The sequence below is a fragment of the Streptomyces sp. NPDC020731 genome, from assembly GCF_044334705.1.
GTDB lineage: Bacteria > Actinomycetota > Actinomycetes > Streptomycetales > Streptomycetaceae > Streptomyces.
The window spans coordinates 54,437-169,779 of sequence record NZ_JBIRTN010000014.1; the positions used below are offsets into that span (position 1 = coordinate 54,437).

Annotated in this window: 102 protein-coding genes, 2 tRNA genes and 1 riboswitch; of the genes, 87 read left to right on the forward strand and 17 right to left on the reverse strand. The window is 71.3% G+C overall.

All coding sequences use genetic code 11. The features are described 5' to 3' along the window. The first annotated feature begins 122 nt into the window (after positions 1–122). Positions 123–275 (forward strand): hypothetical protein, encoded by a 153-nt coding sequence (locus tag ACH4VX_RS22100; protein ID WP_019523797.1) that lies wholly within the window; start codon positions 123–125, stop codon positions 273–275. An 85-nt stretch (positions 276–360) separates the two neighbouring features. Here ACH4VX_RS22100 and ACH4VX_RS22105 read toward each other — a convergent pair whose 3' ends face one another. Then, positions 361–921, reverse strand: a complete 561-nt coding sequence (locus ACH4VX_RS22105; RefSeq protein ID WP_398369349.1) for a CGNR zinc finger domain-containing protein — start codon at positions 919–921, stop codon at positions 361–363. Positions 922–1,231: 310 nt separating this feature from the next. Beyond that, positions 1,232–1,645, reverse strand: a complete 414-nt coding sequence (locus ACH4VX_RS22110; RefSeq protein WP_004002642.1) for an SsgA family sporulation/cell division regulator — start codon at positions 1,643–1,645, stop codon at positions 1,232–1,234. Between the two features lie 191 nt (positions 1,646–1,836). Here ACH4VX_RS22110 and ACH4VX_RS22115 point away from each other — a divergent pair, with 191 nt between their 5' ends. The 10 genes from ACH4VX_RS22115 (at position 1,837) to ACH4VX_RS22160 (ending at position 10,677) form a co-directional block, all read left to right on the forward strand. After that, a complete protein-coding gene (locus tag ACH4VX_RS22115; RefSeq protein WP_398369351.1) occupies positions 1,837–2,295 on the forward strand; it encodes a TIGR02611 family protein in 459 nt (152 codons plus the stop codon). 79 nt (positions 2,296–2,374) lie between these two features. Further along, a tRNA-Val gene (locus ACH4VX_RS22120) sits at positions 2,375–2,446 on the forward strand. A 400-nt stretch (positions 2,447–2,846) separates the two neighbouring features. Continuing rightward, a complete protein-coding gene (locus ACH4VX_RS22125; protein ID WP_398369352.1) occupies positions 2,847–4,136 on the forward strand; it encodes an extracellular solute-binding protein in 1,290 nt (429 codons plus the stop codon). Positions 4,137–4,150: 14 nt separating this feature from the next. Then, positions 4,151–5,107 (forward strand): carbohydrate ABC transporter permease, encoded by a 957-nt coding sequence (locus ACH4VX_RS22130; protein ID WP_398369354.1) that lies wholly within the window; start codon positions 4,151–4,153, stop codon positions 5,105–5,107. After that, a complete protein-coding gene (locus tag ACH4VX_RS22135) occupies positions 5,104–5,979 on the forward strand; it encodes a carbohydrate ABC transporter permease (protein WP_398369355.1) in 876 nt (291 codons plus the stop codon). Before ACH4VX_RS22130 ends, ACH4VX_RS22135 begins: the two co-directional genes overlap by 4 nt. 10 nt (positions 5,980–5,989) lie before the next feature. Further along, a complete protein-coding gene (locus tag ACH4VX_RS22140; protein ID WP_398369357.1) occupies positions 5,990–6,589 on the forward strand; it encodes a hypothetical protein in 600 nt (199 codons plus the stop codon). Positions 6,590–6,784: 195 nt separating this feature from the next. Next, positions 6,785–9,520 (forward strand): Tat pathway signal sequence domain protein, encoded by a 2,736-nt coding sequence (locus ACH4VX_RS22145; RefSeq protein ID WP_398369358.1) that lies wholly within the window; start codon positions 6,785–6,787, stop codon positions 9,518–9,520. A 34-nt stretch (positions 9,521–9,554) separates the two neighbouring features. Continuing rightward, entirely contained in the window at positions 9,555–10,004 is a 450-nt protein-coding gene (locus ACH4VX_RS22150; RefSeq protein WP_398369360.1) for an SRPBCC family protein, read from the forward strand. A 39-nt stretch (positions 10,005–10,043) separates the two neighbouring features. After that, positions 10,044–10,118: transfer RNA gene (locus ACH4VX_RS22155), tRNA-Val, on the forward strand. Positions 10,119–10,281: 163 nt separating this feature from the next. Beyond that, positions 10,282–10,677, forward strand: coding sequence for a hypothetical protein (locus ACH4VX_RS22160; RefSeq protein WP_398369362.1), 396 nt, complete (start codon positions 10,282–10,284; stop codon positions 10,675–10,677). A 144-nt stretch (positions 10,678–10,821) separates the two neighbouring features. Here the strand turns inward: ACH4VX_RS22160 and ACH4VX_RS22165 are convergent, their stop codons facing one another. Then, a complete protein-coding gene (locus tag ACH4VX_RS22165) occupies positions 10,822–11,547 on the reverse strand; it encodes a 3'-5' exonuclease (protein WP_398369364.1) in 726 nt (241 codons plus the stop codon). A 168-nt stretch (positions 11,548–11,715) separates the two neighbouring features. Between ACH4VX_RS22165 and ACH4VX_RS22170 the strand changes: the two genes are divergently transcribed. The 4 genes from ACH4VX_RS22170 (at position 11,716) to ACH4VX_RS22185 (ending at position 16,212) form a co-directional block, all read left to right on the forward strand. Next, positions 11,716–12,282 (forward strand): DUF4365 domain-containing protein, encoded by a 567-nt coding sequence (locus tag ACH4VX_RS22170; protein ID WP_398369365.1) that lies wholly within the window; start codon positions 11,716–11,718, stop codon positions 12,280–12,282. Then, positions 12,279–13,514, forward strand: a complete 1,236-nt coding sequence (locus ACH4VX_RS22175) for a hypothetical protein (RefSeq protein WP_398369367.1) — start codon at positions 12,279–12,281, stop codon at positions 13,512–13,514. The genes ACH4VX_RS22170 and ACH4VX_RS22175 overlap by 4 nt, the downstream gene beginning before the upstream one ends. Positions 13,515–13,607: 93 nt before the next feature. Further along, positions 13,608–15,584, forward strand: a complete 1,977-nt coding sequence (gene thrS, locus ACH4VX_RS22180) for a threonine--tRNA ligase (protein ID WP_398369369.1) — start codon at positions 13,608–13,610, stop codon at positions 15,582–15,584. Between the two features lie 82 nt (positions 15,585–15,666). Next, complete coding sequence (locus ACH4VX_RS22185) at positions 15,667–16,212, forward strand: HIT family protein (RefSeq protein ID WP_398369370.1); 546 nt, start codon at positions 15,667–15,669, stop codon at positions 16,210–16,212. An 88-nt stretch (positions 16,213–16,300) separates the two neighbouring features. On the opposite strand, the gene ACH4VX_RS22190 is transcribed toward ACH4VX_RS22185, so the two are convergent. Continuing rightward, positions 16,301–17,956, reverse strand: a complete 1,656-nt coding sequence (locus ACH4VX_RS22190; protein WP_398369371.1) for a hypothetical protein — start codon at positions 17,954–17,956, stop codon at positions 16,301–16,303. Positions 17,957–18,175: 219 nt separating this feature from the next. Then, on the reverse strand, positions 18,176–20,374 hold the full coding sequence (locus tag ACH4VX_RS22195) for an elongation factor G-like protein EF-G2 (RefSeq protein ID WP_398369373.1): 2,199 nt from the start codon (positions 20,372–20,374) through the stop codon (positions 18,176–18,178). Positions 20,375–20,881: 507 nt separating this feature from the next. Between ACH4VX_RS22195 and pgsA the strand changes: the two genes are divergently transcribed. The 15 genes from pgsA to ACH4VX_RS22270 all read left to right on the forward strand — a co-directional run bounded on the left by pgsA (position 20,882) and on the right by ACH4VX_RS22270 (position 36,274). Further along, a complete protein-coding gene (pgsA, locus tag ACH4VX_RS22200) occupies positions 20,882–21,553 on the forward strand; it encodes a phosphatidylinositol phosphate synthase (protein ID WP_398369374.1) in 672 nt (223 codons plus the stop codon). Then, complete coding sequence (locus tag ACH4VX_RS22205; protein ID WP_398369376.1) at positions 21,550–22,491, forward strand: phosphatidylinositol mannoside acyltransferase; 942 nt, start codon at positions 21,550–21,552, stop codon at positions 22,489–22,491. Before pgsA ends, ACH4VX_RS22205 begins: the two co-directional genes overlap by 4 nt. Further along, positions 22,488–23,651: a glycosyltransferase family 4 protein gene (locus ACH4VX_RS22210; RefSeq protein WP_398369377.1), complete on the forward strand. Its 1,164-nt coding sequence runs from the start codon at positions 22,488–22,490 to the stop codon at positions 23,649–23,651. Before ACH4VX_RS22205 ends, ACH4VX_RS22210 begins: the two co-directional genes overlap by 4 nt. 142 nt (positions 23,652–23,793) lie before the next feature. Beyond that, positions 23,794–24,336 carry a hypothetical protein gene (locus tag ACH4VX_RS22215; protein ID WP_398369379.1) on the forward strand — a complete coding sequence of 181 codons (543 nt, stop codon included), beginning with the start codon at positions 23,794–23,796 and terminating at the stop codon, positions 24,334–24,336. A gap of 141 nt (positions 24,337–24,477) precedes the next feature. Continuing rightward, the gene (pdxS, locus tag ACH4VX_RS22220) at positions 24,478–25,389 is read left to right on the forward strand and encodes a pyridoxal 5'-phosphate synthase lyase subunit PdxS (protein WP_398369381.1); all 912 of its coding nucleotides are present in this window, start codon (positions 24,478–24,480) and stop codon (positions 25,387–25,389) included. Between the two features lie 7 nt (positions 25,390–25,396). Continuing rightward, positions 25,397–26,005 (forward strand): pyridoxal 5'-phosphate synthase glutaminase subunit PdxT, encoded by a 609-nt coding sequence (gene pdxT / locus ACH4VX_RS22225; RefSeq protein ID WP_398369382.1) that lies wholly within the window; start codon positions 25,397–25,399, stop codon positions 26,003–26,005. 48 nt (positions 26,006–26,053) lie between these two features. Beyond that, positions 26,054–26,806, forward strand: coding sequence for a YebC/PmpR family DNA-binding transcriptional regulator (locus ACH4VX_RS22230; protein ID WP_398369384.1), 753 nt, complete (start codon positions 26,054–26,056; stop codon positions 26,804–26,806). Positions 26,807–27,008: 202 nt separating this feature from the next. Then, positions 27,009–27,575: a crossover junction endodeoxyribonuclease RuvC gene (ruvC, locus tag ACH4VX_RS22235; protein ID WP_398369386.1), complete on the forward strand. Its 567-nt coding sequence runs from the start codon at positions 27,009–27,011 to the stop codon at positions 27,573–27,575. Then, positions 27,572–28,177: a Holliday junction branch migration protein RuvA gene (gene ruvA / locus ACH4VX_RS22240; protein ID WP_398369387.1), complete on the forward strand. Its 606-nt coding sequence runs from the start codon at positions 27,572–27,574 to the stop codon at positions 28,175–28,177. Before ruvC ends, ruvA begins: the two co-directional genes overlap by 4 nt. Positions 28,178–28,204: 27 nt before the next feature. Then, entirely contained in the window at positions 28,205–29,278 is a 1,074-nt protein-coding gene (gene ruvB / locus ACH4VX_RS22245; protein ID WP_398369389.1) for a Holliday junction branch migration DNA helicase RuvB, read from the forward strand. 165 nt (positions 29,279–29,443) lie between these two features. Then, positions 29,444–29,944, forward strand: coding sequence for a preprotein translocase subunit YajC (gene yajC / locus ACH4VX_RS22250; protein ID WP_398369390.1), 501 nt, complete (start codon positions 29,444–29,446; stop codon positions 29,942–29,944). A 132-nt stretch (positions 29,945–30,076) separates the two neighbouring features. Next, positions 30,077–31,849 carry a protein translocase subunit SecD gene (gene secD, locus ACH4VX_RS22255; RefSeq protein ID WP_398369391.1) on the forward strand — a complete coding sequence of 591 codons (1,773 nt, stop codon included), beginning with the start codon at positions 30,077–30,079 and terminating at the stop codon, positions 31,847–31,849. Between the two features lie 3 nt (positions 31,850–31,852). Continuing rightward, positions 31,853–32,971, forward strand: a complete 1,119-nt coding sequence (secF, locus tag ACH4VX_RS22260) for a protein translocase subunit SecF (protein ID WP_398369393.1) — start codon at positions 31,853–31,855, stop codon at positions 32,969–32,971. Then, the gene (locus tag ACH4VX_RS22265) at positions 32,968–33,516 is read left to right on the forward strand and encodes an adenine phosphoribosyltransferase (protein WP_398369395.1); all 549 of its coding nucleotides are present in this window, start codon (positions 32,968–32,970) and stop codon (positions 33,514–33,516) included. Before secF ends, ACH4VX_RS22265 begins: the two co-directional genes overlap by 4 nt. Before the next feature lie 193 nt (positions 33,517–33,709). Then, positions 33,710–36,274, forward strand: a complete 2,565-nt coding sequence (locus ACH4VX_RS22270; RefSeq protein WP_398369397.1) for a RelA/SpoT family protein — start codon at positions 33,710–33,712, stop codon at positions 36,272–36,274. A gap of 76 nt (positions 36,275–36,350) precedes the next feature. On the opposite strand, the gene ACH4VX_RS22275 is transcribed toward ACH4VX_RS22270, so the two are convergent. Both ACH4VX_RS22275 and ACH4VX_RS22280 read right to left on the reverse strand, forming a co-directional pair. Continuing rightward, positions 36,351–37,580 (reverse strand): DUF349 domain-containing protein, encoded by a 1,230-nt coding sequence (locus ACH4VX_RS22275; protein ID WP_398369398.1) that lies wholly within the window; start codon positions 37,578–37,580, stop codon positions 36,351–36,353. A 138-nt stretch (positions 37,581–37,718) separates the two neighbouring features. Further along, a complete protein-coding gene (locus ACH4VX_RS22280; protein ID WP_398369399.1) occupies positions 37,719–38,540 on the reverse strand; it encodes a peptidylprolyl isomerase in 822 nt (273 codons plus the stop codon). A gap of 183 nt (positions 38,541–38,723) precedes the next feature. On the opposite strand from ACH4VX_RS22280, the gene ACH4VX_RS22285 reads away from it, so the two are divergent. The 19 genes from ACH4VX_RS22285 to nusB all read left to right on the forward strand — a co-directional run bounded on the left by ACH4VX_RS22285 (position 38,724) and on the right by nusB (position 57,721). After that, on the forward strand, positions 38,724–39,434 hold the full coding sequence (locus ACH4VX_RS22285; RefSeq protein ID WP_398369401.1) for an MBL fold metallo-hydrolase: 711 nt from the start codon (positions 38,724–38,726) through the stop codon (positions 39,432–39,434). A gap of 12 nt (positions 39,435–39,446) precedes the next feature. Beyond that, on the forward strand, positions 39,447–40,709 hold the full coding sequence (gene hisS / locus ACH4VX_RS22290) for a histidine--tRNA ligase (protein ID WP_398369403.1): 1,263 nt from the start codon (positions 39,447–39,449) through the stop codon (positions 40,707–40,709). Positions 40,710–40,982: 273 nt separating this feature from the next. After that, positions 40,983–41,651, forward strand: a complete 669-nt coding sequence (locus tag ACH4VX_RS22295; RefSeq protein WP_398369405.1) for a vitamin K epoxide reductase family protein — start codon at positions 40,983–40,985, stop codon at positions 41,649–41,651. A 44-nt stretch (positions 41,652–41,695) separates the two neighbouring features. Further along, on the forward strand, positions 41,696–43,051 hold the full coding sequence (locus tag ACH4VX_RS22300; protein WP_398369406.1) for a replication-associated recombination protein A: 1,356 nt from the start codon (positions 41,696–41,698) through the stop codon (positions 43,049–43,051). 302 nt (positions 43,052–43,353) lie between these two features. Further along, positions 43,354–43,968, forward strand: coding sequence for a 30S ribosomal protein S4 (gene rpsD, locus ACH4VX_RS22305; protein WP_398369407.1), 615 nt, complete (start codon positions 43,354–43,356; stop codon positions 43,966–43,968). 189 nt (positions 43,969–44,157) lie between these two features. Then, on the forward strand, positions 44,158–44,610 hold the full coding sequence (locus tag ACH4VX_RS22310; protein ID WP_398369409.1) for a DUF948 domain-containing protein: 453 nt from the start codon (positions 44,158–44,160) through the stop codon (positions 44,608–44,610). Between the two features lie 7 nt (positions 44,611–44,617). Further along, positions 44,618–44,989, forward strand: a complete 372-nt coding sequence (locus ACH4VX_RS22315) for a hypothetical protein (protein WP_398369410.1) — start codon at positions 44,618–44,620, stop codon at positions 44,987–44,989. Further along, on the forward strand, positions 44,989–47,658 hold the full coding sequence (gene alaS / locus ACH4VX_RS22320) for an alanine--tRNA ligase (RefSeq protein WP_398369411.1): 2,670 nt from the start codon (positions 44,989–44,991) through the stop codon (positions 47,656–47,658). Before ACH4VX_RS22315 ends, alaS begins: the two co-directional genes overlap by 1 nt. A 35-nt stretch (positions 47,659–47,693) precedes the next feature. Then, positions 47,694–48,158, forward strand: coding sequence for a Holliday junction resolvase RuvX (gene ruvX, locus ACH4VX_RS22325; RefSeq protein ID WP_398369584.1), 465 nt, complete (start codon positions 47,694–47,696; stop codon positions 48,156–48,158). A 127-nt stretch (positions 48,159–48,285) separates the two neighbouring features. Beyond that, entirely contained in the window at positions 48,286–50,019 is a 1,734-nt protein-coding gene (mltG, locus tag ACH4VX_RS22330; RefSeq protein ID WP_398369413.1) for an endolytic transglycosylase MltG, read from the forward strand. Further along, entirely contained in the window at positions 50,019–50,846 is an 828-nt protein-coding gene (locus ACH4VX_RS22335) for a shikimate dehydrogenase (protein WP_398369414.1), read from the forward strand. The genes mltG and ACH4VX_RS22335 overlap by 1 nt, the downstream gene beginning before the upstream one ends. A gap of 51 nt (positions 50,847–50,897) precedes the next feature. Then, positions 50,898–51,236 carry a hypothetical protein gene (locus ACH4VX_RS22340; protein ID WP_398369416.1) on the forward strand — a complete coding sequence of 113 codons (339 nt, stop codon included), beginning with the start codon at positions 50,898–50,900 and terminating at the stop codon, positions 51,234–51,236. Positions 51,237–51,419: 183 nt separating this feature from the next. Continuing rightward, positions 51,420–52,604, forward strand: coding sequence for a chorismate synthase (gene aroC, locus ACH4VX_RS22345; protein ID WP_398369417.1), 1,185 nt, complete (start codon positions 51,420–51,422; stop codon positions 52,602–52,604). After that, positions 52,601–53,116 (forward strand): shikimate kinase, encoded by a 516-nt coding sequence (locus ACH4VX_RS22350; protein ID WP_398369419.1) that lies wholly within the window; start codon positions 52,601–52,603, stop codon positions 53,114–53,116. Before aroC ends, ACH4VX_RS22350 begins: the two co-directional genes overlap by 4 nt. Beyond that, on the forward strand, positions 53,113–54,207 hold the full coding sequence (gene aroB / locus ACH4VX_RS22355; RefSeq protein WP_398369421.1) for a 3-dehydroquinate synthase: 1,095 nt from the start codon (positions 53,113–53,115) through the stop codon (positions 54,205–54,207). Before ACH4VX_RS22350 ends, aroB begins: the two co-directional genes overlap by 4 nt. Before the next feature lie 126 nt (positions 54,208–54,333). After that, positions 54,334–55,191 carry a Pro-rich N-terminal domain-containing protein gene (locus ACH4VX_RS22360; RefSeq protein ID WP_398369423.1) on the forward strand — a complete coding sequence of 286 codons (858 nt, stop codon included), beginning with the start codon at positions 54,334–54,336 and terminating at the stop codon, positions 55,189–55,191. 352 nt (positions 55,192–55,543) lie between these two features. After that, positions 55,544–56,650 (forward strand): aminopeptidase P family protein, encoded by a 1,107-nt coding sequence (locus ACH4VX_RS22365; protein WP_398369425.1) that lies wholly within the window; start codon positions 55,544–55,546, stop codon positions 56,648–56,650. Between the two features lie 70 nt (positions 56,651–56,720). Then, a complete protein-coding gene (efp, locus tag ACH4VX_RS22370; RefSeq protein WP_398369427.1) occupies positions 56,721–57,287 on the forward strand; it encodes an elongation factor P in 567 nt (188 codons plus the stop codon). Positions 57,288–57,289: 2 nt separating this feature from the next. Continuing rightward, the gene (gene nusB, locus ACH4VX_RS22375; protein ID WP_398369428.1) at positions 57,290–57,721 is read left to right on the forward strand and encodes a transcription antitermination factor NusB; all 432 of its coding nucleotides are present in this window, start codon (positions 57,290–57,292) and stop codon (positions 57,719–57,721) included. 382 nt (positions 57,722–58,103) lie between these two features. On the opposite strand, the gene bldD is transcribed toward nusB, so the two are convergent. Next, a complete protein-coding gene (bldD, locus tag ACH4VX_RS22380) occupies positions 58,104–58,607 on the reverse strand; it encodes a transcriptional regulator BldD (protein ID WP_004933955.1) in 504 nt (167 codons plus the stop codon). A 264-nt stretch (positions 58,608–58,871) separates the two neighbouring features. Here bldD and pyrR point away from each other — a divergent pair, with 264 nt between their 5' ends. The 14 genes from pyrR to ACH4VX_RS22450 all read left to right on the forward strand — a co-directional run bounded on the left by pyrR (position 58,872) and on the right by ACH4VX_RS22450 (position 75,651). Then, positions 58,872–59,438: a bifunctional pyr operon transcriptional regulator/uracil phosphoribosyltransferase PyrR gene (gene pyrR / locus ACH4VX_RS22385; protein WP_398369430.1), complete on the forward strand. Its 567-nt coding sequence runs from the start codon at positions 58,872–58,874 to the stop codon at positions 59,436–59,438. Positions 59,439–59,544: 106 nt separating this feature from the next. Further along, positions 59,545–60,525: an aspartate carbamoyltransferase catalytic subunit gene (locus tag ACH4VX_RS22390; RefSeq protein WP_398369432.1), complete on the forward strand. Its 981-nt coding sequence runs from the start codon at positions 59,545–59,547 to the stop codon at positions 60,523–60,525. 4 nt (positions 60,526–60,529) lie between these two features. After that, entirely contained in the window at positions 60,530–61,816 is a 1,287-nt protein-coding gene (locus ACH4VX_RS22395) for a dihydroorotase (RefSeq protein ID WP_398369434.1), read from the forward strand. Beyond that, the gene (locus ACH4VX_RS22400) at positions 61,813–62,427 is read left to right on the forward strand and encodes a hypothetical protein (protein ID WP_398369436.1); all 615 of its coding nucleotides are present in this window, start codon (positions 61,813–61,815) and stop codon (positions 62,425–62,427) included. Before ACH4VX_RS22395 ends, ACH4VX_RS22400 begins: the two co-directional genes overlap by 4 nt. Beyond that, positions 62,424–63,581, forward strand: coding sequence for a glutamine-hydrolyzing carbamoyl-phosphate synthase small subunit (carA, locus tag ACH4VX_RS22405; protein ID WP_398369438.1), 1,158 nt, complete (start codon positions 62,424–62,426; stop codon positions 63,579–63,581). Before ACH4VX_RS22400 ends, carA begins: the two co-directional genes overlap by 4 nt. After that, complete coding sequence (gene carB / locus ACH4VX_RS22410) at positions 63,574–66,882, forward strand: carbamoyl-phosphate synthase large subunit (protein WP_398369440.1); 3,309 nt, start codon at positions 63,574–63,576, stop codon at positions 66,880–66,882. The genes carA and carB overlap by 8 nt, the downstream gene beginning before the upstream one ends. Before the next feature lie 51 nt (positions 66,883–66,933). Then, positions 66,934–68,040: a quinone-dependent dihydroorotate dehydrogenase gene (locus tag ACH4VX_RS22415; protein ID WP_398369442.1), complete on the forward strand. Its 1,107-nt coding sequence runs from the start codon at positions 66,934–66,936 to the stop codon at positions 68,038–68,040. Beyond that, a complete protein-coding gene (pyrF, locus tag ACH4VX_RS22420; RefSeq protein ID WP_398369444.1) occupies positions 68,037–68,882 on the forward strand; it encodes an orotidine-5'-phosphate decarboxylase in 846 nt (281 codons plus the stop codon). Before ACH4VX_RS22415 ends, pyrF begins: the two co-directional genes overlap by 4 nt. Positions 68,883–69,139: 257 nt before the next feature. Then, positions 69,140–69,463, forward strand: a complete 324-nt coding sequence (locus ACH4VX_RS22425) for an integration host factor (protein ID WP_003977346.1) — start codon at positions 69,140–69,142, stop codon at positions 69,461–69,463. Positions 69,464–69,523: 60 nt separating this feature from the next. Further along, the gene (gene gmk, locus ACH4VX_RS22430) at positions 69,524–70,081 is read left to right on the forward strand and encodes a guanylate kinase (RefSeq protein WP_398369445.1); all 558 of its coding nucleotides are present in this window, start codon (positions 69,524–69,526) and stop codon (positions 70,079–70,081) included. Positions 70,082–70,143: 62 nt separating this feature from the next. After that, positions 70,144–70,416 (forward strand): DNA-directed RNA polymerase subunit omega, encoded by a 273-nt coding sequence (gene rpoZ, locus ACH4VX_RS22435; RefSeq protein ID WP_004933985.1) that lies wholly within the window; start codon positions 70,144–70,146, stop codon positions 70,414–70,416. Positions 70,417–70,537: 121 nt separating this feature from the next. Further along, positions 70,538–71,740 (forward strand): bifunctional phosphopantothenoylcysteine decarboxylase/phosphopantothenate--cysteine ligase CoaBC, encoded by a 1,203-nt coding sequence (gene coaBC, locus ACH4VX_RS22440; protein WP_398369448.1) that lies wholly within the window; start codon positions 70,538–70,540, stop codon positions 71,738–71,740. Positions 71,741–71,978: 238 nt separating this feature from the next. Continuing rightward, positions 71,979–73,187 carry a methionine adenosyltransferase gene (gene metK / locus ACH4VX_RS22445; RefSeq protein ID WP_398369450.1) on the forward strand — a complete coding sequence of 403 codons (1,209 nt, stop codon included), beginning with the start codon at positions 71,979–71,981 and terminating at the stop codon, positions 73,185–73,187. A 316-nt stretch (positions 73,188–73,503) separates the two neighbouring features. Then, positions 73,504–75,651 carry a primosomal protein N' gene (locus tag ACH4VX_RS22450; RefSeq protein ID WP_398369452.1) on the forward strand — a complete coding sequence of 716 codons (2,148 nt, stop codon included), beginning with the start codon at positions 73,504–73,506 and terminating at the stop codon, positions 75,649–75,651. A gap of 74 nt (positions 75,652–75,725) precedes the next feature. Here the strand turns inward: ACH4VX_RS22450 and ACH4VX_RS22455 are convergent, their stop codons facing one another. Beyond that, complete coding sequence (locus ACH4VX_RS22455; protein WP_398369454.1) at positions 75,726–76,268, reverse strand: hypothetical protein; 543 nt, start codon at positions 76,266–76,268, stop codon at positions 75,726–75,728. Positions 76,269–76,597: 329 nt separating this feature from the next. Here ACH4VX_RS22455 and fmt point away from each other — a divergent pair, with 329 nt between their 5' ends. Both fmt and ACH4VX_RS22465 read left to right on the forward strand, forming a co-directional pair. Beyond that, a complete protein-coding gene (gene fmt, locus ACH4VX_RS22460; protein ID WP_398369455.1) occupies positions 76,598–77,530 on the forward strand; it encodes a methionyl-tRNA formyltransferase in 933 nt (310 codons plus the stop codon). 67 nt (positions 77,531–77,597) lie between these two features. Beyond that, positions 77,598–79,007 (forward strand): RsmB/NOP family class I SAM-dependent RNA methyltransferase, encoded by a 1,410-nt coding sequence (locus ACH4VX_RS22465; RefSeq protein WP_398369457.1) that lies wholly within the window; start codon positions 77,598–77,600, stop codon positions 79,005–79,007. On the opposite strand, the gene ACH4VX_RS22470 is transcribed toward ACH4VX_RS22465, so the two are convergent. After that, the gene (locus tag ACH4VX_RS22470; RefSeq protein ID WP_398369459.1) at positions 78,988–81,129 is read right to left on the reverse strand and encodes an MMPL family transporter; all 2,142 of its coding nucleotides are present in this window, start codon (positions 81,127–81,129) and stop codon (positions 78,988–78,990) included. The two genes, ACH4VX_RS22465 and ACH4VX_RS22470, sit on opposite strands and share 20 nt — an antisense overlap. Positions 81,130–81,289: 160 nt before the next feature. Between ACH4VX_RS22470 and rpe the strand changes: the two genes are divergently transcribed. The 10 genes from rpe to ACH4VX_RS22520 all read left to right on the forward strand — a co-directional run bounded on the left by rpe (position 81,290) and on the right by ACH4VX_RS22520 (position 94,201). Beyond that, on the forward strand, positions 81,290–81,976 hold the full coding sequence (rpe, locus tag ACH4VX_RS22475) for a ribulose-phosphate 3-epimerase (RefSeq protein ID WP_398369460.1): 687 nt from the start codon (positions 81,290–81,292) through the stop codon (positions 81,974–81,976). A 78-nt stretch (positions 81,977–82,054) separates the two neighbouring features. Next, complete coding sequence (locus ACH4VX_RS22480; RefSeq protein ID WP_398369462.1) at positions 82,055–83,098, forward strand: sugar-binding transcriptional regulator; 1,044 nt, start codon at positions 82,055–82,057, stop codon at positions 83,096–83,098. A 404-nt stretch (positions 83,099–83,502) separates the two neighbouring features. Then, positions 83,503–84,945: a GuaB1 family IMP dehydrogenase-related protein gene (locus tag ACH4VX_RS22485; protein WP_398369586.1), complete on the forward strand. Its 1,443-nt coding sequence runs from the start codon at positions 83,503–83,505 to the stop codon at positions 84,943–84,945. Positions 84,946–85,227: 282 nt separating this feature from the next. Further along, positions 85,228–86,706 (forward strand): amino acid permease, encoded by a 1,479-nt coding sequence (locus ACH4VX_RS22490; protein WP_398369464.1) that lies wholly within the window; start codon positions 85,228–85,230, stop codon positions 86,704–86,706. A 10-nt stretch (positions 86,707–86,716) separates the two neighbouring features. Then, positions 86,717–87,169, forward strand: a complete 453-nt coding sequence (locus tag ACH4VX_RS22495; protein ID WP_033275118.1) for an Lrp/AsnC family transcriptional regulator — start codon at positions 86,717–86,719, stop codon at positions 87,167–87,169. Positions 87,170–87,200: 31 nt separating this feature from the next. Beyond that, entirely contained in the window at positions 87,201–87,929 is a 729-nt protein-coding gene (locus tag ACH4VX_RS22500; RefSeq protein WP_398369466.1) for a hypothetical protein, read from the forward strand. Continuing rightward, positions 87,929–90,109, forward strand: a complete 2,181-nt coding sequence (locus ACH4VX_RS22505) for a bifunctional polysaccharide deacetylase/glycosyltransferase family 2 protein (RefSeq protein WP_398369468.1) — start codon at positions 87,929–87,931, stop codon at positions 90,107–90,109. The genes ACH4VX_RS22500 and ACH4VX_RS22505 overlap by 1 nt, the downstream gene beginning before the upstream one ends. Before the next feature lie 168 nt (positions 90,110–90,277). Next, positions 90,278–91,468: an MFS transporter gene (locus ACH4VX_RS22510; protein WP_398369470.1), complete on the forward strand. Its 1,191-nt coding sequence runs from the start codon at positions 90,278–90,280 to the stop codon at positions 91,466–91,468. A gap of 198 nt (positions 91,469–91,666) precedes the next feature. After that, a complete protein-coding gene (locus tag ACH4VX_RS22515; protein ID WP_398369472.1) occupies positions 91,667–92,455 on the forward strand; it encodes a carbon-nitrogen hydrolase family protein in 789 nt (262 codons plus the stop codon). A 48-nt stretch (positions 92,456–92,503) separates the two neighbouring features. Continuing rightward, the gene (locus tag ACH4VX_RS22520) at positions 92,504–94,201 is read left to right on the forward strand and encodes a flavin monoamine oxidase family protein (protein ID WP_398369474.1); all 1,698 of its coding nucleotides are present in this window, start codon (positions 92,504–92,506) and stop codon (positions 94,199–94,201) included. Between the two features lie 45 nt (positions 94,202–94,246). On the opposite strand, the gene ACH4VX_RS22525 is transcribed toward ACH4VX_RS22520, so the two are convergent. Further along, positions 94,247–94,933, reverse strand: a complete 687-nt coding sequence (locus ACH4VX_RS22525) for a DUF5995 family protein (protein ID WP_398369476.1) — start codon at positions 94,931–94,933, stop codon at positions 94,247–94,249. Positions 94,934–95,106: 173 nt separating this feature from the next. On the opposite strand from ACH4VX_RS22525, the gene ACH4VX_RS22530 reads away from it, so the two are divergent. Further along, positions 95,107–96,225, forward strand: coding sequence for a glycoside hydrolase family 6 protein (locus ACH4VX_RS22530; RefSeq protein WP_398369587.1), 1,119 nt, complete (start codon positions 95,107–95,109; stop codon positions 96,223–96,225). Here ACH4VX_RS22530 and ACH4VX_RS22535 read toward each other — a convergent pair. Then, entirely contained in the window at positions 96,207–97,610 is a 1,404-nt protein-coding gene (locus ACH4VX_RS22535) for a uracil-xanthine permease family protein (RefSeq protein ID WP_398369478.1), read from the reverse strand. The two genes, ACH4VX_RS22530 and ACH4VX_RS22535, sit on opposite strands and share 19 nt — an antisense overlap. A gap of 176 nt (positions 97,611–97,786) precedes the next feature. Here ACH4VX_RS22535 and ACH4VX_RS22540 point away from each other — a divergent pair, with 176 nt between their 5' ends. Continuing rightward, complete coding sequence (locus ACH4VX_RS22540) at positions 97,787–98,245, forward strand: acyl-CoA thioesterase (protein ID WP_398369479.1); 459 nt, start codon at positions 97,787–97,789, stop codon at positions 98,243–98,245. Here ACH4VX_RS22540 and ACH4VX_RS22545 read toward each other — a convergent pair. Then, positions 98,205–99,410: an MFS transporter gene (locus ACH4VX_RS22545; protein ID WP_398369481.1), complete on the reverse strand. Its 1,206-nt coding sequence runs from the start codon at positions 99,408–99,410 to the stop codon at positions 98,205–98,207. The genes ACH4VX_RS22540 and ACH4VX_RS22545 overlap by 41 nt on opposite strands. Before the next feature lie 132 nt (positions 99,411–99,542). Between ACH4VX_RS22545 and ACH4VX_RS22550 the strand changes: the two genes are divergently transcribed. Continuing rightward, the gene (locus ACH4VX_RS22550; RefSeq protein WP_398369483.1) at positions 99,543–100,733 is read left to right on the forward strand and encodes an ROK family transcriptional regulator; all 1,191 of its coding nucleotides are present in this window, start codon (positions 99,543–99,545) and stop codon (positions 100,731–100,733) included. Between the two features lie 174 nt (positions 100,734–100,907). Here ACH4VX_RS22550 and ACH4VX_RS22555 read toward each other — a convergent pair whose 3' ends face one another. Both ACH4VX_RS22555 and ACH4VX_RS22560 read right to left on the reverse strand, forming a co-directional pair. Further along, positions 100,908–101,666 carry an SDR family oxidoreductase gene (locus tag ACH4VX_RS22555; RefSeq protein WP_398369485.1) on the reverse strand — a complete coding sequence of 253 codons (759 nt, stop codon included), beginning with the start codon at positions 101,664–101,666 and terminating at the stop codon, positions 100,908–100,910. Positions 101,667–101,880: 214 nt separating this feature from the next. Beyond that, positions 101,881–104,205 (reverse strand): chitinase C-terminal domain-containing protein, encoded by a 2,325-nt coding sequence (locus tag ACH4VX_RS22560; RefSeq protein WP_398369487.1) that lies wholly within the window; start codon positions 104,203–104,205, stop codon positions 101,881–101,883. Positions 104,206–104,428: 223 nt separating this feature from the next. Continuing rightward, positions 104,429–104,559: riboswitch (FMN riboswitch) on the forward strand. Positions 104,560–104,703: 144 nt separating this feature from the next. On the opposite strand from ACH4VX_RS22560, the gene ACH4VX_RS22565 reads away from it, so the two are divergent. The 9 genes from ACH4VX_RS22565 to ACH4VX_RS22605 all read left to right on the forward strand — a co-directional run bounded on the left by ACH4VX_RS22565 (position 104,704) and on the right by ACH4VX_RS22605 (position 112,164). Continuing rightward, positions 104,704–105,318: a riboflavin synthase gene (locus tag ACH4VX_RS22565; protein ID WP_398369489.1), complete on the forward strand. Its 615-nt coding sequence runs from the start codon at positions 104,704–104,706 to the stop codon at positions 105,316–105,318. Then, positions 105,315–105,956 carry a nicotinamide riboside transporter PnuC gene (locus tag ACH4VX_RS22570; protein WP_398369491.1) on the forward strand — a complete coding sequence of 214 codons (642 nt, stop codon included), beginning with the start codon at positions 105,315–105,317 and terminating at the stop codon, positions 105,954–105,956. Before ACH4VX_RS22565 ends, ACH4VX_RS22570 begins: the two co-directional genes overlap by 4 nt. After that, the gene (locus ACH4VX_RS22575; RefSeq protein WP_398369493.1) at positions 105,953–107,242 is read left to right on the forward strand and encodes a bifunctional 3,4-dihydroxy-2-butanone-4-phosphate synthase/GTP cyclohydrolase II; all 1,290 of its coding nucleotides are present in this window, start codon (positions 105,953–105,955) and stop codon (positions 107,240–107,242) included. Before ACH4VX_RS22570 ends, ACH4VX_RS22575 begins: the two co-directional genes overlap by 4 nt. Positions 107,243–107,263: 21 nt before the next feature. Continuing rightward, a complete protein-coding gene (gene ribH, locus ACH4VX_RS22580; protein ID WP_217129953.1) occupies positions 107,264–107,749 on the forward strand; it encodes a 6,7-dimethyl-8-ribityllumazine synthase in 486 nt (161 codons plus the stop codon). Between the two features lie 34 nt (positions 107,750–107,783). Then, positions 107,784–108,056, forward strand: coding sequence for a phosphoribosyl-ATP diphosphatase (locus ACH4VX_RS22585; protein WP_004990764.1), 273 nt, complete (start codon positions 107,784–107,786; stop codon positions 108,054–108,056). A 46-nt stretch (positions 108,057–108,102) separates the two neighbouring features. After that, complete coding sequence (hisG, locus tag ACH4VX_RS22590; RefSeq protein WP_398369495.1) at positions 108,103–108,987, forward strand: ATP phosphoribosyltransferase; 885 nt, start codon at positions 108,103–108,105, stop codon at positions 108,985–108,987. A gap of 19 nt (positions 108,988–109,006) precedes the next feature. Beyond that, entirely contained in the window at positions 109,007–109,477 is a 471-nt protein-coding gene (locus ACH4VX_RS22595; RefSeq protein WP_398369497.1) for a PH domain-containing protein, read from the forward strand. 282 nt (positions 109,478–109,759) lie between these two features. Next, a complete protein-coding gene (locus tag ACH4VX_RS22600; RefSeq protein ID WP_398369499.1) occupies positions 109,760–111,091 on the forward strand; it encodes a hemolysin family protein in 1,332 nt (443 codons plus the stop codon). Then, positions 111,088–112,164 carry a hemolysin family protein gene (locus ACH4VX_RS22605; protein WP_398369500.1) on the forward strand — a complete coding sequence of 359 codons (1,077 nt, stop codon included), beginning with the start codon at positions 111,088–111,090 and terminating at the stop codon, positions 112,162–112,164. The genes ACH4VX_RS22600 and ACH4VX_RS22605 overlap by 4 nt, the downstream gene beginning before the upstream one ends. A 189-nt stretch (positions 112,165–112,353) precedes the next feature. Here ACH4VX_RS22605 and ACH4VX_RS22610 read toward each other — a convergent pair whose 3' ends face one another. Beyond that, positions 112,354–114,219 carry an AAA family ATPase gene (locus ACH4VX_RS22610; RefSeq protein WP_398369501.1) on the reverse strand — a complete coding sequence of 622 codons (1,866 nt, stop codon included), beginning with the start codon at positions 114,217–114,219 and terminating at the stop codon, positions 112,354–112,356. Positions 114,220–114,649: 430 nt separating this feature from the next. Continuing rightward, a complete protein-coding gene (locus ACH4VX_RS22615; RefSeq protein WP_398369589.1) occupies positions 114,650–115,270 on the reverse strand; it encodes a uridine kinase in 621 nt (206 codons plus the stop codon). Positions 115,271–115,343: the final 73 nt, after the last annotated feature.

Sequence of the window (115,343 nt, forward strand, 5' to 3'; positions counted from 1 at the left end):
CGTCCTGGAGCGCCCGGAAGCGATCACAACCCGAACCGTAGATTGCGGAATCGGCGAACTCGCACTCACTCCGTGAGTGTTGATCGCGTCGGGCGCTCCCGATGCGTCATGATCGCCGCGAGATGCTGGACACGACACAGAGCGATGCCGCGCCGCAGCAGGACGAGCCGCGTGGATGCCTCTTCGCCCTTTCCCAGCCACCGCTGATGATCTTCCTGGCGGTGATCGGGTGTCTGCTGCTCACGGCTGCCCTGCACGACCTGCTGTGGCTGTGAGCCGTACCCGCGGTACCCGGCGTCACCCGTCGGGACCGCGTCGGCACGGCATCGAACGGCTGCGCCGCCGGACGGCTCCGGGCGGTCAGCCCGCCGCCTCCTTGCGCCGCGCCCGGTAGGCGGCCACGTGCAGACGGTTGCCGCAGGTGCGGCTGTCGCAGTAGCGGCGCGAGCGGTTGCGGGAGAGATCGACGAAGGCGTGCCGGCAGTCCGGGGCCTCACAGCGCCGCAGCCGCTCCTGCTCCCCGGCGACCACGAAGAACGCCAACGCCATCCCGCAGTCGGCGGCCAGGTGGTCGGCCACGGAGGCGCCGGGTGCGAAGTAGTGGACGTGCCAGTCGTAGCCGTCGTGGTCGGTGAGCCGGGGGGTGGTGCCCGCGGCCGCGATCAGCTCGTTGATCAGCGTGGCGGCCGCGCGGGCGTCCGGAGCGGCGAAGACCGCCGCGAACCGGCCGCGGATCCTGCGCACCGCGGCCAGGTCGAACTCCGTGAGCACTCCGACCTCGCTGACCTCGTGCTGCCGCACGAACTCCTCGAGAGCCGCGACATCCGGCAGTCCCTCCGGTGTCGTGTCGTCCTCCGGCGCGGAGTTCACCAGATCCACCACGGTGTCGAGTGCGCACCGGGTGTCGTGGGTGATCAGCACAGTTCGCTCCCTGGCCTGGGGGTCGGGCGGGCGCCCGCCGATGCTGGCTGATGGTAGTGGCTCCGCCCCGCCCCGTACCTCCCCGCTCCGCACACGGCTTCGAATGCGATGCGCGAACACCGGTCGTCGCTCCCGATCACCCGTTCGGCCGACACCGGCTCGGCGTGCGCGCAGCACAACGGCGCCGCCCGCGGAACCCCGCGGTGCCGGCGCCGTTGTGCGTGAGCCGTATGCGGCTGCCCGTATGCGGCTGTCCGGGCCCGAGCCGTCTCCCCGAGTCGACGGCGCCGGGCGGCTTCGTGGGCCTCGCCTAGCTTTCCGCCAGGATGTGCGAGAGCTCCTGATCGAGGTCGAAGTGCCGGTGTTCCGTGCCGGGCGGCACGGCGGCGTCGGTGCGCTTCAGGAAGGACTCCAGGGCCCGTGCCGGGGCCTCGAGCAGGGCTTCCCCCTCCGGCGAGCTCAGGGCGATGCAGACGACGCCCTGACCGTGACTGCGCGACGGCCAGACGCGGACGTCGCCGGTGCCCGTGGGGCGGTGAAGCCCCTCGGCGAGGAGGTCACGGGCGAACACCCACTCGACGGTTTCCTCGGCTCCGGTGTGGAAGGTGGCGTGCACGGCGTAGGGGTCGGCCGTGTCGTACCGCAGGCCTGCGGGGACAGGCAGGGAGGACTCGCTCGACACAACGAGGCGCAGGTGCAGCTCGCAGCTGACCGTGGTGTTCATAAGCGCCAGGGCCTTTCGCTCAGTGTGCGCTCGGGGATTCGCACGTCGGCCAAATCGACATGCCACCTACGGTGCCGTTGTAAACCCCTCTGGGTGTTTTGCGTGCGTTTACGTAACTCTTCCGGCCGAGAGATCGTTCGCGGCCTGCGTCCATTCCGGTGATGTGTTCGACTCCGGTAGTGTTTGGCTGTATGAACACGGGGAGTAGCAAGCCTGGCGAGGCTGCCGTGGCGGCCCGAGGGGCGACGGTGGACAACAGCGAGAGCCAGGCCGAGCGGGGGCTCGGCTCGAGGGCGCCGGAATTCGTCAAGGCGCGCCGCGCACTGCACCTGAGCTGGCAGGTCGGCGTCTTCATAGTCGGCCTCGCGGTCGTGGTGGCCGGCATCATCATGCTGCCGCTGCCCGGACCGGGCTGGGTCGTGATCTTCGGCGGCATGGCGATCTGGGCGACCGAGTTCGTCTGGGCCCAGCTGGTGCTGCGCTGGACCAAGCGCAAGGTCACCGAGGCGGCACAGCGTGCCCTGGACCCCAGGGTGCGGCGCCGGAACATCATCCTGACCTCGATCGGCCTGGTGGTCATCGCCGTGCTGGCCGGGATCTACCTGTGGAAGTTCGGCCTCGAGATGCCCTGGAAGATCAAGGACCAGTGATCCGCGGCGGGGGCCGGGCGACCGGGCCCCCGCCGGTCACGGGCACCCCCTGACATGGGGTAATGTTCTTCCTGCGTCCGGGCGATTAGCTCAGTGGGAGAGCGCTTCGTTCACACCGAAGAGGTCACTGGTTCGAACCCAGTATCGCCCACCGGATCATCAGGCGGCCCGGCTCACCACTCGTGAGCCGGGCCGCCTTGTCGTGTGCGGGCGGCATTGCGCGTGCGCGCCGGGGCGCCGCCGGGCGAGGACCCTTCCTGTGTGTCCGAGGCGTTCCGCTTCCGGTCGTCTTCACCCAACCGTGACCTTCCGCCATGCCCGTTCCGGTCGGCCCCGTGGTGTTCGGTCGGTCGGCCACGGGGCGTTTACCTGGGCGTTTACGGCCGGACATGGTTCCGCGGATGAGGCAGCCGCCGCCGGTGCCGGAGCGCGGCGCCCATGAATTCCTGTCCGAATCATTGACGCGCCCGTAGGCCCTCCGTAACTTGTGCCAGCAAGCGCTTACTTGAAACGATTCATGAGGCGGACGAGAACGTCGCGGGGAGGCTCACATGCAGCAGGGCGGGAATGTGGAGAGGCGGACGATCCTCAAAGCGGCGGGGGCCTCGCTGGCCGTCGCGGGGATCGGTGCGACGGCCACCGCCTGCGGTGGCGGCAGCGGCTCGGGAGACGGGACGGTGACGCTCCGTTATGCGTGGTGGGGTGGTGAGCCGCGCACCATCGCCATCAGGAAGACGATCGCGCTCTTCGAGAAGAAGTTCCCGAAGATCAAGATCAAGCCTGAATTCACCGACTACGAGGCGTTCTGGGAGAAGTTCCAGACCCAGGCCTCCGGCGGGAATCCGCCGGACGTTTTCCAGAATGCGGTCGGCTTCCTGCGCAAGTACGACAAGCGCGGTGTTCTGCTGGATCTCAAGTCGCAGGCGGACGCCGGGAATCTGAGCCTGGACAGCTTCCGCAACGGCATTCTGGCGAACGGTCAGGTCGACGGCAAGCAGATCGCCATCCCCGTCGGCGCCAACACCATGTCGCTCGTCATCGACCTCAAGGCCTTCGAGAAGGCCGGGGTGGAGGCGAAGTTCGGCTGGACCTGGGACGAGTACTTCGACGCGCTGCAGACCATCCAGGACAAGGTGAAGATCGCCGGTGACACCGGCTACTTCAGCATCATGTACCTCTACGACCTCTACCTGCGTCAGAACGGCAAGGCCTTCTTCACGGACACCGATCTCGGTTTCACCGAGGACGACCTGACGCAGTGGTGGGAGGACGGCTACAAGCGCGTGAAGTCCGGGCTCGTCGCCGACCCGAAGAAGGTCGAGCAGGCCAAGCCCAAGTCGGCGCTCTCGGCGGGCCTCGCGGCGTCCGAGTTCACCTGGGACAACTTCTCCATCCGCTACGAGGGCGAGGGCGAGTCGGACTACGGGCTCGCGCCGATCCCCACCACGGACGGCAAGGCCACCGGCCAGTACCTCGGTTCGCTGATGCTGAGCGCCTTCTCCGGGACCAAGCACCCCAAGGAGGCGGCCCAGTTCATCGACTTCATGGTCCACGACCCCGAGGTCGGCAAGATCATGGGCTACGACCGCGGCATCCTCGCCACCACCGAGCAGTACGACGCGTTCGCGCCCACCGACGACAACAACAAGGGTGTCAAGGCGTACGAGGAAGAGGTCGCCGCGGCCGGCGTCCTCGGCAAGATCACCCCGCACCCGTCCGGCGCCGACGTCATCGAGGCGGCGTTCCTGCGCATCGGCGGCGAGGTCGCCCAGGGCAAGACCAAGCCGTCCGACGCCGCCAAGGCACTGTTCAGCGAGGCCAAGGCCGCGTTCGCCGGCTGAGGGGACGTACCACCATGACGCTCGTCAAGGAAGCGCCCGCGCGCCCGGCCGGGAAGCGGCCCGCCGCTCCCGCGGCCGGGCGGCGCGGGCGGCGCCGCGAGAATCTCGCCGGCTATCTCTTCATGTCGCCGTGGATCGCGGGGTTCCTGCTGCTCACGGCGGGGCCGATGATCGCGTCGCTGTACTACGCGTTCACCAGCTACAACCTGTTCACGCCGCCCCAATGGGTGGGACTGGACAACTTCACGACGATGTTCCAGGACCCGCGCTGGCAGAAGTCGGTCGAGGTCACGCTCAAGTACGTCGTCGTGGCGACCCCCCTGAAGCTGCTGCTGGCGCTCGGCGTCGCGCTGCTGCTCGCGCAGAAGCGGCGCGGACAGGGCCTGTACCGGGCCGCGTTCTACATGCCCTCGCTCGTCGGTGCCAGCGTCTCCGTCGGCTTCGTGTGGCGGGCGCTGTTCTCGGACGACGCGATCGTGGACCGCACGCAGAAGGTCTTCGGTCTGGACGTGGGCGGCTGGATCGGCAACCCGGACTACGTCATCTACGCCCTGGTGGCCCTGAGCATCTGGCAGTTCGGCGCCCCCATGGTCATCTTCCTGGCCGGCCTCAAGCAGGTCCCGCAGGAACTGTACGAGGCCGCCGAGATGGACGGTGCCGGCCCGCTGCGCAGGTTCTGGAACGTCACACTGCCGATGATCTCCCCGGTGCTGTTCTTCAACGTGCTGCTGGAGTCCATCCACGCGTTCCAGGTGTTCGGCTCCGCCTACGTCGTCTCCGACACCCGGTGCGGGCCCGCCGACGCCACGCTCGTCTACACCTGTTACCTCTACCAGAAGGGCTTCAAGGAGGCCCAGATGGGCTTCGCCTCCGCGATGGCCTGGACGCTGGTGATCGCGGTGGCGCTCGTGACGGCGGTCCTGTTCTGGTCGCAGAAGAAGTGGGTGCACTACGAGGAGGCCGCCAAGTGACCAGTGCCACCAGCCCCGCCCTGCCCGCCGCGAACGAGCGACGGCGCTTCGGCTCGATCGCCTGGCACGTGGGCGCGCTCGTCGTCCTCGCGGTCGTCCTCTATCCCGTGATCTGGGTGGTCGGCGCCTCGTTCAAGCCGAGCAAGGACATCATCGCCAGCCTCGACCTGCTGCCCACCGAGCCGGTCTGGGCGAACTTCTCCGGGCTCGCCGACGGCATCTCCGGCATCTCCATCGGCAGCTTCTTCTGGAACTCGCTGATGTACGCCGGCCTCGCCGTGGTCGGTGTCGTGCTGTCCAGCTCGCTGACCGCGTACGCCTTCGCCAAGATCCGGTTCGCCGGGCGGAACCTGCTCTTCACGCTGATGATCGGCACGCTGCTGCTGCCGTACCACGTGCTGCTCATCCCGCAGTACGTGCTCTTCCGCAACCTGGAGCTCACCGACACCCTGGTGCCGCTCGTCGCGGGCAAGTTCCTGGCCACGGAAGCCTTCTTCGTGTTCCTGATGGTGCAGTTCATGCGCGGACTGCCCAGGGAACTGGACGAGGCCGCCAAGCTCGACGGCTGCGGGCATCTGCGCACCTACTGGTCGATCGTGCTGCCGCTGAGCCGGCCCGCGATCATCACCAGCGCGATCTTCACCTTCATCAACGCCTGGAACGACTTCATGGGGCCGTTGATCTACCTCAACACCCCCGAGAAGTACACCGTCTCGCTCGGCCTGATGATGTTCCGCGACCAGGAGGGCATCTCGAACTACGGCAGCATGATCGCGATGTCGCTGGTGGCGCTGGTGCCGGTCGTCGCCTTCTTCATGGCCTTCCAGCGCTATCTCATCGACGGCATGGCGACCTCCGGACTGAAGGGCTGAGGCGGTCACCATGGCGCAAGCACGCGTGAAGGCCCGCGCCCCGCGCAGGGAGTCCGTGTTCGGCGAGCGGTTCGCGGTCTTCGCCGAGTGCCTGCTCACCGGCGTGTGGATCGCCGTGGCCTGCCTCGGAATCGTCACCTACCCCGCGGCCTTCGCCGCCGGCGCGCGGCATCTGCGGCGTCGTACCACCCACCGGAGCAGTGGCCTGCGGGAGTTCGTCGCGGACTTCCGTACGGCCGTGCGTGGCGGATGGGCCGTCGGACTCGCCGGGTGGGTGGTGGCCGGCGCGGTCCGGCTGGACGTCCTGGCCGCACGGGCCGGGCTTCCCGGTGGGCCGCTCGTCGGGGCCGTCGGCGTCCTCGTGCTGATCGGGGCCGCCGTGGCCCTGCTGCGGGCGACCGCCGTCTGGGCGCCCGGCGCGACCTGGCGGGCGTTGCTCGCGGACGCCGGGCGGCGGACCGTGCTCGATCCCGCCGGGTCCTTCCTGGTCGTCTGCGGACTGGCCGTCGTGGCCCTGTCCGCAGGGTTCGTCCCGCCGCTGGCGGTCCCCGTCCTGGGGGCCGTCGCGGCGGCGGCCGTCGCCGTGGAGGAGCGGTACCGGCACCGCTGACGGGCGGTGCCTCTTTTCGGGGCCGGTGCTTCGGCGCCGCGCCTCTGTCTGTCATGCCCTTGACATCACCTTGCATGTAGGGGGTGTCGTTCGGATCGGGCCGGCTTCAGGCGACGGCGCCGCAGATGCGCGTGCCGGACCCCGCGACCCCGGCAGGATCCGGACGGCACCTCCTACCGACGGAAAGGAAAGGCCATGTCCCCCATCCCCCGCAGATCCCTGCTCAAGGCGGCCGCCGTTGCCGGAGCCGCCGCCCAGTTCAGCTGGGCCCTGGGAACGCGGAACGCCGCCGCCGCGCCCCGCGCGGAAGCCGCCGACGCGGACCCGGTGACCCTCGACTGGCTGGAGGACGGCGGCCTCGGCGCGGCCCCCGGCTCCACCGTCGGCGTGCCCTGGCCCAGGGGCACCCACCAGGAGGACCAGGACTTCGCGCTGACCGACGCCGACGGAAAGTCCGTCCCCGTCCAGTCCTGGCCGCTCGCCTACTGGCCCGACGGCTCCCTCAAGTGGACCGCGCACGCGGTGAGTTCGGGCTCCGGCAAGCTGACCCTGACCGCCGGGGCGCCCGCGGCGCCCGAGAAGAAGGTCACCGTCGACAGGCGCGGCGGCACCATCGACATCTCGACCGGCGTCATCACCGCCAGGATCGGCAAGTCCGGCGCCACCCTCGTCAAGTCGGTCCGTCGCGGCTCCACCGAGATCGCCCGCGACGGCCGCCTCGTCCTGCTGCGCCAGCCCGAGTACGAGGACGGCGACCAGACCACCGTCAAGACCGAACGCTTCGACGGCGTCATCTCCGACGTCACCGTCGAACAGGAGGGCCCCGTCCGCGCGGTCGTCCGCGTCGACGGCAGGCACCGCAAGGGCCACCGCGACCTGCTGCCCTTCTCCATCCGCCTCTACTTCTACGCCGGCGCCGACTCCTTCCGCATGGTGCACACCATCACCTACGACGGAAAGCAGGAGCCCGGCAAGGCGAGCGGCGACTTCATCCGGGGCCTCGGCGTCCGCTTCACCGTCCCCCTGCGCGACGAGTCCTACGACCGCCACATCCGCCTCGGCGGCGAGGGCACCGGCCTGCTCCGTGAGGCCGTCAAGGGCATCACCGGACTGCGCCGCGACCCGGGAGCCGCCGTCCAGGCGGCCCAGTTCGCCGGCGAGAAGCTCCCCGACCCCTCCACCTGGGACCAGCGGGTCACCACCCGCCTGCAGTACATCCCCGAGTGGGGCGACTACACCCTCTCCCAGCTCTCCGCCGACGGCTTCACCCTGCGCAAGCGCACCAAGAAGGGCTACGGCTGGATCGGCGCCGGTGGCGGCCGGCGCGCCTCCGGTTTCGGCTACGTCGGCGGCGTCACCGGCGGCCTCTCCTTCGGCCTGCGCGACTTCTGGGAGAAGCACCCCGCCCAGCTCGACATCCGCGACGCCCAGACCGACGAGGCCGAGGTCACCCTCTGGCTGTGGTCGCCCGAGGCCCAGCCCATGGACCTGCGCTTCTACCACGACGGCATGGGCCAGGACACCTTCCCCGAACAGCTCGAGGGCCTCAACATCACCTACGAGGACTACGAGCCCGGGTTCGGCACCCCGTACGGCATCGCCCGTACCTCCGAACTCCTCTTCTGGGCCAACGAGTCCACCCCGAGCGCCGAGAAGCTCGCCGAACAGGTCGAGGCGGTCCGTGTCCTCCCGCAGCTCGCCGCCCCGCCCCGGCAGCTCATCGACGCCAAGGTCTTCGGTCCCGGCCTGTACTCCGAACCGGACCGCTCCACCCCGGCCAAGGCCAGGATCGAGGACCACCTCGACTTCCTCTTCACCTACTACAAGGACCAGGTGGAGCAGCGCCGCTGGTACGGCTTCTGGGACTACGGCGACATCATGCACACCTACGACACCGTGCGGCACCAGTGGCGGTACGACGTCGGCGGTTACGCCTGGGACAACTCCGAGCTCTCGCCCGACCTGTGGCTCTGGTACGCGTATCTGCGCTCCGGCCGCGCCGACATCTTCCGCTTCGCCGAGGCGATGACCCGCCACACCGGCGAGGTCGACGTCTACCACATCGGCGAGTGGGCCGGCCTCGGCACCCGGCACGGCGTCCAGCACTTCGCCGACAGCGCCAAGCAGCAGCGCATCGCCAACACCACCTACCGCCGCTACTACTACTTCCTCACCGCCGACGAACGCGTCGGCGACCTCATGCACGCCAACGTCGACTCCGACGAGACCTTCCTCGTCCTCGACCCCATCCGCAAGATCCGCACCGAGCCGTACACGCCGGACCGCAACGCCCTGTCGATCGGCTTCGGCACCGACTGGAGCGGACTGGTCTCCGCCTGGCTCACCGAGTGGGAACGCAAGGGCCCGAAGTGGGAGAAGGCCAAGGCCCGCGTGCTCTCCACCATGGAGACCATCGCCGCCCAGCCCAACGGCTTCGTCCAGGGCACCGGCCTGTACGACCTCGACACCGGGAAGTTCGCGATCGCGGACACGCCCGTGGTGGGCGTCTCCCACCTGTCGGCGGTCTTCGGCCTCAACGAACTGTGCGCCGAACTCATCGACCTCGTCGACATGCCGAAGTTCAACGAGGCGTACTACGACTACTGCCGCTACTTCAACGCGAGCAAGACGGAACAGGCCGCGCGCTACGGCTCCAACTTCGGCAGCCTGATCCTCTTCCAGGGCCACTCCCGCCTCGACGCCTACGCCGCCGTGCAGACCGGCGACGAGAAGCTGGCCGAACGGGCGTGGGCGAAGTTCTACGACTCCGACGGCTACAAGGAGTCGGCGCCCTGGAAGACCGAGAAGGTGAGCGGCCCGACGGCCCTGGTCGCCGGCAGTGAGGCCACCTGGGTGTCCACCAACGACACCGCGCTCTACGGCCTCGCCGCCATCGAGCTGCTGTCGCTGCTGGGGGACCGGATGCCGTAGGCACATCACGGGCGCGGACGGGAACACTGCGTCCATGGACTGGAACCATTACCGCTTCCGCAGTCTGTGGACCCTGTCCGCGCCCGCCCCGGTGGTCTACCGCGTCCTGGAGCGGATCGAGGACTACCCCCTGTGGTGGCCCCAGGTACGGGACGTCACCCGGCTCGACGACACCAGCGGGATCGTACGCATCCGCTCGCTGCTGCCCTTCGACCTCAGCGCGACCCTGAGCGAAGGGCGGCGCGACCCGGACGCCGGCATCCTGGAGGTGGGCCTGTCCGGGGACATCGACGGCTGGGCCCGCTGGACCGTCACCCGGCTCGGGCCCGGCGGCAGCCTCGCCCGCTACGAGCAGGAGGTGGACGTCCGCAGGCCGCTGCTGCGACGGCTCGCCGTGCCGGCCCGTCCCGCCTTCCACCTCAACCACACGCTGATGATGCGCGCCGGGCGACGAGGACTGGCCGCCCGTCTGGAAGCGGTTTGAAGACAGCGCCCCCGGACCTGTATTGTTCAGTCCGTTCCCGGGCGATTAGCTCAGTGGGAGAGCGCTTCGTTCACACCGAAGAGGTCACTGGTTCGAACCCAGTATCGCCCACCAAGGAAGACTTGCCGGAACCGGCGCCCCCACCCATCGGGTGAGGGCGCCGTCGGCGTTCCAGGGCTCGTCCGCCCGCCGTGCCCCCGACCGGAACACTTCGCGCCCTACCGGAACGGAGCAGGGGATGGCATCCTGCGCTTCCTTGGAAGGGAAGGAGCAACGCATGGCGGACCAGCGGACTTCCGCTGCCAAAACTGCCAAAAAGTTCGCCGACTACGTGCGCGACGCGGCTGAGAAGGCCGGGTACGCCGTCAGATCCTCGTCAGGCGACGGCAAGGCCGGACTCGCCGAGTCGGCGGGAATGCCGGAAGCCGACATCACCAAGATCCTCGCGGGGAAGTACGAGGTGCCGACCGACCTGCTCCAGCCCTTGGCGACAGCCCTGGACGTGCCGCAGAAGGAACTGCTCAGGGCGGCCGGAGTGCTCGAGGGCAGGGCGGACCAGCAGAACCGCCCATTGACCGTGCAGCTCGCCGCGCAGCGGCTGGGCATCAAGTCCCCGCAGAACGTCGCCGCCTTCAAAACCCTCGTCGCCGCTCTGCTCGCAGCCGAGAAGTGAGGCCCTCGACCCGGCAGGGGATCAGTGGACCGCCGGACTCCCCGCGAGGGCGTCCGGCTCCTCCCCTTTCCGTACGTCCTCGCCGTGCGCGGCGACCACCTCTCCCCGGCGCTCCCCGCGGTGCGCACCCGTCGGCCCGAAGGCTCACGCCGCCGCCGGCAGATCCGGACGCAGCGGCCAGGCCGGGTCCACCACCTCGTCCGCGCCCGTGCGCGCGAACCACGCCTGCAGACCCCGCGCCTGCGCCGCGTGCCACACCGCCTGCAGGGAGTGCAGCTCACCGGGGGACAGCCGCTCCAGCCGGGACGCGAAACGCCTGCCCACCGCCCGGGTCACCTCCAGCGCGGCCACCGCGTCCGCCGCCGCGTCGTGCGCCCCCTCCAGGGTGACGCCGTAGTGCGCGCACAGATCGGTCAGCGTGCGCCGGCCCTTGCGATAGCGGTCCAGATGCTTGTCCAGCACCCACGGGTCCAGCACCAGTAGCGGCGTCCGCTCCATCCGGCGGTCCAGCGACGACGCGCGATGACGGCGCAACTCCCGGTCCAGAAGCGTCAGATCGAACGGCGCGTTCATCACCACCAGCGGCCGGCCCACCCTGGCCTGCTCCGCCAGCGCCTCCGCCACCTCGTACATCACCGGTGCCGGCCAACGGCCGTTGCGCTGCAGATGCTCCTCCGTCAGCCCGTGCACCTCCGTCGCCGCGGCCGGCACCGGCACCCCCGGATTCACCAGCCAGCAGGTCACCCGCGGCCGGGCGCCCGGCGCGTCCTGCACGACGAGGGCGGCCGACACGATCCGGTCGGTCTCGACGTCCACCCCCGTCGTCTCCGTGTCGAAAGCGGCCAGCGGCCCCTCGTACCAGCACGTCATACCCACCAACCCCTCACGCACCATCGGCAGTCGACGCACCGTCCGCTGCCCGAAACGGTGATACCCGGGCTGTTTGCGCCATACGCCGGAAGGAGACAACAGGAGTACGGGTCTTTGCAGTTCAGCGACCCTCAGCAGGGAAACCCTTGTTCCGGAAGGCTGTTGGTCATGGCCATCGCGCAGCCCGAACGGGGCGGGCTGCTGCCCGAGCACACGCCACCCACTCGCGGCACTCTCGCCACCACCGCCTGCATGGAGACACTGCAGGTCGGCTATCTGCACGCCGTCGCGGCCGCCGCGGGCTGCTCGCTGTCCCAGCCCTTCCCGGACAACGGCATCGACTGGCACGTCAGCCACAGCGCGGCCGGTCACACAGTCGACGACGAGGTCACGATCAAGGTGCAGCTCAAGGCGACCTACCAGCTCCCCCCGAACCCGCCGGGCCGCTCCTTCTCCTTCACGCTGGACAACGCGCACCTGGAGAAGCTCGCCCGCACCCCGGTCTCGGTGCACAAGATCCTGGTCGTGATGATCGTGCCGCGCGTCCAGGACGACTGGCTGCGCGCCGGTCACGACCGGCTCGACCTGCGGCACTGCTGCTACTGGACCAACCTCGCCGGACACCCGGTCACCGGCCGGCACCGCACCACCGTACGGATCCCCACCTCACGCATCTTCGACGACCGGGCGCTGTGCGAGATCATGACGCGGGTCGGGACGGGAGGAAAACCGTGACGCACCGCCCGACCGGGGAACCCTTGAGGCCCGTACGCCCGCATCCCGCCGACGCCGCCCACGACGGCCGGCCGCCCGAGCCCGCCGACGTCGACCCCGCCGTGCTCACCGCCCTCCTGCACCGGCACGGCTGGCAGCGGCGCGGCGGCGCCGCCGGACGCTACGGCCGCTGGACCCCGCCCGGACCGGGCACCGGCACCAGCCTGCTGGTGCCGGCCGGCCGCGCCCTCCCCGACAGCGAGGACCTGCTCACCGAGGCGCTGCTCGCCCTGTCCCGCAGCGCCACGCCCTCCGCCCGGGAAATTCTGCTCGCCCTCGCCGTGCCCAGCGACGAGATCCACTGGTGGCGCGACATACCGGCAGGACCCGGCGGCGCCACCGCCTGGACCACGGAGGAGCAGCTGCGCTCCGCCGCCCGCCGGACCCTCCTCGCCGCCGCACTCGCCACCCGCGCGCGAGCCGGCTTCCACGGCGCCCGGCACCGCCGCCCGGCCGCCGCCGCACTGGACACCGTCCTCGTCGGACCCGCACCCGGCGGACGCCGGCTGACCGCGTTCGCCCCCGTCACCACCGGCCGCGCCCTCGCCGTACGCCTCCACCACGCCCTGTACGCCACCCGCGAGGCCATCGACTACCGCCGCGCCACCGGCGGCATGGACGCCTTCGACACCGCGGTCACGGCCGGCGTCAGCCATGAACTCACCGAGGCCCTCGTCGCCCTGGTCCGGGGCGCGGAGGGCGCCCGGATCGCCGTGGCCTGGGCCCCGGCGGCCGGTGTGCCCGAGGGCTGCGCGGCCTTCGCCGAACCCGTCGAGTTCTCGCCCGGCGACCTGCCCGTGCTGATCGAGGCCGGCCTGCGCTACCGGCGCGCGGAGCCGTCCGTCGCGGTGCGGATCACCGGCGCGGTGGTACGGATGCACAGGTCGGGGCAGCGCGGCGAGGGCGTGGTCCGGCTGCGCGTGCTCGCCGGGGCCGAGGTCGGCCACGTCCGGATCACGCTCGGCGAGGAGGACTACCGCATCGCCGGACACGCGCACCTCGTCGGACTGCCGGTGCGGGTGCGCGGGCGGCTGGAGAGCCGGGGCGGCTTCCGCCGGCTCACCGACGTCGGCGAGCTGGCACCGGTGCAGGTCGACGAGGCCGAGCGGGACCGGCTGATGAAGGCGCTCCAGGCGAACGCGGAGACCGCGGCCTTCTTCGAGGAGGCCTGCGGGCCGGACCGCGAGGAATGATTTCGCGGTCGGCGGGTCCGGGTCGGTACGATCGCACCCATGCGTGCGCTCCGGTATGGCGCCGCGACCACAGCCTTCAGTCAGGAGAGACCGGTGTCAGACGTCCGTGTGATCATCCAACGCGATTCCGAGCGGGAAGAACGCGTGGTGACGACGGGCACTACGGCCGCCGAGCTCTTCGCCGGCGAGCGCTCGGTCATCGCCGCGCGCGTGGCCGGTGAGCTCAAGGACCTCGCCCACGAGGTCAAGGACGGCGAGACCGTCGAGGGCGTGGAGATCTCCTCCGAGGACGGCCTCGCCATCCTGCGCCACTCCACCGCGCACGTCATGGCCCAGGCCGTGCAGGAGCTGTTCCCCGAGGCCAAGCTGGGCATCGGCCCGCCCGTCAAGGACGGCTTCTACTACGACTTCGACGTCGAGAAGCCCTTCCACCCCGATGACCTCAAGGCCATCGAGAAGAAGATGCAGGAGATCCAGAAGCGCGGCCAGCGGTTCTCCCGCCGCGTCGTCACCGACGAGGCGGCGCGCGAGGAACTCGCCGACGAGCCGTACAAGCTGGAGCTGATCGGCCTCAAGGGCTCCGCCTCGCACGACGACGGCGCGGACGTCGAGGTCGGCGCCGGCGAGCTGACGATCTACGACAACCTGGACGCCAAGACCGGCGAGCTGTGCTGGAAGGACCTCTGCCGCGGTCCCCACCTGCCCACCACCCGGAACATCCCGGCCTTCAAGCTGATGCGCAACGCCGCCGCCTACTGGCGAGGCAGCGAGAAGAACCCGATGCTCCAGCGCATCTACGGCACCGCCTGGCCGTCCAAGGACGAGCTGAAGGCGCACCTGGAGTTCCTCGCCGAGGCCGAGAAGCGCGACCACCGCAAGCTGGGTTCCGAGCTGGACCTGTTCTCCATCCCGGAGCAGATCGGCTCCGGCCTCGCCGTCTTCCACCCCAAGGGCGGCGTCGTCCGCCGGGTCATGGAGGACTACTCGCGGCGCCGCCACGAGGAGGAGGGCTACGAGTTCGTCTACACCCCGCACGCGACGAAGGGGAAGCTCTTCGAGACCTCGGGCCACCTGGACTGGTACGCCGACGGCATGTACCCGCCCATGCAGCTCGACGAGGGCGTGGACTACTACCTCAAGCCCATGAACTGCCCGATGCACAACCTGATCTTCGACGCGCGCGGCCGGTCCTACCGCGAACTGCCGCTGCGCCTGTTCGAGTTCGGCACCGTGTACCGGTACGAGAAGTCGGGCGTCGTGCACGGTCTGACCCGGGCCCGCGGCTTCACCCAGGACGACGCGCACATCTACTGCACCCGCGAGCAGATGTCGGAGGAGCTCGACAAGACGCTCACCTTCGTGCTGAACCTGCTGCGCGACTACGGCCTGACCGACTTCTACCTGGAGCTGTCCACCAAGGACCCGGAGAAGTTCGTCGGCTCCGACGAGGCATGGGAGGAGGCCACCGAGACGCTGCGCCAGGTCGCCGAGAAGCAGGGCCTGCCCCTGGTCCCGGACCCGGGCGGCGCCGCCTTCTACGGCCCGAAGATCTCCGTCCAGACCAAGGACGCGATCGGCCGCACCTGGCAGATGTCGACCATCCAGCTCGACTTCAACCTGCCGGAGCGCTTCGACCTGGAGTACACCGGCGCGGACGGTTCCAAGACCCGCCCGGTCATGATCCACCGCGCGCTCTTCGGCTCGATCGAGCGGTTCTTCGCGGTGCTCCTGGAGCACTACGCGGGCGCGTTCCCGGCGTGGCTCGCCCCGGTCCAGGCGATCGGCATCCCGATCGGTGACGCGCACGTCGAGTACCTGGAGAAGTTCGCGGACGCGGCCCGCAAGCAGGGGCTGCGCGTCGAGGTCGACTCCTCCTCGGACCGCATGCAGAAGAAGATCCGCAACGCCCAGAAGCAGAAGGTGCCCTTCATGGTCATCGCGGGCGACGAGGACATGGCGAACGGCGCCGTCTCCTTCCGCTACCGCGACGGATCCCAGGAGAACGGCATTCCCGTCGACGAGGCCATCGCGAAGATCGCGAAGGTCGTCGAGGAGCGGACGCAGGTCTGACCGCGCGGATGACCCCGAGGCCCCCGGGAGCGATCCCGGGGGCCTTCTCCACGGCCCTGGGGTGACGCCATATGCTGCACGCATGACGAGTGAGCCGGAGCAGCAGTGGGGAGTGGGCACGCAGGACGCGTTCCAGCGTCTGTGGACGCCCCACCGGATGGCGTACATCCAGGGTGAGAACAAGCCGAGCGGCCCGGGCGCCGACGACGGCTGTCCCTTCTGCTCCATCCCGGCCAAGTCCGACGAGGACGGGCTGGTCCTGCGGCGCGGCGAGCGGGTCTACGCGGTGCTCAACCTCTACCCGTACACGGGCGGCCATCTGATGACCGTGCCGTACCGGCATGTGGCCGACTACACGGACCTCACCGTGGCGGAGACGGCGGAGCTCGCCGAGCTCACCAAGCAGGCGATGACGGCGCTGCGTACGGCGTCGGGCGCGCACGGCTTCAACATCGGCATGAACCAGGGCACGGTCGCGGGCGCGGGCATCGCCGCGCACCTGCACCAGCACGTCGTGCCGCGCTGGGGCGGCGACACGAACTTCATGCCGGTGGTCGGCCACACGAAGGTACTGCCGCAGCTGCTGGCGGACACGAGGAAGATGCTGGCGGAGGCCTGGCCCACGTAGCGGCGGGCAGTCGTGCCTCCCTCAGTGCCTGAAGGGCCCGGGAGGCACCCCGCAAGCGGGGGTGAGCAAACCCACCCCCGCCCAGCCCCTACGCGTCGTACACGTCCGCCTTGCGCGGCGAAGCGTCCTGCACCGCCGTGCTGAGGAACGACGACCGCGACCCGAACTTCTCCGTGTCCACCCCGTTCTCCTCCAGCACCTTGATGGCCGCCGAGTGCACCACCCGCAGCACGGGCGCGGCCGCCCGCAACGCGTCGTCCGCCATGAACCGGTGCCGCCACGGCTTGTCCGCCCACGCGTGCCGCAGACCGAACGGCTCCGGCAGGCTCAGCTTGCCGCCCAGCCAGTACAGCAGCGGCGGGTACCAGGTCAGCGGCGCCCGGGCGGCCAGGCGTACCACCTCGTCCGAGTCGACCAGCGGGAGCTTCACCTTCCGGGTCTCCCAGAACCTGATCGACTTCTGGACCTCCTTCTCCTTGGCCGCAGGCTTGCTGGTGAACAGCGAGTGCACCGGCCCCAGCGCGTGCCCGGTGACCTCGATGCGCAGCGTCTCGTGCAGCACGGTCACGGTGATCAGCATGGTGATCACCAACTGGCCGTCCCACAGCGTCCACTGCACGCCCAGGTAGTGCCGGTCGCCCGCGCCGAACTGCTGCTTGTTGCAGATGTCCTGTATGGCGTGCGACTTGATCTGGTACGCCTCGACGTCCGTGCCCTCCGGCCGGGACACCGCCGTGGCGTTCTCCCCGATCGGCGTGACGATCCAGTGCCGTACCGACGGCTTGGGGAAGCCGCCGGTGTGCAGCGGTCCGCGCTCCAGCATCCGCAGCCGGTCGTGGATGGACCTGATGACGTCCCAGCTGCGGAACGGGTTGATCTCCCGGTCCGGGTCGACGGGCACCAGTTCCTCGGCGAGCTGCCAGCTGCCCCAGCGGGTGCCCATGCCGAGTATGCCCTTGGGCCCGGCGTAGAAGACCGAGTTGGACTGCTGTTCGGCGCTGAGCCGGGCCAGGGACTGGCGCAGTTGCTCGGCCGCCGTCTCGCCGGGACTGCTCGGCACCGCCTCGGGCACCTTGGCGCCGACGCTGCTGCCGGAGAGCAGGCTGTCCCAGCGCTCACGCAGGTCCCTCGCCGTGCGCTCGCAGATCCGCTTGGCCCAGAACCAGCCCAGCACCGGGGCGACCACCGACGCGCGCGCGTACCAGCCCCAGAACCCGTCGAACGGCATGCGGAGCAGGAACAGCACGGCGAGGGCGCCCACCGCGACCAGCAGGGTGGTGGCCAGCGCGCCCGCCCGTCTGTCCTCGCGCCTGGACATCGTCGTACGGATCTGGAAGACCAGCAGCCACACGAGCAGACCGGGCAGGAAGAGCAGCCCGCACAGGACCATGACGGCGCTCAGCCAGTTGTCCCGCTCGCGGCGGATGCGGTGCGCCGCCAGCGAGTGCTCGACCACCACCTGGGGCTGGGTGCCGAAGGACTGGATGAGCGGCGCGCGGCCGGAGCCCAGCATCCGGTCGATGACCGCCCTGGAGAACGCCTCGCCCAGATTCGGCCGGAACAGCTTCACCCTGGGCTTGCCGACGGCCGACTTGTGCCACTCGTTGTTGGCCTTGAGTATCTCCTCGGCCTCGTTGTCCCGATAGGCCGCCGAGGCCAGCGCGAACGTCGGCGTCTGCCCCTCGTCGCCTGTGCGCGGCACCTGCGGACCGAAGAAGTCCGCGTAACCGCTCTCAACGGTCATTCCCGCCCCCGATCGCCGCGACTGTCGTCTTGCGGCCTTCCCGACTTCCCTGCTGCGCACACCTGTTGATCAGGTCTTCAGCGTATCCGTACCCACTGTCGTCCGTCGGCGGACGGCCGAAGCCGTCCGCCGCTACGGAGTGAAGCATTCCGAAGTCGCCCCGGTGCGAGGCGCGTACGCGGGCGCCCGCCGGTTCTCGCCGGGGGCGCCCGGAGCCGACTACGAGGCGGTACGCGACTCTTCCTTGACCCGTTCCGCCACTTGCGGCGGCATGGGTTCGTGCCGCGCGTAGCGCCGGCTGAAGCGGGCGGTGCCGTGCGAGAGGGAGCGCAGGTCGACGGCGTACCGGCCGATCTCGATCTCCGGGACCTCGGCCTTGATGAGGGTGCGTCCGTCGGGCGACTGCTCGGTGCCGAGCACCCGGCCGCGCCGGCCGGACAGGTCGCTCATCACGGGGCCGACGTAGTCGTCGCCGATCAGGACGCTCACCTCGGCCACCGGCTCCAGCAGATGGATCCTCGCGTCCGAGGCCGCCTCCCGCAGGGCCAGCGCGCCGGCCGTCTGGAACGCGGCGTCGGAGGAGTCCACGGAGTGCGCCTTGCCGTCCAGCAGGGTCACCCGCACGTCGATGAGCGGATGCCCCGCGGCGACCCCCTTGACGGCCTGGGCCCGTACGCCCTTCTCGACGGAGGGGATGAACTGGCGCGGCACCGCGCCGCCGACCACCTTGTCCACGAACTCGATGCCCGAGCCGTTCGGCAGCGGCTCCACCTCGATCTCACAGATGGCGAACTGTCCGTGCCCGCCGGACTGTTTGACGTGCCGGCCGCGTCCGGCGGCCTTGCCGCCGAAGGTCTCCCTGAGCGACACGCGGTGGGGCACGACGTCGACCCGGACGCCGTAGCGGCTGCGCAGGCGTTCCAGGGCCACGTCCGCGTGCGCCTCGCCCAGGCACCACAGCACCACCTGGTGGGTGTCCTGGTTCTGTTCCAGCCGCATCGTCGGATCCTCGGCCACGAGCCGGGACAGACCCTGCGAGAGCTTGTCCTCGTCGGGTTTGCTGTGCGCCTGGATGGCCAGCGGCAGCAGGGGATCGGGCATGTCCCACGGCTCCATGAGCAGCGGGTCGTCCTTGGCGGACAGGGTATCCCCGGTCTCCGCGCGGCTGAGCTTCGCCACGCACGCGAGGTCGCCCGCGATGACGTGGGAGACGGGCCGCTGCTGTTTGCCGAACGGCGTGGACAGGGCGCCGATCCGCTCGTCGACGTCGTGGTCCTCGTGGCCGCGGTCGGCGAGTCCGTGTCCGGAGACGTGCACGGTCTGGTCGGCGCGCAGGGTGCCGGAGAAGAGCCGGATCAGGGAGAGCCTGCCGACGTACGGGTCGGAGGAGGTCTTCACGACCTCCGCGACCAGCGGGGCGTCCGGGTCGCACGGTTTCAGCTCGCGCGGCCTGCCGTCGACGGTGGTCACGCTCGGGGTGCCGTGCTCCAGCGGGGTCGGGAAGCCGCCGGTGATCAGCTCCAGCAGTTCGACCGTGCCGAGTCCCTGGCGTGCGCCGTCGGCGGCGGGCGCGGCGGCCAGGACGGGGAAGAACGCCCCGCGCGCGACCGCCCGCTCCAGGTCCTCGACGAGCGTCCCGACGTCGACCTGCTCGCCGCCGAGATAGCGGTCCATGAGGGTCTCGTCCTCGCTCTCGGCGATGATCCCCTCGATGAGCCGGCCGCGGGCCTCCTCGATCAGCGGCAGCTGGTCCTCGCCGGGCTCGGACTCCTTGCGCTCGCCCGTGGAGTAGTCGAACAGCTTCTGCGACAGCAGTCCGGTCAGACCCGTCACGGGCGCGTGCCCGTCGGGTCCCTCCGGACCGTGCAGAGGCAGGTACAGCGGCAGGACGGCGTCGGGGTCGTCGCCGCCGAACGTCTCCGCGCAGACGCGGGTCATCCCCTCGAAGTCCGCGCGGGCCGCCTCCAGGTGCGTGACGACGATGGCGCGCGGCATGCCGACCGCCGCGCACTCGTCCCACACCATGCGGGTCGAGCCGTCCACGCCGTCCGAGGCCGAGACGACGAAGAGGGCCGCGTCCGCCGCCCGCAGACCGGCCCTGAGTTCCCCGACGAAGTCGGCGTATCCGGGGGTGTCCAGAAGATTGACCTTGATGCCGTCCCATTCGAGGGGCACCAGGGAGAGCTGTACGGAGCGCTGCTGCCGGTGCTCGATGTCGTCGTAGTCGGAGACGGTGCCGCCGTCCTCCACGCGGCCCGCCCGGTTCACCGCCCCCGCGGTCAGCGCGAGAGCCTCCACCAGAGTCGTCTTGCCCGATCCGGAGTGGCCGACCAGCACCACATTCCGTACGGACGTGGGGTGGTCGGCCGCCTGCGCCCTGCCGGCGGCTCCGGGGTGTGTGTGCGCCTTGTCGCCCATGGTCCTGCCTCCCGTGCACGGTGAGGTCACTGTGGGCGCGGACCCGCGGAATCCGCGTGCGGTGCGGCTCCGGCGACGCCCGCGGTCCTTCGAGCTTTCCACTCCCGTCACGGTGCGTCCATACGAAGGACGTGATCCCGGCGTCCGGCCCTGCTCACGGCGGTCCGGACCGCGCCGCCGGACCGGCCCCGGCCGGCGGGCCGAGCCGGAGGGAACCGGCGGCGCCCCGCGGCCCGGGTGAGCGGGGACGAGGGGGTGCCCTCGCGTGAGCGTGGGGGAGCCGGGGAGCGGCGGCAACGCGGCCGGGGCACCGCCCACGCCCTTCAGGCGGCGGGGGAGCGCGGGCCGGGTCCCGTGTCCGCGGCACGGTCCGCCGGACAGGCCCCACCCCCGCCCGCGCGTGGGCGTACGGGTGCCCCGCCGTCGCCCCCGCGCGGGCGTGGCTACGATTGGGCCCGCCGGGTGGCCAGCAGGGGCCACGCGGCCCCACCGACCGTCGGGAAGGCCATGCTGAACAAGTACGCGCGTGCATTTTTCACGCGTGTCCTCACACCGTTCGCCGCGTTTCTCATCCGGCGGGGGGTCAGCCCGGACACGGTCACACTCATCGGCACCGCCGGTGTGGTCGCGGGCGCGCTGGTCTTCTACCCCATGGGCGAGTTCTTCTGGGGCACGGTCGTGATCACGCTGTTCGTGTTCTCCGACCTCGTCGACGGCAACATGGCCCGCCAGCTGGGCCGCTCCAGCCGCTGGGGGGCCTTCCTGGACTCCACCCTGGACCGGGTCGCCGACGGAGCGGTCTTCGGCGGCTTCGCCCTCTGGTACGCCGGGGACGGCGACAACATCGCCCTGTGCGCGGTGTCGATCTTCTGCCTGGCCAGCGGCCAGGTGGTGTCGTACACCAAGGCGCGCGGCGAGTCGATCGGCCTGCCGGTCGCCGTCAACGGGCTGGTCGAGCGGGCCGAACGGCTGGTGGTCTCGCTGGTCGCGGCCGGTCTGGCGGGCCTGCACGCGTTCGGCGTGCCCGGCATCCAGTACCTGCTGCCGGTCGCCCTGTGGATCGTCGCCGTCGGCAGCCTGGTCACGCTGATCCAGCGGGTGGTCACCGTGCGCCGCGAGTCCGCCGAGGCGGAGGCCGCGGAGCGGCAGGAGGCCCAGGGGAGCGAGGCCGCGAAGTGAGCGCCCCGGAGCGGCTGGCCGACGCCCTGTACGGCGTCGGCTGGGGTACCGTCAAGAAACTCCCCGAGCCCGTCGCCGTGCGCCTGGGGAGGACCGTCGCCGACCTCGCGTGGAAGCGGCGCGGCAAGGGCGTGCTCCGGCTGGAGAGCAACTACGCGCGCGTCGTGCCGGACGCGGGACCGGAGCGGCTGGCCGAACTCTCCCGCGCGGGGATGCGGTCGTATCTGCGTTACTGGATGGAGTCCTTCCGGCTGCCCGCCTGGAGCGCCGAGCGCGTCGCGGCCGGCGTCGACGTCAAGGACCTCCACCACCTGACCGACGGCATGGCGGCCGGCAGGGGCGTCGTGGTCGCGCTGCCGCACCTCGCCAACTGGGACCTCGCCGGAGCCTGGGTCACCACGAAGCTCGGCATACCGTTCACCACCGTCGCCGAGCGGCTGAAGCCGGAGACGCTGTACGACCGTTTCGTCGCCTACCGCGAGGGCCTCGGCATGGAGGTGCTGCCGCACAGCGGCGGCTCCGCCTTCGGCACCCTGGCCCGGCGGCTGCGCGACGGCGGACTGGTCTGTCTGGTCGCCGACCGCGACCTGTCCGCCTCCGGTGCCGAGGTCGACTTCTTCGGCGAGACCGCCCGGATGCCGGCCGGACCCGCCCTGCTCGCCCAGCAGACCGGGGCCCGGCTGCTGCCGGTGACCCTCTGGTACGACGACTCGCCGGTGATGCGGGGCCGGGTCCATCCGCCGGTCGAGGTCCCCGGGTCAGGTACGCGCCCCGAGAAGACGTCTGCCATGACACAGGCGCTGGCCGACGCCTTCGCCACGGGGATCGCCGACCATCCGGAGGACTGGCACATGCTGCAGCGCTTGTGGCTGAGGGACCTCGACCCCGCGCGGGACCCCGCGACGGCCCCCGAGCAGGACCGGAAGGGAACTCCGTGAGGATCGGCATCGTCTGCCCGTACTCCTGGGACGTGCCGGGAGGCGTCCAGTTCCACATCCGTGACCTGGCCGAGTACTTCATCCGGCTCGGCCACGAGGTGTCCGTCCTCGCCCCGGCCGACGACGACACCCCGCTGCCGCCGTACGTCGTCTCGGCGGGCCGCGCGGTGCCGGTGCCGTACAACGGGTCGGTGGCCCGGCTCAACTTCGGCTTCCTGTCCGCCGCGCGGGTACGGCGCTGGCTGCACGAGGGCGCCTTCGACGTCGTCCACATCCACGAGCCGACCTCGCCCTCGCTCGGCCTGCTGACCTGCTGGGCGGCCGAGGGGCCGATCGTCGCCACCTTCCACACCTCCAACCCGCGCTCCCGCGCGATGATCGCCGCGTACGCGATCCTCCAGGCCGCCCTGGAGAAGATCAGCGCGCGGATCGCGGTGAGCGAGTACGCCCGCCGCACCCTCGTCGAGCACCTGGGCGGCGACGCGGTGGTCATCCCGAACGGCGTCGACGTCGAATTCTTCGCCAAGGCCGAGCCCAGACCGGAGTGGCAGGGAGACACCATCGGCTTCGTCGGCCGGATCGACGAGCCCCGCAAGGGCCTGCCGGTGCTGATGAAGGCCCTGCCGAAGATCCTCGCCGCCCGGCCGCAGACACGGCTGCTGGTCGCCGGGCGCGGCGACGAGAAGGAGGCGGTCGAGTCGCTGCCCAGGGAGCTGCGCCCGCGCGTGGAGTTCCTCGGCATGGTCGGCGACGAGGACAAGGCCCGCCTCCTGCGCAGCGTCGACCTGTACGTGGCGCCCAACACCGGCGGGGAGAGCTTCGGCATCATCCTGGTCGAGGCGATGTCGGCGGGTGCGCCGGTGCTCGCCTCCGACCTGGACGCGTTCGCGCAGGTCCTCGACCGGGGAGCGGCGGGCGAACTGTTCGCCAACGAGGACGCGGACGCGCTCGCCCGGACGGCCGTACGGCTCCTGGAGGACCCGGAGCGCCGCGCGGAGCTCCGCGAACGCGGCAGCGCCCACGTCCGCCGCTTCGACTGGTCGACGGTCGGAGCGGACATCCTGTCGGTCTACGAGACCGTGACGGCGGGCGCGGCGGCGGTGGCGACGGACGACCGCGCGACGGGCCTGCGGGCCCGGCTGGGCCTGGCACGGGACTGAGCGCAGGACAGCCGGCCCGTCATGGGGGTCCCCCCGCCCGAGCGAAGCCGGGAGCGGGGAAATCCGGGGACGAGGCCGTCCGGGCCGGGAGGGGGTCCGGGGGCGCGGCCCCCGGAGGGCGCCCCCGGTAGCCTTGCCGCCCGTGACCGCAACCCTCATCTGGATCCTCGTCGCCCTCGTCGCCATCGGCCTCTATCTGAGCTGGACGGCGGGACGCCTGGACCGGCTGCACGCCCGTATCGACGCGGCACGGGCCGCGCTCGACGCCCAGCTGCTGCGCCGTGCCTCCGTGGCCCAGGAACTGGCCACCTCGGGCGTGCTCGACCCCGCCGCGTCGATCGTGCTCTACGAGGCCGCGCACGCCGCGCGGCAGGCGGTCGAGGAGCAGCGCGAGGTCGCCGAGAGCGAGCTCAGCCAGGCACTGCGCGCGGTGTTCGGCGACGCGCAGCAGGTGGACGCGGTCAGGGAGGCACCCGGGGGAGAGGAGGCGGCCCTGGAGCTCGCCGAGGCGGTGCGCAGGGTGCCGATGGCCCGCCGCTTCCACAACGATGTCGTACGGGCGGCACGGGCGCTGCGACGGCACCGCAAGGTGCGCTGGTTCCGGCTGGCCGGACACGCGCCCTTCCCGATGGCCTTCGAGATGGACGACGAGCCGCCGGCCGCCCTGATCGAGCGGGCCCCATAACGGCGGGATCCGGCCGCACGGCCGGACCGCCGTCGACCGAAAAGGATCCACCGGCTTCCCATTGGCCCTTGCTGTGGACTGGTCCGTTCACGTTTCCTCGGTGCTGCAGAAACCCCCTCCTTCCCCTCAGCGAGGTCATTCGTGTCCAGCACGCTCTCCGAAAACCAGGGTCCCGAGACCGGCACCGCCCGCGTGAAGCGCGGCATGGCCGAGCAGCTCAAGGGCGGCGTGATCATGGACGTCGTCACGCCGGAGCAGGCCAAGATCGCCGAGGACGCGGGCGCCGTCGCCGTCATGGCCCTGGAGCGGGTCCCGGCCGACATCCGCAAGGACGGCGGCGTGGCCCGCATGTCCGACCCGGACATGATCGAGGGCATCATCGGCGCGGTCTCCATCCCCGTGATGGCCAAGTCCCGCATCGGCCACTTCGTCGAGGCCCAGGTGCTGCAGTCCCTCGGCGTCGACTACATCGACGAGTCCGAGGTCCTCACCCCGGCCGACGAGGTCAACCACTCCGACAAGTGGGCCTTCACCACCCCGTTCGTCTGCGGTGCCACCAACCTGGGCGAGGCCCTGCGCCGTATCGCCGAGGGCGCGGCCATGATCCGCTCCAAGGGCGAGGCCGGCACCGGCAACGTCGTCGAGGCCGTCCGCCACCTGCGCCAGATCAAGAACGAGATCGCCCGCCTGCGCGGCTACGACAACAACGAGCTGTACGCCGCCGCCAAGGAGCTGCGCGCCCCGTACGAGCTGGTCAAGGAGGTCGCCGAGCTGGGCAGGCTCCCCGTGGTCCTCTTCTCCGCCGGTGGCGTGGCCACCCCGGCCGACGCCGCGCTGATGCGCCAGCTCGGCGCCGAGGGCGTCTTCGTCGGCTCCGGCATCTTCAAGTCCGGCGACCCGGCCAAGCGCGCCGCCGCCATCGTCAAGGCGACCACCTTCTACGACGACCCGAAGATCATCGCGGACGCGTCCCGCAACCTCGGCGAGGCCATGGTCGGCATCAACTGCGACACCCTCCCCGAGACCGAGCGCTACGCCAACCGCGGCTGGTAACCCCCTCATGAGCGACGCACTCGTCATAGGCGTCCTGGCCCTCCAGGGCGACGTACGGGAGCACCTCGTCGCCCTGGCCGCGGCCGACGCCGTGGCCAGGCCGGTCAGGCGCCCCGAGGAACTCGCCGAGGTCGACGGCCTGGTCATCCCCGGCGGGGAGTCCACGACGATCTCCAAGCTGGCGGTTCTCTTCGGCCTGATGGAGCCCCTCCGCGCGCGTGTGCGCGAGGGCATGCCCGTCTACGGCACCTGCGCCGGCATGATCATGCTGGCCGACAAGATCCTCGACCCGCGCTCGGGCCAGGAGACCGTCGGCGGCATCGACATGATCGTGCGCCGCAACGCCTTCGGACGGCAGAACGAGTCCTTCGAGGCCGCGGTCGACGTCAAGGGCGTCGAAGGCGACCCCGTGGAGGGCGTCTTCATCCGCGCCCCCTGGGTGGAGTCCGTCGGCGCCGGGGCCGAGGTGCTCGCCGAGCACGGCGGCCACATCGTCGCCGTCCGCCAGGGCAACGCGCTGGCCACGTCGTTCCACCCGGAACTGACCGGCGACCACCGTGTGCACGGCCTCTTCGTCGACCTGGTACGCGCGTGCCGGGCGGCCGAGTCCTTGTAGGATTCCTGCGTTCGTTGCAGAGATGGGTTACGCGAAGGAGACAGGCAGATGTCCGGCCACTCTAAATGGGCCACGACGAAGCACAAGAAGGCCGTGATCGATGCCAAGCGCGGCAAGCTCTTCGCGAAGCTGATCAAGAACATCGAGGTCGCCGCGCGTATGGGCGGTGTCGACCTGGAGGGCAACCCCACCCTCTACGACGCCGTTCAGAAGGCCAAGAAGCAGTCGGTGCCGAACAAGAACATCGACTCCGCCATCAAGCGCGGTGGCGGTCTCGAGGCCGGTGGCGCCGAATACGAGACGATCATGTACGAGGGTTACGGTCCGAGCGGTGTCGCGGTGCTCATCGAGTGCCTCACCGACAACCGCAACCGCGCCGCCTCGGACGTGCGCGTCGCGATGACCCGCAACGGTGGCTCCATGGCCGACCCGGGTTCGGTGTCCTACCTGTTCAACCGCAAGGGCGTGGTGATCGTCCCCAAGGGCGAGCTGACCGAGGACGACGTCCTCACCGCCGTCCTGGACGCGGGTGCCGAGGAGGTCAACGACCTCGGCGAGAACTTCGAGGTGCTCAGCGAGGCCACCGACCTGGTCGCCGTGCGCACCGCTCTGCAGGACGCCGGGATCGACTACGACTCCGCCGAGGCCAACTTCGTCCCGACCATGCAGGTCGAGCTGGACGAGGAGGGCGCCAAGAAGATCTTCAAGCTCATCGACGCGCTGGAGGACAGCGACGACGTGCAGAACGTCTTCGCCAACTTCGACGTGAGCGACGAGATCATGGAGAAGGTCGACGCGTAACGCCGCCCGCGTGCAGACGATTCCGGCGGGCCCGTGGGGGCATGTCCCTCACGGGCCCGCCGCGCCTGTCAGTGGCAGCCGTTAGCCTGGCGTACGTCAAAGATCACCGTCCCCGGGCCGCGACCATCGATCGAGGAACCCGGCGGCGATCGACCAGGTCCGCGGGAGCGGCGGCGGTTCAGCCGCAGAGGGGAGCCGGCGCGTGCGCGTACTGGGAGTGGACCCGGGACTGACCCGGTGCGGTGTCGGCGTCGTGGAGGGTGTTGCCGGCCGGCCGCTCACCATGCTCGGCGTGGGCGTCGTCCGCACGCCGGCGGACGCCGACCTCGGCCACCGCCTCGTCGCCGTCGAGCAGGGCCTCGAACAGTGGCTGGACGAGTACCGGCCCGAGCTCGTCGCCGTGGAGCGCGTCTTCAGCCAGCACAACGTGCGTACGGTGATGGGCACCGCCCAGGCCAGCGCCGTCGCCATCCTGTGCGCCTCCCGCCGCGGCATCCCCGTCGCCCTGCACACGCCCAGCGAGGTCAAGGCCGCCGTCACCGGCTCGGGCCGCGCCGACAAGGCCCAGGTCGGTGCCATGGTCACCCGCCTGCTGCGGCTGGACGCGCCGCCGAAGCCCGCCGACGCCGCCGACGCCCTCGCGCTCGCCATCTGCCACATCTGGCGCGCCCCCGCGCAGAACCGGCTCCAGCAGGCCGTCGCCCTGCACGCCTCGAAATCCCCCCGCGCACCACAAGCCCCGCACGCATCGAAAGGCCGTACGGCATGATCGCCTTCGTCAGCGGCACGGTCGCCGCCCTCGCCCCCGACGCCGCGGTGGTCGAGGTCGGCGGCGTCGGCATGGCCGTCCAGTGCACGCCGAACACCCTGTCCACGCTCCGCGTCGGCAAGCCCGCGAAACTCGCCACCTCCCTCGTCGTCCGTGAGGACTCCCTGACCCTGTACGGCTTCGCCGACGACGACGAGCGCCAGGTCTTCCAGCTGCTCCAGACCGCCAGCGGTGTCGGCCCCCGGCTGGCCCAGGCGATGCTCGCCGTGCACACCCCCGACGCCCTGCGCAGAGCCGTCGCCACCGGTGACGAGAAGGCGCTGACCGCGGTACCCGGCATCGGCAAGAAGGGCGCCCAGAAGCTGCTCCTCGAGCTCAAGGACCGTCTCGGCGAGCCGCTCGGCGCCCCCGCCGTCGGCGCACCGGTCACCAGCGGCTGGCGCGACCAGCTGCACGCCGCCCTGATCGGCCTCGGATACGCGACCCGTGAGGCCGACGAGGCCGTGTCCGCCGTGGCGCCCCGGGCGGAGGCCACCGAGGGCACCCCGCAGGTGGGGCAGCTGCTGAAGGCGGCCCTGCAGACGCTGAACCGCGCCCGATAGCCCGTACCGAGAGCCGAGGCACCCCCTATGAACTGGGACGACACCACCGACACCGACGCCACCGGCGAGCGGCTGGTGGACTCTGTCGCCGACCGTGAGGACCAGGCCGTCGAGGCCGCCCTGCGCCCCAAGGACCTGGGCGAGTTCATCGGCCAGGAGAAGGTCCGCGAGCAGCTCGACCTCGTGCTGCGCGCCGCTCGCGCGCGCGGTGCGACCGCCGACCACGTGCTGCTCTCCGGAGCCCCCGGACTCGGCAAGACCACCCTCTCGATGATCATCGCCGCCGAGATGGAAGCCCCCATCCGCATCACCTCGGGCCCCGCCATCCAGCACGCCGGCGACCTCGCGGCGATCCTCTCCTCCCTCCAGGAGGGCGAGGTCCTCTTCCTCGACGAGATCCACCGCATGTCCAGGCCCGCCGAGGAGATGCTCTACATGGCGATGGAGGACTTCCGCGTCGACGTGATCGTCGGCAAGGGCCCCGGCGCCACCGCCATCCCCCTCGAACTGCCCCCCTTCACCCTGGTCGGCGCCACCACCCGCGCCGGTCTGCTGCCGCCCCCGCTGCGCGACCGCTTCGGCTTCACCGCGCACATGGAGTTCTACGAGCCGGCCGAGCTGGAGCGGGTCGTCCACCGCTCGGCGAGTCTCCTCGACGTGGAGATCGACCCGCGGGGCGCCGCGGAGATCGCCGGCCGCTCCCGCGGCACGCCCCGTATCGCCAACCGCCTCCTGCGCCGCGTCCGGGACTACGCGCAGGTCAAGGCCGACGGACTGATCAACAAGGACATCGCCGCAGCCGCCCTCGCCGTCTACGAGGTCGACTCCCGGGGCCTCGACCGGCTGGACCGGGCCGTCCTCGAGGCCCTGCTCAAGCTGTTCGGCGGCGGACCGGTCGGCCTGTCCACGCTCTCCGTCGCGGTCGGGGAGGAACGTGAGACCGTGGAAGAGGTTGCCGAACCCTTCCTCGTACGGGAGGGCCTGCTCGCCCGCACCCCGCGCGGGAGGGTCGCCACCCCGGCGGCATGGGCGCATCTCGGCCTCACGCCGCCCCGCTCGGGGGCCCCCGGAAACGGACAAGGGAACCTGTTCGGGGCGTGACGGTGAGGGCGGTGGCCCAGGCAGGAACCCCGGTGCCATGCTGAGCGTTGTTCCCTGCGCGCGGACTCGCTTAGACTCCGCCGATGCCACCCTTGTCGGCGGCAGTACATACCCCCAACCATCAGGCCGTTCACCATCGCGGTCGTGTGAAGGAAGTTCCGACCCGTGAGTCTCCTGACCCTCCTCCCGTTCATTGTGCTCATCGGGGCCATGTTCCTGATGACCCGGTCGGCCAAGAAGAAGCAGCAGCAGGCCATCGACATGCGGAACCAGATGCAGCCCGGTTCCGGCGTCCGCACCATCGGGGGCATGTACGCCACGGTCAAGGAGGTCAGTGAGGACACGGTCCTTCTCGACGCCGGCCCGGGTGTGGACCTGCTGTTCGCCAAGAACTCGATCGGTGCCGTCCTGACCGACGAGGAGTACAACCGCATCGTCCACGGCATCGAGCACGACCTGAAGTCCGACGCCGACGTCGTCCCCGACGACGCCTCCTCCCTCACCGAGACCGACGACTCCTCCGACGCTGCCGCCGCCTCCGACGACACGCCTGTCGACCTCGGCAAGAAGGACGCGGCCGGCGAGCCGGCCGACGCCGACACCGCCGACGAGGCGAAGGCGGACGCACAGTCGAAGAAGTCCGACGGCGACTCCGACGCGAAGTAGTCGTGTCCCGGGGCGCGCGGGTGCTGCCCGCGCGCCCCGGGACATGCCCGACTCGCACGGAGTCCCGACACCATGTCATGGCCGTCCGCCCGTCGATCCGGCGCGAGGCGGCCCGAGAGGGAGTACGAGAAGGTGGCAGCACTCAAAAAGGGACGGAACGCGAGCGCCACAAGTAAGCCGTGGCGCTCGCTCGCTCTGATCCTGATCGCCATCGTGGCGCTCACCGGCGGCATGTTCGCATCCGGGCACACCACTCCGCGTCTCGGCATCGACCTGGCCGGTGGTACGAGCATCACGCTGGCGGCGGTCCCCGAGGCCGGCCAGGAGTCCGCGATCAACAAGACCAACATGGACACCGCGGTCTCCATCATGGAGCGCCGTGTCAACGGTCTCGGTGTCTCCGAGGCCGAGGTCCAGACGCAGGGCACCCGCAACATCATCGTCAACATTCCCAAGGGCACGAATTCCAAGCAGGCCCGGGAACAGGTCGGCACCACCGCCAAGCTCTACTTCCGTCCCGTGATCGTCACCGAACTCGCCGGTGGCGGCGCCGCTCCCACGCCCAGCGCGACCGGCGACGGCTCGGAGCAGGACTCCGACAAGGACAAGGCGACCGACGAGGCCACGGAGAAGGCGACCGACGGTTCCTCCCCGTCGGCGAGCGCCACCACCCAGGGCCGCGCCGTCACCGACGCCCTGAAGGCCGACGAGACCCCGTCCGCCTCCCCGAGCGGCACGGCCGAGGACGAGGCCGGCCCCTCCCCGTCCGCGACCGGCGGCACCTCCGGCGACGCGGACAGCAAGCTCCAGGCCCGGTACGCCGCGCTCGACTGCACCAAGGAGAGCGTCCGCGCCAAGGCCGGTGACGGTTCCAAGTCCACCGACTCGACCGTGGCCTGCGGCCAGAACTCCCAGGGCCAGTGGCAGAAGTACATCCTCGGTCCCGCCGCGGTCGACGGCACGGACGTCGACGAGGCCGACGCCGTCCTGAACACGCAGTCCGGTGCGGGCTGGACCGTGACGATGGACTTCAGCGACAAGGGCGCCAAGAAGTTCGCCGACATCACCGGCCAGCTGGCCCAGAACCAGTCCCCGCAGAACCAGTTCGCCATCGTCCTGGACAACGAGGTCGTCTCCGACCCGTACGTCAGCCAGGCACTGACCGGCGGCAACGCCGAGATCTCCGGCAACTTCACGCAGCAGTCGGCGGAGGAACTGGCGAACATGCTGTCCTACGGCGCTCTGCCGCTGACCTTCCGCGAGGACAGCGTCACCACCGTCACCGCCGCGCTCGGCGGTGAGCAGCTGAAGGCCGGTCTGATCGCCGGCGCCATCGGCCTCGCCCTGGTCGTCCTGTACCTGCTGGTCTACTACCGCGGCCTGTCCTTCATCGCCATCGCCTCCCTGCTGGTCTCCGCGGCCCTCACCTACGTGATCATGTCGCTGCTCGGCCCGACCATCGGCTTCGCGCTGAACCTGCCGGCCGTGTGCGGTGCCATCGTCGCGATCGGCATCACGGCGGACTCGTTCATCGTGTTCTTCGAACGGGTCCGGGACGAGATCCGCGAGGGCCGCACCCTGCGCCCCTCCGTGGAGCGGGCCTGGCCGCGCGCCCGGCGCACCATCCTGGTCTCCGACTTCGTGTCGTTCCTCGCCGCCGCGGTGCTCTTCGTCGTCACCGTCGGCAAGGTCCAGGGCTTCGCGTTCACGCTCGGTCTGACCACCGTGCTCGACGTCGTGGTGGTGTTCCTCTTCACCAGGCCCCTGCTCACGCTGATGGCCCGCCGGAAGTTCTTCGCGAGCGGCCACAAGTGGTCCGGTCTCGACCCGAAGGCGCTGGGTGCGAAGCCGCCCCTGCGCCGTACCCGCCGTCCCTCCGCCCCCGCCCAGACGAAGGAGGCGTGAGAGATGTCGAAGCTCGGCACCCTCGGCGCCCGACTGCACCACGGCGAGGTCGGCTACGACTTCGTCAAGAACCGCAAGATCTGGTACAGCATCTCCATCCTGATCACCATCACGGCCATCGTCGGCCTGGCGGTGCGCGGCCTGCACATGGGCATCGAGTTCCAGGGCGGAGCGGTCTTCACCACCCCGAAGAACATGAGCGTCTCGGTCGCCACGGCCGAGGAGTACGCGGAGGAGGCCTCCGGTCACGACGCGATCGTCCAGAAGCTCGGCGACGGCAGCCTGCGCATCCAGGTCGCGGGCATCGACACCAACACGTCGGACAGGATCAAGGACACGCTCGCCGAGGACCTCAAGGTCGACGGTGAGCAGCTCAACGCCGAACTGGTCGGTCCCAGCTGGGGTGAGCAGATCGCCAACAAGGCCTGGCAGGGCCTCGGCATCTTCCTCGTCCTGGTCGTGCTCTACCTGGCGATCGCCTTCGAGTGGCGCATGGCACTCGCCGCGTTCGTCGCCCTGATCCACGACATCACCATCACCGTCGGCATCTACGCCCTGGTCGGCTTCGAGGTGACGCCGGGCACGGTGATCGGTCTGCTCACCATCCTCGGCTACTCGCTGTACGACACGGTCGTCGTCTTCGACAGCCTCAAGGAACAGACCAGGGACATCACCAAGCAGACCCGCTGGACCTACAGCGAGATCGCCAACCGTTCCATCAACAGCACCCTGGTCCGTTCCATCAACACCACGGTGGTCGCGCTGCTGCCGGTCGGCGGCCTGCTGTTCATCGGTGGCGGTGTCCTCGGCGCCGGCATGCTGAACGACATCTCGCTGTCGCTGTTCGTCGGCCTCGCCGCCGGTGCGTACTCCTCGATCTTCATCGCCACCCCGCTCGTCGCCGACCTCAAGGAGCGCGAGCCGGCGATGAAGTCGCTGAAGAAGCGCGTCCTGGCCAAGCGCGCCCAGGGCGCGGTCACGGGTGAGGCGCAGGAGGCCCCGGCCACCGGTGAGGACTACGACGACGAGCCGGAGGACACCGCACCCGCGGTCGTCGGCCCGCGCGACCAGTCGGCCACCCGCGCCCGCGGCCGCGGCCGTCCCTCGGGGAAGCGCCGATGACCGAGCTCACGGACATCTCGGCGTTGCTGCTCAGTCGCATCCGGGACGTGGCGGACTACCCGGAGCCGGGCGTGATGTTCAAGGACATCACCCCGCTCCTGGCGGACCCCGCGGCGTTCGCCGCGCTCAGCGACGCCCTGGCCGACATCGCCCGCGCCACCGGCGCCACCAAGGTCGTCGGCCTGGAGGCCCGCGGGTTCATCCTCGGCGCCCCGGTCGCCATCCGCGCGGGCCTCGGCTTCATCCCCGTACGCAAGGCGGGCAAGCTCCCCGGAGCCACCCTCAGCCAGGCCTACGACCTGGAGTACGGATCCGCCGAGATCGAGGTGCACGCGGAGGACCTGAGCGCCGCCGACCGCGTTCTGGTGGTCGACGACGTCCTCGCCACCGGCGGCACCGCCGAGGCGTCGGTCCAGCTCATCCGCAGGGCGGGCGCCGAGGTCGCGGGACTGGCCGTACTGATGGAACTCGGTTTCCTCGGCGGCCGCGCCCGCCTGGAACCGGCCCTGGCCGGTGCCCCGCTGGAGGCGCTGCTCACGGTCTGACCAGCGGTGTCGCATGCGAACCGTGCCCAGGAAACACCGCTCGGGCGGGCCCGGAGGAATCCGGTGCCCGCCTCGGGTGTTCCGGGAGTGGACCGTCCTCACATCCGCCCGCAGGCGATCCGCGGGCGCGGGATCGCTACCATGGGATTTCCGGAGCCTGACCGGGGACCCGGATCGCGCACGAGGAGCCCTCTTGCCAGACGAGGCCCAGCCCCTGACCGCCGCCAAGCCCGAGTCCGCCTCGGCGGCCGCGGCCAAGCCCGCGCCGAGCGCGCCCCACGCGAAGAACGACACGCGTGAGCCGGTCCAGCACGCCCGGTCCACGCCGGTCGAAAAGCCCGAGCAGCCGCGCCCCAAGCCGTCCCCCACCCTCGACTCCGCTCGAGCGGGGGGACCCGCATCACCCGAGCGCTCCGCGCCCCTGGCCCGCCCCAACACCGGGCAGCCGCGCTCCGGCTCGTCCAACCGCGTCCGTGCCCGCCTCGCCCGGCTCGGCGTCCAGCGCGCGAACCCGTACAACCCGGTGCTCGAGCCGCTGCTGCGGATCGTCCGCAGCAACGACCCCAAGATCGAGAACGCCACGCTCCGCCAGATCGAGCGCGCCTACCAGGTCGCCGAGCGCTGGCACCGCGGCCAGAAGCGCAAGAGCGGCGACCCGTACATCACGCACCCGCTCGCCGTCACCACCATCCTCGCCGAGCTGGGCATGGACCCGGCCACGCTGATGGCCGGACTGCTGCACGACACCGTCGAGGACACCGAGTACGGCCTGGAGGACCTGCGCCGCGACTTCGGCGACGTGGTCACCCTGCTCGTCGACGGCGTCACCAAGCTGGACAAGGTCAAGTTCGGTGAGGCCGCGCAGGCCGAGACCGTGCGCAAGATGGTCGTCGCCATGGCCAAGGACCCCCGCGTCCTGGTCATCAAGCTCGCCGACCGCCTGCACAACATGCGCACCATGCGCTACCTCAAGCGCGAGAAGCAGGAGAAGAAGGCGCGCGAGACCCTGGAGATCTACGCGCCGCTCGCCCACCGCCTGGGCATGAACACCATCAAGTGGGAGCTGGAGGACCTCGCCTTCGCGATCCTCTACCCCAAGATGTACGACGAGATCGTCCGTCTGGTCGCCGAGCGCGCGCCCAAGCGCGACGAGTACCTCGCCATCGTCACCGACGAGGTGCAGCAGGACCTGCGCGCCGCCCGCATCAAGGCCACCGTCACCGGCCGCCCCAAGCACTACTACAGCGTCTACCAGAAGATGATCGTCCGCGGCCGTGACTTCGCGGAGATCTACGACCTGGTGGGCATCCGCGTCCTCGTGGACACCGTCCGCGACTGCTACGCGGCCCTCGGCACCGTGCATGCGCGATGGAACCCGGTCCCCGGCCGGTTCAAGGACTACATCGCGATGCCCAAGTTCAACATGTACCAGTCGCTGCACACGACGGTCATCGGCCCCGGCGGCAAGCCCGTCGAGCTGCAGATCCGCACCTTCGACATGCACCGCCGCGCCGAGTACGGCATCGCCGCGCACTGGAAGTACAAGCAGGAGGCCGTCGCCGGCGCCTCCAAGGTGCGCACGGACGTGCCCAAGGCGGTCGGCAAGGCCGGCAGGGACTCGGCCGCCATCAACGACATGGCGTGGCTGCGGCAACTCCTCGACTGGCAGAAGGAGACCGAGGACCCCGGCGAGTTCCTGGAGTCGCTGCGCTTCGACCTATCCCGCAACGAGGTCTTCGTCTTCACTCCCAAGGGCGACGTCATAGCGCTTCCCGCCGGTGCCACACCGGTGGACTTCGCGTACGCCGTCCACACCGAGGTCGGCCACCGCACCATCGGGGCGCGGGTCAACGGCCGCCTCGTACCGCTGGAGTCGACCCTCGACAACGGCGACCTGGTGGAGGTCTTCACCTCCAAGGCGGCCGGCGCCGGCCCCTCCCGCGACTGGCTCGGCTTCGTCAAGTCACCGCGCGCCCGCAACAAGATCCGCGCCTGGTTCTCCAAGGAGCGCCGCGACGAGGCCATCGAGCAGGGCAAGGACTCCATCGTCCGCGCGATGCGCAAGCAGAACCTGCCGATCCAGCGCATCCTCACCGGCGACTCCCTGGTCACCCTGGCGCACGAGATGCGCTACTCGGACATCTCCGCGCTGTACGCGGCGATCGGCGAGGGCCACGTCTCCGCGCAGAACATCGTGCAGAAGCTCGTCCAGGCCCTCGGCGGCGAGGAGGCCGCCACCGAGGAGATCGACGAGTCGGTCCCGCCTGCCCGCAGCCGCAAGCGCCGCTCCAGCGCAGACCCCGGCGTCGTCGTCAAGGGCGTCGAGGACGTCTGGGTCAAGCTGGCCCGCTGCTGCACGCCGGTGCCCGGTGACCCGATCATCGGCTTCGTGACCCGGGGCAGCGGTGTCTCGGTGCACCGCAGCGACTGCGTCAACGTCGACTCGCTGTCCCGCGAGCCCGAGCGGATCCTCGAGGTCGAGTGGGCGCCCACCCAGTCCTCGGTCTTCCTGGTCGCCATCCAGGTCGAGGCACTCGACCGCTCCCGGCTGCTGTCGGACGTCACCCGCGTCCTGTCCGACCAGCACGTCAACATCCTCTCCGCGGCCGTCCAGACCTCCCGCGACCGCGTCGCCACCTCCCGCTTCACCTTCGAGATGGGTGACCCGAAGCACCTCGGCCACGTTCTGAAGGCCGTACGCGGCGTGGAGGGCGTCTACGACGTCTACCGGGTGACCTCGGCCCGCAACCGCACGTAGAGGACGACAGGCACACGAAAGGGGGGCTCCCGTACCTCGGGTACGGGAGCCCCCCTTTCGTGTGCCGTGCGAGAGTTCAGCCGCCGAACTCGTGCAGACCCTTCAACGCCTGGTCCAGCAGGGCCTGGCGGCCCTCCAGCTCCCGCTCGAGCTTTTCCGCCCTGGCGGTGTTGCCCTGCGCCCCGGCCTGCTCGATCTGACCCTTCAGCTTGTCCACGGCGGCCTGGAGCTGACCGGTCAGACCCGCGGCACGCGCGCGTGCCTCCGGGTTCGTCCGGCGCCACTCGGACTCCTCGGCCTCCTGCAGGGCCCGCTCCACGGTGTGCATCCGGCCCTCGACCTTCGGGCGGGCGTCCCGCGGCACATGGCCGATGGCCTCCCAGCGCTCGTTGATCCCGCGGAACGTGGCCCGCGCGGCCTTCAGATCCGTGATCGGCAGAAGCTTCTCGGCCTCCTCGGCCAGCTCCTCCTTGAGCTTGAGGTTCTCGGTCTGCTCCGCGTCACGCTCGGCGAAGACCGAGCTGCGGGCGGCGAAGAAGACGTCCTGGGCACCGCGGAAGCGGTTCCACAGGTCGTCCTCGTGCTCGCGCTGGGCGCGTCCCGCGGCCTTCCACTCCGTCATCAGATCGCGGTAACGGGCGGCCGTCGGCCCCCAGTCCGTCGAGTTCGACAGCGACTCGGCCTCCGCGACCAGCCGCTCCTTGGCCTGGCGGGCATCCTCGCGCTGCGCGTCCAACTGGGCGAAGTGCTGCTTGCGCCGCTTGGAGAACGCCGACCGCGCGTGCGAGAACCGGTGCCACAGTTCGTCGTCCGACTTGCGGTCCAGCCGCGGCAGGCCCTTCCAGGTGTCCACCAGGGACCGCAGCCGCTCACCGGCGGCCCGCCACTGGTCGGACTGCGCCAGCTCCTCCGCCTCGACGACCAGCGCCTCCTTGGCGTGACGCGCCTCGTCGGACTGCTTGGCCCGCTGAGCCTTGCGCTCCTCGCGGCGCGCCTCCACCAGCTCCACGAGCTTGTCCAGCCGGACCCTGAGGGCGGCCAGGTCGCCGACCGCGTGGTGCGCGTCCACCTGCTCGCGCAGGTGCCCGATCGCGGTCTGGGCGTCCTTGGACGACAGGTCGGTGGTCTTCACTCGCTTCTCGAGGAGGCCGATCTCGACAACCAGGCCCTCGTACTTGCGCTCGAAGTAGGCCAGCGCCTCCTCGGGGGAGCCGGCCTGCCAGGAACCGACGACCTGCTCGCCGTCGGCCGTACGCACGTACACGGTCCCCGTCTCGTCGACGCGGCCCCACGGGTCGCTGCTCACAGCGCCTCCTCCACATGATGCCGTCGAGGGGGCCTCGAAGCTCCCCCGGGCATCGTCCACAGTTTCGTCACGGCCAACATAGGCGACCGACGGGATGCCTGTCCGCATCCCGCGCGACCGAAATTCCGCAGTTGGGGGTCAGGATTCGGTGACGGTCGCCTTGTCGATGACGACCGTCGCGTTGGGCGCCCCGTCACCCGCCCCGGTGCTCTCCCCGGCGTCGGCGATCTTCTTCAGCACCTTCATGCCGGCGTCCGAGATGGTGCCGAACGGGGTGTAGCTGGGCGGAAGCTGGCTGTCCTGGTAGACCAGGAAGAACTGGCTGCCGCCACTGTCCTTCTGCCCGGTGTTGGCCATCGCGACCGTGCCCGCCGGGTAGATGTTGTCCTTCAGGCTTTTGTCCTTCAGGTTCTCGTCCGGGATCGTGTAACCGGGACCGCCGGTGCCGGTGCCCGTCGGGTCACCGCACTGCAGCACGTAGATGCCGTTCGTGGTGAGCCGGTGGCACGTGCTGTGGTCGAAGTAGCCCTTCTTCGCCAGGAAGTCGAACGAGTTGACCGTGTGCGGGGCCGCCGACGCCTTCAGCGCCACGTCTATCCCGCCACAGGTCGTGTCCAGCTTCAGGGTGTACTTCGCCGACTTGTCGATGGCGACCGCCGGCTCCTTCTTCCAGGTCTGCGACTCGACCTTGCCCTCGGCGGGCTTGTCGCACGGGTCCGGCGCCTTGCTCGGCGCCGAGGCGCTCGGCGTGACCTCCGCGTTCGCGTTGGTCTTGTCGTCGTCCTGCTCGAGCGCCCCGGTCGTGTACAGCGCGAGGCCGCCCACGAGGACCACACCGAGCACGGACGCGATCACCGAGTTGCGCGTCCGCGACTTCCGCCGCGCCTGGGTGCGCCGCTGCTGCTGCCGCAAGAACTTCTCCCGGGCGAGCTGACGCCGCCGCTGTTCCTGGCTGACCACCGGGTTCTCTCCTCATGCGTCTCGTGTGCCGGCCGGTACGCGTGCGTGCGTGCGGTGAGCCGACCGCCTGCGTGTGCCCCGTACCGTATATGGGTTCGCTGAGGAATCGGCAGCGCCGGTAGGCTCTGACCACGGGCGCAGCCCCGTCGCAAGTCTCCCGTATCGACACAACGAAGGACGATCGTGCTCATTGCCGGGTTCCCCGCCGGGGCCTGGGGGACGAACTGTTATCTCGTCGCCCCCGCCGCCGGCGAGGAGTGCGTGATCATCGACCCCGGCCACCAGGCCGCCGACGGCGTCGCGGAGGCGGTCCGCAAGCACCGGCTCAAGCCCGTGGCCGTCGTCCTCACCCACGGCCACATCGACCACGTCGCCTCGGTCGTCCCGGTGTGCGGGGCGCACGACGTGCCGGCCTGGATCCACCCCGAGGACCGGTACATGATGAGCGACCCCGAGAAGGGCATCGGCCGCGCCATCGGCATGCCGCTGATGGGCGAACTGACGGTGGGGGAGCCGGACGACGTCAAGGAGCTCACCGACGGCGCGAAGCTGGAACTGGCCGGTCTGGAGCTGACCGTTTCCCACGCGCCGGGCCATACCAAGGGGTCGGTGACCTTCGGCCTGCCCGAGGCGGCGGACATCCCGCCGGTCATGTTCTCGGGCGACCTGCTGTTCGCCGGCTCCATCGGACGCACCGACCTGCCCGGCGGTGACATGGCCGAGATGCTCGACTCGCTGGCCCGCGTGTGCCTGCCGCTCGACGACTCGACCGTGGTGCTGTCCGGCCACGGCCCCCAGACGACCATCGGCCAGGAGCGCGCCACCAACCCGTATCTGCGGCAGGTGGCGGACGGCCAGGGAGCCACGACCGAGGCTCCCCGACGAGGAATGTGACGAGAGACTTCCGTGAGCACCTTCAAGGCCCCCAAGGGCACGTACGACCTGATCCCGCCGGACAGCGCCAAGTACCTCGCCGTGCGCGAGGCGATCGCCGCCCCGCTGCGGGGCTCCGGCTACGGCTACATCGAGACGCCCGGCTTCGAGAACGTCGAACTGTTCGCGCGCGGTGTCGGCGAGTCCACCGACATCGTCACCAAGGAGATGTACGCCTTCGAGACCAAGGGCGGCGACCGGCTCGCCCTGCGCCCCGAGGGCACCGCCTCCGTGCTGCGCGCCGCCCTGGAGGCCAACCTGCACAAGGCGGGCAACCTCCCGGTCAAGCTCTGGTACTCGGGCTCCTACTACCGCTACGAGCGCCCCCAGAAGGGCCGTTACCGCCACTTCTCCCAAGTCGGCGCCGAGGCGATCGGCGCGGAGGACCCGGCGCTGGACGCCGAACTGATCATCCTCGCCGACCAGGCGTACCGCTCGCTGGGCCTGAGCGACTTCCGCATCCTGCTCAACAGCCTCGGCGACCAGGAGTGCCGCCCGGTGTACCGGGCCGCGCTGCAGGACTTCCTGCGCGGCCTCGACCTGGACGAGGACACCCTGCGCCGCGCGGAGATCAACCCGCTGCGCGTCCTGGACGACAAGCGCGAGTCGGTGCAGAAGCAGCTGACCGGCGCGCCCCTGCTGCGCGACTTCCTCTGCGACGCCTGCAAGGCGTACCACGAGGAGGTCCGCGAGCTGATCACGGCGGCGGGCGTCTCCTTCGAGGACGACCCCAAGCTGGTGCGCGGCCTGGACTACTACACGCGCACCACCTTCGAGTTCGTCCACGACGGTCTCGGCTCCCAGTCCGCGGTGGGCGGCGGCGGCCGCTACGACGGCCTGTCCGAGATGATCGGCGGCCCCGCGCTGCCGTCCGTCGGCTGGGCCCTGGGCGTCGACCGCACGGTGCTGGCCCTGGAGGCGGAGGGTGTCGAGCTCGAACTCCCCGCCACCACCAGCGTGTTCGCCGTCCCGCTCGGCGAGGAGGCCCGCCGGGTGCTGTTCGCCAAGGTCACCGAGCTGCGCAAGAACGGCGTGGCCGCCGACTTCGGTTACGGCGGCAAGGGCCTGAAGGCCGCGATGAAGGCCGCCCACCGCTCAGGCGCCCGCTACGCCCTGGTACTGGGCGAACGCGACCTCGCCGAGGGCGTCGTCCAGCTCAAGGACATGGAGTCCGGCGAGCAGACGGCGGTCGGCGTCAACGAGATCGTGGCGGAGCTGGAGTCACGGCTCGGCTGACCCCCCGTACGGAGGAAGGCGCCGGATGCCCGCACAGGGCACCGGCGCCTTCGTCGTCGAGTCGTCGTCAATGCGTACGGGCGGCTTCACCCGACCGGATGGTCCGGGGTGGAGCGTATGTACGGCCGCCCCCGGACGGCGGCCGAAACCGCACGCTCACGGGCGAACACCGGTATGTCCTTACGCCCGCTCAACGGCGGAACCACAGCTCCGTACGGCACAATGGCCCCTGCCCGAAGCAGGTCCACACTCTCCAGTGACGGAATCGGCGTGATGAGCAAGACGACAGTCAGGGACGTCGACATGGAGCCCGAACCCTCGGCCGCACCGCAGCGCAACGCCTCCGCGCCGCGCACGGAGGGCGCGAGCCGGGCGCTCGCCCTGCTCCTGGTGATCACCGGTGCCGCCGGTGTGCTCGCCGCGTGGGTGATCACGCTCGACAAGTTCAAGCTGCTCGAGGCCAAGGTCAAGGGCGAGACGTTCGTCCCCGGGTGCAGCCTCAACCCCGTCGTCTCCTGCGGCAGTGTCATGGAGAGCGACCAGGCCTCCGTCTTCGGCTTCCCCAACCCGATGCTCGGCCTCGTCACCTACGGCATCGTCGTCTGCGTCGGCGTGAGCCTGCTCGCCCGGGCCCGCTTCCCGCGCTGGTACTGGCTCACCTTCAACGCGGGCACCCTCTTCGGTGTGGTCTTCTGCGCCTGGCTGATGTTCCAGTCCCTGTACCGGATCAACGCCCTGTGCCTGTGGTGCTGCCTGGCCTGGGCCGCCACGATCATCATGTTCTGGTACGTGACGTCGTTCAACATCCGCCAGGGCTTCCTGCCCGCCCCGGGCTGGCTGAAGAGCTTCTTCGGCGAGTTCACCTGGGTCATGCCGGTCCTGCACATCGGCATCATCGGCATGCTGATCCTGACCCGCTGGTGGGAGTTCTGGACCAGCTGATCACCCGACCCGGGTTTGTCGGTGCGGTGCCTTAGGGTTTCAGCGTGGAGCCCGACCTGTTCACCGCCGCAGCAGAAGAACGCCAGGAGAAGGACCCGACCGGCAGCCCCCTGGCGGTCCGGATGCGCCCGCGCACCCTCGACGAGGTGGTGGGCCAGCGACACCTGCTGAAGCCGGGCTCCCCCCTGCGCAGACTGGTCGGCGAGGGCGCCGCGGGCCCCGCCGGACCCTCCTCGGTGTTCCTGTGGGGGCCGCCCGGCACCGGGAAGACGACCCTGGCCCACGTGGTCTCCAAGGCCACCAACAAGCGCTTCGTCGAACTGTCGGCGATCACCGCGGGCGTCAAGGAGGTCCGCGGGGTCATCGACGGCGCCCGCCGCGCCTCCGGCGGGTACGGCCAGGAGACCGTCCTCTTCCTCGACGAGATCCACCGCTTCAGCAAGGCCCAGCAGGACTCCCTGCTCCCGGCCGTGGAGAACCGCTGGGTCACCCTGATCGCCGCGACCACCGAGAACCCCTACTTCTCGGTCATCTCCCCGCTGCTCTCCCGGTCCCTGCTGCTCACCCTCGAACCGCTCACCGACGACGACATCCGGGACCTGCTGCAGCGCGCCCTCACCGACGAGCGGGGCCTGAGGAGCGCCGTCACGCTTCCCGAGGACACCGGGAACCACCTCCTGCGCATCGCCGGCGGCGACGCCCGCCGCGCGCTCACCGCCCTGGAGGCCGCCGCCGGGGCCGCGCTGGACAAGGGCGAGGCGGAGATAACCCTGACCACGCTGGAGGAGACGGTCGACCGGGCGGCGGTGAAGTACGACCGTGACGGCGACCAGCACTACGACGTCGCCAGTGCCCTGATCAAGTCCATCCGCGGCTCCGACGTGGACGCCGCCCTGCACTACCTGGCCCGCATGATCGAGGCCGGCGAGGACCCCCGCTTCATCGCCCGCCGCCTGATGATCTCCGCCAGCGAGGACATCGGCCTCGCCGACCCGAACGCGCTGCCGATCGCCGTCGCCGCCGCCCAGGCCGTCGCCATGATCGGCTTCCCCGAGGCCGCCCTCACCCTCAGCCACGCCACCATCGCGCTCGCCCTCGCGCCCAAGTCCAACGCCGCCACCACCGCGATCGGCGCCGCCCTGGACGACGTACGCAAGGGACTGGCCGGACCCGTGCCGTCCCACCTGCGGGACAGCCACTACAAGGGCGCGACCGAGCTCGGGCACGGGAAGGGCTACACCTACCCGCACGACCTGCCCGAGGGCATCGCCGAACAGCAGTACGCGCCGGACGCCCTGAAGGACCGCGCGTACTACGAGCCCACCCGGCACGGCGCGGAGGCGCGGTACGCGGACGCGGTGGAGTGGACCAGGAAGCACCTCGGTCGGAAGCGGTCCTGACCACCCTGTAGACTCTCCCGAAGTGCTGAGTCCCGTGTCCGGCTCCGGTCGGCGCCTCAGGCGGGACACCCAGCCGGATCCTTCGATCCAGGAGCGTCGCGCACCGTCGTAGGTGTCGCGGGCAGCCCACCACCCCCCGTAAGTCCCGGGACCGGTCGGTGGGCCGTTCGTGTGCTGCACGTATGTGCCCAGACCAGGGGAGCGGCTGCCCGGTAAGTCCCTCGCGGACCTGACGGGAATTCCCCGGCTGCGGATGTGACCTCCCGTAACCCTGAGGCAGCCGAAAAGGAAAAGGAAAAGAAGTGGCGAACCAGCCCCGCCCCAAGGTCAAGAAGTCGCGTGCCCTCGGCATCGCGCTGACCCCGAAGGCCGTCAAGTACTTCGAGGCCCGCCCCTACCCGCCGGGTGAGCACGGCCGTGGCCGCAAGCAGAACTCGGACTACAAGGTCCGTCTGCTGGAGAAGCAGCGTCTGCGCGCGCAGTACGACGTGTCCGAGCGCCAGCTCGTCCGCGCCTACGAGCGTGCCTCCAAGGTCCAGGGCAAGACCGGTGAGGCCCTGATCATCGAGCTGGAGCGTCGCCTCGACGCGCTGGTCCTGCGTTCGGGCATCGCCCGCACGATCTACCAGGCCCGCCAGATGGTCGTCCACGGCCACATCGCGGTCAACGGCAAGAAGGTCGACAAGCCCTCCTTCCGTGTCCGCCCGGACGACGTCGTGCAGGTCCGTGACCGCAGCAAGGAGAAGACCCTCTTCACGATCGCCCGTGAAGGCGGCTTCGCCCCCGACGGTGAGATCCCGCGCTACCTCCAGGTGAACCTCAAGTCCCTGGCGTTCCGTCTGGACCGTGAGCCGAACCGCAAGGAGATCCCGGTGATCTGCGACGAGCAGCTCGTCGTCGAGTACTACGCCCGCTGACCCCAGCAGGCACGCGGTATCCCGAGCCCGCCGTCCCCCGCCCTTCCCGGCGGGGGACGGCGGGCTCGACTCGCTCCGCCCCGCGACTTCACCGGTGGCGGACGGTAATCCGGTACGGAGTCCCGTCACCGGCGCGATAGGCTCGACTCCACGACTTTCTCGATGTTCAGGCGCGTTTCAAGGGAGCGGGTGCACACAGTGTCCGGTGGCGAGGTGGCCGGGATCCTGGTGGCCGTGTTCTGGGCGATCCTGGTCTCCTTCCTCGCCGTCGCGCTGGCGAGGCTGGCCCAGACGCTCCGGGCGACCACCAAGCTCGTGGCGGACGTGACCGACCAGGCCGTCCCCCTGCTGGCGGACGCCTCGGCGGCGGTGCGTTCCGCGCAGACCCAGATCGAACGGGTCGACGCGATCGCCTCCGACGTCCAGGAGGTCACCTCCAACGCCTCCGCGCTGTCGACCACCGTGGCCTCCACCTTCGGCGGCCCCCTGGTCAAGGTCGCCGCCTTCGGCTACGGCGTGCGCCGCGCCGTCACCGGCCGCAAGGAGGACGCTCCGGCCAAGGAGTCGAGGCGTGACGTGATCGTGGGCCGTACCGTTCCGGGCGCGCGGCGTGACAAGCGGACCCGGGGAAAGAGGGACTGACCCAGCGATGTTCCGCCGAACGTTCTGGTTCACCACCGGCGTCGCCGCCGGAGTGTGGGCCACCACCAAGGTCAACCGCAAGATCAAGCAGCTGACGCCCGAGCACCTCGCCGTCACCGCGGCGAACAAGGCGATCGAGGCCGGCGGCCGGCTCAGGGACCGCGCGGTGGACTTCGCGCTCGAGGTCCGTGACAACATGGCCCGGCGCGAGGCCGAACTGGGCGACGCGCTCGGGCTCAACGCCCCCGTCGACCGCGAACTCCCCGCGCCCCGCAGCTACGCCGTCATCGAGAACCGCAACAGCCCCAAGTACGTCGAGGGTCCGGCGCGGAAATCGACGTACCCGACGTACCCGTACAACCGGAATGAGGACCACTGATGGAGTCGGCCGAGATCCGCCGCCGCTGGCTGAGCTTCTTCGAGGAGCGCGGGCACACCGTCGTCCCTTCGGCGTCGCTCATCGCGGACGACCCGACTCTGCTGCTCGTTCCGGCCGGCATGGTGCCCTTCAAGCCCTACTTCCTGGGTGAGGTCAAGCCGCCCTTCGACCGCGCCACCAGCGTGCAGAAGTGCGTGCGCACGCCGGACATCGAAGAGGTCGGCAAGACCACCCGCCACGGCACGTTCTTCCAGATGTGCGGCAACTTCTCCTTCGGCGACTACTTCAAGGAAGGCGCCGTCAAGTACGCCTGGGAGCTGCTCACCAGCCCCCAGGACAAGGGCGGTTACGGCCTCGACCCCGAGCGGCTGTGGATCACCGTCTACGAGGACGACGACGAGGCCGAGCGCATCTGGCGCGACGTCGTGGGCGTCCCCTCCGAGCGCATCCAGCGCCTGGGCAAGAAGGACAACTACTGGGACATGGGCGTCCCGGGACCCTGCGGGCCCTGTTCCGAGATCAACTACGACCGCGGCCCCGAGTTCGGCGTCGAGGGCGGTCCGGCCGTCAACGACGAGCGGTACGTGGAGATCTGGAACCTCGTCTTCATGCAGTACGAACGGGGTGAGGGCCCGGGCAAGGACTACCCGATCCTCGGCGACCTGCCCAGCCGGAACATCGACACCGGCCTCGGCCTGGAACGCCTCGCCATGATTCTGCAGGGCGTGCAGAACATGTACGAGATCGACACCTCCATGGCCGTCATCAGCAAGGCCACCGAGCTGACCGGCGTGGCCTACGGCGACGCCCACGCCTCGGACGTCTCGCTGCGCGTGGTCACCGACCACATGCGCACCTCCGTGATGCTCATCGGTGACGGCGTCACCCCCGGCAACGAGGGCCGCGGCTACGTGCTGCGCCGCATCATGCGCCGAGCCATCCGCAACATGCGACTGCTCGGCGCCACCGGTCCGGTCGTCAAGGACCTGATCGACGTCGTGATCGAGATGATGGGGCAGCAGTACCCCGAGCTGATCACCGACCGCGAGCGGATCGAGAAGGTAGCCCTCGCCGAGGAGAACGCCTTCCTCAAGACGCTGAAGGCCGGCACCAACATCCTCGACACCGCCGTCAGCGACACCAAGGCCACCGGTGGCACCGTCCTCGCCGGTGACAAGGCCTTCCTGCTCCACGACACCTGGGGCTTCCCGATCGACCTCACCCTGGAGATGGCCGCCGAGCAGGGCCTCTCCGTGGACGAGGACGGCTTCCGCCGCCTGATGAAGGAACAGCGGGAGCGCGCCAAGGCCGACGCCCGGGCCAAGAAGACCGGCCACGCCGGCGCCGGTGCCTACCGCGAGATCGCCGACAAGGCCGGTGCCACCGACTTCGTCGGCTACAGCGACACCGAGAGCGAGTCCACGATCGTCGGCATCCTCGTCGACGGCGCCTCCTCCCCGGCCGCCACCGAGGGCGACGAGGTCGAGATCGTCCTCGACCGCACCCCGTTCTACGCCGAGGGCGGCGGCCAGATCGGCGACACCGGCCGCATCAAGGTCGACACCGGTGCCGTCATCGAGATCCGCGACTGCCAGAAGCCGGTCCCGGGCGTGTACGTCCACAAGGGCGTCGTCCAGGTCGGCGAGGTCACCGTCGGTGCCAAGGCCCACGCCTCCATCGACGGCCGCCGCCGTACGGCCATCGCCCGCGCCCACTCGGCCACCCACCTCACCCACCAGGCGCTACGCGACGCCCTCGGCCCGACGGCCGCCCAGGCCGGCTCCGAGAACCAGCCCGGCCGCTTCCGCTTCGACTTCGGCTCGCCGTCCGCCGTACCGACGACCGTGATGACCGACGTCGAGCAGAAGATCAACGAGGTGCTCGCCCGCGACCTCGACGTGCGCGCCGACGTCATGGGCATCGACGAGGCCAGGAAGCAGGGCGCCATCGCCGAGTTCGGCGAGAAGTACGGCGAGCGTGTGCGCGTGGTGACCATCGGTGACTTCTCCAAGGAGCTGTGCGGCGGCACCCACGTGCACAACACCGCCCAGCTGGGCCTGGTGAAGCTGCTCGGCGAGTCGTCCATCGGCTCCGGAGTGCGCCGTATCGAGGCCCTGGTCGGCGTGGACGCCTACAACTTCCTCGCCCGTGAGCACACGGTCGTCGCCCAGCTCCAGGAGCTGATCAAGGGCCGCCCGGAGGAGCTTCCGGAGAAGGTCTCCGCCATGCTCGGCAAGCTCAAGGACGCCGAGAAGGAGATCGAGAAGTTCCGCGCCGAGAAGGTGCTCCAGGCCGCCGCCGGTCTCGCCGGGTCCGCCAAGGACATCAGGGGTATCGCGCTCGTCACCGGCCAGGTCCCCGACGGCACCACGCCGGACGACCTGCGCAAGCTGGTGCTCGACGTGCGGGGCCGCATCCAGGGCGGCCGGGCCGTCGTCGTCGCCCTGTTCACCGTGAACAACGGCAAGCCGCTGACGGTCATCGCCACCAACGAGGCCGCCCGCGAGCGCGGTCTCAAGGCCGGTGACCTGGTCCGCACGGCCGCCAAGACCCTCGGCGGCGGCGGTGGCGGCAAGCCGGACGTCGCCCAGGGCGGCGGCCAGAACCCCGCCGCCGTCGGCGAGGCCGTCGACGCCGTCGAGCGGCTCGTGGCGGACACCGCCAAGTGAACGGACCGGCGAACGAGCAGGCGGACGGCCCGGTGATGCGCCGCGGCCGTCGTCTCGCGATCGACGTCGGGGACGCCCGCATCGGGGTCGCCTCCTGCGACCCCGACGGGATCCTCGCCACGCCGGTCGAGACGGTCCCCGGCCGGGACGTCCCCGCCGCGCACCGCAGGCTGCGGCAACTCGTCGAGGAGTACGAGCCGATCGAGGTCGTCGTCGGTCTCCCCCGCTCCCTCAAGGGGGGAGAGGGACCGGCCGCGGCCAAGGTCAGGCGCTTCACGCAGGAGCTGGCCCGCGGCATCGCGCCCGTCCCGGTGCGCCTGGTCGACGAGCGGATGACCACGGTCACGGCGAGCCAGGGGCTGCGCGCCTCCGGCGTCAAGTCCAAGAAGGGCCGCTCGGTCATCGACCAGGCCGCCGCTGTGATCATCCTTCAGCAGGCACTGGAATCCGAACGGGTGTCAGGCAGACCACCCGGCGAGGGCGTCGAAGTGGTCATCTGATCGCGATACGGTAACGTTCCGCGCGATGCGGACGGTGTTCGAACAGCCGCCGCACAGAGAGAGGCGGGACGGGAGCCGTGGTCTTCAGGTGGCCGCGCGCCCGCTGCCTCGCGGCTCTAGGGGATCGATGACTGAGTATGGCCGGGGCCAGGGCTCCGAACCGTGGCATCCGGACGACCCGTTGTACGGGGACGGCGGATGGGGCGGACAGCAGACCCAGCAGGGTCAGCAGTCCCCCTACGGCGGCCAGCCACAGCACTACCCGCAGCAGCCGCAGCCGCATCAGGAGTACGGCGACTGGGGCACCGGCGAGCAGTACGGGTACGGCGACCAGCAGCCTCAGTACGACCAGCAGCAGTCTCAGTACGACCAGCAACAGCCTCAGTACGACCAACAGCCTCAGTACGACCAGCAACAGCCGCAGTACGACCAACAGCCTCAGTACGACCAGCAACAGCCGCAGTACGACCAGAACGGCTGGCCCACGGGTTCCTACCCGCAGGACCCCTACGCCGCCGACCCGACGGACCCGTACGCGCAGCAGGCCGGGACGTACGGCGGGGAGCAGCCCGACCACTACGGCACCCCCGACGCCTACCCGCCACCCGAGCCACCCGGCCGCCGCCGCGCCGAACCCGAGCCGGGGACGGACTGGGACCCGGGCCCCGACCGGGGTGAACACGCGTTCTTCGCGGGCGGTGGCGACGATGACGCCGCCGACGACGAGCCGGGCGACCGGAGCGGGCGCGGCGAACGCCGGAGCCGGGGCGGCAAGGAGAAGAAACGACGCAGCGGCCTGGCCTGTCTCGTCGTGGTCGTCGTCTTCGGCGGCGGCCTCGCCGGTGTCGGCTACTTCGGCTACCAGTTCTACCAGGATCGTTTCGGCAGCGCCCCGGACTTCGCGGGGGCCGGCAACGGTGAGCAGGTGACCGTCACGATCCCCAAGGGCTCCGGCGGGTACGCCATCGGCCAGGAGCTCAAGAAGATGGGCGTGGTCAAGAGCGTCGACGCCTTCGTCGCGGCCCAGTCCGCCAACCCGCAGGGCAAGACCATCCAGGACGGCGTCTACACGCTGGAGAAGGAGATGTCGGCCGCGAGCGCGGTCGAACTGATGCTCAGCCCGAAGAGCCGCAACAGTCTGATCATCGCGGAAGGCAGGCGCAACGCCGTCATCTACGAGGCGATCGACAAACGCCTCGGCGTCGAGACGGGCACCACGGCGAAGGTGGCCGAGACCAAGTGGAAGACCCTCGGTCTGCCCGGCTGGGCCGTGAACCACGAGAACGTCAAGGATCCGCTGGAGGGCTTCCTCTACCCGTCCAGTTACTCCGTCGCCAAGGGCCAGAAACCCGAGGCGGTGCTGAAGCAGATGGTGGCTCGTGCCACCGAGAAGTACGAGGAACTGGACTTCGAGGGGAAGGCCGAGAGCCTCGGTCTCGACGGGCCGTGGGAACTGGTGACGGTCGCGAGCCTGGTCCAGGCGGAGGGCAAGACCCATGACGACTTCCGGAAGATGTCCGAGGTCATCTACAACCGGCTCAAGACCACCAATACCGAGACGAACCAGGAACTCCAGTTCGACTCGACGTTCAACTACCTCAAGGGCCAGAGCAAGATCGACATCTCCGAGTCGGAGATCAACAGCAACCCCGACCCGTACAACACGTACACCAACAAGGGCCTGCCGCCCGGCCCGATCGGCAACCCGGGTGAGGAGGCGCTGAAGGCCGCGCTGAACCCGACGAGCGACGGCTGGATGTACTTCGTCGCCACGGACGGCGTGAACAAGACCGAGTTCGCCAAGACCATCGAGGAGCACCAGAAGCTCGTCGACAAGTTCAACGCGTCGAGAGGCAACTGATGCCCGCCGCCCACAGGGCCGCCGTGCTCGGCTCCCCGATCGCCCACTCGCTCTCCCCGGTGCTGCACCGCACCGCCTATGCCGAGCTGGGCCTGGAAGGCTGGACGTACGACCGTTTCGAGGTCGACGAGAAGTCTCTGCCCGGCTTCTTCGACACGCTCGGGACCGAGTGGGCGGGACTGTCGCTGACCATGCCGCTGAAGCGGGCCGTGATCCCGCTGCTCGACTCGATCAGCGAGACCGCGACCTCGGTCGAGGCGGTCAACACGGTCGTCTGCACGCCGGACGGCCGCCGGACCGGCGACAACACCGACATCCCCGGAATGGTCGCCGCCCTGCGCGAGCACGGCATCGACAAGGTGGAGACGGCCGCGATCCTCGGCGCGGGCGCCACCGCCTCCTCCGCGCTCGCCGCGCTGGCCCGGATCTGTTCGGGCGAGGTCACCGTCTACGTCCGCAGCGAGGCCCGTGCGACGGAGATGCGGCAGTGGGCCGAGCGGCTCGACGTCGCGGTGCGCGTCGCCGCCTGGGACGACGCCGAGCAGGCACTGCACGCCCCGCTGGTCGTCAGCACCACCCCGGCCGGTGTCACGGACACTCTCGCCAGGGCCGTTCCGGAGCGTCCGACGGCCCTCTTCGACGTGCTCTACGATCCGTGGCCGACCGTTCTCGCCGCCCGCTGGTCGGCGTACGGGGGTGCCGTGGTCAGCGGGCTGGACCTGCTGGTGCACCAGGCGGTGCTCCAGGTGGAGCAGATGACGGGGCGTTCACCGGCCCCGCTGGACGCCATGCGAAAAGCGGGAGAACTGGCTCTCGCGGCCCGCTAGGATCCACCCTCGGTTCCGCAGGGGGCGGAACAGGGGAGGGGAACGCGTTCCATGTCCGCAGGCATGCCGCTGGCGTCGGTGAAGTCCCAGATATTCGAGTCGGTGCTGGGCTTCCTGCCCGACTGGGTGCAGATCACGGTGCTGGCCCTGATCGTGCTCGCCGTCGTCGCGTCCTGGGTCGTCAAGATCAAGCGCAGGATCGCGTACCGCCGCGCCGTCCGCGACGGCCGGCCGATCCACGCGGCGGCCCGGTACGGCCAGGGCGGTGGCGCGGACCACCTGGGCGCTTACGCGCCGCAGGCCACCGGCCCCGCGCCGCAGCCGAGCGGGGCCGACTTCCTCGGCGCCCACGCGCCCCGGCCGCGCCGGGGCGAGGGCGGTTCGGCCTGATTCCTCCACCGCCCGGCCCGTGATCCCGCCCGTCCGCCTGATGGACCGGCGGCCGGATACCCGGCCCGGACGTGGGAGGATCAGAGATGGCGGACCGGGGCCACGCACCCCGTCACGCCACAGCCGTACACGAGGACACGTGTACGCAGGGCAGTACCGGGGCGCGAGCATGGAGGAGCACCGTTGAGCAGGTTGCGCTGGCTGACCGCGGGGGAGTCGCACGGTCCCGCACTCGTCGCGACGCTGGAGGGTCTTCCCGCCGGCGTACCGATCACCACGGACATGGTGGCGGACCACCTCGCGAGGCGGCGGCTGGGCTACGGTCGCGGCGCCCGGATGAAGTTCGAGCGCGACGAGGTCACCTTCCTCGGCGGCGTCCGGCACGGTCTGACCCTCGGTTCCCCGGTCGCGGTCATGGTGGGCAACACCGAATGGCCGAAGTGGGATCAGGTCATGGCGGCCGATCCGATCGACCCCGAGGTGCTGGCCGGCCTGGCGCGCAACGCCCCGCTGACCCGCCCCCGACCCGGCCACGCCGACCTGGCCGGCATGCAGAAGTACGGCTTCGACGAGGCCCGGCCGATCCTGGAGCGCGCCTCGGCCCGCGAGACCGCGGCCCGCGTGGCGCTGGGCGCGGTGGCACGGTCGTACCTGAAGGAGACGGCCGGCATCGAGATCGTCAGCCACGTCGTCGAGCTGGCCGCGGCCAGGGCGCCGTACGGTGTCCACCCGACCCCCGCCGACGTAGGGCGGCTGGACGAGGACCCGGTGCGCTGTCTGGACGCGGACGCCTCGAAGGCGATGGTCGCCGAGATCGACCAGGCCCACAAGGACGGCGACACCCTCGGCGGTGTGGTCGAGGTGCTGGCGTACGGCGTCCCGGTCGGCCTCGGCTCCCACGTCCACTGGGACCGCCGCCTGGACGCACGCCTGGCCGCCGCCCTTATGGGCATCCAGGCGATCAAGGGCGTCGAGGTCGGTGACGGCTTCGACCTCGCCCGCGTGCCCGGCTCCAAGGCGCACGACGAGATCGTCGCCACCGACGAGGGCATCAAGCGCGCCTCGGGCCGCTCCGGCGGCACCGAGGGCGGACTGACCACCGGTGAGCTGCTGCGCGTACGCGCGGCGATGAAGCCGATCGCGACGGTGCCGCGGGCGCTGAAGACCGTGGACGTCGTCACCGGTGAGGAGACCGCCGCCCACCACCAGCGCTCCGACGTGTGCGCCGTGCCGGCCGCCGGCATCGTCGCCGAGGCCATGGTGGCCCTGGTCCTCGCGGACGCGGTCGCGGAGAAGTTCGGCGGTGACAGCGTCACCGAGACCCGCCGCAACGTGACGTCGTACCTCGAGAACCTGACCATCCGATGAGCTCGCCGGTCATCGTGCTGGTCGGCCCGATGGGCGTCGGCAAGTCCACCGTGGGGCAGTTGCTCGCCGAGCGGCTGGGCGTCGGCTACCGGGACACCGACGACGACATCGTCACCGCAGAGGGCAGGACCATCGCCGACATCTTCGTCGACGACGGCGAGCCCGCCTTCCGCGCCCTCGAGAAGCGCGCCGTGCGCGCCGCGCTCACCGAGCACGAGGGCGTCCTGGCGCTCGGCGGCGGCGCGATCCTCGACCCCGGCACACGCGAACTGCTCGCCGGACAGCGGGTCGTGTACCTCTCGATGGACATCGAGGAGGCGGTCAAGCGCACCGGCCTCAACGCCGCCCGCCCGCTCCTCGCGGTCAATCCGCGCAAGCAGTGGCGCGAGCTGATGGAGGCCCGTCGGCACCTGTACGAGGAGACCGCCACGGCCGTCGTACCGACCGACGGCCGCACGCCCGAGGAAGTCACCGAGGCGGCCCTGAACGCACTGGAGTTGAAGGACGCATGAGCAGCGAGGCAGTGACGCGGATCCACATCGGCGGTACGGCGGGCACCGATCCCTACGACGTCCTGGTGGGCCGCCAGCTCCTGGGCGAACTCGGCGGGCTGATCGGCGAGAAGGCCAAGCGGGTCGCGATCGTGCACCCCGAGGCACTCGCCGAGACCGGTGACGCGCTCCGCGCCGACCTGGCCGGCCAGGGCTACGAGGCGATCGCCGTCCAGGTGCCCAACGCGGAGGAGGCCAAGACCGCCGAGGTCGCCGCCTACTGCTGGAAGGCGCTGGGCCAGTCCGGCTTCACCCGCACCGACGTCATCGTCGGAGTGGGCGGCGGCGCCACGACGGACCTGGCCGGCTTCGTGGCCGCGACCTGGCTGCGCGGGGTCCGCTGGATCGCCGTCCCGACCACCGTCCTGGCCATGGTGGACGCGGCCGTGGGCGGTAAGACCGGCATCAACACGGCCGAGGGCAAGAACCTGGTGGGTGCCTTCCACCCGCCCGCCGGCGTGCTGTGCGACCTGGCCGCCCTGGACTCCCTCCCGGTCAACGACTACGTCTCCGGGCTCGCCGAGGTCATCAAGGCCGGCTTCATCGCCGACCCGGTGATCCTGGACCTCATCGAGTCCGACCCCCAGGCCGCCCGCACCCCGTCGGGCCCGCACACCGCGGAGCTGATCGAGCGTTCGATCCGGGTCAAGGCAGAGGTCGTCTCCTCCGACCTGAAGGAATCGGGTCTGCGCGAGATCCTCAACTACGGTCACACGCTCGGCCACGCCATCGAGAAGAACGAGCGCTACAAGTGGCGCCACGGCGCTGCGGTGGCCGTCGGCATGCACTTCGCCGCCGAACTGGGCCGCCTCGCGGGCCGCTTGGACGACGCCACCGCGGACCGCCACCGCACGGTCCTCGAATCGGTCGGGCTCCCCCTGCACTACCGCTACGACCAGTGGCCCAAGCTGCTGGAAGCGATGAAGGTCGACAAGAAGTCCCGCGGCAACCTGCTGCGTTTCATCGTCCTCGACGGTCTCGCCAAGCCCACGGTGTTCGAAGGCCCGGACCCGGCCGTGCTGCTCGCCGCGTACGGCGAGGTCGGGGAGTAGCCCCGGGCACTCAGCACCGCCCCCGGCCGTTCACACAACGACGGCAGGGGGCGGTACCGTTCGGTAGCACGCGGGGCGTCCCCGCTGTCAGCGCCCCATCGCCTGTACGAGACGGAGTGGCACCGGATGCAGCACGCAGTGGGTTCTCCGCTGCCGCCGCCCCATCAGCCGGGGCACGGACCGGCCACCGGCTGGTCACCGGCCGCACACCACCCGGGCCAGCACCCGGGCTCCGCCCCAGCGCCCGTGCCTCCTCCGGCACCGGGCCATCCCGCGCCTCCGCCCGGGCCCACCCCGCCCCCCGCGGGCCCGCGGCACGCCTCGATGCCCCCGCCGCCGGACACCACCGGCCACGTATCGCTGCCGCCCGGCGGCCCCGTCGCCATGCCCAGCCCGCCGCAGGCTCCCGCCGCACCCGACCCGGCCGGCACGATCATCGCCGTGCTGCTCATAGGGCCCGCCGGCGCCGGCAAGACGAGTGTGGCCAAGTACTGGGCGGATCACCGCCGCGTCCCAACGGCCCACATCAGCCTCGACGACGTGCGCGAGTGGGTCCGCTCCGGCTTCGCCGACCCGCAGTCCGGGTGGAACGACCACTCGGAGGCTCAGTACCGCCTGGCGCGCCGCACCTGTGGTTTCGCCGCGCGCAATTTCCTCGCCAACGGCATCTCGTGCGTCCTCGACGACGCGGTCTTCCCCGACCGTCCGGTCGTCGGTCTCGGCGGCTGGAAGCGCCACGTGGGGCCCGGCCTGCTCCCCGTGGTCCTCCTCCCGGGACTGGACATCGTCCTCGAGCGCAACTCCGAACGCTCCGGCAATCGCCGCCTCACCGACGAGGAGGTGGCCCGCATCCACGGCCGTATGGCCGGCTGGTACGGATCGGGTCTCCCCATCATCGACAACTCCCAGCTGGACATACCGGAAACGGCCCGCATCCTGGACGACGTCCTGGCCCGCTCCATAGCCAGCCCCCCGCAGTGGTGACCGGGGTGCGGGCGGGGGGTTCACTCACCCGCGCTCGCGGGGGACCCTCATCACCCCGGGGGCACCTCCCGGGCCCCTGAGGCACTGAGGGAGGCGACCACTCTGCCCGTAGCCGGGGCAGAACGCTTCTGCGGGCGCCGACGGACGGGAGTGGGGTGTGGTGGAGGCCGCCGCTCACCTGTTCCCGACCCCGGTTCACGGTGGCGGCACGAGAACGGCCCGACCGCGGCGGCCTTGCCGCACCACCACATCCCCGACCTCACCACGCAACCGCACGCGCACGCGCCCCGCAGCACCCCCACTCGGCCCTGCTCGACCGGCGACATCCGGCCACCGCTCCTACGCTCGAAGAATGTCAGAGGTCTACGCGGTCCGCCGGACGCGGCTACGGGAATGCTGCAACGCGGGCGGCAGCGCGGCGGCGCTGGTGTCCCGGCCCGCAAACGTGCGCTACCTCGCCGGCGCCGCCCCCGAGGGCGCCGTGCTGCTGCTGGGCAGGACCGAGGACCTGCTGGTATACGCCGGCCCACCCGACGACCGCCCGCCCCAGAGCCACCCCGACGAATCCCTGCGCGTGCACGTCGTTCCCGGCATCGGCGGCGACGCAGCCGTCACCGCCGCCGACCTCGCCGTCGGCCAGGGCGTCGACTCCCTCGCCGTCGAAGAGCACCACCTCACCGTGACCCGCCACCGCGCGATCCGCGACGCCGCCCCCCGCCTCCGCCTCGCCGGCATCGGCTGCGCGGTCGAACAGCTCCGCGTCGTCAAGGACGAGGAGGAGATCTCCTGCCTCCGCATCGGCGCGGAGATCGCCGACCAGGCCCTCGGTGAACTCCTGGAGTCCATCCTCGTAGGCCGCACCGAACGCCACCTCGCCCTCGAACTCGAGCGCCGCCTGGTCGACCACGGCGCCGACGGCCCCGCCTTCCCCACCTCCGTCGCCACCGGCCCGAACTCCGGCCGCCCCGGCCACGGCCCCACCGACCGCCGTGTCGAGGAGGGAGATTTCCTCTCCGTCTGCCTGGGCGCCACCTACCGCGGCTACCGCTGCGAGATCGGCCGTACGTTCGTCATCGGCACGGCTCCCGCCGCCTGGCAGATCGAGCTCTACGACCTCGTCTTCTCCGCGCAGCGCGCCGGCCGGGAGTCCCTCGTCCCCGGCGCCGCCTGCCGCGACGTGGACCGAGCCGCCCGTCAGGTGCTGGACTCCGCCGGGTACACCGAGGCCCTCCCCGTGCTCACAGGTCACGGCGTCGGACTCGAAATCGACGAGGACCCTCAATTGACCCCCGCGGCCATGGGTAAACTGGACGCTTGTGTGCCGGTCACCGTCGAACCGGGGGTCCACCTCCCGGGCCGGGGCGGAGTCCGGATCGATGACACGCTCGTCGTACGCCCCGAGGCGGACGGCGGACCCGAGCTACTCACCATCACGACCAAGGAGCTGCTCGCGCTCTAGCCCCGCGCTGGGCGCGGGCGCACACTCCGGCCGTCGTCCACGTCAGCCCAGTCCAGGAGATTCCGCAACCGTGGCTTCCACGAACGACCTCAAGAACGGCATGGTGCTCAAGCTCGAAGGCGGCCAGCTCTGGTCCGTCGTCGAGTTCCAGCACGTCAAGCCCGGCAAGGGCCCGGCCTTCGTGCGCACCAAGCTCAAGAACGTGCTTTCCGGCAAGGTCGTCGACAAGACCTTCAACGCCGGCGTCAAGGTCGAAACGGCCACTGTCGACAAGCGTGACATGCAGTTCTCCTACATGGACGGCGACTACTTCGTCTTCATGGACATGGAGACCTACGACCAGCTCCTCGTCGACCGCAAGGCCGTCGGCGACGCCGCCAACTTCCTCGTCGAGGGCTTCACCGCCACCGTCGCGCAGCACGAGGGCGAGGTGCTCTTCGTCGAGCTCCCGGCCGCCGTCGAGCTGACCGTCCAGGAGACCGAGCCGGGCGTCCAGGGCGACCGCTCCACCGGCGGCACCAAGCCGGCCACGCTGGAGACCGGCCACCAGATCCAGGTCCCGCTCTTCATCACCACCGGTGAGAAGATCAAGGTCGACACCCGCACCAGCGACTACCTCGGCCGGGTGAACAGCTAACCGTGGCTGCCCGCAACACGGCCCGCAAGCGCGCCTTCCAGATCATCTTCGAGGGTGACCAACGCGGCGCCGAGGTCCTGACCGTCCTCGCCGACTGGATCCGGCACGCCCGGTCCGACACCCGGCAGCCGCCGGTGAGCGAGTACACGATGCAGCTCGTCGAGGGCTACGCGGAGCACGCGAAGCGCATCGACGAGCTGATCTCCCAGTACTCGGTCGGCTGGACGCTCGACCGGATGCCGGTGGTCGACCGCAGTATTCTGCGGCTTGGCGCGTACGAGCTGATCTGGGTCGACGAGACGCCGGACGCGGTCGTCCTTGACGAGATGGTGCAGTTGGCGAAGGAGTTCTCGACGGACGAGTCGCCCTCGTTCGTGAACGGGCTGCTCGGCCGGTTCAAGGAGCTCAAGCCGTCTCTGCGCCGCGAGGCGTGAGCGGCGTTCTCGTGACTGTGCGCCGTAGGGGTGCGGCAGGGTGACGGCTGCGGGCCGTCTGCGGTTTCTGTCGCGCCCACGTGCCGGAGCCGCAGATCGACACGGCCCCGCGCCCCTGCCCGAGCTGCCCTTCACCGCGTGAAAAAGCCGCCGGGGTGACCGGAACCCATGGGTTCCGGTCACCCCGGCGGCACGTTTCTGCGTACCCCGGGGGCGGTTTAGCCTCCGCGTGGGTGGCCCCCCCCCGGCGGCCCCCCCCCCCCCCCCCCCCCCCCCCCCCCCCCCCCCCCCCCGCCACCCCCCCCCCCCCCCCGGGGGCCCCCCCCCCCCGGGGGGGCCCCCCCCCCCCCGGGCGCCACGTTTCTGCGTACCCGTGGAGCGGTTACGCCTCCTCGTGCGTGGCCACCGCGCGGCGGGCGTCCGCGTCCAGGACGCCCCAGTTGATCAGCTGCTCGGTGAGGACCGAGGGCGACTGGTCGTAGATGACGGCGAGAGTGCGCAGGTCGTCCTGGCGGATCGAGAGCACCTTGCCGTTGTAGTCACCGCGCTGCGACTGGATCGTCGCCGCGTACCGCTGCAGCGGGCCCGCCTTCTCGGCCGGCACCGTGGCCAGCCGCTCCAGGTCCAGGACCAGCTTCGGCGGCGGCTCGGCGGCGCCGCCCGGCGTCGTACCCGGCAGCAGCTCCTGCACCGGGACACCGTAGAAGTCCGCCAGCTCCGCGAGGCGCTGTACGGTCACGGCGCGGTCGCCGCGCTCGTACGAACCGACCACGACCGCCTTCCAGCGGCCCTGGGACTTCTCCTCGACACCGTGGAGGGAAAGGCCCTGCTGGGTGCGGATCGCCCGGAGCTTGGCCCCGAGCTGTTTGGCGTATTCGCTGGACATATAGCTCCCCGGCACTGTGTCGACGCGGCTCTGGCTGGTTTCCACGCCGCGCGTCTGGTAACTCACTGTGAGGTTACGCAGCGTTACTCTCGTGCGTCAAGCCGAATGGTCCACACCGACTCTTCCGTGGTAGCGAAGATCGGCTACGCCATTGGGGTGATCGGGGGTGTCGCTCCGCGCGGATCCCCACCTGATAGCCTGAGCGACGCAACCCGACATCCTTTAAGGTCCGTCCCGTGAGGCGGAGAAGGAGGTCCGTTTCACATGGACAAGCAGGACACGCAGTCCGATGTGCGGCCCGTTCTCGAAGGCCCCGACATCGCGCGGATGCTGACCCGCATCGCCCACGAGATCGTCGAACGCGCCAAGGGCGCCGACGACGTGGTGCTCCTCGGCATCCCGACCCGAGGTGTCTTCCTCGCCCAGCGGCTCGCCGCCAAGCTCGAGGAGATCACCGAGCGCAAGGTCCCGGTCGGCTCGCTGGACATCACCATGTACCGCGACGACCTGCGCATGCACCCGCCGCGTGCGCTGGCCCGCACCGAGATCCCCGGTGACGGCATCGACGGCCGGCTGGTCGTCCTCGTCGACGACGTGCTCTTCTCCGGCCGCACCATCCGCGCCGCCCTCGACGCGCTGAACGACATCGGGCGCCCCCGCGCGGTGCAGCTCGCCGTCCTCGTCGACCGCGGCCACCGCGAACTGCCCATCCGCGCCGACTACGTCGGCAAGAACCTCCCCACGTCGTTGCGGGAGACGGTCAAGGTCCTGCTCGCCGAGGAGGACGGTCGCGACACCGTGCTGCTCGGCGCCAAGCAGACCGCCCAGTAGCGCTTCGGAGCGCACGCCGCCGACGGCGTGCGCCGGCTCGGCACGCCCACGCGCGTACCCGTCTGCCCGATTTCGCCTCATTGAACTGCCTTACGGAGCCTGACAGATGCAGCGTCATCTCATCTCGGCCGCCGACCTCACCCGCGACGACGCCGTCCTGATCCTCGACACCGCCGAGGAGATGGCCCGGGTCGCCGACCGGCCGATCAAGAAACTCCCGACCCTGCGCGGCCGGACCGTCGTCAACCTCTTCTTCGAGGACTCCACCCGCACCCGCATCTCCTTCGAGGCCGCCGAGAAGCGGCTCTCCGCGGACGTCATCAACTTCACCGCCAAGGGCTCCAGCGTCTCCAAGGGCGAGTCCCTGAAGGACACCGCCCAGACCCTGGAGGCCATGGGCGTCGACGCCGTGGTCATCCGGCACGGCGCTTCCGGGGCCCCGTACCGGCTGGCCACCTCCGGCTGGATCGACGCCCACGTCATCAACGCCGGCGACGGCACCCACCAGCACCCCACACAGGCCCTGCTGGACGCCTTCACCATGCGGCGCCGGCTGGTCGGCCGGGACACCGGACTCGGGCAGGACCTGTCCGGCCGGCGCATCACGATCGTCGGCGACGTCCTGCACAGCAGGGTCGCCCGCTCCAACGTCGACCTGCTGCACACCCTCGGCGCCGAGGTCACCCTCGTCGCCCCGCCGACCCTGCTGCCGGTCGGCGTCGACACCTGGCCCTGCGAGGTGTCGTACGACCTCGACTCGACGCTGGCCAAGTCCGACGCGGTCATGATGCTGCGCGTCCAGCGCGAGCGGATGAACGCCGCGTTCTTCCCCACCGAGCGGGAGTACTCGCGCCGCTACGGCCTCGACGGCGACCGCATGGCGCGGATGCCCGAGCACGCCATCGTGATGCACCCCGGCCCGATGGTCCGCGGCATGGAGATCACCGCCGACGTCGCGGACTCCGACCGCTGCACCGTGATCGAACAGGTCACCAACGGGGTCTCCATCCGGATGGCCGTCCTCTACCTGCTGCTCGGCGGCAACGAACCCGCCGTCACCCACGCCCGTACCACCGAGGAGAAGTAAGAACATGAGCAAGATCCTGATCCGCGGTGCGAAGGTGCTCGGCGGCGAGCCGCAGGACGTCCTGATCGACGGCGAGACGATCGCCCGGGTCGGCACCGGCCTGTCCGCCGAGGGCGCGGAGGTCGTCGAGGCCGACGGCAAGGTGCTCCTGCCGGGCCTGGTCGACCTGCACACCCACCTGCGCGAACCCGGCCGCGAGGACTCCGAGACCGTGCTGACCGGCACCCGCGCGGCGGCGAGCGGCGGCTACACCAACGTCTTCGCCATGGCCAACACCTTCCCGGTCGCCGACACCGCCGGCGTCGTCGAGCAGGTCTGGCGGCTCGGCCAGGAGTCCGGCTACTGCGACGTGCAGCCCATCGGCGCCGTCACCGTCGGCCTGGAGGGGCAGAAGCTCGCCGAGCTGGGCGCCATGCACGAGTCGGCGGCCGGCGTCACCGTCTTCTCCGACGACGGCAAGTGCGTCCACGACGCTGTGATCATGCGCCGCGCGTTGGAGTACGTGAAGGCCTTCGGGGGCGTCGTGGCCCAGCACGCGCAGGAGCCGCGGCTGACCGAGGGCGCCCAGATGAACGAGGGCGTCGTCTCCGCCGAACTGGGGCTCGGCGGCTGGCCGGCCGTCGCCGAGGAGTCGGTCATCGCGCGGGACGTGCTGCTCGCCGAGCACGTCGGTTCCCGCGTCCACATCTGCCACCTGTCGACCGCCGGCAGCGTCGAGATCGTCCGCTGGGCCAAGTCCCGCGGCATCCGGGTCACCGCCGAGGTCACCCCGCACCACCTGCTCCTCACCGACGAGCTGGTCCGGTCGTACGACCCGGTCTACAAGGTCAACCCGCCGCTGCGCACCGAGCGGGACGTCAGGGCGCTGCGCGAGGCGCTCGCCGACGGCACGATCGACATCGTCGCCACCGACCACGCCCCGCACCCGCACGAGGACAAGGACTGCGAGTGGGCCGCCGCCGCCATGGGCATGGTCGGCCTGGAGACCGCGTTGTCGGTGGTGCAGGAGACCATGGTCGACACGGGTCTGCTGGACTGGGCCGGCGTCGCCGACCGCATGTCCTTCACGCCCGCGCGCATCGGACGGGCCGAGGGCCACGGCCGTCCCGTCTCGGCAGGTGAGCCCGCCAACCTCACCCTCGTCGACTCGGCATACCGTGGTCCTGTGGACCCCGCGGGCTTCGCCTCGCGCAGCCGCAACACCCCGTACGAGGGCCGCGAGCTGCCGGGCCGTGTCACGCACACGTGGCTCCGGGGCAAGGCCACGCTCGTCGACGGGAAGCTCACGTGACACCTGTACTCCTGCTGGCCGCCGAGAAGGAATCGGCGGAAGTGACCGACTGGGCCGCCCGGATCGGCTGGGTCGTCGGACTCGCCCTCTTCGTGGCGCTCGTCTACTGGCTGATGCGCGAGGGCTGGAAGTGGCGCGGCACGCTCCAGGGCGACCTGCCCGAGCTGCCCTCCCGCCCGTCGCCCGCCACCACCCTCAACCGAGGCGGCAAGCCGCCGCTGCCTGGAATGCCGGACGACCCCGGCCCGGCGAAACTGACGATGAGCGGCCGTTACCACGGCTCCACCACCGCAGGACAGTGGCTCGACCGCATCGTGGCGCACGGCCTGGGCACCCGCAGCCGGGCCGAGCTCACCCTGACGGACGCCGGACTGGGCGTCGTACGCCCCGGGGCGAACGACTTCTTCGTCCCGGCGGAGGCGCTGCGCGAGGCCCGGCTCGACAAGGGCATCGCCGGCAAGGTCCTCACCGAGGGCGGCCTGCTCGTCGTCACCTGGACGCACGGCGAGCGGCAGATCGACTCCGGCTTCCGCTCCGACCGGGCGGCCGAGCACAACGAATGGGTCGAGGCCCTGAACCAGATGATCAACAAGACGGAAGGCGCACGATGACAACCTCCACCAGGGGAACCACCAAGGTTCCCGCCGTACTCGTCCTGGAGGACGGCCGGATCTTCCGCGGCCGTGCCTACGGGGCGGTGGGGGAGACCTTCGGCGAAGCGGTGTTCTCGACCGGCATGACCGGTTACCAGGAGACCCTCACCGACCCGTCGTACCACCGCCAGGTCGTGGTGATGACCGCCCCGCACGTCGGCAACACCGGCGTCAACGACGAGGACATGGAGTCCAAGAGGATCTGGGTCTCCGGCTACGTCGTGCGCGACCCCGCGCGCGTGCCCTCCAGCTGGCGCTCCCGCCGCACGCTGGACGACGAACTGGCCGCCCAGGGCGTCGTCGGCATCTCCGGCATCGACACCCGCGCCCTCACCCGGCACCTGCGCGAGCGCGGCGCCATGCGCGTCGGCATCTTCAGCGGCGACGCGATCCGGGACGACGCCGCGCTGCTGGCCCGCGTCCGGGAAGCCCCCGGGATGGCCGGCGCCGACCTGTCCGCCGAGGTCGCCACCACCGAGCCGTACGTGGTCCCCGCGATCGGTGAGAAGAAGTTCACCGTCGCCGCCATCGACCTCGGCATCAAGGGCATGACCCCGCAGCGCATGGCCGAACGTGGCATCGAGGTGCACGTCCTGCCGGCCACCGCGACCGTGGACGACATCTACGCCGTGAACCCGGACGGCGTGTTCTTCTCCAACGGCCCCGGTGACCCCGCCACCGCCGACCACCCCGTCTCCGTGATGCGGGGAGTCCTGGAGCGCGGCACCCCGCTGTTCGGCATCTGCTTCGGCAACCAGATCCTGGGCCGCGCCCTCGGCTTCGGCACCTTCAAGCTGAAGTACGGCCACCGCGGCATCAACCAGCCGGTGCAGGACCGTACGACCGGCAAGGTCGAGGTCACCGCGCACAACCACGGCTTCGCCGTCGACGCCCCGCTGGACAAGGTCTCCGACACCCCGTTCGGCCGCGCCGAGGTGTCCCACGTCTGCCTGAACGACAACGTGGTGGAGGGCCTCCAGCTGCTCGACCGCCCGGCCTTCAGCGTCCAGTACCACCCCGAAGCGGCAGCGGGCCCGCACGACGCCGCCTACCTGTTCGACCGCTTCACGTCTTTGATGAGCACAGTCCCGATGGAGGGCCAGCGTGCCTAAGCGCACCGATATCCAGTCCGTCCTGGTCATCGGCTCCGGCCCGATCGTCATCGGCCAGGCCGCCGAGTTCGACTACTCCGGCACCCAGGCGTGCCGCGTCCTCAAGGCCGAGGGCCTGCGCGTCGTCCTGGTGAACTCCAACCCGGCGACGATCATGACCGACCCGGAGATCGCCGACGCCACCTACGTCGAGCCGATCACCCCCGAGTTCGTCGAGAAGATCATCGCCAAGGAGCGGCCCGACGCCCTGCTGCCCACCCTGGGCGGCCAGACGGCCCTGAACACCGCGATCTCGCTGCACGGCAACGGCGTCCTGGAGAAGTACGGCGTCGAGCTGATCGGCGCCAATGTCGAGGCCATCAACAAGGGCGAGGACCGCGACCTGTTCAAGGAGGTCGTCGAGGAGGTCCGCAAGAAGACCGGCCACGGTGAGTCCGCCCGGTCCTACATCTGCCACTCCATGGACGACGTCCTCAAGGGCGTCGAGGCGCTCGGCGGCTACCCGGTCGTCGTCCGCCCCTCCTTCACCATGGGCGGCGCCGGCTCCGGCTTCGCCCACGACGAGGAGGAGCTGCGCCGCATCGCCGGACAGGGCCTCACCCTCTCGCCGACCACCGAGGTGCTCCTGGAGGAGTCCATCCTCGGCTGGAAGGAGTACGAGCTGGAGCTGATGCGCGACAAGAACGACAACGTCGTGGTCGTCTGCTCCATCGAGAACTTCGACCCCATGGGCGTGCACACCGGCGACTCGATCACCGTCGCGCCCGCGATGACGCTGACCGACCGCGAGTACCAGGTGCTGCGCGACGTCGGCATCGCGATCATCCGCGAGGTCGGCGTCGACACCGGCGGCTGCAACATCCAGTTCGCGGTCGACCCCGAGGACGGCCGGGTCATCGTCATCGAGATGAACCCGCGCGTGTCGCGGTCCTCGGCGCTCGCCTCCAAGGCGACCGGCTTCCCCATCGCCAAGATCGCCGCCAAGCTCGCCGTCGGCTACACCCTCGACGAGATCCCGAACGACATCACGCAGGAGACCCCGGCCTCCTTCGAGCCGACGCTCGACTACGTGGTCGTCAAGGCACCGCGGTTCGCCTTCGAGAAGTTCCCGAGCGCCGACTCCACCCTCACGACCACCATGAAGTCGGTCGGCGAGGCCATGGCCATCGGCCGCAACTTCACCGAGGCCTTCCAGAAGGCGCTGCGCTCGCTGGAGAAGAAGGGCAGCCAGTTCACCTTCGTCGGCGAGCCCGGTGACAAGGAGGAGCTGCTGCGCGAGGCGGTCCGCCCCACCGACGGCCGGATCAACACGGTCATGCAGGCCGTCCGCGCGGGCGCCACCCCCGAGGAGGTCTTCGAGTACACGAAGATCGACCCCTGGTTCGTCGACCAGCTCTTCCTCATCAAGGAGACCGCCGACGAGCTCGCCGAGGCCCGGGAGCTGACCGCCGACCTGCTCGCCGAGGCCAAGCGGCACGGCTTCTCCGACCAGCAGATCGCCGAGATCCGCGGCCTGCGCGAGGACGTCGTCCGCGAGGTCCGCCACGCGCTCGGCATCCGCCCGGTCTACAAGACGGTCGACACCTGCGCCGCCGAGTTCGCCGCCAGGACGCCGTACTTCTACTCCTCCTACGACGAGGAGACCGAGGTCGCGCCGCGCGAGAAGCCCGCGGTGATCATCCTGGGCTCCGGGCCGAACCGCATCGGCCAGGGCATCGAGTTCGACTACTCCTGCGTCCACGCCTCCTTCGCGCTCAGCGACGCCGGCTACGAGACCGTGATGGTCAACTGCAACCCGGAGACCGTCTCCACCGACTACGACACCTCCGACCGGCTCTACTTCGAGCCGCTCACCCTGGAGGACGTCCTGGAGGTCGTCCACGCCGAGCAGCAGGCCGGGCCGGTCGCGGGCGTGATCGTCCAGCTCGGCGGGCAGACCCCGCTCGGTCTGTCGCAGGCGCTGAAGGACAACGGCGTGCCGATCGTCGGCACCTCCCCGGAGGCCATCCACGCCGCCGAGGACCGCGGCGCCTTCGGCCGGGTCCTGGCGGAGGCCGGGCTGCCGGCCCCCAAGCACGGCACCGCCACCACCTTCGCCGAGGCCAAGGCCATCGCCGACGAGATCGGCTACCCGGTCCTCGTCCGCCCGTCCTACGTGCTCGGCGGACGCGGCATGGAGATCGTCTACGACGAGACCCGGCTGGAGTCCTACATCGTCGAGTCGACCGAGATCAGCCCCTCCCGGCCGGTGCTCGTCGACCGTTTCCTCGACGACGCCATAGAGATCGACGTGGACGCGCTGTACGACGGTGAGGAGCTCTACCTCGGCGGCGTCATGGAGCACATCGAGGAGGCCGGCATCCACTCCGGCGACTCGGCGTGCGCCCTGCCCCCGATCACGCTGGGCGGCTTCGACATCAAGCGGCTGCGCGCCTCCACGGAGGCCATCGCGCGCGGTGTCGGCGTGCGCGGTCTGATCAACATCCAGTTCGCGCTGGCCGGGGACATCCTCTACGTCCTGGAGGCCAACCCGCGCGCCTCGCGCACCGTCCCCTTCACCTCGAAGGCGACCGCGGTGCCGCTGGCGAAGGCCGCCGCGCGGATCTCGCTGGGCGCCACCGTCGCGGAGCTGCGCGCCGAGGGACTGCTCCCGGCGAACGGCGACGGCGGCGAGCTGCCGCTGGACGCGCCGATCTCCGTCAAGGAGGCCGTGATGCCGTGGTCCCGCTTCCGGGACATCCACGGCCGCGGTGTCGACACGGTCCTCGGCCCGGAGATGCGCTCCACCGGCGAGGTCATGGGCATCGACTCCGTCTTCGGCACGGCGTACGCCAAGTCGCAGGCGGGCGCGTACGGCCCGCTGCCGACCAAGGGGCGCGCGTTCATCTCGGTCGCCAACCGCGACAAGCGCTCGATGATCTTCCCCGCGCGGGAGCTGATGGCGCACGGCTTCGAACTGCTCGCCACCTCCGGCACCGCCGAGGTCCTCAAGCGCAACGGCATCAACGCCACCGTGGTGCGCAAGCAGTCCGAGGGCACCGGTCCGAACGGCGAGAAGACCATCGTCCAGCTCATCCACGACGGCGAGGTCGACCTCATCGTCAACACCCCGTACGGCACAGGCGGCCGCCTCGACGGCTACGACATCCGGACGGCGGCCGTGGCACGGTCCGTGCCGTGCCTGACGACGGTCCAGGCGCTCGCCGCCGCCGTCCAGGGCATCGACGCACTGAACCGCGGCGACGTGGGCGTCCGCTCACTGCAGGAACACGCGGAACATCTGACCGCGGCCCGCGACTAGCAACCCCCAGGGGGACACCGGAAACGGTGTCCCCCTCTTCATGAGGACACCATGTACAAGATTCTCTTCACTCTGCTCTTCCGGCGGATGGACCCCGAGCAGGCCCACCATCTGGCCTTCCGCTGGATCCGTCTTGTCGCGCGCGTTCCCGGTCTGCGCACCTTCGTCGCCGCCGTGCTGGCCCCCCGTCACAAGGAGCTGCGCACCGAGGCGCTCGGGCTGCGCCTGCACAGCCCCTTCGGCCTCGCCGCCGGCTTCGACAAGAACGCCGTCGGCATCGACGGCATGGCGATGCTCGGCTTCGACCACGTCGAGATCGGCACGGTGACCGGGGAGCCGCAGCCCGGCAACCCCAGGAAGCGGCTGTTCCGTCTCGTCGCGGACCGGGCGCTGATCAACCGCATGGGCTTCAACAACGAGGGCTCGCTCACCGTCGCCGCGCGCCTGGCCTCCCGCTCGCCCGTCTTCAGGACCGTGGTCGGCGTCAACATCGGCAAGACCAAGGCCGTACCGGAGGACGAGGCCGTCGCCGACTACGTGAAGTCCGCCGAGCGGCTGGCGCCGTACGCCGACTACCTGGTCGTCAACGTCTCCTCCCCGAACACGCCCGGACTGCGCGACCTCCAGGCCGTGGACCACCTGCGCCCGCTGCTCGCCGCCGTCCGCGAGGCCGCCGACCGGACCGTCCCGGCCCACCGGGTGCCGCTGCTGGTGAAGATCGCCCCCGACCTCGCCGACGAGGACGTCGACGCGGTCGCCGACCTCGCCGTGGAACTCGGCCTGGACGGGATCATCGCCACCAACACCACCATCGCGCGCGAGGGACTCGGCCTGACGTCCTCACCCGCCCTCGTCCAGGAGACCGGCGGCCTCTCCGGCGCACCCCTCAAGGCACGCTCCCTCGAGGTGCTGCGCCGCCTCTACGCGCGCGTGGGCGACCGGATCACCCTGGTCGGCGTCGGCGGCATCGAGAACGCCGAGGACGCCTGGCAGCGCATCCTGGCCGGTGCCACGCTGGTCCAGGGGTACAGCGCCTTCATCTACGAAGGCCCCTTCTGGGGCCGAGCCATGCACAAGGGGCTCACCGCGCGGCTGCGCACCAGCCCGTATGCCACGCTCGCCGACGCGGTGGGCGCCGACGTGAGGACAACGGTATGACCGGTCCGGAACCCTTCGGCGCGCGGCTGCGCCGCGCGATGGACGAGCGGGGCCCGCTCTGCGTGGGCATCGACCCGCACGCCTCCCTGCTCACCGAGTGGGGCCTGAACGACGACGTCACGGGCCTGGAGCGGTTCAGCCGCACGGTCGTCGAGGCGGTGGCCGACCGGATCGCCGTGCTCAAGCCGCAGAGCGCCTTCTTCGAGCGCTTCGGCTCGCGCGGGGTCGCCGTCCTGGAGACGACGGTGCGCGAGGCGCGGGAGGCCGGGGCGCTGGTCGTCATGGACGCCAAGCGCGGTGACATCGGCTCCACCATGGCCGCCTACGCCGAGTCCTTCCTGCACAAGGACGCGCCCCTGTTCTCCGACGCGCTCACCGTCTCGCCGTACCTCGGCTACGGCTCGCTCAGCCCGGCCGTCGCGCTGGCCCGGGAGACCGGCACCGGGCTGTTCGTGCTGGCGCTGACGTCCAACCCGGAGGGCGGCGAGGTCCAGCACGCGATCCGCGCCGACGGGCGCACCGTCGGGGCGACCATGCTCGGGCACCTGGCCGTCGAGAACGCCGGCGAGGAGCCGCTCGGGTCCTTCGGCGCGGTGGTCGGCGCGACGCTCGGCGACCTCTCCTCGTACGACCTGGACATGGGAGGGCCGATCCTCGCGCCCGGTATCGGTGCGCAGGGCGCCGCGGCGGCCGATCTTCCGGCGGTCTTCGGCGGCGCGGTGCGCAATGTGGTGCCGAACGTCAGCCGGGGAGTGTTGCGCCACGGTCCCCACGCGGTCGCTCTGCGTGACGCCGCGGAGCGGTTCGCGGAGGAGATCAGGGCCGCCGTGTCGGCGGCCTGAACCCCTCCGACGAGGGAATCCGTGGTCGCCGGACCCTGGATACATTCTCAAATCCAGGGGATTATGTCTTAAATGTCCGTCCTGGTGGAGGCTGACCAGGACTTTTCCGCAGTTCTCGCTGACTCCGGCGGAGTTGGCCGCTAGTCTCCGACGGAGAGTGAACGGGCGAAGGTGTTGCCCGTGGCTCCCCTGGTGTGGGGCGACCAAGTTCCTCACCGGTCCGTATCCGACAGTTCGACATCCGAGGTGACGTAGGCGTGGCTCTTCCGCCCCTTACCCCTGAACAGCGCGCAGCCGCGCTCGAAAAGGCCGCCGCGGCTCGCCGGGAGCGGGCCGAGGTCAAGAATCGACTCAAGCACTCCGGCGCCTCCCTTCACGAGGTCATCAAGCAGGGCCAGGAGAACGACGTCATCGGCAAGATGAAGGTCTCCGCCCTGCTGGAGTCCCTGCCGGGCGTGGGCAAGGTCCGCGCCAAGCAGATCATGGAGCGACTGGGTATCTCCGAGAGCCGCCGTGTACGCGGTCTCGGTTCCAACCAGATCGCCTCCCTGGAGCGCGAGTTCGGCAGCACCGGCTCCTGAGTACGGGGCAGTCCGGGACCGGCGTCCCGGACATCCCGTGATTGCTGGAATAATCGCTGCATGACTGAACGTCCGCGGCTGACCGTGCTCTCCGGCCCCTCCGGGGTCGGCAAGAGCACGGTCGTCGCCCATATGCGCAAGGAACACCCCGGGGTCTGGCTCTCGGTGTCGGCGACGACCCGCACGCCCCGCCCCGGGGAGCAGCACGGAGTCCACTACTTCTTCGTCACCGACGAGGAGATGGACAAGCTGATCGCCAACGGCGAGCTGCTGGAGTGGGCCGAGTTCGCCGGCAACCGCTACGGCACCCCCCGTGCGGCGGTGCTGGAGCACCTGGAGGCGGGTGTGCCCGTGCTGCTGGAGATCGACCTCCAGGGCGCGCGGCAGGTCCGCGAGTCCATGGCCGAGGCCCAGCTGGTGTTCCTGGCTCCTCCCTCCTGGGAGGAGCTCGTGCGCAGGCTCACGGGCCGGGGCACCGAGTCGCCCGAGGTCATCGAGCGCCGGCTGGAGGCCGCGAAGGCCGAACTGGCCGCCGAGCCGGAGTTCGACACCACCCTGGTCAACACCTCCGTCGAGGACGTGGCCCGCGAGCTGCTAGCCTTGACGAACGTCGTGTGATCGTGAGCAGTCGTTCACCGGTCGCGCCGACTGAATCTTTCCCATCCATCGGAAGGTAGAGCGTGTCCTCTTCCATCTCCGCGCCCGAGGGCATCATCAACCCGCCGATCGACGAGCTCCTCGAGGCCACGGACTCGAAGTACAGCCTCGTGATCTACGCGGCCAAGCGGGCCCGCCAGATCAACGCGTACTACTCGCAGCTCGGCGAGGGTCTGCTCGAGTACGTCGGTCCCCTCGTCGACACCCACGTCCACGAGAAGCCGCTCTCGATCGCCCTGCGCGAGATCAACGCGGGACTGCTGACCTCCGAGGCCGTCGAAGGCCCCGGTCAGTAATCGGTCGGTAAGTCGTATCGGCTGTTTGCAGCTGACTTTTCCACAGGCCCGGCAGCACGTCTGCCGGGCCTGTGGTGTCTCATGGGGGTGGTCGCACATTTCCGAGGTCCGGGGAGAGACGGTGGACAAGCCGAAGGTCGTTCTGGGGGTCAGCGGCGGCATCGCCGCGTACAAGGCCTGCGAGCTGCTCAGGCGGCTGACGGAGTCGGGACACGACGTCCGGGTCGTCCCCACCGCCTCCGCGCTGCACTTCGTCGGCGCCGCCACGTGGTCCGCGCTCTCCGGCAACCCGGTCTCCACCGAGGTCTGGGACGACGTCCACGAGGTGCCGCACGTCCGCATCGGACAGCACGCCGACCTGGTGGTCGTCGCCCCCGCCACCGCCGACACGCTGGCCAGGGCGGCCCACGGCCTGGCCGACGACCTGCTCACCAACACGCTGCTCACCGCCCGCTGCCCGGTGGTCTTCGCCCCCGCCATGCACACCGAGATGTGGGAGCACCCGGCCACCCGGGAGAACGTGGCCACTCTGCGCCGCCGCGGCGCCGTCGTGATCGAACCGGCCGTCGGCCGTCTCACCGGCGTCGACACCGGCAAGGGCCGGCTGCCCGACCCGGGTGAGATCTTCGAACTCTGCCGCCGGGTGCTGGCCCGCGGTGTCACCGAGCCCGACCTCGAGGGCCGGCACGTCGTCGTCAGTGCCGGAGGCACCCGCGAGCCCCTCGACCCCGTCCGCTTCCTCGGCAACCGCTCCTCCGGCAAGCAGGGCTACGCCCTCGCCCGCACCGCCGCCGCCCGCGGCGCCCGGGTCACGCTGATCGCGGCCGACACCGCCCTGCCCGACCCGGCGGGCGTGGATCTCGTCCGGGTCGGGACCGCCGTGGAGCTGCGTGAGGCCGTCCTCGGCGCCGCCGCGGACGCGGACGCCGTGGTCATGGCCGCGGCCGTCGCCGACTTCCGGCCGGCCGCCTACGCCACCGGCAAGATCAAGAAGAAGGACGACCGGGAGCCCGAGCCCGTCACCCTGGTGCGGAATCCGGACATCCTCGCCGAGATCTCCGGTGCCCGGGCGCGCGCCGGACAGGTGATCGTCGGCTTCGCCGCCGAGACCGACGACGTGCTCGCCAACGGCCGCGCCAAACTGAAGCGCAAGGGCTGCGATCTGCTGGTGGTGAACGAGGTGGGGGAGCACAAGACCTTCGGCTCCGAGGAGAACGAGGCCGTGGTGCTGGGCGCCGACGGCAGCGAGACCCCCGTCGCGCACGGCCCGAAGGAAGCCCTGGCCGAAACCGTGTGGGACCTGGTGGCCGAACGCCTGGGATGAGTGATTCATTCGTCGCCCGGATCCCCGAAACCTCGTCCGTCGGGGCGTGGCGCCTCTGGCCAACGCCGCTCGGCATGGGCAGAATGCCCGTGCCGCAGGTCACAGCGCTCTCGCGAGGCGAGACAGGGGGACCCGTGGCGAAGCGCGACCGATAAACTGTTCCACGGACGGCGTACGGGTGCAGCCCCCGCCGTCCGCCAATGATCAGCCAGCAGCCGCTGCAACCCCAGGGAGCGTTGTGTCCCGTCGTCTGTTCACCTCGGAGTCCGTGACCGAGGGTCACCCCGACAAGATCGCTGACCAGATCAGCGACACCATTCTCGACGCGCTCCTCCGCGAGGACCCGACCTCCCGGGTCGCCGTCGAGACCCTGATCACCACCGGCCTGGTGCACGTGGCCGGCGAGGTCACCACCAAGACGTACGCGGACATCGCGACGCTGGTGCGCAACAAGATCCTGGAGATCGGCTACGACTCCTCCAAGAAGGGCTTCGACGGCGCCTCCTGCGGCGTCTCGGTGTCGATCGGCGCGCAGTCCCCGGACATCGCGCAGGGTGTCGACGCGGCGTACGAGGCCCGTGTGGAGGGCGACGACGACGAGCTGGACCGGCAGGGCGCCGGCGACCAGGGCCTGATGTTCGGCTACGCGACGGACGAGACGCCGACGCTGATGCCGCTGCCGGTCTTCCTCGCGCACCGTCTGTCCAAGCGCCTGTCCGACGTGCGCAAGAACGGGACCATCCCCTACCTGCGCCCCGACGGCAAGACCCAGGTCACCATCGAGTACGACGGCGACAAGGCGGTCCGTCTGGACACCGTGGTCGTCTCCTCGCAGCACGCTTCCGACATCGACCTGGAGTCGCTGCTCGCCCCCGACATCCGCGAGTTCGTCGTGGAGCCGGAGCTGAAGGCGCTCCTGGACGAGGGCATCAAGCTCGACACCGAGAAGTACCGGCTGCTGGTGAACCCGACCGGCCGCTTCGAGATCGGCGGCCCGATGGGCGACGCCGGCCTCACCGGCCGCAAGATCATCATCGACACCTACGGCGGCATGGCCCGCCACGGCGGCGGCGCCTTCTCCGGCAAGGACCCGTCCAAGGTGGACCGCTCGGCGGCGTACGCGATGCGCTGGGTCGCCAAGAACGTCGTCGCGGCCGGCCTCGCCTCCCGCTGCGAGGTCCAGGTGGCCTACGCCATCGGCAAGGCCGAGCCGGTCGGTCTGTTCGTCGAGACCTTCGGCACCGCCACGATCGACACCGAGAAGATCGAGAAGGCCATCGACGAGGTCTTCGACCTCCGCCCGGCCGCGATCATCCGCGACCTCGACCTGCTGCGCCCGATCTACGCCCAGACCGCCGCCTACGGCCACTTCGGCCGTGAGCTGCCCGACTTCACCTGGGAGCGCACCGACCGCGTGGACGCCCTGCGCAAGGCGGCGGGACTGTAGGTCCCACCCCGCGTCTCCACGAGGCCCGGCGGCCCCTTTTCGAGGGGCCGCCGGGCCTCGGCGCGTACGAGGCACCGTAAATGCCCGTGCACGCCGCACGAGTGAGTTCTACGCTCGCGGTACAGCGGCGTCACGGCCCGGTGCGAAGGGCACGGATACTTCCGGGTGATCCCCCCGCAGGTTCGAATCCTGCTGCCGGCCCTGGACCGGTATGGCCGAGTGGCCCAAGGCAGAAGCGCCTTCGGGCGTCCGTCCGTACCCGAGACCGATCTCGGGCCCGGCGCCGCTGTCAGTGGCGTTTGGTAAGAATGCAGGCGTGAGCAGCGAGAACGGACAGCAGGACGGCGGTGCGGAGGGCGCGCCGCCCGAGCAGCTCGCGCTCATCCGGGAGAGCGTGCGCAAGGCCAGGGCACCCCGGGCCAAACCTCGCACCTGGCGGGGCGCCGCGCTCGCCGGGGAACTGCCCGTCGCCCGGGTCCTCGTCGACAAGGGCGTGCTCCATCTCGACCGCTACTTCGACTACGCCGTGCCCGAGGAGCTGGACGCCGACGCGCAGCCGGGGGTGCGGGTGCGGGTGCGGTTCGGGGCCGGACGGCACCGGGTGCGGGAGGGGCGGCGCGAGGGCGGCGGACTGATCGACGGGTTCCTCGTCGAGCGGCTCGCCGAGTCCGACTACTCGGGGCCCCTGGCGGCGCTGGCGCAGGTCGTCTCGCCCGAACCGGTGCTCGGCGAGGAACTGCTGTCCCTCGCCCGCGCGGTCGCCGACCGGTACGCGGGCAGCCTCGCCGACGTCCTCCAGCTCGCCGTGCCGCCACGCAACGCCCGCGCGGAGCAACGGCCCTCGCCCGACCCGCTGCCGCCGCCTCCGGCGCCCGCACCCGGCTCCTGGGAGCGGTACGAGCAGGGGCCCGCCTTCCTGGAGTCACTGGCCTCGGGAGGCGCCCCACGGGCCGTGTGGAACGCGCTGCCGGGGCCGCGGTGGAGCGAGGAACTGGCCCGGGCCGTCGCCGCGACCCTGGCCTCCGGGCGCGGCGCGCTGGTCGTCCTGCCGGACGGAAGGGCCGTGGCCCGCGTCGACGCGGCGCTCACCGAGCTGCTGGGGGAGGGGCGGCACGCGGTCCTCACCGCCGACGCCGGGCCGGAGAAGCGGTACGCGCGGTGGCTCGCCGTGCGGCGGGGCTCCGTACGGGCCGTCGTCGGGACCCGGGCGGCGATGTTCGCGCCGGTGCGGGATCTCGGACTGGTCGCCGTCTGGGACGACGGCGACGACAGCCACAGTGAGCAGCACGCCCCGCAGCCGCATGCCCGTGAGGTGCTGCTGCTGCGGGCGGCACAGGACAGGTGCGGCTTCCTGCTGGGCAGCCGGCACTGCACCGTGGAGGCCGCCCAGCTGGTGGAGACCGGCTGGGCCCGACCGCTGGTCGCCGGGAGGGAGCGGGTGCGGGCCGCCGCGCCGCTGGTGCGGACGGTGGGGGACCAGGACCTCGCGCGTGACGAGGCCGCCCGCGCGGCGCGGTTGCCGAGCCTCGCCTGGCAGGCCGCCAGGGAGGGGCTGCGGCACGGGCCGGTGCTCGTGCAGGTGCCCCGCCGTGGATATGTGCCGCGGATGGCGTGCGCCGGCTGCCGGGCCCCCGCGCGGTGCCGGCACTGCTCCGGGCCGCTGCAGGCGCAGGGGTCCGACGATCTGCGGTGTGAATGGTGCGGGCGCGAGGAGAGCGGCTGGCACTGCCCCGAGTGCGGCGGGTTCCGGTTGCGGGCCCAGGTGGTCGGGGCGCGGCGGACCGCCGAGGAACTGGGCCGCGCCTTCCCCGCGGTCCCGGTGCGGACCTCGGGGCGCGAGCATGTGCTGGACACGGTGCCGGGGACACCCGCGCTGGTGGTGAGCACACCCGGCGCGGAGCCGGTGGCCGAGGGCGGATACGCGGCGGCACTGCTGCTGGACGGGTGGGCCATGCTGAGCCGGCCCGATCTGCGGGCCGGGGAGGAGGCGTTGCGCCGCTGGATCGGCGCGGCGGCGTTGGTCCGACCGCAGTCGGCGGGCGGCACGGTGGTCGTGGTCGCCGAGCCGACCCTGCGGCCCGTGCAGGCGCTGGTCCGGTGGGACCCGGTCGGGCACGCCGTACGAGAACTGGCCGAGCGGGGCGAACTGGGGTTCCCGCCGGTGTCCCGGATGGCGGCGGTGTCGGGACCGGGTGAGGCGGTGGCCGAGTTCCTCCGCGCGGTGGAGCTGCCCGCGCGGGCGGAGATCCTGGGCCCGGTGCCCCTGCCGGTCACCCCGGCGGGCCGCCCGCGCCGACCGGGCGCACCGCCCCCCGGCGAACACTGGGACCGGGCACTGGTCCGGGTACCTCCCGGCAACGGCGCCGCACTGACCGCCGCGCTGAAGTCCGCCCAGGCGACACGCATGGCCCGGGGCGGGAGCACCCCCGTATGGGTCCGCGTCGACCCCCCGGACATCGGCTGAACCCGCCGGGATGTGCCGCGCCCTCCCGGGGGCGGTGCGTCCGGGAGGGCGCGGTGTGGCGCGGCGAGCGGGGCTCAGCCGTTGCGGGGGGCGGGTAAGGCCGGCGGGCGTGGGTCGTCGCGGAGGGACGGACTGCCGGCCGTGGGCTGGGTCGGCATGGAGTGGGCCGCGGGGACCGTCGGCACCGTGGTGACGCCGGCGACCGCGTTCACCGTGCGCGTGTCCGACGTCTCCGCGGCGGCCTCGGCGGCCGTCGACGCCTGGGCGGCGGCACGGCGGGCGCCGTAGCGGCGGTGGACCGCCTGCTTGGTGACCCCGAGCGCCGAGCCCACGGCGTCCCACGAGAAGCCCAGGGAACGGTCGAAGTCCACGGCCGCCGTGACCAGGGTCTCGACACTGTCCCGCAGCTCCTGGGCGAGACGGACCGTGGGGGCGGGGGCGCGTCCGTAGACGACGAAGCCGGTGGAGGGGCCGGGGCGTCGCGGGCGGTAGACGTTGCCCAGCTGGGCGGTGAGCGTGCGCAGCGCGTCCACCTGCCGACGGACCCGCTCGATGTCCCGCACCAGCAGGTGCAGGCTGGCCCGAGCCTGGGCGTCGTGGGTTGCATGGTCGGCCATGAACAAGCCTCTCGAACCGGCGTGAAAGGAATTGAGCCCGTGTCGGGGCCCGTGGTCAACTCTTTCTTGACCAACGCGGGAGCGCTCCGCGGGTCACGGGGTGGGGGCGTGGCGGCATATGCGTACGCCCCCGTGGGGGTGCGCCCCGGCCTTCGGCCTCGGCACGTCTCCCACTCGCGCACCGCCCGTTTCCAGTGGGTCGGGGGTGGACGTCCGCCGTGGGGCCGCCTCGCCGCCGGCGGCTCTCCCCGCACGGGTGGTCCCGTGGAGACCCCATAGACTGGTGCGCCGCCCGTGTCCGTCCCCGCCCGAGAGGCCCCCAGCACCCCATGAGGCTCGTCTTCGCCGGTACCCCCGAGGTCGCCGTTCCCGCACTGGACGCTCTTCTCGCCTCCGGGCGGCACGAGGTGGCCGCCGTCGTCACGCGACCCGACGCACCCGCCGGGCGGGGGCGCAGGCTCGTCGCCTCCCCCGTCGCCGAGCGGGCGGAGGAGGCCGGGATCGAGGTGCTGAAGCCGGGCAGGCCCAGGGATCCCGAGTTCCTGGAGCGGCTCAAGGCGATCGCGCCGGACTGCTGCCCCGTCGTCGCCTACGGAGCCCTCCTCCCCAAGGCCGCCCTCGACATCCCCGCCCGGGGCTGGGTCAACCTGCACTTCTCGCTGCTGCCCGCCTGGCGCGGCGCCGCACCCGTGCAGCACGCCATCATGGCCGGCGACGAGATCACCGGCGCCGCCACCTTCCTCATCGAGGAGGGCCTCGACTCCGGGCCGGTCTACGGCACCGTCACCGAGGAGATCCGCCCCACCGACACCAGCGGCGACCTGCTCACCCGGCTCGCCTTCGCCGGCGCCGGGCTGCTCGCCGCCACCATGGACGGCGTCGAGGACGGCACCCTGAAGGCCGTGCCGCAGCCCGCCGACGGCATCAGCCTCGCTCCCAAGGTCACCGTCGAGGACGCCCACGTCGACTGGGGCACCCCGGCCCTGCGCGTCGACCGCGTGGTGCGCGGCTGCACCCCCGCGCCCGGCGCCTGGACCACCTTCCGGGGCGAGCGGCTGAAGATCGTGCAGGCCGCCCCCGTACCGGAGCTGACCGACCTCGCGCCCGGGCAGCTGTCCGTCGGCAAGAACAACGTGTACGTGGGCACCGGTTCGTACGCCGTGGAGCTGCTGTGGGTGCAGGCCCAGGGCAAGAAGCCGATGCGGGCGGCGGACTGGGCGCGCGGGGTGCGGATCGCCGCCGGGGAGAGCGTCGGCGCCTGACGCCTCCGGAACCCGCACGACGTAGGCTGGACCGCGCACTTCACCCCACATCCGGAGCACCTTTTTCGTGAGCGACCAGCCCCGCAGGCCCGCCAAGCCCTACCGCCGGCCCAAGAAGGACCCCGTCCGCATCCTCGCCTTCGAGGCCCTGCGGGCCGTCGACGAGCGGGACGCGTACGCCAACCTCGTCCTGCCCCCGCTGCTGCGCAAGGCGCGCGAGGGCGGCGACTTCGACGCCCGCGACGCGGCGCTGGCCACCGAGCTGGTGTACGGCACGCTGCGCCGCCAGGGGACGTACGACGCGGTCGTCGCCGCCTGTGTCGACCGGCCGCTGCGCGAGGTGGACCCGCCGGTGCTGGACGTGCTGAACCTCGGCGCGCACCAGCTGCTGGGGACGCGCATCCCCACGCACGCCGCCGTGTCCGCCACGGTCGAACTGGCGCGGGTGGTGCTCGGCGACGGCCGCGCCAAGTTCGTCAACGCCGTGCTGCGCAAGATCGCGCAGGACGATCTCGACGGCTGGCTGGAGCGGGTCGCGCCGCCCTACGACGAGGACCCCGAGGACCACCTCGCCGTCGTGCACTCCCACCCCCGCTGGGTCGTCTCCGCGCTGTGGGACTCCCTCGGCGGCGGACGCGCCGGCATCGAGGAGCTGCTGCGGGCCGACAACGAGCGGCCCGAGGTGACCCTGGTCGCCCGTCCCGGGCGGGCGACCACCACCGAACTGCTCGACGAGGAGGCCGCCGTCACCGGCCGCTGGTCGCCGTACGCGGTGCGGCTCGCCGAGGGCGGGGAGCCGGGCGCCATCACGGCGGTCGCCCAGGGCCGGGCCGGTGTGCAGGACGAGGGCAGCCAGCTGGTCGCGCTCGCGCTCGCCGCCGCGCCCGTCGAGGGCCCCGACCGGATGTGGCTGGACGGGTGCGCCGGACCGGGCGGGAAGGCCGCGCTGCTCGGCGCGCTCGCCGCCGAGCGGGGCGCCGTGCTGCTCGCCTCCGAGAAGCAGCCGCACCGGGCCGGACTGGTGGCGAAGGCGCTCGCCGGGAACCCGGGGCCGTACCAGGTCGTCACCGCCGACGGGACGCGCCCGCCGTGGCGTCCCGGAAGCTTCGACCGGGTGCTGGTCGATGTGCCGTGCACCGGGCTCGGGGCCCTGCGCCGCCGCCCCGAGGCACGCTGGCGGCGCCGCCCGGAGGACCTGGACGGCTTCGCCCCCCTCCAGCGCGGGCTGCTGCGCACCGCCCTGGAGTCCGTACGGGTCGGCGGTGTCGTCGGCTACGCCACCTGCTCGCCGCACCTCGCGGAGACCCGGGCCGTGGTCAGTGACCTCCTCAAGCAGTTCCCCGACACCGATCTGATCGACGCCCGGCCGCTGCTGCCCGGCGTACCGGATCTGGGCGAGGGCCCCGACGTACAGCTGTGGCCGCATCTGCACGGCACCGACGCAATGTACCTGGCCCTCATCCGCCGGACCGGCTGACGCTCTCCTCGGGCTCCCTCACCTCGCCGCCGTCCTCGCGGGCCGACCGGTGCGGCCACCACACCTCCGGGCCCACGTCCAGGAACAGGGAGGTGACCAGCACCGAGCGCACGACGAAGGTGTCCAGGAGCACGCCCAGGGCGACCGCGAAGCCGATCTCGGCGAACGCGACCATGGGCAGCGTGCCGAGGGCGGCGAAGGTGCCGGCGAGGACCAGGCCCGCCGAGGTGATGACGGCTCCCGTGGCCGCGAGACCGGTGACCACGCCCGGCCGGGTGCCCTGGCGGGCGGCCTCCTCGCGGATGCGGGTGGTCAGGAAGATGTTGTAGTCGATGCCCAGCGCCACCAGGAAGACGAAGACGAACAGCGGGAAGTCGGTCGACTCGCCCGCGTAGTCGAAGACGTGCCGGAAGGCCAGGGTGCTGAGGCCGAGCGCCGCCGCGAACGACAGGATCACCGTCGCGATCAGCAGCAGCGGGGCGACCAGGGCGCGCAGCAGCGCGCACAGGATCAGCAGGACCACGAGCAGCACCAGCGGGATGATCAGCACGTTGTCGTGGGTGGTCGCCCCGTCCATGTCCAGCAGCGCCGCCGTACCGCCGCCCACCTGGGCGTCGGCGTCCGGCACCGCATGCACCGCGTCGCGCACCCGCTCCACGGTCTGCTTGGCCGCCTCGCTGTCCGACGGAGCGGTCATGGTGGCCTCGAAGAGCACCTTGCCCTCGAACGACGGCTTCGTGCCCGGGGGCAGACCGAGGGACTCCGGCACGACCCCCTCCGTACCGGCGACCGCGCGGCCCACCGCTTCGGCCTGCGCCTGATTGCCGACGACGACCAGCGGATCGCCGCTGCCCGCCGGGAAGTACCGCGCGGAGACCTCCTGCCCGGTGATCGAGTCCGGCTTCCCGGTGAACGCGTCCGCGTTGCCGATGCCCTCCGCGCGGAGCTGGAGCAACCCCAGCGAGCAGATCGCCAGCACCGCCGCTGTCACGCCCCAGACCATGCGCGGGCGGCGGGCGATACCGCGGCCCGTGCGCGCCCACACGCCCCGCTCGGCCGGGTCGGGGGTGCCGTGGTGCGGGATCACCGGCCAGAAGATCCACCGGCCGCAGATGACCAGCAGCGCCGGGAACAGCGTCAGCATGGCCAGCAGGGCGACCGCGACACCGATCGCGGCGACCGGACCGAGACCCCGCGTGGAGTTCATCTCCGCGGTCAGCAGCACCAGCATGCTCAGCACGACGGTCGCGCCGGAGGCGAGCACCGCCGGGCCCGCGCGGTGCAGGGCCAGCGCCATCGCCTCGTGCCGGTCCTCGTGCCGGCGCAGCTCCTCCCGGTAGCGGGCGACCAGCAGCAGGGCGTAGTCGGTGCCCGCGCCGAAGACGAGCACGGTGAGGATGCCGGCGCTCTGCCCGTTGACCGTCAGACCCGCGTACCCGGCCAGGAAGTAGATCAGGGCCTGCGCCGTGAACAGCGCGCAGATCACCGCGAGCAGCGGCACCAGCAGCAGGGTGGGGCTGCGGTAGGTGATCAGCAGCATCACGACGACGACGGCCGTCGCGGACAGCAGCAGAGTGGAGTCGATGCCCTCGAACGCCTCGGCGAAGTCCGCCGAGGTGCCGCCCGGACCCGTGATGTGCACGGCGAGTCCCCCGCCGCTCTCGCCGACGTCGTCCCGGATCGAGTCGACCGCGGGGCCGATCCGCTCCCAGCCCTGCGCGTCCATGGTGATGGGCACGAGGATCTGCGCGGCGCGCGGGCCGGTCTGCCGGTCGAAGACCGGGCCGCGGGTCTCGTCTCCCCTGATGCCGTGGTCGCTCAGCTGCTCGAGCTGCGCCACGTCCTCGTCGATCCGTTCCCGGTCGGCGGCGGTCAGCCCGCTCTCCCGCGCGTAGACCACGATCGCGGGGATCTGTTCCGGCCGGAAGTCCTCGGAGATCTCCAGCACCTGCGTGGACTCCGCGGACCCCGGCAGCCACGAGGCCGCGTCGTTGTCCTGCGCGTCGGCCAGCTTCTGGGCGAACGGCGCCACCACGAACAGCACCACCACCCACAGCCCCAGCACCAGCCACTTGGACCGCCGCCCGCACACCAGCTGCGCAACACCACGGTCACCCGTCATGGCCACCTCCGCGGCAACGCCCGTAAGGGGCGCGGGGCAGTAACGTCCTCGGCTCCGCCGAGCGGGCTCGACCGGCCACAACCGGCCCGCAGGCTACGCACAACCGTCCCCGCACGAGACCCGTGCACACAACTCCCGGAGGGCATGGCACGCTTGAGTCATGGCCCCGCAGATCAACCCCAGCATCCTGTCCGCCGACTTCTCCCGCCTCGCCGACGAGGCGAAAGCCGTGGCAGGTGCCGACTGGCTCCACGTCGACGTCATGGACAACCATTTCGTCCCGAACCTCACACTCGGCGTGCCGGTCGTAGAGTCGCTCGCCCGTGCGACGGACACTCCGCTGGACTGTCATCTGATGATCGAGGCCCCCGATCGATGGGCGCCCCAGTACGTGGAGGCGGGGGCCGGTTCGGTCACCTTCCACGTCGAGGCGGCCGCCGCGCCCGTGCGGCTCGCCCGGGAGATCCGCGCCAAGGGCGCCCGTGCCTCCATGGCGCTCAGGCCGGCGACCCCCGTCGAGCCGTACGAAGACCTGCTCCCCGAACTCGACATGCTGCTGATCATGACGGTCGAGCCGGGATTCGGGGGTCAGGCCTTTCTCGACATCATGCTTCCGAAGATTCGCCGCACCCGCGAGTTGATCAGCAAGCACGGTCTGGAGCTCTGGCTCCAGGTCGACGGCGGGGTCTCGGCGTCCACCATCGAGCGGTGCGCGGACGCCGGTGCCGATGTCTTCGTCGCGGGATCCGCCGTGTACGGGGCATCGGACCCGGCCGAAGCGGTACGTGCATTGCGCAATCGGGCGGAGGCCGCGACGGCGAAGGCATCGTGGGCATGCGACCACTGAGAGTCAGAAACGTGAACGGCGGCCGGCAGGGCTGATCGACCGCGCCGGATCTGCAAGGATGAACGGCGAATCCAGAGTGTGAACAGCAGTGAGGAGATCGCCGTGTCGGGTATGTCGGCGGGCCGGTCAGCCATGCGGATGGGACCCGCTGAGCTGGTGCAGGCGGCGGCCATGGCCCGCCGCTTCTACCTCGAGGGCAAGTCCAAGATCCAGATCGCGGAGGAGTTCGGCGTCAGCCGCTTCAAGGTGGCCCGGGTCCTGGAGACCGCCCTCGAGCGGGATCTCGTGCGGATCGAGATCCGTGTGCCCGCCGAGCTGGACGCCGAGCGCTCGGACGCGCTCCGCGCCCGCTACGGCCTCAGGCACGCCGTCGTGGTCGAGTCCCCGCCCGAGTCCGAGGAGACACCCGACCCCGAGAACCTGGGAGAGGTGGCCGCCGACCTGCTCGGCGAGCTGGTCGACGAAGGGGATGTGCTGGGTCTGGCCTGGGGCCGGTCCACCATCCACATGGCGGCGGCCCTGGACCGGCTGCCGCCCTGTACGGTCGTGCAGCTCACGGGCGTGTACGACGCCGGGACCGCCGAGCGCGGCTCGGTGGAGGCAGTGCGGCGCGCCGCGCAGGTGTCGGGCGGCGACGCCCATCCCATCTACGCGCCGATGCTGCTCCCGGACGCGGCCACCGCTCAGGCGCTGCGCCACCAGACCGGGATCGCGCGGGCCTTCGAGTACTTCGACAAGGTCACCGTCGCCTGCGTCTCCATCGGTTCCTGGGAGCCGGGCATCTCCACGGTGCACGACATGCTCAGTGACGAGGAGCGGGCGCACTACGCCTCCCTCGGTGTCGCCGCGGAGATGTCCGCGCACCTCTTCGACGCGGAGGGACGCCGGGTCGGCCGGGACCTGGGGGAGCGGTGCATCACGGTCAAGACCGACCAGCTGCGCCGGGTCCCCGAGGTCGTCGCGATCGCGGGCGGGCAGCGCAAGGGGCCCGCGATCGACGCCGTACTGCGCTCCGGTCTTGTCACCAGCCTGGTGACGGACACGTCGGCCGCGGACTACCTGATGACGGCGGGCCCCGCCCCGAGGTCCTCTCTCAACCGCGCGGACCCGGACGGCCCCTGACGACGGGTGAGGCGGGGGCGGGCCCGGCGGCATCGGCCGCGCGGTGCTGAGACAGGCCCCGCCCCCGCCCCTCCTGCCGCCCGTCGACGCGGGCGGCCCCTTCCCGTACGGCCGGGCCGGAGCCGTGGAGCGGGGACCGCCGGTCGTCGTACGCGGCGGGCGGACGCGGTGGCGCGTCCCGCGGAGCGGGCGACCGCTCGGGCCGTGTTCGCCGAGGCGGCCGGCCGGACGCCGTCGCCCGTCGTGGCCCCGGCTCTCGGAGGATCCTCCGAGCAGTGCTCCGACCAGCCTGGATGATCCGCCCTGGGCCGGTGTTCCGGTCGGCATGGGACAATGAAGTACGTGCTCTTCCCCCTGACTGACCTGTCCGGGGGCCACCTCTGATCGACTGGGATGTGCAGCACGTGCGTTTCCTCAACGACATCCAGCCCGCGTACGACCTGACGTACGACGACGTCTTCATGGTGCCGAGCCGCTCCGCGGTCGGCTCGCGTCAGGGCGTGGACCTCAGCTCCCCGGACGGCACGGGCACCACCATCCCGCTCGTCGTCGCCAACATGACCGCCATCGCCGGCCGCCGCATGGCCGAGACCGTGGCCCGTCGCGGGGGACTCGTCGTCATCCCGCAGGACATCCCGATCGAGGTCGTCACCGAGGTCGTCTCCTGGGTGAAGAGCCGCCACCACGTCCTGGACACCCCGATCGTGCTGGCCCCGCACCAGACCGTCGCCGACGCGCTCGCCCTGCTGCCCAAGCGCGCGCACAACGCGGGCGTCGTCGTCGACGACGGACACCGGCCGGTCGGCGTGGTCACCGACACCGACCTGTCCGGAGTGGACCGCTTCACCCAGCTCGAGGAGGTCATGTCCAAGGACCTGATCCTCATCGACGCGGACATGGACCCGCGCGAGGCCTTCAACATCCTCGACGCCGCCAACCGCCGCTACGCGCCCGCCGTGGACGGGGACGGCCGTCTGGCGGGCATCCTGACCCGCAAGGGCGCCCTGCGCGCCACCCTGTACACCCCGGCCACCGACGAGCGGGGCAGGCTCCGCACAGCCGCCGCCGTCGGCATCAACGGCGACGTGGCGGGCAAGGCCCAGCAGCTGCTGGACGCAGGCGTCGACACGCTCGTCATCGACACCGCGCACGGGCACCAGGAGTCGATGATCAGCGCGCTGAAACTGGTCCGCGACCTCGACCCGCGGGTGCCGATCGTCGCCGGCAACGTCGTCGCCGCCGCGGGCGTCCGCGACCTGATCGAGGCCGGCGCCGACATCGTCAAGGTCGGCGTGGGTCCCGGCGCCATGTGCACCACCCGCATGATGACCGGCGTCGGCCGGCCGCAGTTCTCCGCCGTCCTGGAGTGCGCCGCCGAGGCGAGGAAGTACGGCAAGCACGTGTGGGCCGACGGCGGTGTCCGCCACCCGCGCGACGTGGCGATGGCGCTCGCGGCCGGAGCGTCCAACGTGATGGTCGGCTCCTGGTTCGCCGGGACCTACGAGTCCCCGGGCGACCTCCAGCACGACGCGAACGGCCGCCCCTACAAGGAGTCCTTCGGCATGGCCTCCGCGCGTGCCGTGCGCAACCGCACCTCGGAGGAGTCGGCGTACGACCGCGCCCGCAAGGCGCTGTTCGAGGAGGGCATCTCCACCTCCCGCATGTTCCTCGACCCGGCCCGCCCCGGCGTCGAGGACCTGATCGACTCGATCATCGCGGGCGTCCGCTCCTCCTGCACCTACGCCGGGGCCGGATCGCTCGAGGAGTTCACCGAGAAGGCCGTCGTCGGCGTCCAGAGCGCGGCCGGCTACGCCGAGGGCAAGCCGCTGCACGCCAGCTGGAGCTGACGGCCCCCCGCCCCCGCCCGGCCCCCGTCGACCCCGCACCGGGGTCGACGGGGGCGGTGCGCAACGGTCGAAAGCCCCCGCGCAACGAACACCCGCGTCCCCGCCGGTAACGCAATGATCTTGCGGGGATGCGCAAGGTTGCTGCATTTCAGGAGCAACGAAGAACCTCGTAGGGTTACGCGCTGTACGTGGTGCGGCGGGCCCCGCTCGACGGGTCCCGGCTGTCGCGGGGCGCCGTCGGTCCCTGCCGCGCGAGACCGGCAGCGACGAAGGAGTCAGCGCGTGCTCGACCAAGGCGCACCCCCGCACAACGGCAGTACCGCCGCCCCGCCGCCCCCGGGCCTCGGCGCGCGTCTGATGCGTCGCAAGCCCGTGGAACACCTGGTCGCGGAGGGTGGCCAGGGTGAGGGTGGCTCCCTGCGGCGGTCCCTCGGGCTGTGGCAGCTGACCATGATCAGCATCGGTGCCACCCTCGGCACCGGCATCTTCGTCGTCCTCGGCGAGGCCGTCCCCAAGGCCGGTCCGGCCGTCACGCTGTCCTTCGTCATAGCCGGTCTTACGGCCCTCTTCTCCGCCCTCTCCTACGCCGAGCTGGCGGGCACCATCCCGGTCTCCGGCTCCTCCTACTCGTATGCGTACGCAACGATGGGTGAGCTGATCGCCTGGATCTGCGGCTGGTGCCTGGTGCTGGAGTACGGCGTGTCGGTCGCCGCCGTCGCCGTCGGCTGGGGCGAATACCTCAACGAGCTGCTCGACGGCACCATCGGCGTCACCCTCCCGGCCGCGCTGTCCGCCCCGCCCGGCGACGGCGGCGTCTTCAACCTGCCCGCGCTGATCGTCGTCCTGCTCGCCATGGCGTTCCTGATGGGCGGCGCCCGCGAGTCCGCCCGCGCCAACACGATCATGGTCGTCGTGAAGATCGCCGCGCTGGTGCTGTTCTGCGCCATCGGCGTCCAGGGCTTCCGCTCCGGCAACTACGAGAACTTCATGCCGCTCGGCATGGCCGGCGTCAGTGCCGCCGGGGCGACGCTGTTCTTCTCGTACATCGGCTTCGACGCCGCCTCCACCGCCGGTGAGGAGGCGAAGAACGCCCGGCGCGACCTGCCGCGCGCCATCATGCTGTCCCTGATCATCGTCACCGCGCTGTACGTCCTCGTCGCCGCCGTCGCCGTCGGCGCGAAGCCCTGGCGGCACTTCACCGACTCCGAGGCCGCGCTCGCCCAGATCATGCGCGAGGTAACCGGCCAGAGCTTCTGGGGCACCCTGCTGGCCTTCTGCGCCGTCATCGCCATCGCCAGCGTCGTCCTGACCGTGCTCTACGGCCAGACCCGCATCCTGTTCGCCATGTCCCGCGACGGACTCGTGCCCAAGGCGTTCGCCAAGGTCCACCCGAGGACCGGCACGCCCCGCACCAACACCGTGATCGTGTCCCTGTTCTGCGGTGTGCTGGCCGCCGCCGTCCCGCTCGGCCAGCTCGCCGACGCCACCAGCATCGGCACCCTGTTCGCCTTCGCGCTGGTCAACGTGGCCGTCGTGGTGCTCCGCAGGACCCGCCCCGACATGCCCCGCACCTTCCGTGTGCCGCTGTCGCCGGTCCTGCCCGCCCTCGGCTTCGCGTTCTGCGTCTGGATGATGGGCAGCCTGTCCACCGTCACCTGGGCGGTCTTCGGTGTCTGGATGGCCGTCGGGCTCGTGTTCTACTTCCTGTACGGCCACCGCCGCTCCCGGCTCGCCGCACCGGCCCCGTCAGAAGCGAAGTGAACCACCCGCTGTGCTGAACGATCTCGACGAACGCATCGTGCACGCCCTCGCCGAGGACGCCCGCCGCTCCTACGCGGACATCGGCCAGCTCGTCGGCCTGTCCGCGCCCGCCGTGAAACGGCGCGTGGACCGGCTGCGCGCCACCGGGGCCATCACCGGATTCACCGTACGGGTGGACCCGGCCGCCCTCGGCTGGGAGACGGAGGGGTTCGTCGAGATCTACTGCCGCAGCAACACCTCCCCGGAGACCATCCAGCGGGGCCTGGAGCGCTACCAGGAGGTCGTGGCCGCCTCCACCGTCACCGGCGACGCCGACGCGGTCGCCCAGGTCTTCGCCTCCGACATGCGCCACTTCGAACGGGTCCTGGAACGCATCGCGGGCGAGCCGTTCGTCGAGCGGACCAAGTCCGTGCTGGTGCTGTCCCCGCTGCTGCGGCGGTTCTCGTCGGGATCGCCCACCTAGCGGGGCCCTCGTACCGGCGTACGCTGGCTTCATGCGGAGTCAGGATGATTCCGGACATACGGGTATCGGTTCGTCGGCTGATCCGGATCTCCCGGTGTTCGTCGACTCCACCGGCAGGCGGGCGCGGGTCCTCCGGCGTACCGGATACGGCGTGGCCGGAGCGGCGGCCGCGTACCTGGCGGTGCTGGGACTGAGCCTCCTGGGGGCGACGCCCTTCGCGCCGGGCTCCCTGCTCCCGCCCCTGCCCGGAGAGTCGACGGCGCCGTCCGCGCCGGAACGGCAGGGCCAGGACGACGGACCCCAGCCGCCCAGCGGCGTGCTCGACCCGGGACGGAGCGGTTTCGCCGACGCCGGCCCGGCGGTCGGTCCCGGTTCCCTGCTGGTTCCGCTGCTCACGTCGCCCGGCGGCCCGCTCCTCACCCCCGCGGCCCCGCTTGTCCCCGGTGCTCCGGTGCCCCCGGTTCCGGCCGAACCGGAGTCCCCCGCGACGGGCGCCGCGCCGTCGCCGGAGGAGCCCGACACCCCCGCCCCCGACGACCCGTCCGCACCCGGTCCGGGCACCGGAAGCGAACCCGCCCCGCCGCCCCCGGACGACCCGCCCGCGGGGACGGACGAGCCGCCCGCCCCGGAGCCCCCGCCGGGAACGCCCCAGCCCACCCCACCCTCCGGCCCGTCCGAGCCGCCCCAGGCACCGCCCGGTCCCCCGGACGCCCCGGGCGGCTCCCCGCCCGGCGGCGCACCCGCGGCCGGGGCTCCCTGATGCACCGCCGCCCCCACCGGCCGGTCCGCCCCCCACCGACGGCACCCGGTCCGCGGCGGAACCGGACGTTCCCGCCGCGCCGGCACCGCTTCCGCATCGTCGTCCCGCTCGTCGTGCTGGCCTTCGTCGTCTCGGTGCTGCTGGCCGAGGGGTACACGACCCGGACCTTCTCGGGGGACCAGGAAGGGCGTACCGGCCGGCCGGCCACCGGGGTGCCCCGGGAGGTCACCGGCGGCGGCCCGGTCGTCGACACCACCCGCGACGGCCTGAGCACCTACCGGGCGCCCGACCGGACGGTGGTCCTCACCTTCGACGACGGCCCGGACCCCGTGTGGACGCCCCGCATCCAGGCCGTCCTCGACCGCCACGGCACGCCCGGCACCTTCTTCGTCACCGGCCAGCAGGCGGTGCGTCACCCCGAGATCCTGCGAGACGTCATCCGCTCCGGCCACGAGATCGGCGTGCACACCTTCTCCCACCCCGACCTTTCCCACCGGTCCGCGAGCGACGTCGACCGTGAGCTGGCTCTGACGCAGCTCGCCCTCGCCGGGGCCGCGGGCGTCAACAGCTCGCTCCTGCGGATGCCCTACTCCTCGACGACCACCGCCCTGGACCGGGCGGACTGGTCCGTCGCCCGGCACCTGGGCGACAAGGGCTACGTCCTGGCCTTCATCGACCAGGACACCAGGGACTGGCAGCGGCCGGGCGCCCGGGCCATCGCCGACGCGGCCACACCGAGCGAGCCGGGCCGGGGAACGGTCGTCCTCATGCACGACGCGGGAGGGGACCGGTCCCAGACCGTCGCGGCCCTCGACATCCTGATCCCCCGGCTCCAGGCCCAGGGCTACCGCTTCACCACCCTCGCCGATGTCCTCGGCACCGACAGCCTCACCAGCCCCGTCGACACCGAGGCCCTGTGGAGGGGGCGGGTGTTCGTGGCCGCCGTGACCGTGTCGGGGACGACGATGTCGGTCATCGGTGTGCTGCTGCTGGTCGTCGGCTCCCTCGTCCTCGGCCGGTGCGCGCTGCTGCTGGTCCTCGCCCGCCGCCACGCCCGCCGGCGTCCGCACGACCGCCCCGGCCCGCCCGTCACCCGGCCCGTCAGCGTCGTCGTACCCGCGCACAACGAGAAGCTGTGCATCGCCAAGACGCTCCGCTCGCTCGCGGCCGGCGATCACCCCGTCGAGATCATCGTCGTGGACGACGGCTCCGACGACGGCACCGCCGACATCGCGGAGTCACTCGCCCTCCCGGAGGTCACCGTCGTCCGCAGGCCGAACGGCGGCAAGGCCTCCGCCCTCGACACCGGCGTCCGGCTGGCCTCCCACGACCTCGTTGTCATGCTCGACGCCGACACGGTCTTCGCCCCCTCGACCGTCCGCCGCCTCGTCCAGCCGTTCGCCGACCCGGCCGTCGGCGCCACCGCCGGCAACGCCAAGGTGGGCAACCGCCGCGGCCTGCTGGGCCGTTGGCAGCACATCGAGTACGTGATGGGCTTCAATCTGGACCGCCGCATGTACGACCTGCTGCGCTGCCTGCCGACCATCCCCGGTGCCGTCGGGGCCTTCCGTGTCACGGCCCTGCGGGAGGCCGGGATGATGAGCGGCGACACCCTCGCCGAGGACACCGACATCACCATGGCCCTGCACCGGGCCGGGTGGGAGATCCGTTACGCCGAGGACGCGCTCGCCTGGACCGAGGTGCCGACCTCGCTGCGGCAACTGTGGCGCCAGCGCTACCGCTGGAGCTACGGCACCATGCAGGCCGCGTGGAAGCACCGGCACGCGCTGGTCGAGCGCGGCCACGCGGGCCGCTTCGGCCGCCTCGGCCTGCCGCTGCTGGCCGTCTTCCAGATCCTCACCCCGCTCCTCGCCCCGCTGATCGACCTGCTGACCGTCTACGGCCTGGTCTTCGGGGACCCGCTCCTCACGATGCTGGCGTGGACCGGTGTGCTGGCCGTGCAGACCGTCTGCGCGGCCTACGCCTTCCGCCTCGACGGTGAAAGCCCGCGGCCGCTGTGGGCGCTCCCACTGCAGCAGATCGTCTACCGCCAGCTGATGTACCTGGTGCTGGTCCACGCCTGCCTCACCGCCGTCAACGGGTACCGGCTGCCCTGGCAACGCCTCGAGCGCAGCGGCGACGTCGTGCTGCCGCCCCGGCTCCCCGCCCGGGAGCGGTGAGCGGCGGCAGCCCCGGGAAATGCCGGGCGGGACCCGTCACGGCCGGACTAGCATGAACGTCATGACCTGGCGACATTGATCCACCAGCAGCAGCGCCTCCCGAGGCCCGCCCCGGGCGCCGTACGTCCTCCACGTCCGGTGTCCGAACCGCTCCTTCGGGAAGGCCTCATGACTCTCACGCCCACGCGTGCCTCCGACGTCCGTGTGCGACGGCTGACGACCACGCTGTACGGCTACTCGTTCCTCGAAGACTTCGTCCTGCTGTACCCGGTGTACGCGCTGCTGTTCAGCGACACCGGTCTGTCCGTCGGGCAGATCTCCTCCCTGTTCGCCCTCTGGTCCGTCACCGGTGTGCTGCTGGAGGTTCCGTCCGGGGTCTGGGCCGACGCGGTGTCCCGCCGGCTGCTGCTGTGGCTCGGCCCGCTGCTCACCGCCGCCGGCTTCGCCCTGTGGGTGCTTCTCCCGTCGTACGGCGCCTTCGCCCTCGGCTTCGTGCTGTGGGGCGCGGGCGGAGCGCTCGGTTCCGGTGCGCTCGAGGCCCTGGTCCACGACGAACTGGAACGGCTGGACGCGGCCGACCGGTACGCCCGGACCATGGGCCGGGCCCGCGCGGCCGGGCTGGTCGCGGTGATGGCGGCGATGGGGCTCGCCGGCCCCGTGTTCGCCCGGGGCGGCCACCTCGCCGTCGGCGCCGCCAGCGTGCTGGTGTGTCTGCTGGCGGCCGCCACGGCACTCCGGTTCCCCGAGCACCGTTCCCCTGCCGCCGGGCAGGAGAGCTGGACGGCGACTCTGCGCGCCGGACTCGCCGAGGCCCGCGCCGACCGGTCGGTCCGCGGGGCGCTGCTGCTGGTTCCGGCCGTGAGCGCCGTCTGGGGCGCCCTCGACGAGTACACGCCGCTGCTGGTGCGGGGGACCGGTGTCGCGGACGGGACGGTCCCCCACCTGCTCCTGCTGATCTGGGCCGGTGCCACCGCGGGAAGCCTGCTGGCCGGCGAGGGCGAGCGGTTCGGCACGGCCGGGCTCGCCGTTCTGCTCGCCGGTGCCGGTCTCGCCCTGGCCGTCGGCGCGGCCGACGGCACCCCATGGGGGCTGGGTTTCGTCGCCCTCGCCTTCGGCGGCTTCCAGGCGGCGACCGTGCTGGCCGACGCCCGGCTCCAGCGGCGCATCGAGGGCACCGGGCGGGCCACCCTGACCTCGGTCGCGGGCCTGGGCACGGAACTGGCGACGGTCGCGGTCTACGGCGGCTACGCGCTGATCGCCTCGGGCGGCGCGCACAGCACCGCTTTCGCGGTGTTCGCGGTGCCGTACCTGGCGACGGCGGTGCTGCTGCTCGCCGGGGCTGCCAGGGCACGATCGTGAGGGCCTGACGGAGCCGGCCGGGCCGCCGCACGTCACGCGTTGCGCGGGGCGCGGACCGCGCAACGAATCGCCGCCACCACCGGCCCGGACGCAACAAACCACTCACCGACGCGCAACGGCTCCGTCTTGTCCCCCGAGCCGGCCGACCGTACCGTCTTTCTGGCCCCCCGAACCCCCGCACACCGACGAGGAACACGCATGCGCACCGCCCTGCTCCAGAGCTCCGGACGGCCCGGATCCGTCGTCGAGAACCTCAAGGTCCTCGACGAGGCGGCCGGCCGTGCCGCCGCTGCGGGCGCCGGGCTGCTCGTCACCTCGGAGCTGTTCCTCACCGGGTACGCGATCGGCGACGACGTCGGCCGGCTCGCCGAGCCCGCCGACGGCGACGCGGCCGACGCGATCGCGGAGAGCGCCGCCCGACACGGTCTCGCGATCGCCTACGGCTACCCCGAGCGGGACGGCGAGCGCGTCTTCAACTCCGTGCAGTTGATCTCCGCCGACGCCACCCGCCTCGCGAACTACCGCAAGACCCACCTCTACGGCTGCTTCGAACGCGACCACTTCGCACCGGGCGGGCAGCCCGTCGTCCAGGCCGAGCTGAACGGCCTCACCGTCGGCCTGATGATCTGCTACGACGTCGAGTTCCCGGAGAACGTGCGCGCCCACGCCCTCGCCGGCACCGACCTCCTGCTCGTGCCGACCGCGCAGCTGCACCCGTTCCAGTTCGTCGCCGAGCACATGGTGCCGGTGCGGGCCTTCGAGAACCAGATGTACGTGGCGTACGTCAACCGGGTCGGCCACGAGGGCGAGTTCGAGTTCGTCGGGCTGTCCACGCTCGCCGGACCCGACGGAGTGGCCCGCGCCCGCGCCGGCCGCCGGGAGGAACTGGTCCTCGCCGACGCCGACCCGGTGTTCCTCGCCGCCTCCCGCGAGGCGAACCCGTATCTGACCGACCGCCGTCCCGGCCTCTACGGCTCCCTCGTCTGAACATCCCCACACCCCCCCCGCTTCACCTGTGCAAGGAGTCCGTACCCCATGACGTCCACCGTGCCCAACGCGATCGAGCACGCCGACGAGCAGCAGCCGCCGATCACCATGTTCGGCCCGGACTTCCCGTACGCGTACGACGACTTCCTCGCCCACCCGGCGGGCCTCGGGCAGATACCGGCGACCGAGCACGGCACCGAGGTCGCGGTCGTCGGCGGCGGCATGTCCGGCATCGTGGCCGCGTACGAGCTGATGAAGATGGGCCTCAAGCCGGTCGTCTACGAGGCCGACAGGATCGGCGGCCGGCTGCGGACCGTCGGCTTCGACGGGTGCGACCCCTCACTGACCGCCGAGATGGGCGCGATGCGCTTCCCGCCGTCCTCCACGGCGCTCCAGCACTACATCGACCTGGTCGGACTGCGGACCCGTCCCTTCCCCAACCCCCTCGCCGAGGCGACGCCGTCCACCGTCGTCGACCTCAAGGGCGAGTCGCACTACGCCGAGACCCTCGACGACCTGCCCCAGGTCTACCGGGACGTGGCCGACGCCTGGGCCAAGTGCCTCGAAGAGGGCGCCGACTTCTCCGGCATGAACCGCGCCCTGCGCGAGCGCGACGTTCCGCGCATCCGCGAGATCTGGGCGAAGCTGGTCGAGAAGCTCGACAACCAGACCTTCTACGGCTTCCTCTGCGACTCCGAGGCCTTCAGGTCCTTCCGCCACCGTGAGATCTTCGGCCAGGTCGGCTTCGGCACCGGCGGCTGGGACACCGACTTCCCCAACTCCATCCTGGAGATCCTCCGCGTCGTCTACACCGAGGCCGACGACCACCACCGCGGCATCGTCGGAGGCTCCCAGCAGCTGCCCCTGCGCCTGTGGGAGCGCGAGCCGGAGAAGATCGTCCACTGGCCGTACGGCACCTCGCTGAAGTCCCTGCACAGGGACGGCGAGCCCCGCCCGGCGGTCACCCGGCTCAACCGCACCGCGGGCAACCGGATCACGGTGACGGACGCCGACGGGGACATCCGTACCTACCGGGCGGCCGTCTTCACCGCCCAGTCCTGGATGCTGCTGTCCAAGATCGCCTGCGACGACTCGCTCTTCCCGATCGACCACTGGACCGCCATCGAACGCACCCACTACATGGAGAGCTCCAAGCTCTTCGTGCCCGTGGACCGGCCGTTCTGGCTGGACAAGGACGAGGAGACGGGCCGGGACGTCATGTCGATGACGCTCACCGACCGGATGACGCGGGGCACGTACCTGCTCGACGACGGTCCCGACAAGCCCGCCGTCATCTGCCTCTCCTACACCTGGTGCGACGACAGCCTGAAGTGGCTGCCGCTGTCCGCGAACGAGCGGATGGAGGTCATGCTGAAGTCGCTCGGCGAGATCTACCCCAAGGTCGACATCCGGAAGCACGTCATCGGCAACCCGGTGACCGTCTCCTGGGAGAACGAGCCCTACTTCATGGGCGCCTTCAAGGCCAACCTGCCCGGCCACTACCGCTACCAGCGGCGTCTGTTCACCCACTTCATGCAGGAGTCGCTGCCCGAGGACAAGCGGGGCATCTTCCTCGCCGGTGACGACATCTCCTGGACCGCCGGCTGGGCGGAGGGCGCCGTCCAGACCGCGCTGAACGCGGTCTGGGGCGTCATGCACCACTTCGGCGGCGAGACCGACCCGACCAACCCGGGTCCCGGCGACCTCTACGACGAGATCGCCCCGGTCGAACTCCCCGAGGACTGACCCCGCCGGGCACGGCCCGCCACGGGCCGTGCCGTCCGCTCCGGGTCAGTCCGGCAGCGGGGTGAGCAGCATGCGGCCGGCGAACCCCACCGCCGTGTCCAGGCGTTCGGTGAACTCCCCGGCGACGTCCGGCAGTCCGCGCAGTGCCCACAGGGCGCGGGCCGCCGTCCAGGCCGCGTCCCGGGCGCGTTCCAGACTCCACGCACCCAGCAGATGGGTCAGCGGGTCGGCGATCCGCAGCAGTTCGGGGCCCGGTGTTAGCTCCTCGCGGATCCGGTCCTCCAGCGAGAGGAGGAGATCGCCCACCTGGTCGAACTCGTCCTCCAGATCGACGGGTTCGCAGGCGAGCGTACGACAGGTGTCCACGACGGCGAGCGCGAGATCGTGACCGATGTGCGCGTTGATGCCCGCGAGCGCGAACTGCAGCGGACGTACGCCGGGGTGCCGGCGGAACTGGAACAGCGGACGCCAGCAGGCCGGTGGCCGCCGTTCCTGGGACACCGCGTCCACCGCCGCCAGATAGCGCTCCGCGAACCGCACGTCCAGCGCGATCGCGGCCCGCGCGTCCGGGAACCGGCCCGCGTCGATCCGCCGGTCCACGGCCTCCGTGACGGTGAGGTAGACACGGTTGAACACCGCGACCCCGTCCCGCGCGGGCAGGGCCGCGTCGAGGGCGCGCATACGGGAGACGACCCCGTCCACGGTGGTGAGGACTTGTTCGCATTGCGCCATGAGCGCAGAGTCGCACCTTTAGGGTGGCGTCAGTGGCGGCGGGCCCGACGCTTCCCCGGAACGGGGGAACGCGCCCGTCGCGGGGGAGGGGGAGCAGTACTGTGCCAGGCTCGCGTGCCCAGCGCCTGTCCGCGCGAAAGGCCGAGCGCCGACGTGCCGCCCGGCGCGGCACGATGGTCGTGGCGGCCTCCGTGGTGGTCGCGGTCGGCACCGCCACGGGGCTGATGTCGGCGGTCGGCGACGGACGCGGCGCGGACGAGGCGCGCCCCGAGGCGACCTCCTCGCCGCGCCTGGAACCGCTGCCCCTCGTGCCGTCGCCCTCGCCGTCGGCGACGAGGTCACCGTCGCCCACGGCCGGTCCGGGGAAGAAGGCGGGCCCGACGCCGTCCGCGTCCGAGGCCGGGAAGAAGCGGCGGACCGCCCCCGTGTCCGCCCGCCTCTACCGCCACCCCGACTCCCGGGTCCTGGACTGGGTGCGGGCCAACCCCGACGACCCGCGCCGCGCGGTCATAGAGTCCCGGATAGCCGGCCGGCCGGCGGCCGTGTGGTTCGCGGATTACTCCCCGGACTCGATCACCTCCCGGGTGCGCGCCGTGGTGTCGGGCGGCGCGGCGCAGGGCCGGGTGCCCGTCCTGGTGCCGTACGCGGTCCCCGACCGCGACTGCGGCGGGCACTCCCAGGGCGGGGCGCCCGATCTGGCCGCCTATGACGCCTGGATCGACCGGTTCGCCGCCGGACTGGGCGGCGGCGAGGCCATCGTGATCCTGGAGCCCGACGCGATCGCCCAGTCCGAGTGCCTCTCCGCCGGGCAGCGCGCCGACCGCTTCGCCTCGCTGGCCCGCGCCGGCCGGGTGCTGAAGGGCGCCGGTCCCCGGGTGCGGGTCTACTTCGACGCCGGGCACTCCGGCTGGCACGCCCCGGACCGGCAGGCCGCCCTGTTGCGGCAGGCCGGGGCCGCCTCGGCCGCCTCCTCCGACGGCATCTTCAGCAACGTCTCCAACTTCCACGGCACCGCCGACGAGGTCGCCTACGACCGTGCCGTGCTCGACGCCCTCGGTGGCCCGTCGAGCCTCGGCGCGGTGATCGACACCAGCCGCAACGGCAACGGCGCCCCGTCGGACGGCGAATGGTGCGACCCCGCGGGCCGCAAACTCGGCCGGACCCCGACGCTGAGCACCGGGGAGGTCGGCATCGACGCCTACCTGTGGGTGAAGCTGCCGGGGGAGTCCGACGGCTGCAAGGGGGCGCCGGGCACCTTCACCCCGTCGTACGCCTACGACCTGGCGCGCTGATCCCCCTCGGTGCCGTCGGTGTCGTAGGAGGACGTGCCCTCGTCGAGCAGTGGCTCCTGCGTCTTGAGGTGGGCGGGCGCGAAGGCGCGCAGCGCGTGGTAGCCGGTGATGACGACCAGTGTGCCGAGCGCGATACCGCTGAGCGAGAAGGTGTCGGTGAACTCGATCGAGACGTTGCCGACGCCGATGATGATGCCCGCCGCGGCCGGTACGAGGTTCAGCGGATTGCGCAGATCCACCTTGGCGTTGATCCAGATCTGCGCGCCGAGCAGGCCGATCATGCCGTACAGGATGACGGTGATCCCGCCGAGCACCCCGCCCGGGACGGCCGCCACGACCGCGCCGAACTTCGGGCAGAGACCGAACAGCAGGGCGAAACCGGCGGCGGCCCAGTACGCGGCCGTGGAGTAGACGCGGGTCGCGGCCATCACGCCGATGTTCTCGGAGTAGGTGGTGTTGGGCGGGCCGCCGACCGCGGTGGACAGCATGGAGCCGACACCGTCGGCGGAGATGGCCGTGCCGAGCTTGTCGTCGAGGTTGTCGCCGGTCATCTCGCCGACCGCCTTGACGTGCCCCGCGTTCTCGGCGATCAGCGCGATGACCACCGGCAGGGCGACCAGGATCGCCGACCACTCGAAGGACGGGCCGTGCAGCGCCGGCAGGCCGATCCAGTCGGCCTGGCCGACACCGGACAGGTCCAGGCGCCAGTGGTCGGTGACCTTGCCGCTCGCGTCCGCCGAGTGGATCTGCCCGAAGATCCGGTCGAGCGCCCAGGACAGGACGTATCCGAAGAGCAGCCCGAGGAAGATCGCGATCCGGGACCAGAAGCCGCGCAGACAGACCACGGCCAGACCCGTGAACAGCATCACGAACAGGGCGGTGTACTGGTCCTGCGGCCAGTAGGTGGAGGCGGTCACCGGCGCCAGGTTGAAGCCGATCAGCATCACCACCGCGCCGGTCACGATCGGTGGCATCGCGGCGTGGATGATCCGCGCGCCGAACCGCCGTACCGCGAGACCCACCAGGAACAGCGCGGCCCCCACCACGAACACCGCGCCGGTGACGGTGGCGCTGGACCCGCCCTGGGCCCGGATGACCGCGGCGACGCCGACGAAGGAGAGCGAGCAGCCGAGGTAACTCGGCACCCGGCCGCGGGTGGCCAGCAGGAAGACGACGGTCGCGACACCCGACATCATGATCGCCAGGTTGGGGTCCAGGCCCATGAGTACCGGGGCGACGAAGGACGCCCCGAACATCGCCACGACGTGCTGGGCACCCAGGCCCGCGGTGCGGGGCCAGGAGAGCCGTTCGTCGGGGCGGACCACCGCGCCGGGGGCCGGGGTGCGTCCGTCGCCGTGCAGTGTCCAGCGGACGCCGAGATCCATGGGCCGTCGCTTTCGTCGTATGTGCAGCGTGTCCGGACCATTGTGAGGGCTGAGCAGCAGTGCTTCGTACAGGTGGGCGGGTGTGGCCGACCCGGCTGAGCGTCTGCTTAGGATGAGGGTGCGCCGCTGCTCGATGGAGAGCGGCACTCATCCCGTACGTCCCAGGAGTCCCGCCCGTGACCGCCGAAGCCCCGCTCGCCCCCGCACTGCTCCACGGCCGGCTGATCCCCGTGGCCGTTCACTTCGACGACCTCGACGCGCTGGGGCTGCTGCACAACGCCCGCTATCCGCTGCTGGTCGAGCGGGCGTGGACCGAGCTGTGGCAGGAGAAGGGCGTCCGCTTCGACGGCGACTGGGTGGCGGCCGGCGACGCCTGCAACGCGGTCCGGGAACTGCGTATCGGCTACGAGGCCCCGGTGACCCGCGCCGGTACGTACGCGGTCCACCTGTGGCTGGAGCGGCTCGGCACGACCGGACTCACGTACGGCTTCCGCTTCTGCTCGGAGGACGGGGCGGTGACCTACGCGCGGGGCAGCCGGGTGCTGGTGCGGCTGGACGCCACGACCCTGCGCCCGGCGCCCTGGAGCGAGACGTTCAGGGACGGGGCTCGGGAACTGCTGCTTCCGGACGCGTGACCTTCCTGCGGTCTCCGGCGCGCAGCACGCTCGCGAACCCCGCTACGCCGCACGACAGCACCGTCACCAGGACGAACGACACCATCAGGCTGGTCGCCTGGGCCAGCAGGCCGATGGCGCTCGGGGCGATCAGCCCCGAGGTGTAGGTGATGGTCGCGACGCCCGCGATGGCCAGGCTCGGGTTGGAGCCGCTGCGGCCGGCGGCGGCGAAGCACAGCGGCACGACCACCGCGATGCCGAGCCCCATCAGCGCGAACCCGCCCATCGCCGCCGCGGGGTGCTCGGCGAACACGATCAGCAGTCCGCCCAGGACGGCGACGACACCGCTCGCGCGGACCGTGCGCACGGCGCCGTAGCGGTCCACCACGTGGTCCCCGGCGATCCGGGCGATCGCCATGGTGAGTGTGAAACCGGTGGTGCAGGCCGCCGCGAGACCGGCCGAGGTCTCCAGCTGGTCGCGCAGATAGACCGCCGACCAGTCCAGGCTCGCGCCCTCCGCGAACACCGCGCAGAAACCGATCGCGCCGATGAGCAGGGCGGAGCGGGGCGGCAGCGCGAACCGCGGCGGCGGCTTCTCGTCCTCGGCGGGCTGCAGGTCGAGCACCCAGGCACAGGCGGTCACGCCCGCCACCGTCAAGACGGCGGCCGCGAGCGCGTGGTGCAGCCGGGCGTCCGAGCCGAGGTGGGCGGCGAGCGTGCCGGCCGCAGAGCCGACCAGGGCGCCGGCGCTCCACATGCCGTGCAGCCCGGACATGATCGACTTGTCGAGGCGGTTCTCCACCTCCACGCCCAGCGCGTTCATCGCCACGTCGGACATGCCGGCCGTGGCGCCGTAGACGAACAGGGCCAGACAGAGGGCCGGCAGGTTCGGGGCGACCGACGGCAGGATCAGCGCGAGCGTCCACAGCGCGATCAGACCGCGCAGCGCCGTGCGGGCGCCGAAGCGGTGGCTGATGCTGCCCGCGAGCGGCATCGCGACGGACGCGCCGAGCGCGGGGAAGGCGAGTGCAAGGCCCAACTGCCCGGCGCTCACCCCGGCGTGGTCCTGGATCCAGGGGACGCGGGTGGCGAACGAGCCGGTGACGGCGCCGTGCACGGCGAACACGGCGGCCACGGCGTACCGCGCCCGCCTCACCTCGCGCTGTCGATGGACCACTGCGCTCATCGTCCCGCCCCTCCCGGTCGTCGGTTCCCGCACGCGCCGCCGTAAACTATCAGGAACCCTGCCTGAAAGATAAGGGGTATCCGGAGGCGGAGCGTGCGCCGACCTGCCCCGCCGATCTGGAAGGATCCCGGCATGGCCGCATCCCCGAGCACCGCCAGAGCCATCAACGACCGGCTCGCCCTGCGCCTGCTCCAGCAGGGAGGTCCGCTCACCGCGGGGCAGTTGAAGCAGCTGACCGGGCTCTCCCGGCCGACCGTCGCCGACCTCGTCGAGCGGCTCACCGCCGCCGGACTCATCGCGGTGGCCGGAGAGACGGGGGAGCAGCGGCGCGGCCCCAACGCCAAGCTGTACGGCATCGTCGCGGGCCGGGCGCACCTGGCCGCGCTGGACGTCCGCACCGAGGGCGTCACCCTGGTCGTGTCGGACCTCGTCGGCGGTGTACTGGCCGAGGCCGCCCTGCCCATCACCGGGGAGGCGGGGACCGGACCGGCGGTCGAACAGGCGGTCACGCTGGTCGAGCGGACGGTGAAGGAGGCGGGCGCCGACCGGCTGCACACCGTCGGGATCGGGGCACCCGGACTGATCGACCCGGCCAGCGGCGAACTGCGCGACTCCACGGGCCTGCCCGAGTGGCACCGGCGCCTGGTCGCCGCACTCCAGGAACGGCTCCCCGAGACCCGGGTCAGCGTGGAGAACGAGACCAACCTCGCCGCCCTGGCCGAGCAGCGCGACGGAGCGGCCCGCGACCGGGACACCTTCGTCCTGCTGTGGCTGGGCCACGGCACCGGCGCCGCCGTGATCCTCGACGGCACCCTGCGCAGGGGCGCCTCCGGCGGCACGGGTGAGATCGGCTTCCTCCCGGTCCCGGGCACGAGCGGCCTGCCGTCGGCCACCGACTGCGCGGGCGGCTTCCACTCCCTGGTGGGGGCGACGGCGGTCGCCCGGCTGGCGGAGGAGTACGGCGTCGTGGCGGAGCCGGGGATCGAGCCGCCGGCGGCGGGCGCGGTGCGGACGGCCGTCGCGTCGGCCGGCCCCGCCTCCCCGGAGGCACGCTTCCTCGACGCCCTGGCCGACCGGATCGCGGTGGGCGCCGCCTCGGTGGTCGCGCTGCTCGACCCCGGCCACGTGGTCCTGGGCGGCGAGATCGGGCAGGCCGGCGGCGAGGCGCTCGCCGCGCGGGTGCGGGACCGCCTGGCCGCCATGTCGCCCCTGCCCGCCGACGTACGGCCCAGCACCCTGGGCGGCGGCGCGGTGCTCCGCGGAGCGCTCCTGACGGCCCGCGACCAGGCCCAGGACGAACTGTTCGGCGCGCCCGGGCGCTAGGAGATGTCGTTTGGATCTTGCCGGGGTCGCGGGGTCCGGCACGCACTTCTGCGGCGTCGTCGTCGGTCCTCGACGCTCCGCGTCGACTCCCTCCTCCGCCTCGCGGCCGCACGCACCGGACCCCGCCCGGCTCGGCTGTGAGGCGCCACCGGTCCCGGCCGGGGCCGACGCCCGTCACCGGTGTGTGACGCCGGCTCCGAACCGCTTCGCCAGGTACTCGTCGAACGTGCCCTTGCCGACCGCTCGCTCCGGGGCGAGGTGACCGCCGTCGCGGAAGGCGTCGTAGGCCGCGCCGCGCAGCGGGACCTTCACCACCGCGCGGCGGCGGCCCGTGGCCTTCAGATACGCGCGGGCCAGGGAGTCGAACGTCCGGACCTCCGGACCGCCCATGTCGTCGACCCGGCCCGCCGGCGCGGACCGGGCCAGCTCGGCCAGGCGGTCCGCGACCTCCGTGACATCGACCGGCTGGTCCTTCACCCGGGCCGGCAGCAGCAGGACCGGCAGCCTGGCCATGCCCTGGAGGACCGTGAGCACCAGGTCGTGGAACTGGGTGGCGCGCAGCACCGTCCAGCCCAGCCCCGACTCCTCGACCAGCCGCTCCACGGCCAGCTTGGACCTGTAGTAACCGAACGGCACCCGGTCGACACCGACGATCGAGATGTACACGAGGTGTCCCGCCCCGGCCCGCCGGGCCGCCGCGATCAGGTTCCGTGCGGCCTTCTCGTCGCCACCGCGCGGTGATGTCGCGCAGTGCACGACGGTGTCCACGCCCGTGACGGCCTCGTCCAGCCCCCGTCCGCCTTCGCGCAGGTCGACGGCGTACGGCTGCGCGTGCCGGCTGAGCACCCGCACCTCGTGCCCGCCCGCCCGCAGCCGTTCGGTGACGTGCCGGCCGAGCGTTCCGGTACCGCCGGTCACCAGGATCGTGCTCATGCTGTTCCGTCCCTTCGGACACCCGGCGCTCCCCGACGGAGCGCCCCGCGTCGACCGGGACGGATCGACCACCGCCGGATGTGACATCGGTCCCGGGACCCGCCCCCGTACGGAGTCCAGCTTCTCCGGGTCCGGCACCGGGCGCATCCGCGCATGGTGAGGCCCGGCGGCGGGCAAGGGCCGTCGTCACCGCCGCCGGGCCGGTCCACGAGGGTCAACAGGCCCCCTGGTCCCGCCACACCCCCCATTGGCCGGTGGTACCGGGCTCTTCGCCCTGCGTCCACCACTGCGCCTTCCAGACGTGGCCCTCGTGGGACACCACGCTGCTTCCGCCGTACGCGGCCGAGGCGTCCCAGGCCGGGGCCGCGCAGTCGCCGGGCCCACCGGGCGGCGTCGTCGGGTCCGTCGGGGTGCCCCCACCCGGTTCCCCCACGGTCGTCCCGCGCGCCAGGTCCCCGGCCAGGGCGTACGTCTTCCCGCCGAACGTCACCGTCCAGTTCGACGGCGTCGACACCGGCAGGTGGTACACGAAGTCCAGCTCCACCGACGCGCCCGGCGCCAGCGACTGCCAGGCCGGCAGCTTCAGCGACACCCGGTGGTAGTCGCCCTTGAGCCCGCCCGCGTTGCTGCCGGTGTGGTCGGAGCGGATCACCGTGGTGCCCCAGCCGGACTGGTCCTTGGCGTTACCGGGAGCCGAGGTCGCGTAGTCGAACTGGAACTCCGTGCCGCCGGGCAGGGCCGTCGACGTGTTGTTGGTGATCTTCAGCTTGGGGCTGATCGGGTAGTTGGAGTCGCCGAGCGGGAACTGCCCGAAGTCGACGCCGATGTCCAGCGCCTCGGACGGCATCTCGGTCGTCGCGCGCGTCGCGCCGTACGGGGAGGCCGACTTGAACTTCTCGTACATCGCCGTCGTCAGCGTGGAGCCCGGCTCGTACTGCCCCTCGGCCGCGTTCCAGCCGTAGTCGCCGGCCAGTTCCCACACCATCGTGCCGCCGATGCCGCGGTCCACCACGTAGTCGGCCTTGGCCTTCACCGACTGCTCGTCCTCGGTGGACAGGAACACCTTCTTCTCGGCGTTCCACAGCCAGGGCGCGACCAGCGTGGAGTCGTACTTGCGGGCGTAGGTCCCGGTCAGCCCGGTGTCGGCCGGGAAGCCGTAATCGGTGACGTAGTCCCCGACCACGCCCTTCTCCAGGTTCTTGGCGTGCCACATCGGGTTGGAGCCCGCCGGTGACTCCTTGCCGCCCGTGTCCAGGTCGTGCCAGAGGTTGTCGATCCCGGTCGCGCCGTCACCGCACCTGGTCAGTCCGGAACCGGCGGGGCAGTTCGTCGAGGGAGCCCTGCCCCAGAGCCCGTCGGTACCGCCGGTGACGTTCTTGAACCCGCGCGTGTAGTACGGCAGTCCGATGTTGATCCGGCCGGCCGGCATCGAGCCCCGGAAGTAGTGGTACGCCCAGTCGGTGTTGAGATAGCCGGTCCCGCCGTACTGCGAGGTCGTGTAGACACCCGCGGCGGCCAGCTCGGCGTCCTTGCCGTCGTCGAAGAGGGAGGCGTTCGGGCCGACGTACTCGTTCCAGGCGCCGTGCAGGTCGTACGACATGATGTTGACGTAGTCCAGGTACTTCTGGACCTGGAAGGTCTCCATGCCGCGCAGCAGATAGCCGGACGAGGGGGCCGCCACCGTCAGCACGTAGTGCCTGCCGTCGGCCGCTCCCGCGCGGTCCAGTTTCCCGCGCAGCGTCTTCATCAGCGCCGCGTAGCCCTTGACCAGCCCGGCCCGGCGGGCATTGGCGAAGGCATGGTCGAGCGGGTTGCCCGCGTCCTTCATCGTCGTCGGGTACTCGTAGTCGATGTCGACGCCGTTGAAGCCGTACGTCCGGATGAAGTCGACCGCGGAGTCGGCGAAGGTGTCGATGCCGGCCTGGTTGACCGAGCCGTCGGCGTTGGTGGCCATCGAGTAGAAGCCGCCGGAGTCCACGCGGTCGCCGCTGTCGTCGACGTAGCCGCCGGTCTCGGCCCAGCCGCCCACCGAGATCAGCGTCCTGACGTCCGGGTGCTGCTTCTTGAACTTGTTGAGCAGGTTGAAGTGGCCCTGGTAGGGCAGCTGCGGGTCCATCTCCGCACCGGCCACGCCCGGCCAGGTCATCCCGGTCGCCGGGTTGGCGGCGCCGTCCGCGCCGACGGAGATCCTGTTGCCCTTGTCGATGTGCGCGAACGCGTAGTTGATGTGGGTGATCTTGTCCCACGGGATGTCGGACGCCAGATAGGCGGGCTTCCCGTCCTTGCCGGTGCGCCAGCCGGTGAAGTAGCCGATCACCCGGCGCTGGTGGTCGGCGCCCATCCTCTCCCGGCCGGCCGAGTCGTAGACCGAGCAGTACGGGACCTCGACGCCCGGCGTCGAGTACAGCCCGTCGGGACGACAGGACTCCTGGTCGGCGGCGTGCGAGACGGTGGCCGGGAGGGCGGCGAGCAGCAGGCCGGCGACGGCGGCGGAGGCGAGCAGCGCGGGTCTCGCTCCGGGGCGTGAGGGGGACGGCACAGTGGGTTCCTCTCCACGGAAGTTGGCTCGGACCCTAAGAGGACTAGACCAAAGCGTCAATAGGTATGGACCAATTCGGCGGGTCGTCAAGGGAGCGTCACCGCAGGGGAGTTGCTCCTCGCGCGACCCTCGGCACTCTCCACGTCACTTCCTGTGATCCACCCCACACCCCTCGCCCGCATGGAGGGCGGCCGGTCGTGGCACACTGGCCCCGTACCAGTAGCAGCGCACTCCGGGGTCGGTGAAAGTCCGAACCGGCGGTTACAGTCCGCGACCCGGTCGCCTCCAGCGACCGGTTGACCAGGTGAAATTCCTGGACCGACGGTTAAAGTCCGGATGGGAGGCAGTGCGCGGCGGGCGGGCATCCATGCGCGCCGCCGTACCGGTTCGCCATCGGGCGAGCTCTGTCCGGCGTCGCTCCCGGTGTCCCCGTCCGCGGTTTCTGTCGTCATCGACAGCCCCGGAGTCCGTGCCCGAAGAGGCAGGAGGACCCGGGAAGTGTTCACCGGAATCGTCGAAGAGCTGGGCGAGATCACCGCCGTCGAGACCCTCGACGACGCCTGTCGCTTCCGGCTGCGAGGCCCCGTCGTCACCGAAGGCGCGAAGCACGGAGACTCCATCGCCGTCAACGGCGTATGCCTCACGGTCGTCGAGCACGAGGGCGACGAGTTCACCGCCGACGTGATGGCGGAGACCCTGAAGCGCTCCAGCCTCGGCGTCCTCGCCGTCGGCTCCCGCGTCAACCTCGAACGCCCCACGGCCGTCGGCTCCCGCCTCGGCGGCCACATCGTCCAGGGACACGTCGACGGCACCGGCGAGATCCTCGGGCGCGAGCCGTCGGAGAACTGGGAGATCGTGAGGATCTCCCTCCCCGCCGACCTCTCCCGCTACGTCGTGGAGAAGGGCTCCATCACCGTCGACGGCATCAGCCTCACCGTCGTCGACGCCGGGCCCGACTTCTTCACCGTCAGCCTGATCCCCACCACGCTCGCCCTGACCACGCTCGGCACCAAGCAGCCCGGCGACCCGGTCAACCTCGAGGTGGACGTCATCGCCAAGTACGTCGAGCGGATGCTCGGCGACCGCGCCACCGGTGAGGGGGCTCCCCGGTGAACTGGCTCAACTCCGAGGCCTTCACCCTCTTCGACCAGCACATCAAGTGGTCGGACATGATCGGCAACGTGATCGGTCTGATCGCCCTCGCCCTCGGCTGGCGCCGCTCCATCTGGACCTGGCCCGCCCAGTTCGTTTCCGGCCTGATCCTCTTCACGGCCTTCGCCACCGCCCACCTCTCGGGCAGCGCCGGCAAGCAGATCGTCGTCATGCTGGTCGCCTCCTGGGGCTTCTGGCAGTGGAACCGCGGCCGGCGACAGGCGCAGGACGGCTCCATCGCCGTACGGTTCGCGACCAACCTCGAACGGCTCCTCCTCGTGGGCGCCGCGGCCGTCGGCACCCTCGCCGTCGGCGGGCTGTTCACCCTCTACCCGTCCCTGTCCTGGGACCCCTGGCCGGACGCCTACATCTTCGTCGGCACGATCGTCGCCATGTACGCGCAGGCCCGCGGCATGGTCGAGTTCTGGTTCGCCTGGCTGCTCGTCGACCTCGTCGGCGTCCCCCTGAACTTCGCCAACGGCTTCGCCTTCTCCGGCTTCGTCTACGTCATCTACGGCGCGCTCGTCCTGTGGGGACTGCGCGACTGGTGGCTGCGCTCCCGCGACGCGCGGCCCACTCTGGAAGGAGCGCCCGCATGAGCACGGCACCGATCCTGTACAGCACCGACGGCATCGAAGACCTCATGCTCGACCCCGTCGAGCAGGCCGTCGCCGACATCGCGGCCGGCCGCCCGGTCGTGGTCGTCGACGACGAGGACCGCGAGAACGAGGGCGACCTCGTCGTCGCCGCCGAGAAGGTCACCCCCGAGATCGTCGCCTTCATGATGAGCGAGTGCCGGGGCATGATCTGCGCCCCCATGGAGGGCGAGGAGCTGGACAGGCTCGGCATCCCGCTGATGGTGGAGAACAACACCGAGTCCATGCGGACCGCGTTCACCGTCACCGTGGACGGCTCGGGCGCCCACGGCGTGACCACCGGCATCTCCGCCGCCGACCGCGCGACCACGCTCCGGCTGCTGGCGAGCGGCACCGCGCAGGCCGACGACTTCGTCCGCCCCGGCCACATCTTCCCGCTGCGCGCCCGCCCCGGCGGCGTCCTCGTGCGCAACGGCCACACCGAGGCCGCCGTCGACCTCGCCCGCCTCGCCGGCCTGCGCCCGGCCGGCGCCATCGTCGAGATCGCCGGCGAGGACGGCACCATGCTCCGGCTGCCCGAGCTGATCCCGTTCGCCCGCAAGCACGGCCTGACGATCATCTCCATCGAGGACCTGATCGCCTACCGCCGCTCCGCCGAACCCACCGTCCGCCGCGAGGCCGAGGTCCATCTGCCCACCTCCCACGGCACCTTCACCGCGTACGGCTACCGCTCCACCGCCGACGGCGTCGAGCACGTCGCCCTCGTCCACGGCGACATCGGCGACGGCGAGGACGTCCTCGTCCGCGTCCACTCCGAATGCCTCACCGGCGACATCTTCGGCTCCCGGCGCTGCGACTGCGGCCCCCAGCTCGACGCCTCCCTGGACCGCATCCAGGCCGAGGGCCGGGGCGTGGTCGTCTACCTGCGCGGCCACGAGGGACGCGGCATCGGCCTGATGTCCAAGCTGCGCGCCTACGAACTCCAGGAGCGCGGCCGGGACACCCTCGACGCCAACCTCGAACTCGGCCTGCCCGCCGACGCCCGCGACTACGGCGCAGGCGCGCAGATCCTCGCCGACCTCGGCGTCCGCGGCGCCCGCCTGATGACCAACAACCCCGACAAGTCCGACGCGCTCGCCCGGCACGGCATCGAGATCACCGCACGCGAGCCGATGCCCGTCACCGCGAGCGAGCACAACCTCCGCTACCTGCGCACCAAGCGGGACCGGATGGGCCACGACCTGCCCTGGCTGGACACGCCGACCGTGCCCGCCTGCGGCAACCAGTAACGAGAACCAGCGAGGAGAGACGTGAGCGGCAAGGGTGCACCGGAACTGTCCGTACGCGACGTGGGGGACCTGCGGGTCGCCGTCATCGCCGCGCAGTGGCACGAGAAGGTGATGGACGGACTGGTGGACGGCGCCCTGCGCGCCCTGCACGACCTCGGCATCGACGAGCCGACCCTGCTCCGGGTGCCCGGCAGCTGGGAACTCCCGGTCGTCGCCAAGGTCCTGGCCGGCCGCGGTTACGACGCGGTCGTCGCCCTCGGTGTCGTCATCCGGGGCGGCACGCCCCACTTCGACTACGTGTGCCAGGGCGTCACCCAGGGCCTCACCCAGGTCTCGGTCGACACCGGCGTCCCCGTCGGCTTCGGTCTGCTCACCTGTGACAACGAGGAGCAGGCCCTGGACCGCGCCGGACTGCCCGGTTCCAGCGAGGACAAGGGGCACGAGGCGGTCACCGCGGCGGTGGCCACCGCGGCCTGCCTGCGTTCGGTGTCCGAACCCTGGCGCTGAGCAGTCCCCGTCACCGCGTAGGGTGAGGAGCACCATGTCCAAGAAGACGTTCGAGGAGCTCTTCACCGAGCTCCAGCACAAGGCCGCCCACGGGGACCCCGCCACCTCCCGCACCGCCGAGCTGGTCGACAAGGGCGTCCATGCCATCGGCAAGAAGGTCGTCGAGGAGGCCGCCGAAGTCTGGATGGCCGCCGAGTACGAGGGCAAGGAAGCGGCCGCCGAGGAGATCTCGCAGCTGCTCTACCACGTCCAGGTGATGATGGTCGCCCGCGGCATCTCCCTCGACGACGTCTACGCCCACCTGTAAACCCTTACGTTCGCGACACACCCTCCACACGAAGGAAGCCGACCTCATGCTGCGCATCGCCGTCCCCAACAAGGGTTCCCTGTCAGGCCCCGCGGGGGAGATGCTGCATGAGGCCGGCTACCGGCAGCGCCGCGAGTCCAAGGAACTGCGGACCGTCGACCCGACGAACGAGGTCGAGTTCTTCTACCTCCGCCCCCGCGACATCGCCATCTACGTCGCCTCCGGGCAGCTCGACATCGGCATCACCGGCCGCGACCTGCTGATCGACTCCGGCGCCGAAGCCGAGGAGATCCTCCCCCTCGGCTTCGCCCGCTCCACCTTCCACTACGCCACCAAGCCGGGCACCATCGGCGACCTGGCGGACCTGACGGGCAAGACGATCGCCACCTCGTACGAGGGCATCGTCGCGGCGCACCTCGCCGACAACGGCATCGACGCCTCCGTCGTCCACCTCGACGGCGCCGTCGAGACCGCCATCCAGCTCGGTGTCGCCCAGGTCATCGCGGACGTCGTCGAGACGGGCACCTCGCTGCGCAACGCCGGCCTGGAGGTCGTCGGCGAGCCGATCATGAAGTCCGAGGCCGTCGTCATCCTCCCCCGGGCTCGAACACACTCGCCCGGGGAGACCCCCACCACCGGCGCGGACGGCGAGGAGCCCAAGGTGCGGCAGTTCCTGCGCCGCCTCCAGGGCGTCCTGGTCGCCCGGACGTACGTGATGATGGACTACGACTGCCGCGTCGAACAGCTCGAGAAGGCCGTCGCCCTCACCCCGGGCCTGGAGTCCCCCACCGTGTCCCCGCTGCACAACGAGGGCTGGGTCGCCGTCCGCGCGATGGTCCCGTCCAAGGAGGCACAGCGGATCATGGACGACCTGTACGACATCGGCGCCCGCGCCATCCTCACCACGGCCATCCACGCCTGCCGCCTCTGACCGGGCCCGGAGCATCACCATGTCCGACGCGACCACGGGCCGACTGCCCGAACTGCCCGTCACCTTCCGCCCGGGCCGCACCCGCGTGGTGCTGCTCACGGCCGGCACCGCGCTCTTCGCGGTCATCACCCTGATCGCGCTGCTGCTGGACCAGCTCGGTCCGGGGGAGCGGATCAGCTTCGTGTTCACCGCCGCGCTGCTGGCCGGCGTGCTGTTCCTGCTGGCCCGGCCGAAGGTCACCGCCGACGAGGCGGGCGTCACCGTCGTCAACATCGTGAGCCGGCGCCGCCTGGAATGGGCGGAGATCCTTCGGGTGAACCTCCGTCCCGGTGATCCCTGGGTCTTCCTCGACCTCAGTGACGGCACCAGCCTGCCCGCGCTCGGCATCCAGCCGGGCATCGCCAGACAGCGGGCCATCGCCGACGCGCGGGCCCTGCGGGCGCTCGCCGAGGCCCGCTCCACGGCCGGGCCCGGGACACCCCGGAGCTGACTCGGGGCCGCCCCTCCGGGGCGGCTCGGGGACCGGCTCCGGGAAGCGTCGGGAACGTCACCTGCCGCAGTCGCCCATGTCTTGATTAATCTGGTGGGCGAAAGGCACGACGACCGCGCCTTTCGCCCCTGCCGCCCCGCCCGGTGCACAGGGGCCCCAGCTACCCGAGGAGTGACCCTCTCCGGCGATGGACGGATCGTCCTGCAGTACCTGCGCCGCCCCCTGCCGACATAGCGCGGACCCGTTCCACGAGGTCCGCGCGCATGCGGAGGCGGCGGCATCATGACCACCCCCTTGCTGCTTCTCGCAGCCGCTTTCCTGCTGATCCTGGCCAACGGATTCTTCGTGGCCGCCGAGTTCGGCCTGGTCACCGTCGAGCGACCGGACGCCGAACGGGCCGCCGCGGGCGGTGACCGACGCGCCCGCCGGGTCGTCGAGTCGCTCAGGGAGCTCTCCTTCCAGCTCTCCGGCACCCAGCTCGGCATCACCATCACCTCCCTCGTCGTCGGCATGCTGGCGCAGCCGGCGCTCGCCGGACTGCTGCACGGCCCCTTCACCGGCATCGGCGTCCCCGAGGGCGCGGTCCCCGGTGTCTCCGTCGTCGTCGGCATGCTGCTGGCCTCCGCGGTGCAGATGGTGATCGGCGAACTCGTGCCGAAGAACTGGGCGGTGTCCCGCCCCCTGCAGGTCGCCCGCTTCGTGGCCGGCCCGCAGCACGCGTTCGCCCGGCTCTTCCGCCCGGTGATCGCCGGGCTGAACGCCGTGGCCAACCGCCTGGTGCGGGCCCTGGGCATCGAGCCCGCCGAGGAACTGGCCTCCGCCCGCACCCCCGGCGAACTCGTCTCCCTGGCCCGGCACTCCGCCCGGGCCGGCGCCCTGGAACAGGACACGGCGGACCTCTTCGTCCGCACCCTGTCCCTCGGTGAACTGACCGCACAGCACGTCATGACGCCGCGCGTGAAGGTCAGCGCCCTGCAGTCCTCGGCGACCGCCGAGGACGTGGTCAACCTGACCCGGGCCACCGGTCTGTCCCGCTTCCCCGTCTACCGGGAGCGGATCGACGAGATCGTCGGCATGGTGCACCTCAAGGACGCCCTCGCGGTGTCCGTGCACGACCGGCTGCGTACCCCCGTGGGCCGCATCGCCCGCCCGGCGCTGCTCGTCCCCGAGACCCTGCCCGTGCGGCCGCTGCTCACGCGGCTGCGCAGCGAGCAGCCCATCGCGGTCGTCGTCGACGAGTACGGCGGCACGGCCGGCGTCGTCACGCTGGAGGACATCGTCGAGGAGATCGTCGGCGAGGTGCGCGACGAGCACGACGGACAGGACGTCCCCGAACTCGCCCCCGCCCCGCCCGAGGACGGCAACCTCGCCTGGGACGTCGACGGCGGCGTCCGGGTCGACACCCTGCTGCGCATAGGCCTGGAGGCGCCCGAGGGCCCGTACGAGACGGTGGCCGGCCTGGTCGCCGATCTGCTCGGCCGGATCCCGGCCGTCGGCGACCGCGCGGAACTGCCCGGCTGGCGGCTGTCGGTACGCCGGGTCGGCCACTACCGCGCCGAACGCGTCCGCCTGATCAGAACGGCCCCGCTGCCCCTGGTGGAGGTGGCCGGATGAGCGTGCTGCAACTCCTCTTCGCCGCGCTGCTCGTGCTCGCCAACGGGTTCTTCGTAGGTGCCGAGTTCGCACTCGTCTCGGTCCGCCGCAGCCAGATCGAACCGCTCGGCACGGCCCGCGCCCGCCAGGTGCTGTACGGCCTGGAGCACCTGCCGCAGATGATGGCGGCGGCCCAGTTCGGCATCACCGTCTGCTCGCTGACCCTGGGCGCCGTCGCCGAACCGACGGTCGCCCATCTGCTGGAGCCGGTCTTCGAGTGGATGCACCTGCCGCACGGCATGATCCACCCGCTCGGCTATGTCATCGCGCTCGCCGCGGTGGTCTTCTTCCACCTCGTCATCGGCGAGATGGTCCCGAAGAACCTGGCGATGGCGGCCCCCGAGAAGGTGGCACTGTGGCTGAGCCCTGGCCTGGTCTGGTTCGCCCGCCTGTGCAAGCCGGTCACGATCGCGCTCGGCGCCTGCGCCCGGGCCATCCTGCGGCTCTTCCACGTCGAACCGAAGGACGAGGTCGAGGCCGTCTTCACCAGCGAACAACTCAACCGGCTGGTGGAGGACTCCGGCCAGGCGGGTCTCCTCGACCCCGAGGAGGCCGAGCGCCTGGAGGACGCGCTGGAGCTGGGCTCCCGCCCGGTGACGGACGTTCTGCTGGACCGCGGGTCGCTGGTGACGGTCACGCCGGCGGTCACCCCGGGGCAGATCGTGGAGCTCACCGCCCGCACCGGGTACTCCCGGTTCCCGGTGGCCGCGGACAGCGGTGCCTTCATGGGCTACCTGCACGTCAAGGACGTACTGGACCTGGAGGACTCCGAACGCGCCGTCCCGCAGCACCTCTGGCGCCCGATGACGACCCTCCGCCCCGAGCTCCCCCTGGACGACGCCCTCACGGTGATGCGCCGGGCCGCGACCCACCTGGCCCAGGTCTGCGACGCCTCCGGCAAGGTCCTGGGCCTGGCCGCCCTGGAGGACGTCCTGGAACTCCTGGTGGGCGAGGTACGGGACCCGGCCCACCGGGAGGTGACGGTCACACCCCAGAGGGCGAGCGGAACCCCGGAGGAGGCCATGGCCACGTGACAGCGGGCGGCGTGGCCGGGGCGGCCACGCCGCCCCAGCTGCGGGCAGTCGTGCCTCCCCCAGTGCCTTGAGGGGCCGGGAGGTACCCCCAGGGCGGCACGGGTGGGCCGGGGTGCCTCCTCTCTGGGGGAGGCACCCCTTCAGCGGGGCGGGCGGCAATCCCGTACGCCGGCCACAACGCCGTGCGCCTCACAACCCGGACGAAGGGTCCGCCGGCCCCCGCCCCGACAGCACCTCCCCGTACGCCTGCATAAGATCCGGCAGCCGCAGCGTCGCCAGATCATCCCGGGTCAACGCCCCGGGATACACCGACAACCGCAAATCCCGATACGCGCAGCTCTTCTCGTACAGCGTCCGCAAGAACCGCCCGTTCCCCAGCTCGTCGATCCACCCCTGGTCCACCACATGCCCGGCGATCGACCGCAGCTCGTCCAACGCCTCCTCGTCCCACACATCCCCGTTCTCCCCCGCCAGCACCTCACCGATCGAGGTCAGTTCCAGCGGCCGGTACGAGGGAAAGTCCACCCGCGTGGTGAACCGCGACGACAGCCCCGGGTTCGCGGCCAGCAGCCGGTCCATCCCCTCCGGATACCCGGCAAGGATCACCACCAGATGATCCCGATTGTCCTCGGCCCGCTTCAACAGCACCTGCAGCGCCTCGTCCCCGTACGCGTCCCCCTTGCCGTACCCGGAGTTGGACAGGGAATACGCCTCGTCCACGAACAGCACCCCGCCCAGCGCGGAGTCGATCAGCTCATTGGCCTTCACCGCGGTCTGTCCCAGATACTCACCGACCAGATCCGCCCGCTGGGCCTCCACCAGATGGTCACCGCCGAGCAGCCCGAGGGCGTAGAACACCCGGCCGAGGATGCGGGCCACCGTGGTCTTGCCGGTCCCGGACGGCCCGGAGAAGACGAAGTGGCGTTTCGGCGGCTGCACGGGAAGCCCTTGGCCGGCCCGCAGCCGCGCCATGTTCAGTTGCGCCGACAACGCCTTGACCTGCCGTTTCACCGGCTCCAGGCCCACCATGCGCTCCAGTTCGGCGAGCGCCTCCTCCAGTAACGCGGGGTCCGTGGGCCCGGCGGGCAACGGTGACGCCCCGGCGCCCGCCCGCTCCCGTACGCCCGCGGCGGTGACCGGAGGCAGGGGACCCGGCACGGACTCGGGCTCGGGCAGCCGCAGGTCACGCCCCTCGGTGCCGAACAGCGGATCGAGCATGTCGGGGCCGTCCATGACATCCTGCCCGGCCCCGGTGAGCGTGATCGCGGCGAGATCGGCGGAGTCGTCGTACCCGTCGCCCTCGGCGATCGCGGCGAGCCGGGCGGAGGTGTCCATGAAGGCCGGATCGACCCGGTGCACGGCCCGGTACAGGGGGAGCGCGGCGGCGCTGCGACCGGTCCCTTCGTGGGCGCGGGCCAACCAGTAGCGCAGCTCCTTGCGCTGCGGCTGTTCGCTGCGGCACCGCATCAGCGCCGCCGACAGCAGCGGTTCGGCCTGCCCGTACATCTCCAGTCGCACCCGCGCCATGCCGCCGAACAGGCCGGCCTCGATGCCCAGCATCGGGTCCTCGACGAGGGAGTCCGTGCGCCGGACCAGCTGCTCCCAGTCCTTGACCAGGTAGGCACGGCAGGCGTGCAGGAAGCGGACCTGCGGATCGGTGTCGACCGGGGGCAGTCCGGCGAGTGCCCGGTCCAGCTCGGGGACGTGGCGGCCGTCCAGCCAGTGGGAGGCGTGCGCCAGCAGCAGATCGCGAGGGCTCTCCAGCACCGGCTGCACCCACCAGCCCAGCCAGTACCAGGAGTTGAGGGTGCGGCGGTGCCGGGTGCGCTGCTCGCCGAAGCGTTCCCGGTGCCGGAACATCCTGAGCAGCGCGGTCGTCGTGTCGACGCGCAGCGCGTGCAGCCCCAGCCAGCCGTCGGCCATCCCCGGGTCGATCCGCACCGCGGCCCGGAACTCCTCCTCCGCCTGCGGATAGGCGCCCATCGTGTAGGCGTCCACGCCTCGCAGCCAGGCGAGGTCGGCCGGGGCCTGCGGGCCCTGCGTGCCGAAGTCCATCACGTCCCCCACGAACCGTGCCCCCGTCGGTGTGCCGGCCGGCCCTCGCCCGTCGGCTCCCGTTGGTCGAACCGCTGTGCCGCGGACCGGAGTTGCAAGGTGCGCGAAGCAGCGTCCGTAGGTCGCACCGAGGGCATCGTACCTGCGGCGGCGTCACGTCCGTAGGGTGCCGCGCACGCCGAAGGAGGAGGTGGGAGGGGGGAGCGCGGACCCTGCGCGGTGACCCAGGGTGATCGTCATATGCCACTGAGCGCCCGAAAAACGCGAAGAGGGCAGAACGAAGCCCCCGATCACGGGGGAACAACCGGGGGCTTCGCGTCTGCCGACGGCTCCGAAGGGCCGCACATTGAGAACGTAAGACCTGTACGGGGCCCCGGTCAAGCCGAGTTGGGGCACTCCGGCAACTTGTCCGGGACCGTTCTTCACAGGTTCACCACAACGCGGGTGGCCCGTCACCCTGCGTGAGTGGAGGGGGTGGTTCACCCGTCCCGACAGGCCCGGGAAGCAGCTCGTACCCCTTCGGACGCTGCCGCACCAGAAGGCCGGCGAAGGGGCGTGAGGGGTCGTCGGCGAAGTGCTCGCGCTCCGCGCGGACCCAGCCGTCCCAGAACTCCCGCTGCTCCGCTCCGTCGCGGGCCCGTCCCCGCGACCAGGACTCCTCCCGGGGGAGGTCCATCCACAGCAGCAGCGCCAGATACGGGCGCAGGGCCCGGCGTCCCGCGCCGACGCCCTCCATGACGATCACGGGGGCGGGCGGCAGCGGTCGGGGAGGTCCGAAGCGGCGGGTCCGCCAGTCGTAGGGGGAGTAGTGCGCGGTCTCGCCGCGGCCGAGCGGCTCGATCACCCGGCTCAGCAGCCGTCCGGTCCAGTCGAACAGTTCGGTGTGGTCGGCGATGTCGTCGAGCCGCAGCACCGGAGCGCCGTCCAGCGCCTCGGCCAGCCGTACGGCGAACGTCGACTTCCCCGAGCCGGCGTGCCCGTCGACACCGACGAGCCGGACCGGGCCGCACGAGGGGGCGAGCCGGCGGATACGGGAGGCGAGATCGTGAATGGCTGGTTCCTGGGGGGCGGGGAAAGGGGAGGGCCTACCGGAGCACTCTAGGCCCCCGGACGGACGAGTCCCC

What these genes read in the sequence shown, in the direction of transcription:
- ACH4VX_RS22100 (WP_019523797.1), top strand. Translation starts at nt 123, where the DNA reads ATGCTGGACACGACACAGAGCGATGCCGCGCCGCAGCAGGACGAGCCG.
- ACH4VX_RS22110 (WP_004002642.1), bottom strand. Translation starts at nt 1,645, where the DNA reads ATGAACACCACGGTCAGCTGCGAGCTGCACCTGCGCCTCGTTGTGTCG.
- ACH4VX_RS22115 (WP_398369351.1), top strand. Translation starts at nt 1,837, where the DNA reads ATGAACACGGGGAGTAGCAAGCCTGGCGAGGCTGCCGTGGCGGCCCGA.
- ACH4VX_RS22125 (WP_398369352.1), top strand. Translation starts at nt 2,847, where the DNA reads ATGCAGCAGGGCGGGAATGTGGAGAGGCGGACGATCCTCAAAGCGGCG.
- ACH4VX_RS22130 (WP_398369354.1), top strand. Translation starts at nt 4,151, where the DNA reads ATGACGCTCGTCAAGGAAGCGCCCGCGCGCCCGGCCGGGAAGCGGCCC.
- ACH4VX_RS22140 (WP_398369357.1), top strand. Translation starts at nt 5,990, where the DNA reads ATGGCGCAAGCACGCGTGAAGGCCCGCGCCCCGCGCAGGGAGTCCGTG.
- ACH4VX_RS22145 (WP_398369358.1), top strand. Translation starts at nt 6,785, where the DNA reads ATGTCCCCCATCCCCCGCAGATCCCTGCTCAAGGCGGCCGCCGTTGCC.
- ACH4VX_RS22150 (WP_398369360.1), top strand. Translation starts at nt 9,555, where the DNA reads ATGGACTGGAACCATTACCGCTTCCGCAGTCTGTGGACCCTGTCCGCG.
- ACH4VX_RS22160 (WP_398369362.1), top strand. Translation starts at nt 10,282, where the DNA reads ATGGCGGACCAGCGGACTTCCGCTGCCAAAACTGCCAAAAAGTTCGCC.
- ACH4VX_RS22165 (WP_398369364.1), bottom strand. Translation starts at nt 11,547, where the DNA reads ATGACGTGCTGGTACGAGGGGCCGCTGGCCGCTTTCGACACGGAGACG.
- ACH4VX_RS22170 (WP_398369365.1), top strand. Translation starts at nt 11,716, where the DNA reads ATGGCCATCGCGCAGCCCGAACGGGGCGGGCTGCTGCCCGAGCACACG.
- ACH4VX_RS22185 (WP_398369370.1), top strand. Translation starts at nt 15,667, where the DNA reads ATGACGAGTGAGCCGGAGCAGCAGTGGGGAGTGGGCACGCAGGACGCG.
- ACH4VX_RS22190 (WP_398369371.1), bottom strand. Translation starts at nt 17,956, where the DNA reads ATGACCGTTGAGAGCGGTTACGCGGACTTCTTCGGTCCGCAGGTGCCG.
- ACH4VX_RS22195 (WP_398369373.1), bottom strand. Translation starts at nt 20,374, where the DNA reads ATGGGCGACAAGGCGCACACACACCCCGGAGCCGCCGGCAGGGCGCAG.
- pgsA (WP_398369374.1), top strand. Translation starts at nt 20,882, where the DNA reads ATGCTGAACAAGTACGCGCGTGCATTTTTCACGCGTGTCCTCACACCG.
- pdxT (WP_398369382.1), top strand. Translation starts at nt 25,397, where the DNA reads ATGAGCGACGCACTCGTCATAGGCGTCCTGGCCCTCCAGGGCGACGTA.
- ACH4VX_RS22230 (WP_398369384.1), top strand. Translation starts at nt 26,054, where the DNA reads ATGTCCGGCCACTCTAAATGGGCCACGACGAAGCACAAGAAGGCCGTG.
- ruvA (WP_398369387.1), top strand. Translation starts at nt 27,572, where the DNA reads ATGATCGCCTTCGTCAGCGGCACGGTCGCCGCCCTCGCCCCCGACGCC.
- ruvB (WP_398369389.1), top strand. Translation starts at nt 28,205, where the DNA reads ATGAACTGGGACGACACCACCGACACCGACGCCACCGGCGAGCGGCTG.
- secF (WP_398369393.1), top strand. Translation starts at nt 31,853, where the DNA reads ATGTCGAAGCTCGGCACCCTCGGCGCCCGACTGCACCACGGCGAGGTC.
- ACH4VX_RS22265 (WP_398369395.1), top strand. Translation starts at nt 32,968, where the DNA reads ATGACCGAGCTCACGGACATCTCGGCGTTGCTGCTCAGTCGCATCCGG.
- ACH4VX_RS22295 (WP_398369405.1), top strand. Translation starts at nt 40,983, where the DNA reads ATGAGCAAGACGACAGTCAGGGACGTCGACATGGAGCCCGAACCCTCG.
- ACH4VX_RS22315 (WP_398369410.1), top strand. Translation starts at nt 44,618, where the DNA reads ATGTTCCGCCGAACGTTCTGGTTCACCACCGGCGTCGCCGCCGGAGTG.
- alaS (WP_398369411.1), top strand. Translation starts at nt 44,989, where the DNA reads ATGGAGTCGGCCGAGATCCGCCGCCGCTGGCTGAGCTTCTTCGAGGAG.
- ruvX (WP_398369584.1), top strand. Translation starts at nt 47,694, where the DNA reads ATGCGCCGCGGCCGTCGTCTCGCGATCGACGTCGGGGACGCCCGCATC.
- mltG (WP_398369413.1), top strand. Translation starts at nt 48,286, where the DNA reads ATGACTGAGTATGGCCGGGGCCAGGGCTCCGAACCGTGGCATCCGGAC.
- ACH4VX_RS22335 (WP_398369414.1), top strand. Translation starts at nt 50,019, where the DNA reads ATGCCCGCCGCCCACAGGGCCGCCGTGCTCGGCTCCCCGATCGCCCAC.
- ACH4VX_RS22340 (WP_398369416.1), top strand. Translation starts at nt 50,898, where the DNA reads ATGTCCGCAGGCATGCCGCTGGCGTCGGTGAAGTCCCAGATATTCGAG.
- ACH4VX_RS22350 (WP_398369419.1), top strand. Translation starts at nt 52,601, where the DNA reads ATGAGCTCGCCGGTCATCGTGCTGGTCGGCCCGATGGGCGTCGGCAAG.
- aroB (WP_398369421.1), top strand. Translation starts at nt 53,113, where the DNA reads ATGAGCAGCGAGGCAGTGACGCGGATCCACATCGGCGGTACGGCGGGC.
- ACH4VX_RS22360 (WP_398369423.1), top strand. Translation starts at nt 54,334, where the DNA reads ATGCAGCACGCAGTGGGTTCTCCGCTGCCGCCGCCCCATCAGCCGGGG.
- ACH4VX_RS22365 (WP_398369425.1), top strand. Translation starts at nt 55,544, where the DNA reads ATGTCAGAGGTCTACGCGGTCCGCCGGACGCGGCTACGGGAATGCTGC.
- bldD (WP_004933955.1), bottom strand. Translation starts at nt 58,607, where the DNA reads ATGTCCAGCGAATACGCCAAACAGCTCGGGGCCAAGCTCCGGGCGATC.
- pyrR (WP_398369430.1), top strand. Translation starts at nt 58,872, where the DNA reads ATGGACAAGCAGGACACGCAGTCCGATGTGCGGCCCGTTCTCGAAGGC.
- ACH4VX_RS22390 (WP_398369432.1), top strand. Translation starts at nt 59,545, where the DNA reads ATGCAGCGTCATCTCATCTCGGCCGCCGACCTCACCCGCGACGACGCC.
- ACH4VX_RS22395 (WP_398369434.1), top strand. Translation starts at nt 60,530, where the DNA reads ATGAGCAAGATCCTGATCCGCGGTGCGAAGGTGCTCGGCGGCGAGCCG.
- carA (WP_398369438.1), top strand. Translation starts at nt 62,424, where the DNA reads ATGACAACCTCCACCAGGGGAACCACCAAGGTTCCCGCCGTACTCGTC.
- ACH4VX_RS22415 (WP_398369442.1), top strand. Translation starts at nt 66,934, where the DNA reads ATGTACAAGATTCTCTTCACTCTGCTCTTCCGGCGGATGGACCCCGAG.
- pyrF (WP_398369444.1), top strand. Translation starts at nt 68,037, where the DNA reads ATGACCGGTCCGGAACCCTTCGGCGCGCGGCTGCGCCGCGCGATGGAC.
- gmk (WP_398369445.1), top strand. Translation starts at nt 69,524, where the DNA reads ATGACTGAACGTCCGCGGCTGACCGTGCTCTCCGGCCCCTCCGGGGTC.
- ACH4VX_RS22455 (WP_398369454.1), bottom strand. Translation starts at nt 76,268, where the DNA reads ATGGCCGACCATGCAACCCACGACGCCCAGGCTCGGGCCAGCCTGCAC.
- fmt (WP_398369455.1), top strand. Translation starts at nt 76,598, where the DNA reads ATGAGGCTCGTCTTCGCCGGTACCCCCGAGGTCGCCGTTCCCGCACTG.
- ACH4VX_RS22470 (WP_398369459.1), bottom strand. Translation starts at nt 81,129, where the DNA reads ATGACGGGTGACCGTGGTGTTGCGCAGCTGGTGTGCGGGCGGCGGTCC.
- rpe (WP_398369460.1), top strand. Translation starts at nt 81,290, where the DNA reads ATGGCCCCGCAGATCAACCCCAGCATCCTGTCCGCCGACTTCTCCCGC.
- ACH4VX_RS22500 (WP_398369466.1), top strand. Translation starts at nt 87,201, where the DNA reads ATGCGGAGTCAGGATGATTCCGGACATACGGGTATCGGTTCGTCGGCT.
- ACH4VX_RS22505 (WP_398369468.1), top strand. Translation starts at nt 87,929, where the DNA reads ATGCACCGCCGCCCCCACCGGCCGGTCCGCCCCCCACCGACGGCACCC.
- ACH4VX_RS22510 (WP_398369470.1), top strand. Translation starts at nt 90,278, where the DNA reads ATGACTCTCACGCCCACGCGTGCCTCCGACGTCCGTGTGCGACGGCTG.
- ACH4VX_RS22515 (WP_398369472.1), top strand. Translation starts at nt 91,667, where the DNA reads ATGCGCACCGCCCTGCTCCAGAGCTCCGGACGGCCCGGATCCGTCGTC.
- ACH4VX_RS22520 (WP_398369474.1), top strand. Translation starts at nt 92,504, where the DNA reads ATGACGTCCACCGTGCCCAACGCGATCGAGCACGCCGACGAGCAGCAG.
- ACH4VX_RS22525 (WP_398369476.1), bottom strand. Translation starts at nt 94,933, where the DNA reads ATGGCGCAATGCGAACAAGTCCTCACCACCGTGGACGGGGTCGTCTCC.
- ACH4VX_RS22530 (WP_398369587.1), top strand. Translation starts at nt 95,107, where the DNA reads ATGGTCGTGGCGGCCTCCGTGGTGGTCGCGGTCGGCACCGCCACGGGG.
- ACH4VX_RS22535 (WP_398369478.1), bottom strand. Translation starts at nt 97,610, where the DNA reads ATGGATCTCGGCGTCCGCTGGACACTGCACGGCGACGGACGCACCCCG.
- ACH4VX_RS22545 (WP_398369481.1), bottom strand. Translation starts at nt 99,410, where the DNA reads ATGAGCGCAGTGGTCCATCGACAGCGCGAGGTGAGGCGGGCGCGGTAC.
- ACH4VX_RS22550 (WP_398369483.1), top strand. Translation starts at nt 99,543, where the DNA reads ATGGCCGCATCCCCGAGCACCGCCAGAGCCATCAACGACCGGCTCGCC.
- ACH4VX_RS22555 (WP_398369485.1), bottom strand. Translation starts at nt 101,666, where the DNA reads ATGAGCACGATCCTGGTGACCGGCGGTACCGGAACGCTCGGCCGGCAC.
- ACH4VX_RS22575 (WP_398369493.1), top strand. Translation starts at nt 105,953, where the DNA reads ATGAGCACGGCACCGATCCTGTACAGCACCGACGGCATCGAAGACCTC.
- ACH4VX_RS22585 (WP_004990764.1), top strand. Translation starts at nt 107,784, where the DNA reads ATGTCCAAGAAGACGTTCGAGGAGCTCTTCACCGAGCTCCAGCACAAG.
- hisG (WP_398369495.1), top strand. Translation starts at nt 108,103, where the DNA reads ATGCTGCGCATCGCCGTCCCCAACAAGGGTTCCCTGTCAGGCCCCGCG.
- ACH4VX_RS22595 (WP_398369497.1), top strand. Translation starts at nt 109,007, where the DNA reads ATGTCCGACGCGACCACGGGCCGACTGCCCGAACTGCCCGTCACCTTC.
- ACH4VX_RS22600 (WP_398369499.1), top strand. Translation starts at nt 109,760, where the DNA reads ATGACCACCCCCTTGCTGCTTCTCGCAGCCGCTTTCCTGCTGATCCTG.
- ACH4VX_RS22605 (WP_398369500.1), top strand. Translation starts at nt 111,088, where the DNA reads ATGAGCGTGCTGCAACTCCTCTTCGCCGCGCTGCTCGTGCTCGCCAAC.
- ACH4VX_RS22610 (WP_398369501.1), bottom strand. Translation starts at nt 114,219, where the DNA reads ATGGACTTCGGCACGCAGGGCCCGCAGGCCCCGGCCGACCTCGCCTGG.